Source organism: Xanthomonas sp. D-36-1 (assembly GCF_017746155.1).
GTDB classification, from domain to species: Bacteria; Pseudomonadota; Gammaproteobacteria; order Xanthomonadales; family Xanthomonadaceae; genus Xanthomonas; species Xanthomonas cissicola.
Genome location: NZ_JAGHWR010000012.1, coordinates 1 through 112,639, shown reverse-complemented (window position 1 = coordinate 112,639; position 112,639 = coordinate 1). Strand labels below are relative to the sequence as shown.

General features: G+C 64.9%; 105 protein-coding genes, 1 tRNA gene and 3 pseudogenes (1 of these 109 cut by a window edge). 53 read left to right on the top strand and 56 right to left on the bottom strand.

Going from position 1 to position 112,639, the window contains the following annotated elements:
* The 6 genes from hrcA to J7367_RS04290 form a co-directional block, all read left to right on the top strand.
* Positions 1-662 carry the 3' portion of a heat-inducible transcriptional repressor HrcA gene (hrcA, locus tag J7367_RS04315; protein ID WP_057660304.1) on the top strand. It extends 370 nt beyond the left edge of the window, so the window shows 662 of its 1,032 coding nt (coding positions 371-1,032); its start codon lies beyond the left edge, outside the window; the stop codon is at positions 660-662.
* 100 nt (positions 663-762) lie between these two features.
* Positions 763-1,281, top strand: a complete 519-nt coding sequence (grpE, locus tag J7367_RS04310; protein WP_003483633.1) for a nucleotide exchange factor GrpE — start codon at positions 763-765, stop codon at positions 1,279-1,281.
* 141 nt (positions 1,282-1,422) lie between these two features.
* Complete coding sequence (gene dnaK, locus J7367_RS04305) at positions 1,423-3,348, top strand: molecular chaperone DnaK (RefSeq protein ID WP_003483635.1); 1,926 nt, start codon at positions 1,423-1,425, stop codon at positions 3,346-3,348.
* Positions 3,349-3,508: 160 nt separating this feature from the next.
* Positions 3,509-4,636, top strand: a complete 1,128-nt coding sequence (dnaJ, locus tag J7367_RS04300) for a molecular chaperone DnaJ (protein ID WP_003483637.1) — start codon at positions 3,509-3,511, stop codon at positions 4,634-4,636.
* 528 nt (positions 4,637-5,164) lie between these two features.
* Positions 5,165-6,073 carry a pyridoxal kinase gene (gene pdxY, locus J7367_RS04295; RefSeq protein ID WP_007973258.1) on the top strand — a complete coding sequence of 303 codons (909 nt, stop codon included), beginning with the start codon at positions 5,165-5,167 and terminating at the stop codon, positions 6,071-6,073.
* The gene (locus J7367_RS04290; RefSeq protein ID WP_057660302.1) at positions 6,070-7,191 is read left to right on the top strand and encodes a prephenate dehydrogenase; all 1,122 of its coding nucleotides are present in this window, start codon (positions 6,070-6,072) and stop codon (positions 7,189-7,191) included. The genes pdxY and J7367_RS04290 overlap by 4 nt, the downstream gene beginning before the upstream one ends.
* A gap of 280 nt (positions 7,192-7,471) precedes the next feature.
* Here the strand turns inward: J7367_RS04290 and J7367_RS04285 are convergent, their stop codons facing one another.
* From J7367_RS04285 to purB, 15 genes are all read right to left on the bottom strand, one after another.
* A complete protein-coding gene (locus tag J7367_RS04285) occupies positions 7,472-7,666 on the bottom strand; it encodes a hypothetical protein (RefSeq protein WP_022559665.1) in 195 nt (64 codons plus the stop codon).
* Between the two features lie 452 nt (positions 7,667-8,118).
* Positions 8,119-9,522: a TolC family protein gene (locus J7367_RS04280; RefSeq protein ID WP_022559664.1), complete on the bottom strand. Its 1,404-nt coding sequence runs from the start codon at positions 9,520-9,522 to the stop codon at positions 8,119-8,121.
* Positions 9,519-10,604, bottom strand: coding sequence for an HlyD family efflux transporter periplasmic adaptor subunit (locus J7367_RS04275; RefSeq protein WP_007964689.1), 1,086 nt, complete (start codon positions 10,602-10,604; stop codon positions 9,519-9,521). The genes J7367_RS04280 and J7367_RS04275 overlap by 4 nt, the downstream gene beginning before the upstream one ends.
* Positions 10,588-12,276, bottom strand: coding sequence for an ABC transporter ATP-binding protein (locus J7367_RS04270; RefSeq protein WP_057660300.1), 1,689 nt, complete (start codon positions 12,274-12,276; stop codon positions 10,588-10,590). Before J7367_RS04270 ends, J7367_RS04275 begins: the two co-directional genes overlap by 17 nt.
* A gap of 89 nt (positions 12,277-12,365) precedes the next feature.
* Positions 12,366-13,265: a hydrogen peroxide-inducible genes activator gene (locus J7367_RS04265; RefSeq protein ID WP_007964693.1), complete on the bottom strand. Its 900-nt coding sequence runs from the start codon at positions 13,263-13,265 to the stop codon at positions 12,366-12,368.
* Positions 13,266-13,506: 241 nt separating this feature from the next.
* On the bottom strand, positions 13,507-15,276 hold the full coding sequence (locus J7367_RS04260; RefSeq protein ID WP_057660299.1) for an ABC transporter transmembrane domain-containing protein: 1,770 nt from the start codon (positions 15,274-15,276) through the stop codon (positions 13,507-13,509).
* Positions 15,273-15,878, bottom strand: coding sequence for a YigZ family protein (locus tag J7367_RS04255; protein ID WP_057660297.1), 606 nt, complete (start codon positions 15,876-15,878; stop codon positions 15,273-15,275). Before J7367_RS04255 ends, J7367_RS04260 begins: the two co-directional genes overlap by 4 nt.
* Positions 15,879-16,104: 226 nt before the next feature.
* On the bottom strand, positions 16,105-16,698 hold the full coding sequence (locus J7367_RS04250; protein WP_022559660.1) for a TIGR00730 family Rossman fold protein: 594 nt from the start codon (positions 16,696-16,698) through the stop codon (positions 16,105-16,107).
* Positions 16,699-16,912: 214 nt separating this feature from the next.
* Positions 16,913-18,355, bottom strand: coding sequence for a dihydrolipoyl dehydrogenase (gene lpdA, locus J7367_RS04245; protein ID WP_007973245.1), 1,443 nt, complete (start codon positions 18,353-18,355; stop codon positions 16,913-16,915).
* A 111-nt stretch (positions 18,356-18,466) separates the two neighbouring features.
* Positions 18,467-19,699, bottom strand: a complete 1,233-nt coding sequence (sucB, locus tag J7367_RS04240; RefSeq protein WP_057660292.1) for a dihydrolipoyllysine-residue succinyltransferase — start codon at positions 19,697-19,699, stop codon at positions 18,467-18,469.
* 42 nt (positions 19,700-19,741) lie between these two features.
* The gene (locus J7367_RS04235; RefSeq protein WP_176215004.1) at positions 19,742-22,645 is read right to left on the bottom strand and encodes a 2-oxoglutarate dehydrogenase E1 component; all 2,904 of its coding nucleotides are present in this window, start codon (positions 22,643-22,645) and stop codon (positions 19,742-19,744) included.
* Between the two features lie 105 nt (positions 22,646-22,750).
* A complete protein-coding gene (locus J7367_RS04230) occupies positions 22,751-23,680 on the bottom strand; it encodes a GNAT family N-acetyltransferase (RefSeq protein WP_057660288.1) in 930 nt (309 codons plus the stop codon).
* Positions 23,677-25,170 (bottom strand): cupin domain-containing protein, encoded by a 1,494-nt coding sequence (locus J7367_RS04225; protein WP_022559656.1) that lies wholly within the window; start codon positions 25,168-25,170, stop codon positions 23,677-23,679. The genes J7367_RS04230 and J7367_RS04225 overlap by 4 nt, the downstream gene beginning before the upstream one ends.
* 245 nt (positions 25,171-25,415) lie before the next feature.
* Positions 25,416-25,916 (bottom strand): DUF3060 domain-containing protein, encoded by a 501-nt coding sequence (locus tag J7367_RS04220; RefSeq protein ID WP_057660280.1) that lies wholly within the window; start codon positions 25,914-25,916, stop codon positions 25,416-25,418.
* A 238-nt stretch (positions 25,917-26,154) separates the two neighbouring features.
* Positions 26,155-27,522, bottom strand: coding sequence for an adenylosuccinate lyase (gene purB, locus J7367_RS04215; protein WP_057660279.1), 1,368 nt, complete (start codon positions 27,520-27,522; stop codon positions 26,155-26,157).
* 196 nt (positions 27,523-27,718) lie between these two features.
* On the opposite strand from purB, the gene J7367_RS04210 reads away from it, so the two are divergent.
* The gene (locus tag J7367_RS04210; RefSeq protein WP_057660277.1) at positions 27,719-28,669 is read left to right on the top strand and encodes a CAP domain-containing protein; all 951 of its coding nucleotides are present in this window, start codon (positions 27,719-27,721) and stop codon (positions 28,667-28,669) included.
* A gap of 10 nt (positions 28,670-28,679) precedes the next feature.
* Here the strand turns inward: J7367_RS04210 and J7367_RS04205 are convergent, their stop codons facing one another.
* A complete protein-coding gene (locus tag J7367_RS04205) occupies positions 28,680-30,050 on the bottom strand; it encodes a hemolysin family protein (RefSeq protein WP_081027571.1) in 1,371 nt (456 codons plus the stop codon).
* A gap of 235 nt (positions 30,051-30,285) precedes the next feature.
* On the opposite strand from J7367_RS04205, the gene J7367_RS04200 reads away from it, so the two are divergent.
* Positions 30,286-31,689 carry a class II fumarate hydratase gene (locus J7367_RS04200; protein ID WP_057660275.1) on the top strand — a complete coding sequence of 468 codons (1,404 nt, stop codon included), beginning with the start codon at positions 30,286-30,288 and terminating at the stop codon, positions 31,687-31,689.
* Positions 31,690-31,806: 117 nt separating this feature from the next.
* On the opposite strand, the gene J7367_RS04195 is transcribed toward J7367_RS04200, so the two are convergent.
* The 7 genes from J7367_RS04195 to J7367_RS04165 all read right to left on the bottom strand — a co-directional run bounded on the left by J7367_RS04195 (position 31,807) and on the right by J7367_RS04165 (position 36,459).
* The gene (locus tag J7367_RS04195; RefSeq protein ID WP_042805892.1) at positions 31,807-32,229 is read right to left on the bottom strand and encodes a hypothetical protein; all 423 of its coding nucleotides are present in this window, start codon (positions 32,227-32,229) and stop codon (positions 31,807-31,809) included.
* A 367-nt stretch (positions 32,230-32,596) separates the two neighbouring features.
* On the bottom strand, positions 32,597-33,127 hold the full coding sequence (locus tag J7367_RS04190) for a DUF2884 family protein (protein WP_057660273.1): 531 nt from the start codon (positions 33,125-33,127) through the stop codon (positions 32,597-32,599).
* A gap of 34 nt (positions 33,128-33,161) precedes the next feature.
* Positions 33,162-33,980, bottom strand: a complete 819-nt coding sequence (locus J7367_RS04185) for a DUF4097 family beta strand repeat-containing protein (protein WP_057660271.1) — start codon at positions 33,978-33,980, stop codon at positions 33,162-33,164.
* A 10-nt stretch (positions 33,981-33,990) separates the two neighbouring features.
* On the bottom strand, positions 33,991-34,977 hold the full coding sequence (locus J7367_RS04180) for a hypothetical protein (protein ID WP_057660270.1): 987 nt from the start codon (positions 34,975-34,977) through the stop codon (positions 33,991-33,993).
* Positions 34,974-35,849: an ABC transporter ATP-binding protein gene (locus J7367_RS04175; RefSeq protein ID WP_057660267.1), complete on the bottom strand. Its 876-nt coding sequence runs from the start codon at positions 35,847-35,849 to the stop codon at positions 34,974-34,976. The genes J7367_RS04180 and J7367_RS04175 overlap by 4 nt, the downstream gene beginning before the upstream one ends.
* Positions 35,846-36,208, bottom strand: coding sequence for a GntR family transcriptional regulator (locus tag J7367_RS04170; protein WP_003483692.1), 363 nt, complete (start codon positions 36,206-36,208; stop codon positions 35,846-35,848). Before J7367_RS04170 ends, J7367_RS04175 begins: the two co-directional genes overlap by 4 nt.
* Positions 36,209-36,210: 2 nt before the next feature.
* Positions 36,211-36,459, bottom strand: a complete 249-nt coding sequence (locus J7367_RS04165) for a hypothetical protein (RefSeq protein ID WP_015472303.1) — start codon at positions 36,457-36,459, stop codon at positions 36,211-36,213.
* 134 nt (positions 36,460-36,593) lie between these two features.
* Between J7367_RS04165 and J7367_RS04160 the strand changes: the two genes are divergently transcribed.
* From J7367_RS04160 to J7367_RS04115, 10 genes are all read left to right on the top strand, one after another.
* Complete coding sequence (locus J7367_RS04160) at positions 36,594-37,151, top strand: glutathione peroxidase (protein ID WP_057660266.1); 558 nt, start codon at positions 36,594-36,596, stop codon at positions 37,149-37,151.
* 90 nt (positions 37,152-37,241) lie between these two features.
* Positions 37,242-38,213 (top strand): FKBP-type peptidyl-prolyl cis-trans isomerase, encoded by a 972-nt coding sequence (locus J7367_RS04155; protein WP_057660264.1) that lies wholly within the window; start codon positions 37,242-37,244, stop codon positions 38,211-38,213.
* A 25-nt stretch (positions 38,214-38,238) separates the two neighbouring features.
* The gene (locus J7367_RS04150) at positions 38,239-39,588 is read left to right on the top strand and encodes a UDP-glucose/GDP-mannose dehydrogenase family protein (protein WP_022559646.1); all 1,350 of its coding nucleotides are present in this window, start codon (positions 38,239-38,241) and stop codon (positions 39,586-39,588) included.
* A complete protein-coding gene (locus J7367_RS04145) occupies positions 39,581-39,817 on the top strand; it encodes a SlyX family protein (RefSeq protein ID WP_003483700.1) in 237 nt (78 codons plus the stop codon). Before J7367_RS04150 ends, J7367_RS04145 begins: the two co-directional genes overlap by 8 nt.
* An 18-nt stretch (positions 39,818-39,835) precedes the next feature.
* Positions 39,836-40,570, top strand: a complete 735-nt coding sequence (locus J7367_RS04140) for a DUF2058 family protein (protein WP_337411367.1) — start codon at positions 39,836-39,838, stop codon at positions 40,568-40,570.
* Positions 40,571-40,895: 325 nt separating this feature from the next.
* Positions 40,896-41,741 (top strand): transporter, encoded by an 846-nt coding sequence (locus J7367_RS04135; protein ID WP_057660260.1) that lies wholly within the window; start codon positions 40,896-40,898, stop codon positions 41,739-41,741.
* Positions 41,742-41,881: 140 nt separating this feature from the next.
* Positions 41,882-43,057 carry a LacI family DNA-binding transcriptional regulator gene (locus tag J7367_RS04130; protein ID WP_057660258.1) on the top strand — a complete coding sequence of 392 codons (1,176 nt, stop codon included), beginning with the start codon at positions 41,882-41,884 and terminating at the stop codon, positions 43,055-43,057.
* Between the two features lie 13 nt (positions 43,058-43,070).
* The gene (gene fucP / locus J7367_RS04125; RefSeq protein WP_008576532.1) at positions 43,071-44,381 is read left to right on the top strand and encodes an L-fucose:H+ symporter permease; all 1,311 of its coding nucleotides are present in this window, start codon (positions 43,071-43,073) and stop codon (positions 44,379-44,381) included.
* A complete protein-coding gene (locus J7367_RS04120) occupies positions 44,378-45,364 on the top strand; it encodes a carbohydrate kinase (protein ID WP_039732146.1) in 987 nt (328 codons plus the stop codon). The genes fucP and J7367_RS04120 overlap by 4 nt, the downstream gene beginning before the upstream one ends.
* Positions 45,361-46,566, top strand: a complete 1,206-nt coding sequence (locus J7367_RS04115) for an AGE family epimerase/isomerase (protein WP_057660256.1) — start codon at positions 45,361-45,363, stop codon at positions 46,564-46,566. Before J7367_RS04120 ends, J7367_RS04115 begins: the two co-directional genes overlap by 4 nt.
* Positions 46,567-46,705: 139 nt before the next feature.
* Here J7367_RS04115 and J7367_RS22445 read toward each other — a convergent pair whose 3' ends face one another.
* The 4 genes and pseudogenes from J7367_RS22445 to J7367_RS04100 all read right to left on the bottom strand — a co-directional run bounded on the left by J7367_RS22445 (position 46,706) and on the right by J7367_RS04100 (position 51,839).
* On the bottom strand, positions 46,706-47,017 hold the full coding sequence (locus tag J7367_RS22445) for a vitamin B12 dependent-methionine synthase activation domain-containing protein (RefSeq protein ID WP_254894396.1): 312 nt from the start codon (positions 47,015-47,017) through the stop codon (positions 46,706-46,708).
* A pseudogene (gene metH / locus J7367_RS04110) lies at positions 47,007-49,460 on the bottom strand (methionine synthase); the annotation flags it as partial. The pseudogene metH and the gene J7367_RS22445, both read right to left, overlap by 11 nt.
* A gap of 247 nt (positions 49,461-49,707) precedes the next feature.
* Complete coding sequence (locus J7367_RS04105) at positions 49,708-50,847, bottom strand: homocysteine S-methyltransferase family protein (RefSeq protein ID WP_057660254.1); 1,140 nt, start codon at positions 50,845-50,847, stop codon at positions 49,708-49,710.
* Positions 50,844-51,839: a metalloregulator ArsR/SmtB family transcription factor gene (locus tag J7367_RS04100; protein ID WP_057660252.1), complete on the bottom strand. Its 996-nt coding sequence runs from the start codon at positions 51,837-51,839 to the stop codon at positions 50,844-50,846. Before J7367_RS04100 ends, J7367_RS04105 begins: the two co-directional genes overlap by 4 nt.
* 88 nt (positions 51,840-51,927) lie before the next feature.
* On the opposite strand from J7367_RS04100, the gene J7367_RS04095 reads away from it, so the two are divergent.
* Both J7367_RS04095 and J7367_RS04080 read left to right on the top strand, forming a co-directional pair.
* The gene (locus tag J7367_RS04095) at positions 51,928-53,109 is read left to right on the top strand and encodes an acyl-CoA dehydrogenase family protein (RefSeq protein WP_057660250.1); all 1,182 of its coding nucleotides are present in this window, start codon (positions 51,928-51,930) and stop codon (positions 53,107-53,109) included.
* A 468-nt stretch (positions 53,110-53,577) separates the two neighbouring features.
* Positions 53,578-55,101 carry a platelet-activating factor acetylhydrolase IB subunit gene (locus J7367_RS04080; protein WP_176215003.1) on the top strand — a complete coding sequence of 508 codons (1,524 nt, stop codon included), beginning with the start codon at positions 53,578-53,580 and terminating at the stop codon, positions 55,099-55,101.
* Positions 55,102-55,448: 347 nt separating this feature from the next.
* Here J7367_RS04080 and J7367_RS04075 read toward each other — a convergent pair.
* A tRNA-Leu gene (locus tag J7367_RS04075) sits at positions 55,449-55,535 on the bottom strand.
* A gap of 122 nt (positions 55,536-55,657) precedes the next feature.
* Here J7367_RS04075 and rnr point away from each other — a divergent pair.
* The 4 genes from rnr (at position 55,658) to J7367_RS04055 (ending at position 63,304) form a co-directional block, all read left to right on the top strand.
* Positions 55,658-58,186 carry a ribonuclease R gene (gene rnr / locus J7367_RS04070; protein ID WP_057660248.1) on the top strand — a complete coding sequence of 843 codons (2,529 nt, stop codon included), beginning with the start codon at positions 55,658-55,660 and terminating at the stop codon, positions 58,184-58,186.
* Between the two features lie 281 nt (positions 58,187-58,467).
* Positions 58,468-58,941, top strand: coding sequence for a GFA family protein (locus J7367_RS04065; protein WP_057660246.1), 474 nt, complete (start codon positions 58,468-58,470; stop codon positions 58,939-58,941).
* 313 nt (positions 58,942-59,254) lie between these two features.
* On the top strand, positions 59,255-60,004 hold the full coding sequence (rlmB, locus tag J7367_RS04060) for a 23S rRNA (guanosine(2251)-2'-O)-methyltransferase RlmB (RefSeq protein WP_007966215.1): 750 nt from the start codon (positions 59,255-59,257) through the stop codon (positions 60,002-60,004).
* A 264-nt stretch (positions 60,005-60,268) separates the two neighbouring features.
* Positions 60,269-63,304, top strand: coding sequence for a ligand-binding sensor domain-containing diguanylate cyclase (locus tag J7367_RS04055; protein WP_057660244.1), 3,036 nt, complete (start codon positions 60,269-60,271; stop codon positions 63,302-63,304).
* Between the two features lie 247 nt (positions 63,305-63,551).
* On the opposite strand, the gene rnt is transcribed toward J7367_RS04055, so the two are convergent.
* The 9 genes from rnt to J7367_RS04010 all read right to left on the bottom strand — a co-directional run bounded on the left by rnt (position 63,552) and on the right by J7367_RS04010 (position 72,488).
* The gene (gene rnt / locus J7367_RS04050; RefSeq protein ID WP_005913796.1) at positions 63,552-64,193 is read right to left on the bottom strand and encodes a ribonuclease T; all 642 of its coding nucleotides are present in this window, start codon (positions 64,191-64,193) and stop codon (positions 63,552-63,554) included.
* 261 nt (positions 64,194-64,454) lie between these two features.
* A complete protein-coding gene (locus J7367_RS04045; RefSeq protein WP_057660242.1) occupies positions 64,455-64,862 on the bottom strand; it encodes an RcnB family protein in 408 nt (135 codons plus the stop codon).
* 110 nt (positions 64,863-64,972) lie between these two features.
* Positions 64,973-65,683 carry a phosphate signaling complex protein PhoU gene (gene phoU / locus J7367_RS04040; protein WP_003487149.1) on the bottom strand — a complete coding sequence of 237 codons (711 nt, stop codon included), beginning with the start codon at positions 65,681-65,683 and terminating at the stop codon, positions 64,973-64,975.
* 126 nt (positions 65,684-65,809) lie between these two features.
* Positions 65,810-66,640, bottom strand: a complete 831-nt coding sequence (gene pstB / locus J7367_RS04035; RefSeq protein ID WP_005913798.1) for a phosphate ABC transporter ATP-binding protein PstB — start codon at positions 66,638-66,640, stop codon at positions 65,810-65,812.
* A 22-nt stretch (positions 66,641-66,662) separates the two neighbouring features.
* Positions 66,663-67,532, bottom strand: coding sequence for a phosphate ABC transporter permease PstA (gene pstA / locus J7367_RS04030; RefSeq protein WP_005913799.1), 870 nt, complete (start codon positions 67,530-67,532; stop codon positions 66,663-66,665).
* Positions 67,532-68,506: a phosphate ABC transporter permease subunit PstC gene (gene pstC, locus J7367_RS04025; RefSeq protein ID WP_007971998.1), complete on the bottom strand. Its 975-nt coding sequence runs from the start codon at positions 68,504-68,506 to the stop codon at positions 67,532-67,534. The genes pstA and pstC overlap by 1 nt, the downstream gene beginning before the upstream one ends.
* 112 nt (positions 68,507-68,618) lie before the next feature.
* Complete coding sequence (gene pstS, locus J7367_RS04020; RefSeq protein WP_057660240.1) at positions 68,619-69,716, bottom strand: phosphate ABC transporter substrate-binding protein PstS; 1,098 nt, start codon at positions 69,714-69,716, stop codon at positions 68,619-68,621.
* A gap of 347 nt (positions 69,717-70,063) precedes the next feature.
* The gene (pstS, locus tag J7367_RS04015; RefSeq protein ID WP_057660239.1) at positions 70,064-71,083 is read right to left on the bottom strand and encodes a phosphate ABC transporter substrate-binding protein PstS; all 1,020 of its coding nucleotides are present in this window, start codon (positions 71,081-71,083) and stop codon (positions 70,064-70,066) included.
* 154 nt (positions 71,084-71,237) lie between these two features.
* Positions 71,238-72,488: an OprO/OprP family phosphate-selective porin gene (locus J7367_RS04010; protein WP_003487161.1), complete on the bottom strand. Its 1,251-nt coding sequence runs from the start codon at positions 72,486-72,488 to the stop codon at positions 71,238-71,240.
* Positions 72,489-72,825: 337 nt separating this feature from the next.
* On the opposite strand from J7367_RS04010, the gene J7367_RS04005 reads away from it, so the two are divergent.
* The 3 genes from J7367_RS04005 to J7367_RS03995 all read left to right on the top strand — a co-directional run bounded on the left by J7367_RS04005 (position 72,826) and on the right by J7367_RS03995 (position 75,522).
* On the top strand, positions 72,826-73,146 hold the full coding sequence (locus J7367_RS04005; RefSeq protein WP_033481354.1) for a hypothetical protein: 321 nt from the start codon (positions 72,826-72,828) through the stop codon (positions 73,144-73,146).
* A gap of 115 nt (positions 73,147-73,261) precedes the next feature.
* A complete protein-coding gene (locus J7367_RS04000) occupies positions 73,262-73,942 on the top strand; it encodes a carbonic anhydrase (protein ID WP_022559631.1) in 681 nt (226 codons plus the stop codon).
* 11 nt (positions 73,943-73,953) lie between these two features.
* Positions 73,954-75,522, top strand: coding sequence for a SulP family inorganic anion transporter (locus tag J7367_RS03995; RefSeq protein WP_007971991.1), 1,569 nt, complete (start codon positions 73,954-73,956; stop codon positions 75,520-75,522).
* A 200-nt stretch (positions 75,523-75,722) separates the two neighbouring features.
* On the opposite strand, the gene nth is transcribed toward J7367_RS03995, so the two are convergent.
* The 3 genes from nth to J7367_RS03980 are packed head-to-tail and all read right to left on the bottom strand — an operon-like array spanning position 75,723 to position 77,600.
* Positions 75,723-76,433, bottom strand: a complete 711-nt coding sequence (gene nth / locus J7367_RS03990) for an endonuclease III (protein ID WP_057660238.1) — start codon at positions 76,431-76,433, stop codon at positions 75,723-75,725.
* Positions 76,430-76,810, bottom strand: coding sequence for a hypothetical protein (locus tag J7367_RS03985; protein WP_033481353.1), 381 nt, complete (start codon positions 76,808-76,810; stop codon positions 76,430-76,432). Before J7367_RS03985 ends, nth begins: the two co-directional genes overlap by 4 nt.
* 7 nt (positions 76,811-76,817) lie before the next feature.
* Positions 76,818-77,600 carry an enoyl-CoA hydratase-related protein gene (locus J7367_RS03980; protein WP_007966234.1) on the bottom strand — a complete coding sequence of 261 codons (783 nt, stop codon included), beginning with the start codon at positions 77,598-77,600 and terminating at the stop codon, positions 76,818-76,820.
* Positions 77,601-77,763: 163 nt separating this feature from the next.
* Here J7367_RS03980 and J7367_RS03975 point away from each other — a divergent pair, with 163 nt between their 5' ends.
* From J7367_RS03975 to J7367_RS03960, 4 genes are all read left to right on the top strand, one after another.
* Positions 77,764-78,462: an FKBP-type peptidyl-prolyl cis-trans isomerase N-terminal domain-containing protein gene (locus J7367_RS03975; protein WP_004429231.1), complete on the top strand. Its 699-nt coding sequence runs from the start codon at positions 77,764-77,766 to the stop codon at positions 78,460-78,462.
* 111 nt (positions 78,463-78,573) lie between these two features.
* The gene (locus J7367_RS03970; RefSeq protein ID WP_057660236.1) at positions 78,574-79,395 is read left to right on the top strand and encodes a CoA pyrophosphatase; all 822 of its coding nucleotides are present in this window, start codon (positions 78,574-78,576) and stop codon (positions 79,393-79,395) included.
* Positions 79,392-80,264, top strand: coding sequence for a sulfurtransferase (locus tag J7367_RS03965; protein WP_057660233.1), 873 nt, complete (start codon positions 79,392-79,394; stop codon positions 80,262-80,264). The genes J7367_RS03970 and J7367_RS03965 overlap by 4 nt, the downstream gene beginning before the upstream one ends.
* Before the next feature lie 88 nt (positions 80,265-80,352).
* On the top strand, positions 80,353-81,306 hold the full coding sequence (locus J7367_RS03960) for a DUF1684 domain-containing protein (protein WP_057660231.1): 954 nt from the start codon (positions 80,353-80,355) through the stop codon (positions 81,304-81,306).
* A gap of 373 nt (positions 81,307-81,679) precedes the next feature.
* Here J7367_RS03960 and J7367_RS03955 read toward each other — a convergent pair whose 3' ends face one another.
* Complete coding sequence (locus J7367_RS03955; protein ID WP_007966249.1) at positions 81,680-82,255, bottom strand: N-acetylmuramoyl-L-alanine amidase; 576 nt, start codon at positions 82,253-82,255, stop codon at positions 81,680-81,682.
* A gap of 23 nt (positions 82,256-82,278) precedes the next feature.
* Here J7367_RS03955 and J7367_RS03950 point away from each other — a divergent pair, with 23 nt between their 5' ends.
* The 8 genes from J7367_RS03950 to J7367_RS03915 all read left to right on the top strand — a co-directional run bounded on the left by J7367_RS03950 (position 82,279) and on the right by J7367_RS03915 (position 90,052).
* Positions 82,279-82,770 carry an MOSC domain-containing protein gene (locus J7367_RS03950; RefSeq protein ID WP_005913821.1) on the top strand — a complete coding sequence of 164 codons (492 nt, stop codon included), beginning with the start codon at positions 82,279-82,281 and terminating at the stop codon, positions 82,768-82,770.
* The gene (locus tag J7367_RS03945; RefSeq protein ID WP_005926220.1) at positions 82,767-83,294 is read left to right on the top strand and encodes a YqiA/YcfP family alpha/beta fold hydrolase; all 528 of its coding nucleotides are present in this window, start codon (positions 82,767-82,769) and stop codon (positions 83,292-83,294) included. The genes J7367_RS03950 and J7367_RS03945 overlap by 4 nt, the downstream gene beginning before the upstream one ends.
* A 40-nt stretch (positions 83,295-83,334) precedes the next feature.
* On the top strand, positions 83,335-83,841 hold the full coding sequence (locus J7367_RS03940; protein ID WP_057660229.1) for an N-acetyltransferase: 507 nt from the start codon (positions 83,335-83,337) through the stop codon (positions 83,839-83,841).
* Positions 83,842-84,025: 184 nt separating this feature from the next.
* A complete protein-coding gene (locus tag J7367_RS03935; protein WP_057660228.1) occupies positions 84,026-85,630 on the top strand; it encodes an ATP-binding cassette domain-containing protein in 1,605 nt (534 codons plus the stop codon).
* Entirely contained in the window at positions 85,609-85,800 is a 192-nt protein-coding gene (locus tag J7367_RS22505) for a hypothetical protein (protein WP_078585969.1), read from the top strand. The genes J7367_RS03935 and J7367_RS22505 overlap by 22 nt, the downstream gene beginning before the upstream one ends.
* Positions 85,797-87,932: a bifunctional 23S rRNA (guanine(2069)-N(7))-methyltransferase RlmK/23S rRNA (guanine(2445)-N(2))-methyltransferase RlmL gene (rlmKL, locus tag J7367_RS03925; protein ID WP_209028898.1), complete on the top strand. Its 2,136-nt coding sequence runs from the start codon at positions 85,797-85,799 to the stop codon at positions 87,930-87,932. Before J7367_RS22505 ends, rlmKL begins: the two co-directional genes overlap by 4 nt.
* A gap of 218 nt (positions 87,933-88,150) precedes the next feature.
* Positions 88,151-88,927 carry an NAD kinase gene (locus J7367_RS03920; protein ID WP_057660227.1) on the top strand — a complete coding sequence of 259 codons (777 nt, stop codon included), beginning with the start codon at positions 88,151-88,153 and terminating at the stop codon, positions 88,925-88,927.
* 168 nt (positions 88,928-89,095) lie between these two features.
* The gene (locus J7367_RS03915; RefSeq protein ID WP_007966260.1) at positions 89,096-90,052 is read left to right on the top strand and encodes a 5'-nucleotidase; all 957 of its coding nucleotides are present in this window, start codon (positions 89,096-89,098) and stop codon (positions 90,050-90,052) included.
* A gap of 30 nt (positions 90,053-90,082) precedes the next feature.
* Here the strand turns inward: J7367_RS03915 and J7367_RS03910 are convergent, their stop codons facing one another.
* From J7367_RS03910 to can, 9 genes and pseudogenes are all read right to left on the bottom strand, one after another.
* Positions 90,083-90,634 carry a DUF2939 domain-containing protein gene (locus tag J7367_RS03910; protein ID WP_057660319.1) on the bottom strand — a complete coding sequence of 184 codons (552 nt, stop codon included), beginning with the start codon at positions 90,632-90,634 and terminating at the stop codon, positions 90,083-90,085.
* Between the two features lie 91 nt (positions 90,635-90,725).
* Positions 90,726-90,830: pseudogene (locus tag J7367_RS22500) on the bottom strand (aldo/keto reductase); the annotation flags it as partial.
* Positions 90,803-91,489, bottom strand: coding sequence for a DUF2461 domain-containing protein (locus tag J7367_RS03900; RefSeq protein WP_057660226.1), 687 nt, complete (start codon positions 91,487-91,489; stop codon positions 90,803-90,805). The pseudogene J7367_RS22500 and the gene J7367_RS03900, both read right to left, overlap by 28 nt.
* Positions 91,486-92,931, bottom strand: a complete 1,446-nt coding sequence (gene sbcB / locus J7367_RS03895) for an exodeoxyribonuclease I (RefSeq protein WP_057660223.1) — start codon at positions 92,929-92,931, stop codon at positions 91,486-91,488. Before sbcB ends, J7367_RS03900 begins: the two co-directional genes overlap by 4 nt.
* Positions 92,932-93,241: 310 nt before the next feature.
* Positions 93,242-94,609, bottom strand: a complete 1,368-nt coding sequence (locus tag J7367_RS03890) for an NAD(P)/FAD-dependent oxidoreductase (protein WP_022559621.1) — start codon at positions 94,607-94,609, stop codon at positions 93,242-93,244.
* Between the two features lie 171 nt (positions 94,610-94,780).
* Positions 94,781-96,052 (bottom strand): kynureninase, encoded by a 1,272-nt coding sequence (gene kynU, locus J7367_RS03885; RefSeq protein WP_057660222.1) that lies wholly within the window; start codon positions 96,050-96,052, stop codon positions 94,781-94,783.
* A gap of 33 nt (positions 96,053-96,085) precedes the next feature.
* Positions 96,086-98,266, bottom strand: coding sequence for an FUSC family protein (locus tag J7367_RS03880; protein WP_139792722.1), 2,181 nt, complete (start codon positions 98,264-98,266; stop codon positions 96,086-96,088).
* A gap of 12 nt (positions 98,267-98,278) precedes the next feature.
* Positions 98,279-98,809, bottom strand: a complete 531-nt coding sequence (locus tag J7367_RS03875; RefSeq protein WP_007966273.1) for a 3-hydroxyanthranilate 3,4-dioxygenase — start codon at positions 98,807-98,809, stop codon at positions 98,279-98,281.
* Between the two features lie 85 nt (positions 98,810-98,894).
* Positions 98,895-99,557 carry a carbonate dehydratase gene (gene can, locus J7367_RS03870; protein WP_007966275.1) on the bottom strand — a complete coding sequence of 221 codons (663 nt, stop codon included), beginning with the start codon at positions 99,555-99,557 and terminating at the stop codon, positions 98,895-98,897.
* A 155-nt stretch (positions 99,558-99,712) separates the two neighbouring features.
* On the opposite strand from can, the gene J7367_RS03865 reads away from it, so the two are divergent.
* The 5 genes from J7367_RS03865 to J7367_RS03845 are packed head-to-tail and all read left to right on the top strand — an operon-like array spanning position 99,713 to position 102,273.
* Positions 99,713-100,249 carry an N-acetylmuramidase gene (locus tag J7367_RS03865; protein ID WP_007966277.1) on the top strand — a complete coding sequence of 179 codons (537 nt, stop codon included), beginning with the start codon at positions 99,713-99,715 and terminating at the stop codon, positions 100,247-100,249.
* A 42-nt stretch (positions 100,250-100,291) separates the two neighbouring features.
* Complete coding sequence (locus J7367_RS03860) at positions 100,292-100,822, top strand: DUF2589 domain-containing protein (protein ID WP_057660220.1); 531 nt, start codon at positions 100,292-100,294, stop codon at positions 100,820-100,822.
* Positions 100,823-100,873: 51 nt separating this feature from the next.
* On the top strand, positions 100,874-101,491 hold the full coding sequence (locus J7367_RS03855) for a DUF2589 domain-containing protein (RefSeq protein ID WP_003485902.1): 618 nt from the start codon (positions 100,874-100,876) through the stop codon (positions 101,489-101,491).
* Positions 101,492-101,538: 47 nt separating this feature from the next.
* On the top strand, positions 101,539-101,799 hold the full coding sequence (locus J7367_RS03850; RefSeq protein ID WP_022559618.1) for a hypothetical protein: 261 nt from the start codon (positions 101,539-101,541) through the stop codon (positions 101,797-101,799).
* The gene (locus J7367_RS03845) at positions 101,800-102,273 is read left to right on the top strand and encodes a hypothetical protein (RefSeq protein WP_057660218.1); all 474 of its coding nucleotides are present in this window, start codon (positions 101,800-101,802) and stop codon (positions 102,271-102,273) included.
* A gap of 11 nt (positions 102,274-102,284) precedes the next feature.
* On the opposite strand, the pseudogene J7367_RS03840 reads toward J7367_RS03845, so the two are convergent.
* A pseudogene (locus J7367_RS03840) lies at positions 102,285-102,473 on the bottom strand (hypothetical protein); the annotation flags it as partial.
* 52 nt (positions 102,474-102,525) lie between these two features.
* On the opposite strand from J7367_RS03840, the gene J7367_RS03835 reads away from it, so the two are divergent.
* The 5 genes from J7367_RS03835 (at position 102,526) to J7367_RS03815 (ending at position 107,103) form a co-directional block, all read left to right on the top strand.
* Entirely contained in the window at positions 102,526-103,236 is a 711-nt protein-coding gene (locus J7367_RS03835; protein ID WP_057660317.1) for a hypothetical protein, read from the top strand.
* A 168-nt stretch (positions 103,237-103,404) separates the two neighbouring features.
* Positions 103,405-104,274 (top strand): hypothetical protein, encoded by an 870-nt coding sequence (locus J7367_RS03830; RefSeq protein WP_057660315.1) that lies wholly within the window; start codon positions 103,405-103,407, stop codon positions 104,272-104,274.
* 372 nt (positions 104,275-104,646) lie between these two features.
* On the top strand, positions 104,647-105,360 hold the full coding sequence (locus J7367_RS03825; protein ID WP_057660217.1) for a response regulator transcription factor: 714 nt from the start codon (positions 104,647-104,649) through the stop codon (positions 105,358-105,360).
* Between the two features lie 282 nt (positions 105,361-105,642).
* Positions 105,643-106,212: a ribosome-inactivating family protein gene (locus tag J7367_RS03820; RefSeq protein WP_057660215.1), complete on the top strand. Its 570-nt coding sequence runs from the start codon at positions 105,643-105,645 to the stop codon at positions 106,210-106,212.
* Positions 106,213-106,464: 252 nt separating this feature from the next.
* A complete protein-coding gene (locus J7367_RS03815) occupies positions 106,465-107,103 on the top strand; it encodes a hypothetical protein (protein WP_244672255.1) in 639 nt (212 codons plus the stop codon).
* 140 nt (positions 107,104-107,243) lie between these two features.
* On the opposite strand, the gene J7367_RS03810 is transcribed toward J7367_RS03815, so the two are convergent.
* The 5 genes from J7367_RS03810 to asnS are packed head-to-tail and all read right to left on the bottom strand — an operon-like array spanning position 107,244 to position 110,279.
* Positions 107,244-107,879, bottom strand: coding sequence for an FMN-binding negative transcriptional regulator (locus J7367_RS03810; protein ID WP_007966294.1), 636 nt, complete (start codon positions 107,877-107,879; stop codon positions 107,244-107,246).
* 1 nt (position 107,880) lies between these two features.
* Positions 107,881-108,207: a hypothetical protein gene (locus J7367_RS03805; RefSeq protein ID WP_022559611.1), complete on the bottom strand. Its 327-nt coding sequence runs from the start codon at positions 108,205-108,207 to the stop codon at positions 107,881-107,883.
* A complete protein-coding gene (locus J7367_RS03800) occupies positions 108,204-108,509 on the bottom strand; it encodes a hypothetical protein (RefSeq protein WP_003485878.1) in 306 nt (101 codons plus the stop codon). The genes J7367_RS03805 and J7367_RS03800 overlap by 4 nt, the downstream gene beginning before the upstream one ends.
* Positions 108,506-108,856 (bottom strand): hypothetical protein, encoded by a 351-nt coding sequence (locus tag J7367_RS03795; protein ID WP_057660313.1) that lies wholly within the window; start codon positions 108,854-108,856, stop codon positions 108,506-108,508. The genes J7367_RS03800 and J7367_RS03795 overlap by 4 nt, the downstream gene beginning before the upstream one ends.
* Before the next feature lie 28 nt (positions 108,857-108,884).
* A complete protein-coding gene (gene asnS / locus J7367_RS03790) occupies positions 108,885-110,279 on the bottom strand; it encodes an asparagine--tRNA ligase (RefSeq protein WP_022559609.1) in 1,395 nt (464 codons plus the stop codon).
* Positions 110,280-110,484: 205 nt separating this feature from the next.
* Here asnS and J7367_RS03785 point away from each other — a divergent pair, with 205 nt between their 5' ends.
* The 4 genes from J7367_RS03785 (at position 110,485) to rplI (ending at position 112,595) form a co-directional block, all read left to right on the top strand.
* A complete protein-coding gene (locus J7367_RS03785) occupies positions 110,485-110,823 on the top strand; it encodes an iron-sulfur cluster assembly accessory protein (protein ID WP_007966300.1) in 339 nt (112 codons plus the stop codon).
* Positions 110,824-111,224: 401 nt separating this feature from the next.
* A complete protein-coding gene (gene rpsF, locus J7367_RS03780) occupies positions 111,225-111,656 on the top strand; it encodes a 30S ribosomal protein S6 (protein WP_003485869.1) in 432 nt (143 codons plus the stop codon).
* An 11-nt stretch (positions 111,657-111,667) separates the two neighbouring features.
* On the top strand, positions 111,668-111,898 hold the full coding sequence (rpsR, locus tag J7367_RS03775) for a 30S ribosomal protein S18 (protein ID WP_002804494.1): 231 nt from the start codon (positions 111,668-111,670) through the stop codon (positions 111,896-111,898).
* 247 nt (positions 111,899-112,145) lie between these two features.
* Positions 112,146-112,595: a 50S ribosomal protein L9 gene (rplI, locus tag J7367_RS03770; RefSeq protein WP_057660213.1), complete on the top strand. Its 450-nt coding sequence runs from the start codon at positions 112,146-112,148 to the stop codon at positions 112,593-112,595.
* Positions 112,596-112,639 lie beyond the last annotated feature (44 nt).

Here is a 112,639-nt window from a genome sequence, read left to right as displayed (position 1 = left end):
GCGCGCCGCGCCGCGAGCAGTTCGCGTTCCGGCATATCGATTTCGTGGCGCTGGATGCGCGCCGCGTGCTGGCGATCCTGGTGTTTGCCGACAACGAGGTGCAGAACCGGGTGATCGAGCCGCGGCGCGCCTACGAGCCTGCCGAGCTGGAACGGATGGCCAATTACCTCAATGCGCAGTTCGCCGGGCGCGCGCTGGCCGACATCCGCGCCTGCCTGCTGCGCGAGCTGCGCATGGCCAAGAGCGAGATGGAACAACTGCTGGCGCACAGCGTGGACCTGGCCAGCGAGGCGCTGGTGCCGGCCGATGCCGACGACATGGTGATGGCCGGGCAGACCCGGCTGATGGGCGTGCAGGATTTGTCGGACCTGGATCGCCTGCGCGAACTGTTCGAGGCCTTCGCTAGCAAGCGCGAGATCCTGCAACTGCTCGAACGCACCATCCAGGCCCCGGGCGTACGCATCTTCATCGGCGAGGAAACCGGCATGGTGTCGCTGGAAGACGTCTCGCTGGTCACTGCACCTTACGCCGCCAATGGCCAGGTGCTGGGCGTGCTGGGGGTGATCGGGCCCAAACGCATGGCCTACGACCGGCTGATTCCACTGGTGCAGACCGCCGCCGACGTCCTGGGTGCGGCCATGGAGTCTCCCGGTACGCGATAACCGGCATCGATCGGCGCGATCGTGTTTGCTTGAAACGCGCGCAGGCGCCCATATACGGGGTGACGTTGGGGCGGGCGTTCCGCTTGCCCGGGAACTGCATATGAACCAAGACCACCCCGAATTCGACTCCGAAGACCTGTCCCAGAATCCACCCGAGACCGATCCGCTCAAGGCCGAGATCGAATCGCTGCGCAGCGAGATCGCCCTGGTCAAGGCCGACGCCCTGCGCGAGCGCGCCGACCTGGAAAACCAGCGCAAGCGCATCGCCCGCGACGTGGAAAACGCGCGCAAGTTCGCCAACGAGAAGCTGCTGGGCGAGCTGCTGCCGGTGTTCGATAGCCTGGACGCGGGACTCACCGCCGCCGGTACCGAGCCCAGCCCGCTGCGCGATGGCCTGGACATGACCTACAAGCAATTGCTCAAGGTGGCCGCAGACAACGGCCTGACCCTGCTCGATCCGGTCGGCCAGCCGTTCAACCCGGACCAGCACCAGGCGATCAGCCAGGGCGAGGCCGAGGGCGTCGCGCCGGGCCATGTGGTGCAGGTGTTCCAGAAGGGCTACCTGCTCAACGACCGCTTGCTGCGCCCGGCCCTGGTGGTCGTGGCCAAGCACGACTGACCCGCAGCGCCGGCTGAACTGCCAGGCGCAGGCATGAAACACAGATGTGCGCCGGTGGCTTGAACACCTGCGCACCACCCCCACATCTCAGCCAGACCCGGCGTCGCCGGACACAGCTACAGAATCATCAGGAGCGTATCCATGGGCAAGATCATTGGTATTGACCTCGGCACCACGAACTCGTGCGTGTCGATCATGGACGGCGGCAAGGCCCGCGTCATTGAAAACTCCGAGGGCGATCGCACCACGCCCTCGATCGTCGCCTACACCAAGGACGGCGAAGTGCTGGTCGGCGCCTCGGCCAAGCGCCAGGCCGTGACCAACCCGAAGAACACGTTCTACGCGGTGAAGCGCCTGATCGGCCGCAAATTCACCGACGGCGAAGTGCAGAAGGACATCTCGCACGTGCCGTACGGCATTCTCGCCCACGACAATGGCGATGCCTGGGTGCAGACCAGCGATGGCAAGCGCATGGCGCCGCAGGAAATCTCTGCGCGCGTGCTGGAAAAGATGAAGAAGACCGCCGAAGACTTCCTCGGCGAGAAGGTCACCGAGGCGGTGATCACCGTGCCGGCGTACTTCAACGACAGCCAGCGCCAGGCCACCAAAGATGCCGGCCGCATCGCCGGTCTGGACGTCAAGCGCATCATCAACGAGCCGACCGCCGCAGCGCTGGCCTATGGCCTGGACAAGAACGGCGGCGACCGCAAGATCGCCGTGTACGACCTGGGCGGCGGCACCTTCGACGTGTCGATCATCGAAATTGCAGAAGTGGACGGCGAGAAGCAGTTCGAAGTGCTGGCCACCAACGGCGACACCTTCCTGGGTGGCGAAGACTTCGACAACCGCGTCATCGAGTACCTGGTCGATGAATTCAACAAGGATCAGGGTATCGATCTGCGGAAGGATCCTCTGGCGCTGCAGCGCCTGAAGGACGCCGCAGAGCGCGCCAAGATCGAGCTGTCGTCCAGCCAGCAGACCGAAGTGAACCTGCCGTACGTCACCGCCGATGCGTCGGGCCCCAAGCACCTCAACATCAAGTTGACCCGTGCCAAGCTCGAAGCGCTGGTGGAAGACCTGGTCAAGAAGTCGATCGAGCCGTGCCGCACCGCGTTGAACGACGCCGGCCTGCGCGCCAGCGACATCAACGAAGTGATCCTGGTCGGCGGCCAGACCCGCATGCCGAAGGTGCAGCAGGCAGTTGCCGATTTCTTCGGCAAGGAACCGCGCAAGGACGTCAATCCGGACGAAGCCGTGGCCGTGGGTGCGGCGATCCAGGGCGGCGTGCTGGCCGGCGACGTCAAGGATGTGCTGCTGCTGGACGTGACCCCGCTGTCGCTGGGTATCGAGACCATGGGCGGCGTGTTCACCAAGATCATCGAAAAGAACACCACCATCCCGACCAAGGCCTCGCAGACCTTCTCCACCGCCGAAGACAACCAGTCGGCCGTGACCGTGCACGTGTTGCAGGGTGAGCGCGAGCAGGCCCGCTTCAACAAGTCGCTGGCCAAGTTCGACCTGTCCGGCATCGAGCCGGCCCCGCGCGGCATGCCGCAGGTGGAAGTGTCCTTCGACATCGACGCCAACGGCATCCTGCACGTGTCGGCCAAGGACAAGAAGACCAACAAGGAACAGAAGGTCGAGATCAAGGCCGGTTCGGGTCTGTCGGATGAAGAGATCCAGCGCATGGTCGCCGACGCGGAAGCCAACCGCGAAGAAGACAAGAAGTTCCAGGAGCTGGTGCAGGCCCGCAACCAGGCCGATGGTCTGATCCACGCCACCCGTACCGCAATCACCGAGCATGGCAGCAAGGTCGGTGGCGATGTGATTGGCAAGGTGGAAGCGGCGCTGTCGGATCTGGAAACCGCCATGAAGGGCGACGACAAGGCGCAGATCGAAGCGCGCACCAAGACGCTGGAAGAAGCCGGCCAGTCGTTGTACGCAGCAGCTGCGGCAGCAGAGCAGGGCGGCAACGCCGATGCGGCCAGCGGCAACGCCCAGGCCTCCAAGGCCGCCGATGACGTAGTGGACGCCGAGTTCACCGAGGTCAAGGACGACAAGAAGTAAGCCGTGATTTGGGAGTCGGGAGTGGGGATCGGCAAGCGCTAAAGCTAGCCGTTCCCCATCCCGATATCCTTTACGCGTCGCGTCGCCAGGGCGGAACAGCACACGCTGTCCGCTTTTGCGTTTCAACGAATCTCAAATCACGAATCCCGAATCCCGGCTTATGAGCAAACGCGATTACTACGAAGTGCTGGGCGTTGCCCGTGGCGCCAGCGACGAGGAGCTGAAGAAGGCGTACCGGCGCTGTGCGATGAAGCATCACCCGGACCGCAATCCTGGCGATGCGGCTGCCGAAGCGGCGTTCAAGGAATGCAAGGAAGCCTACGAAGTGCTGTCCGATGGCAATAAGCGGCGCGCCTACGACGCGCACGGCCATGCGGCGTTCGAGCACGGCATGGGCGGTGGTGGCGGGCCGGGTGGTCCGGACATGGGGGATATCTTTGGCGATATCTTCGGCAATATTTTCGGCGGTGGCGCTGCCGGTCCGCGCGCTGCGCGACGTGGCGCCGACGTCGGTTACGTGTTGGAACTGGATCTGGAAGAAGCCGTCGCCGGTATCGAGCGCCGCATCGAGATTCCCACACTGATCGAATGCGCGCCCTGCCATGGCAGCGGTTCGGAAGACGGCAAGGTCGAGACCTGCGGCACCTGTCATGGGCGCGGCCAGGTCCGCATCCAGCGCGGCATCTTCGCCATGCAGCAGAGCTGCCCGCATTGCGACGGGCGCGGCACGCTGATCCAGAACCCCTGCAAGACCTGCCACGGTGCCGGTCGGGTGGAAGAAGACAAGGTGCTGTCGATCAAGGTGCCCGCCGGTGTGGATACAGGCGACCGGATTCGTCTTGCAGGCGAAGGCGAGGCGGGCCCGGCCGGCACGCCACCGGGCGATCTGTATGTGGAAGTGCGCGTGCGCGAGCATGCGATCTTCCAGCGCGACGGCGACGATCTGCATTGCGAGGTGCCGATCCGCATTTCGCAGGCGGCGCTCGGCGATACCGTGCGGGTGGCAACCTTGGGCGGCGAAGCGGAAATCCGCATCCCGGCCGAAACGCAGACCGGCAAGTTGTTCCGTCTGCGTGGCAAGGGCGTACGTTCGGTACGCAGCCGCAGCGAAGGCGACCTGTATTGCCGCGTGGTGGTGGAAACGCCGGTCAATCTCACCGCCGATCAGCGCGAACTGCTGCAGCAGTTCGAAGCGACGTTCACCGGTGAGGACGCACGCAAGCATTCGCCCAAGTCGGCCACCTTCATCGACGGCGTCAAGGGGTTTTGGGATCGGATGACGTCCTGACCCAGGCGGCGTGATGTCACGATGGCCCGGCGTGCGGCTTGCTGCGCGTCGGGCTCTTTTTTTGGGCTGCCCCGAAGGCCGCGCGTGATGCGGCCAATGTGTTGAAGTTGCGGATGGAACGCAGGTGTCAGCGCGAGAAGTGCCGGGCCAGTCGCGCGTGCGGTCCAACAGCGCCGCCGTGTGAGATTTTCAGCGACATCTCCGCACATCGCGCGTGCGTCTTTGAAGCGTCGTCATTGGCTTCAGGCGCAGCACGTCGTTGCCCGCACCGCGAGCAAAGCCGATCCCTGATCGTGCGGTCGGGCCATTGGCCTGCAGCACCGGTCGAGCGCCTTTAGCGTCTGACCTTGCTCACCCACGGTACTGCGCATCAGGCTGCACTGGCGGGCTTGGGCAGCTGGCCGTGATGCGATGGAGACCACGTGCGTGCTGTTCAACAGCGCCAACTGCCGGTGACGCCGTTCATCCACGACATCCTGGCAAGGTTACGCGGATAATCGGTGCCCTCTTTCCTGCACGGCCGCCCGCATGAGCGATGCAACCGACAGCCACCTCGTCCATGGTCGCCGCCAGCGTCCGGACGGCCCTTCGCCGATCGATGTGATTTCGGTGCAATCGCAATTGGTCTATGGCCATGCTGGCAACAGCGCTGCAGTACCGCCGCTGCGCGCGCTGGGACTGCGTGTGGCCGAAGTGCCCACCACGCTGCTGAGCAACGCGCCGTTCTACGCCACCCTGCGCGGGCGCATCCTGCCGGCCGACTGGCTGGCGGATTTGTTGCTGGGCGCCACCGAACGCGGCTTGCCACAGCGTGCACGCATGCTGGTGTCCGGCTATTTCGGAAGCCTGGCCAACGGCGAAACCTTCGCCGACTGGCTGGCGCAGACCTTGCCGCAGGCCCCGCAGCTGCGCTACTGCCTGGACCCGGTGATTGGTGACACGCACACCGGCCCGTATGTGGAACCCGGGCTGGAGCGCGTGTTCGCCGAGCGCTTGCTGCCGCACGCCTGGCTGGTGACGCCCAACGCATTCGAGTTGGGGCGGTTGACCGGCTTGCCGAGCCTGCAGCAGGACGATGCCATTGCTGCCGCGCGCGCTTTGCTGGCGCGTGGGCCGCAATGGGTCCTTGCACACAGCGTGGCCGGTGCTGCGGGCGAGCTGGTGACCCTGGCAGTCAGCGATGCGGCGGTGTATCGCTGGGCCAGCCCGCACCTGCCGGTCGATGTGGCAGGCACCGGCGATGTGCTGATGGCCTTGCTGATTGGCTTCTTGTTGCGCGATGTGCCGTTCGAGCAGGCGGTGGGGCACGCGCTCAGCGGAGTGCATAGCGCGCTGGAAGCGACCCTGGCTGCGGGATTCGAGGAGTTCGACGTGCTGGCCGCGGCGCCGGCCGCACTTGCCGCGACGCCACGATTTGCCGTCGAGCGATTGGCATGATCGCGCAGCCGGTAGTCGGCATCGTCGGCATCGCCGGTGCATATGGGCGATGGCTGGCGCAGTTCCTGCGCACGCGTATGCAGCTGGAGGTGATCGGGTTCGATCCGGCCGACAGCGTCAGCATGGATGAGGTCACGCTGGCGCAGCGTGCCGACGTGCTGATGTTCGCCGCGCCAATCCGCCACACTGCGGCATTGATCGAGCGGTATGTGCAGCTTGCCGGCGCACGCGCTGCCTCGCAGTTGTGGCTGGATGTCACCTCGATCAAACAGGCACCGGTCGCTGCAATGCTGACCTCGCAGGCGGACGTGGTTGGCCTGCATCCGATGACCGCACCGCCAAAATCGCCGACCTTGAAAGGGCGCGTGATGGTGGTCTGCGAGGCGCGGCTGCAGCACTGGTCGGCATGGGTACAGAGCTTGTGCAGCGCGCTGCAGGCCGAATGCGTGTACGCAACGCCAGAGCACCACGACCGCGTGATGGCGCTGGTGCAGGCGATGGTGCACGCCACTCACCTGGCGCAGGCCGGCACCTTGCGCGACTACGCACCGCTGCTGGGCGAGCTGCGCGCGCTGATGCCGTACCGCTCGGCGTCGTTCGAACTGGATACCGCAGTGATCGCGCGCATTCTTTCGCTCAATCCCTCGATCTACGAAGACATCCAGTTTGGTAACCCGTATGTGGGCGAGATGCTCGACCGGTTGCTACTGCAGTTGCAGCAGCTGCGCGCCCTGGTCGCGCAGGGCGACGATGCCGCGCGTGCGCAGTTCCGCACCCAATTCCTGCACGACAATGCGCAAGCCCTGCAGCACGACGCGCTTGCGGCGGGCAATTACACCTACGAGCGCGTGGGCTATCTGCTGGCCGATCTCACCGAGCCGCTGACTTTGAGCGTGTATCTGCCCGAAGACCAGCCCGGCTCGCTGCGCGCCTTGCTGCATGTGTTCGAGCGGCATGGGGTAAACCTGTCGTCGATCCACTCATCGCGCACGCCGGTTGGCGAGCTGCATTTCCGTATCGGCTTCGAGGCGGCGAGCGATCGTGCAGCATTGACGCAAGCAGCGAGCGAGATCGATCGCACTGGGATCGGTCGGGTGCTGGAGCGTTCCGGTGGCTAGTAGCAGGATCAGGCCCGTTCCCATCGCCACCGTTTCATCCACACAGGGTGTGGATGAAACTTGCACAAGCATGTGGATAACTGCCCGCGGCCCTTGCAACGCAAGGGGCGTACAGTGGCTGGTCAAAAATTGACCAGTGCCGTTTGAGGCAGCCAGCTAGACGACGGCGTCGTTCTTGGCGGTCGCGTCCCCTGGTTCGGCATCTGATCCTCGTACACCCCGGTTCCTGTGCGCCGCCCAGGGCTGCAAGATGACGACGCGCGAGGTTCTGGGGCCGTTCCTAGAGCGCGGACAGGCGCAGCTCACCGCCGTCGGTGACGAAGCGCTGCCCCTGACGTTGCAGATGTCGGCCATCGGGAAGCTCGTAACGCGGCGCCGAATGGGGGTTTGCGCGGGGTTGTTGCTCGTCGCGAAATTCGATGATGACGTAAGGCTCGCCATCTGCGCCGATTGCGGGAAATTGCCGGAAAGACATACACACCTCCGAAAGTTCCTAAGGTTGCAGTGCGGATCGCGATGGATCCGCGCGCCCGGCGCGCGTGCCGGTACGGCGAGCATGCGCACGCAGGTGTTATCCAAACGTCGTTATGCGGTGGGGTATGCGGACCTGTTGGTTGAGCTCGTCAGGCGGGGCGGGGCGACGACGGCGATTGTTCACGTCGACAAGCTGCTGTGCACGCGTGCGTTGCAGAGGCGGCTGCCTAGCAGCCATGGAGCAGACAGCTGCAGCCTCGGGTTCGACAAGGCGTGAAGCGCGCTGAAACGTCGCTGGGCACAACAGCCAGCCACCTGCGTGGCGGTTGAGTGCGTCCGCTGCGGAGGATTTGCTTCAACCCACAGGATGCCAAGCAGCGGCATCGCGAGGTCACTCGCACAACCGCGCAATTGCCCAGCATCACCGCGTCCGCCCGACGCGCAGCCGACCCATCAACGACTCAGCTGCAAGGCATCCCGGTCGGCGGTGGCCGCCGCCAGTTCGGCACGCGCGGAGGCGATGCGTGCCTGCGCATCGATCAGGCGTACGCGCGCGTCGTTGGCGGTTTCCTCGCGCTGATTGACCAGGAAAAAGTCACCCGAGCCCAGCTCGAAACGCCGCCGCTCGGCCGCCGCCAGGCGGTCTGCCAGGCCGCGTTCCTCATCGGCGATCCTGGCCAGCCGTTCGGCGCCATTGAGCGAAATGACGATCGATTCGACCTCGATCGAAATCTGGTCGCGCAGAAAACGGCTGCGCTGATCCAACGCTTCGATCTCGGCGCGCGCTTCGGCCACGCGGCCCCGGGCGGCGCGGTTTTCCAGCGGCACGCTGAAACGGAAGCCGATGATGGCGTCGGTCAGCGACCGGTTCGGGCCGCCGACGCCGGGCGGGCCCAGATCCTTGCTGACTTCCACGCTGACATCCAGGCGCGGTTTGAGATCGTTCTGCGCCAGCATCAGCCGCGCGGTGGCCTGGTCGATGCGGGTCAGCACGGCGCGGTAATCCGGGCGCTCTACCGGCGCGGTGATCTTGCTGGCGCCGGCCAGTCCTTCCAGCGCCGAGGTGTCGGCCGGCAGGCGTTCGGCGGAAACGATCAGCGGCATGCCGGCGTCGTCGCGCAAATACAGCGACAAGGCGTTGGCCGCGTTGGCGAAGTCCTGTTCCGAGCGGACCACCAAGGCGCGACGGCGCACCAGGTTCTGGTCGTTTTCGGTCAGCAAGATGGTGGGGCGCGCACCGAGCGCGACCTGGCGCGAAATCGCATTGCGGCGTTGCTCGGCCAGTTGCAGCAGCTCGTTGTAGGCGCGCAACTTCAGCCCGGCGGCGACCCAGTTCTGGTAGGCATCCACCGCGCGCCGCTGCACGCCGATGGCCACCATTTCCGCCTCGTATTTGGCCACATCGATATCGGTGCTGGCGATGCTGCGCTTGGTGCGGCGTTCGTCGATCACGCGGTCGCGCAGCAGCGCGTACAGCGCGCCGACCTTCACTTCGCCGCCGCGATCGGTATAGGACTTGTCTTCGTAGATCGGGAAGGAGCCGCGCGAGGAGCGGTAGCCACCGTAGTAATAGCCGCCGTTCTCTTCGAACGGCCGCTTGACCCCGGTTTCGATGGTACTGCCGTCGTAATAGCCGGCCTCGCGCGAGCGGCCTTCGATGTCGAACACCGTGTCGAAGGCGCCATCGGCCGAGATGCCCTTGCCTTCGGCCTGGCGCACCTTCGCCAGCGCTTCGACGATCTGCGGTGCGGAGCGTGCCGACGACTGCAGCACCTCATCCAGCGTCAGCGCAGCGGCCTGGGCGAATGCCGCACCGGGGCAGAGTGCGATCAACAGGACGACAAGACGGCCGATCATTTCTTGCCCGTCGCTTCGTCTTCGGACTTGGGTGCGGCCGGCTTGGCCTTGCCGTCTTCCTGGGTGGCCGCAGCCGGGCGCCGGCCGAATTCCAGCGGGAAGTTGTTGAGCTGGCGCCACAGCTCGTAGCCGACCTTGACCGTTTCGCCCTGCACCCAGCCGCGCACCTTGCCGCCCTGGCGGGCGAATTCCTGTGCCGGCCACGCCGGCTTGCCCGGCATCGGCTCCACCAGGATGCGGAACAGCCCATCGGGCGCGGCGTTGGGGTCGATGGCGCGCACCCGGCCGTCGAACATGCCGTGCGCCACCGACGGCCAACCGCTGAATTGAATCGCCGGCCAGCCTTCGAATTCCAGCCGCACCGGACGGCCGGGACGGATCAGCGGCACGTCGCGACCATCGATGTACAGCTCGACCGCGCGCTCCACCCGTTCCGGCGCGATCACCGCCAGCACGGTGCCCGGCGAGACCATGGCGCTACCGCTGGCGGCGTTGAGCTGCTGCACGCGGCCATCGCGCGGGGCGCGCACCAGCTGTGCAGACTGGCGATTCAACTGGATGTCGATACGGGTCAGCTTGGCGCGCGATTCGGCCAGCTTGGCGTCGGCCTCGGCTACCTTGATCTGGGTCAGCTCGTAGTCGCGGCGGCCGGCCAGGCCTTCGGCCAGCAATTGCCTGCTGCGCGCCACATCGATGCTGGCCACCGCGCGCGATTGCTGGATGGCGGCGATTTCCGCCTGCGCCTGCGCGCGCTCGCTGGCCAGGCGGGTGAGCAGGTCCGGGTCCAGATCGCCGACACGCGCGATCGGGTCGCCCTTGGCAACATGCTGGCCGTCATGCACGTACCAGCGCTCGACGCGGCCCGGCACGAAGGCGGTGACCGGTTGTTGACGGTCGCTGGGATCCAGCGACACGACCTGGCCTTTGCCACTGGCGGTCTGCACCCATGGCGCCAGTGCCAGGATCGCCGCAGCGATGCCGATGCCGATCAGCAGCATCCAGGCGACTGCCTTGGCGATGCCGGGCGGACGCATTGCCGCCAGGGTGGGGAAATGCGCCATGCGATCAGGGGCGTGCGGCATGCGGCACCTCCTGCGTGGATGCGATCAACTCGGCGCGTGTGGCGTAGCGTTGCTGGCGCTGCGGCTCCAGCCGGAACCAGCCATCCAGGGTGATGTCCTCCGGCCGCCCGGTGCACAGCAGCACGGTGGTTCCTGCATCCTTCAAGCGCCGCAGCACCTGGGTCAGGCGCTCGGCCGGGATCAGGTCGTACAGCTGCGACAGCATCAGCACGCGCGGGCGCACCAACAGTGCATTGGCCAGCTTCAGCGCCATGACCTCGCCGATCCACAGCGGGAATCCGGACGCGGCAAGCCGGGTGTCCAGGCCTTGCGGCAACGCGGCGATGCGCGCGCGCAAGCCCACCGCATCGATGGCTTGCAGCATCGCTTCGGACGTCACATCGGCCGAGGCCATCGCCAGGTATTCACGAATGGTGACCTCCACGATGGTCGGCCGGTCGAGCACGGTGACTTCCGAACGCAGCAGGTACATATCGAAGGTGACCATGTCCGCGCCGCCCACCATCACCAGCCCGCGGTCGGGAACGACGTGGCGCTTGAGCACCATGGCCAGCAGGCGCTCGGCGCCGCCATCGGCCAGCGTGACCAACTGCTCGCCGGCTTCCAGCGCGAAATCGAAACGCGCGCCCTCGATCACCACGCCATCCAGGCGTACCCCGCTGTTGCGCGGCGCCTCGCCGGCGGCAAGCACCGGGCGCTCCTGGGGGATGGCGTACAGCAGCGACAATTCCTCCGCACTGGCCACCAGGTCGTAGAACATGTCCAGGTAGCTGCCCAACTGTGCGATGCCGTAGAACACCGCGCTCAGGATCAGCTCGGCTGCCACCAGCTGGCCGATCGACAGCTCGCCGCGCAGGATCAGGCTGCCGCCCAGTGCCAGCAGCGCCGCGCTGGCGACCGCATAGGTGAGCAGGAACGCCAGCGTCTGGGTAAAGGTGTAGCGGAAATGGCGCCGATGCCGGTCGACATAGTCGGCGGTCACCTTTTCCGAGCGATCCATCGCAAAGTTGAGATGGCGGCTGGATTTATAGAACCCGTTGGAGCCGCCGACGCTTTCCAGCCAATGCGCGGCATTGTGCTTGGCCTGGCTCAGTTCGACCGCCGAGCGGATCGAGCCGCGCGACCAGATCATCCAGATCGAGAAGATGGTCAGCAGCAGCAGCGCATTGAAGCCGAGGAAAAACGGGTGATAGAAGCTGGTGACGATCAAGCCGACCGCCGACTGCAGCACGATGGTGAACGCACCGACCGCCAGGCTGGGCACTGCCTTTTGCACCACCACCAGATCGAAATAGCGGTTGAAGACATCGCCGCGGTTCTGGTCGGCGAAGAATGGGTTCTGCGCATGCACCGCGCGCACGGTGATCTCCGCCACCACGCGTGCGAACAGGCGACGTTCGAACAGCGCCATCACCCACACCCGCATCGCGCTCAGTGCCGCCACCAGCAACAGCAGGCCCAGCAGCAGGCCGGACAAGGTCCATAGCGGCGTAGGCAGCGCGGTGTTGGCGACGCTGTTAATCAGCAACTGCACCGAGATCGGCGTGGCCAGCGAGAGCAGGCTGATCGCGACGCCGTACACCAGGGTCAGGCGCACATACGGCATGTCCGGTCCGACAATTTCCGTCAGCCAGCTCGCCGCTTCCCGCCATCCAATCCGCTTGGCCGCCATTCGATATCCGTTGATGAGTTCAGTGAAGCATTGACGAGTTGCCGGCCCGCAAACAAGGCCATGGTGCTTATTTGGCACATAGGATTTTCCTATGCGGCCACCGCGCGCAGCAGATTGGCGATCAAACCGAAGGCCGGTGCGCGACCAGCACCCTGGCGCCAGAGCAGACCGATCTCCCTATAGTAGCGCCCGCCTTCGACCGGTCGAACCACCACGTCGTCGCCTTCGCGGATTTCCTGGCGCACGTACAGGTCCGGGAGCAAGGCAAGACCCATGCCCATGCCGGCCATCTGGCGGATCGCGTCCAGGCTGGTGCCTTCGTAATCGCGCAAGACATTGGCGCCCACATCCATGGCGATCGCGGCAACCTGTTCTGCCAATCGGTATTCCGGCATCAAGGTCAGCAAGTTGGCGCCGCGCAGATCGGCCGGGGTGATGCAGGCCTTGGTGCGCAGCGGATGATCGGCAGCCATGGTCACATGCAGCAGTTCGCGAAACAGCCGCTCGCTGTGCAGGCCCCGGCCGGCCACCGGCAGTTGCGCGAGGACAAGATCGTGCGTGCCGTTGCTCAGGTCGGCGGCGAGTGCGGTTGGCAGGCCTTCGCGCACATGCACGCGCAGGGCCGGATGCTCGCGATGCAAACGTGCCACCAGGCTGGGCATCAGATAGGCGCCAAGCGTGGGCGAGACGCCGAGGCGGATGGTGCCGATCAAGGTATCGGCGGCGGTGGCGCGGACCTCTTCCAGATCGGTGACATCGAGCAGGATGCTGCGTGCGCGGTCGAGCAGATCGCGACCCAGCGGGGTCAGGATCGCCTGCGTGCCGCGCTCCAACAGCGGCGCGCCGATGATCGCTTCCAATGCGCGGATCTGCTGCGACAACGATGGCTGCGAGACGCCCATCTGCTCGGCGGCGCGGGTAAAGCTGCCGGTATCGGCCAGCGCGACGAAATAGCTCAGCTGGCGAAGGGTGGTTCTGGGGCGCGGCATGGGATCACATCGGATTGCGTGGGAGCGCACGGCCGGCGTGGCCGGTGAGACCAGACAGGCGAAGTGCGGCTAGCGACTGCAGCGGCAGCTCGTCCGGCGAGGATGGACGACGCGCGGTAACCGCAGTGTACGAGCGGTGCATGCCGATTCCGAGCACCGGCCGCGCCCGCAGCGCGGTGAGCGCAGTCGTTTCGCTAGGTGCGCCAGATGCCATCGCTGGAACCACGGCGCCCAGCGAGGCTCATTGGTCGATGAACTGCAGCCGCGCCAGCTCCGCATACAGACCGCCTTCGGCGATCAACTGCGCATGCGTACCCTGCGCGACGATGCGGCCGGCATCCATCACCACGATGCGGTCGGCCTTGAGCACGGTGGCCAGGCGGTGCGCGATCACCAGCGTGGTGCGGCCTTCCATCAGCCGCTCCAGCGCCTGCTGCACCGCGCGCTCGCTGTGCGCATCGAGCGCGCTGGTGGCTTCGTCCAGCAGCAGGATCGGCGCATCCTTGAGCAGCGCACGCGCAATCGCCACGCGTTGCTGCTGGCCGCCGGACAGGCGCGTGCCGCGCTCGCCCAGTTCGCTGGCGTAGCCCTGGGGCAGGGCGCGGATGAAGACATCGGCTTCGGCGGCGGCCGCTGCCGCTTCCACCTCGGCATCGCTGGCTTGCAGGCGCCCATAGCGGATGTTGTCGGCGGCGCTGGCGGCAAACAACGTGGGTTGCTGCGGTACCAGCGCGATGTGCTCGCGCAGCAGTACCGGGTCGGCCTCGCGCAGGTCGATGTCGTCGATGCGCACCTTGCCGCTGACAGGGTCGTGGAAACGCAGCAGCATCGACAGCACCGTGCTCTTGCCCGCTCCGGACGGACCCACCAGCGCCACGGTTTCGCCGGGGCTGACATGCAGGTCGAACCCGGTCAGCGCCGGCGCGTCCGGGCGTTGCGGGTAATGGAAGACCACCTGGTCGAAATGGATCGCGCCGCGCAGCGGCTGCGGCAAGGCCTGCGGCGTGGCCGGCGCCACGATCAGCGGTTGTTCGTCGAGCAATTCACTCACCCGGCCCATGCCGCCGGCGGCACGCTGTAACTCGTTCCAGACCTCGGCCAGTGCACCGACCGAACCGCCGCCGATCAGCGCGTACAGCACGAATTGGCCCAGCGTGCCGGGCGTCATGCGGCCAGAAATCACATCGTGCGCGCCCAGCCACAACACCGCGACGATCGCACCGAAGATCAGCATGATCGCCACCGCGGTCACGGTGGCCTGGGTGCGGATGCGCACCCTTGCGGTATCGATGGCGGCAAATAGCGCGGTACTGAAACGCTGGCTTTCGTAACGCTCGCGCGCGTGCGCCTGCACGGTGCGCACCGCGCCCAGGGTTTCGGCCGCCAGCGTATTGGCGTCGGCCACGCGGTCTTGGCTTGCGCGCGAAATCTTCTGCAGGCGGCGTGCGCCCAGCACGATCGGCAGCACCGCCAGCGGGATGCCGATCAAGGTAAAGCCGGCCAGCCGCGGGCTGGTGACGAACAGCATGACCATGCTGCCGATCACCGTGACCGAACTGCGCAAGGCCACCGACATGGTCGTGCCGATCAGCCCCCGCAGCAATTCGCTGTCGGCCGACAGGCGCGACACCAGTTCGCCGCTGCGGCTGCGGTCATGGAACCCGGCGTCCAGTCCGATCAGGTGTGCGTACAGCCGGCCGCGCAGGTCGGCGACCACTTTTTCGCCGAGCAGTGCGACGAAATAGAAGCGCGCCGCAGTCGCCAGCGCCAGCACCACCGAGACTGCGAACAGCAGCGAGAACGCCTGATTGATCTGCGCGTCGCCGGAGAAGCCTTGATCGATCATGCGCTTGACCGCTGCGGGCAGGCTCAGCGTGGCGGCAGCGGAAATCGCCAGCGCGACCAGCCAGGCGGCGAACAGGCCGCGCTGGCGTTGGACGAATGGCCACAAGGTGCGCAGGCTGCCCAGCTTCCGCAACGGGCTGGGACGTGCAGCGGCTGGCTGGGTCATGCGGCTTCCGGGGTTGAGAGGTGGACACGATTGCGAGTGGCGTCGCACAGGCGGGTTTTCAAGCCGGCGAGCTGATCGGCAGGCAGTTGCACATGCAACGCTGCACCTTCGGCGTCGAAGCGTTCGTCCAGTTTGTCGGCATGGAAGGCCGCCAGTGCTGCGTGCACCAGGCCCAGATCGTCGAACCGGCACTGCACCTGCACCCGTGACAACGCGATCAATGGCTGTCGCGTTGCCAGCCGCAGGCACTCGGCCGCGGTACCGCCGTAGGCGCGCACCAGCCCGCCGGCCCCGAGCTTGATGCCGCCATACCAGCGCGTGACCACCACCACCACCACCCGATCGAAGCCCTGGCCGTCGATGGCGGCCAGGATCGGCCGGCCGGCGGTGCCGCTTGGCTCGCCGTCGTCGCTGGAGCGGTAGTCCTGCCCGAACCGGTAGGCCCAGCAGTTGTGCGTCGCGTCCGGCACTGCCACGCGCTGCACGATCTCCAGCGCATGCGCGGGAGCGTCCAGTGCGGCAGCGTGGGCCACAAAGCGACTGTGCTTGATGTCCAGACTATGGTGCGCATCAGCGGCGAGGGTATCGAGCATCGCCGCCATTCTATGCGAGGCGGTACGGCGGATCGCTGCAGCCATCGTGACTGCCGTTGCAAGCTGGCAGATCGAGGCGATGTCGTGCGACCGCGCTGCGCGCTGTCTGGAACGTCGCCGTGGAGCGGCGTCGCTGGCCAACAGCGCGCTGGTCGATGCCGGGGTGATGCGCGCAGTGGTCCACCGCGCGGATGCATGCAGTGCCGCCGCGTCGAAGAGACGGGGCGGCTAACGCTTACACCAGGGTGGAGCGACGCTTCTCGTCAATCCACTTCGACGCCTGCGCCGGAGTGTAGTGCCGCATCCATTCGAGCATCTGCTCGATATCGGCGCCATACCACAGGTCGGCGCGCTGGTCTGGATGCAGGAAGCGCTCTTCGACCATGCGGTCGATCATGCCAATCAGCGGTGCGTAGAAACCTTCGATGTCCAGAAAGGCGCACGGCTTGTTGCCGATGCCGAGCTGGCGCCAGGTCAGCATTTCGAAGATCTCTTCCATGGTACCGAAGCCGCCGGGCAGGGCCACGAACGCATCCGACAACTCGAACATGCGCATCTTGCGCTCATGCATGGAGCCGACGATTTCCAGCGTGGTCAACCCGCGGTGCGCTACTTCCCAATCGGCCAGTTGCTGCGGAATCACCCCGGTCACTTCACCGCCGGCCGCCAGCACTGCATTGGCCACGGTGCCCATCAAGCCAACGTTGCCGCCGCCGTACACCAGGCGCAGGCCCTGCTTGGCGATGCGATCGCCCAACGCAATCGCGCGCTCGACATAGGCGGGTTTGTTGCCGGCATTGGAGCCGCAGTAGACGCAGATGCTTTTCATGGGAGTCGGGATTCGGGAGTGGGGATTCGTAAAAGCGGCGGCGCGATGCGTCGATGTCATCTGGAAAGCGGTGGAATGCACGTTGCACGACTGTTCTGACTGGGCCTGAAAAACATAACGCCGGAATCTACCCGGCGTTATGTCATGGCTGGGAAATAGTCGGAGGCGGGAACCGCAATTGCGAATCCCCACTCCCGAATCCCAAATCCCGGCCTCAGTTGGCCTTATGAATCGCGCGCTTGCTCACCGCCATCGCGGCATCGTGAATCGCTTCGGACAGCGTCGGGTGCGCGTGGCAGATGCGGGCCAGGTCGTCGGCCGAGCCGTTGAACTCCATGGTCAGCACGCCTTCGTGCACCAGCTCGGACACGCCCACGCCCACCAGGTGCATACCCAGCACGCGGTCGGTTTCGGCATCGGCGATCACCTTGACGAAGCCGGCCGGCTCTCCCATCGCCACTGCGCGGCCGATCGCTGCAAACGGGAAGCTGCCGGCCTTGTAGGCGACGCCCTCGGCCTTGAGCTGCTGCTCGGTCTTGCCGACCCAGGCAATTTCCGGCTCGGTGTAGATGACCCACGGAATGGTGTCGAAATTGACGTGACCCGGCAGGCCGGCGATCAATTCGGCCACCGCGATGCCTTCCTCGAAGCCCTTGTGCGCCAGCATCGGGCCGCGCACGCAGTCGCCGATCGCCCACACGCCATCCACGCCGGTGTGGCAATGCCCGTCGACCTCGATCTGGCCGCGGTCGGTGACCTTGACGCCAGTGCCTTCGGCCAGCAGGTTCTTGGTGGCGGCCTTGCGGCCCACGGCCACCAGCAGCTTGTCCACGGTCAGGGTCTGCTCGCCAGCCGCGTCGGTGTAGCTGAGCACCACCTGCTTGGCGTCGCCGCTGCCGGTGATCTCGGTCTTGCCGACCTTGGCGCCCAGCTTGATGTCCAGGCCCTGCTTCTTGAATTCCTTCAGCGCGGTCTTGGCCACTTCGGCATCGGCCAGGGCCAGGAAGTCCGGCAGCGCTTCGAGGATGGTGACCTCGGCGCCCAGGCGCTTCCACACGCTGCCCAGCTCCAGGCCGATCACGCCGGCACCGATGACGGCCAGACGCTTGGGAACGGCGGTGAAATCCAGGCCGCCGACGTTGTCGACGATGGTGTCGCCGTCGAACTTGGCGAACGGCAGTTCGATCGACTCCGAACCGGCCGCCAGGATCACGTTGGTGCCCTTGAGCTCGATCTCGCCGCCTTCATGCTGGGTCACCTTGACGATGTTGCCCGGCTGCAACTGGCCGAAGCCGTAGTAAGGGGTGATCTTGTTGGCCTTGAACAGCATCGCGATGCCGCCGGTGAACTGCTTCACGATCTTGTCCTTGCGGCCAATCATCGTGGGCACGTCCATCTTGGCGTCGTTGAAGCTGATGCCGTGGTCGCCGAACAGGTGGCCCATGTTCCAGAACTGGCGCGAGGAATCCAGCAGCGCCTTGGACGGAATGCAGCCCACGCGCAGGCAGGTACCGCCCAGTGCCGGCTTGCCGTCCTTGCCCAGGGCCGCGTCGATGCAGGCGACCTTCATGCCCAGCTGCGCCGCACGGATGGCGGCGTGATAACCGGCCGGACCGGCACCGATGACGACGACGTCGAATTGTTCTTGTTCGCTCATTCTTCGCTCACGAGATTGGGAATTGGGGATTGGGGATTCGTAAAAGCAGGATGCGTGGGAAGGGGCGGCTCTCGCCAATCCCCAATCCCGAATCCCCAATCCCGGCTTTCATCACAGGCCGAACAGCATGCGGCCCGGGTTTTCCAGCTGGTTCTTGATGTCGACCAGGAACTGCACCGAGTCCTTGCCGTCGATGATGCGGTGGTCGTAGGACAGCGCCAGATACATCATCGGCGCGATCACGACCTGGCCGTTCTCGGCGATCGGACGTTCCTTGATCGCGTGCATGCCCAGGATGGCGCTCTGCGGCGGGTTGATGATCGGCGTGGACAGCAGCGAGCCGAAGGTGCCGCCGTTGGTGATGGTGAAGGTGCCGCCCTGCAGGTCGTCCAGGCCCAGCTTGCCGGCACGCGCCTTGGCGGCGTAGTCGGCGATGCCTTGCTCGACATCGGCGAACGACTGGCGCTCGACGTTGCGCAGCACCGGCGTGACCAGGCCCTTGTCGGTCGACACCGCGATCGAGATGTCGCTGTAGCCGTGATAGATGATGTCGTCGCCGTCGATCGAGGCGTTGACCAGCGGGAAGCGCTGCAACGCGTTGGCGGCAGCCTTGACGAAGAAGCTCATGAAGCCGAGCTTGATGCCGTGCGCCTTCTGGAACTCGTCCTGCAGCTCCTTGCGCGCGGCCGACACCTTGGCCAGGTTGACTTCATTGAAGGTGGTCAGCATCGCGGTGGAGTTCTTGGACTCCATCAGGCGCTTGGCGATCGTCTTGCGCACGCGGGTCATCGGCACGCGCTCTTCCGGGCGCGCACCAGAGGCCTTGCCGACGCCGCCGGCCTTGGCGAAGTTGACGATGTCTTCCTTGGTCACCGCGCCACGACGGCCGGTGCCTTCGACCTGCGAAGGATCCACGCCCTGGGTGATCGCGGAAAAACGTGCGCCCGGCGGCAGCGAATCGGCAGCGGACTTGGACGCAGCAGCAGGCGCCGCGGCGGCGGCCGGTGCCGGAGCGACCGCCGGTGCCGGAGCGGCCGCCGGTGCCGCAGCAGTCGCAGCCGGGGCGGCGGCCTGCTTCTCTTCAGCCGGTGCAGCCGCAGCCACAGCGCCTTCTTCGATGATCGCCAGGATCTGGTTGCTGGTGACCGTGCTGCCGGTGTCGAACTTGATTTCCTTCAGTACGCCGTCGACCGGCGAAGGAACTTCCAACACGACCTTGTCGGTTTCCAGGTCGACCAGATTCTCGTCGCGCTTGACCGCTTCGCCGGCCTTCTTGTGCCAGCTGGCGATGGTGGCGTCGGAAACGGATTCGGGCAGTACCGGAACTTTGACTTCGGTGGCCATTCGGGGAGCGTCCTAGGGTTTTCGTTCTTTGGGGAAGAGGAGTTATTCAGCGACTTGGTCGTTGAACGGGTTGAGCAGCGCATCGGCGATCAGCTTCTGCTGCTCGATGATGTGGTCGGCCATGTGGCCGGCGGCAGGCGAGGGCGAACGGGCACGGCCGGCGTAATGCAGACTCTGACCGCCGGCCAGGCAGAAGTTGAGGTGGTGGCGGATCTGGTACCACGCACCCTGGTTCTGCGGTTCTTCCTGGCACCACACCACATCGGTGGCGTTGGCATAGGCCTTCAATTCGGCCGCCAGCTGCGCGCGCGGGAACGGATACAGCTGCTCCACGCGCAGGATGGCGACATCGTCCTGGCCACGCTTGGTCTGGTCTTCGAGCAGGTCGTAATAGACCTTGCCCGAGCACAGCACCACACGCTTGACCTTGGCCGCGTCGGCCTTGGCGTCCGGGATCAGATGCTGGAACTGCCCGTCGGCCAGTTCTTCCAGGCTCGACACCGCCAGCTTGTGGCGCAGCAACGACTTGGGCGTCATCACCACCAGCGGCTTGCGGGTCGTCATGCGCATCTGGCGGCGGATCATGTGGAAGCACTGCGCCGGCGTGGTCGGCACGCAAACCAGCATGTTCTCCAGCGCACACAGCTGCAGGAAGCGCTCCAGACGAGCGGAGCTGTGTTCCGGGCCCTGGCCTTCGTAGCCATGCGGCAGGAACAGCGACAAGCCCGCGATGCGGCCCCACTTGGCTTCGCCGGCGGCGATGAACTGGTCGATCACCACCTGCGCGCCGTTGGCGAAGTCGCCAAACTGCGCTTCCCAGATGCATAGCGCATTCGGATCGGTGGTGGAGTAGCCGTATTCGAAGCCCATCACCGCTTCTTCGCTCAGCAACGAGTCGATGACAGTGGCGTCTTCCGGGTTCTGCACCAGCTGGCGCAGCGGCAGGTAGTAGTCGTCGGTCTTCTGGTCGTGCAGGATCGCGTGACGGTGGAAGAACGTGCCGCGGCCGGCGTCCTGGCCAACCAGGCGCAGCTTGTGGCCTTCGGCCAGCAAGGTGGCGTAGGCCAGGTTCTCGGCAAAGCCCCAGTCGCCGAGCTGATCGCCGGCGGCCATCTTGACGCGATCTTCGTAGATCTTCGCCACGCGGGCGTGCAGTTCGACGCCCTCGGGGATGGTGGTGATCAGCTTGGCCAGGCGGTCCAGCTGCTCGCGCTTGACGCGCGTGTCCACCGGATCTGCAGCCGTACCGACCAGGTACCTGGACCAATCGATGGCGAATTCGTCCGGCTTGCGCTTGGCCAGTTCGGTGGTGTACTCGCCCGAATCCAGCTTGTTGCGGTAGCCGTCCACCAGCGCCTTGGCCTCGTCGGCGTTCAGCACGCCTTCGCTTTCCAGCTTGGCGGCGTACAGCTCGCGGGTGGTCTTGTGCTTGCGGATGGTCTGGTACATCACCGGCTGGGTCGCTGCCGGTTCGTCGGCTTCGTTATGGCCCCAACGGCGGTAGCACACCAGGTCGATGACCACGTCCTTCTTGAACTGCTGGCGGAATTCGTAGGCCAGCTTGGACACGAACATCACCGCGTCCGGGTCGTCGCCGTTCACGTGGAAGACCGGCGCGCCGATCATCTTGGCCACGTCCGTGCAGTACAGCGTGGAGCGGGCGTCGTCGCGGGTGCTGGTGGTGAAGCCGATCTGGTTGTTGACGACGATGTGCACGGTGCCGCCGACCGCGAAACCGCGCGCCTGCGACATCTGGAACAGTTCCATCACCACGCCCTGGCCGGCGAATGCGGCATCGCCGTGGATCAGGATCGGCAACACGCTCTTGCGCTCGGCATCGCCGAAACGCTCCTGGCGCGAACGCACGCTGCCGACCACGACCGGGTCGACGATTTCCAGGTGCGAGGGATTGAAGGCCAGCGCCAGGTGCACCTGCTTGTCGGTGCCCACCGCGATATCGGCAGAGAAGCCCATGTGGTACTTGACGTCGCCGGTGTGCGCACGGTCGTCATGGGCATGCTCGAACTTGCCTTCGAATTCGTCGAACAGCTTGCGCGGGTTCTTGCCCAGCGTATTGACCAGCACGTTGAGGCGGCCGCGGTGGGCCATGCCGATCACGATGTCCTTGACCTGATCGTTGCCGGACTGGCGAATGATCTCGTCCATCATCGGGATCAGCGCATCGCCGCCTTCCAGCGAGAAACGCTTCTGGCCGACGTACTTGGTGTGCAGGTAGCGCTCCAGGCCCTCGGCAGCGGTGAGCCGCTCCAGGGTGCGCTTGCGACTGGCCGCATCGCCGGCAATCTTGCCGCCGGCGTCTTCCAGGCGCTTGTAAATCCACTGGCGCTGGTCGAACTCCTGGATGTGCATGAACTCGGCGCCGATGCTGCTGGCGTAGGTCGCCTTCAGGCGCGTCAGCAGATCCTTGAGCTTCATCCGCGGCTGGCCGCCGACACCGCCGGTGCTGAACTCGCTGTCCAGATCGGCCTGGGACAGGCTGTGGAACGGCAGGTCCAGGTCGGGCGGGTTGACCGGCGGGACCAGGCCCAGCGGGTCGAGCTGGGCGCCCAAGTGGCCACGGGCGCGGTAGGCGGTGATCAGACGGCCGACATTGCGCTCGCGCTCGTCACTGGCGCCTGCGCCGGTACCGGCGTTGGCAGCCTGCTTGGAGGCGGTGAGGATGTGGGCGATGGCCGCCGAGTGCGGCACATCGCCGGCACCGCGACCTTCGAAACCATCGAAGTAGCTCTTCCACTTCGGATCGACACTGTCCGGGGCGACGAGGTACTGCTCGTACAGATCCTCGATATAGGCGGCGTTGCCGCCGGCGAGTTGCGATGACTGCGCGAACTGCTTTAGGAGATTATCCACGATGGTAAGTCGGGTCTGCTGTGGGGATGATTGTGCGGAAGCGGCAGGGCGAGATGCCCTATCGGTCGGTCTCAAATCTCGAAAAATTATACCCCCTTGCGCTAGTGAGGGGGCGTCTGCAAGCTGACCGGCGGGGTAGACCAATTGCACGCGCGCCTACGTGCAAGGGGCGCTGCGGCGTCAGATGCCGAGCGCGCGCGGCTCGTTCCAAAGCGCGCTGCGCTCCCATATCTGCGCGAATTCGCGCTCCAGCTGGCGGCTGCGCGCTGCGCCCGACAGCCAGGTTTCGCCATCATCGAAGCGATGACCTGTTGGACGAAAGTAGTAGGCCTCGTCGCCGACAACATAGACCGATGCAAAACTTGCATCGACCGGGTCGCTGACCGCGCGGAACCGGAACACGCTGGGCAGGCGCTGTGCCAGGCGCAGCATCGCGCTGCTGCTGGCCGCGGCACTGGCGGTGTCTTGCACCAGGACATGTACACGCTTGTCGTGGCGGGCGGTGGCGAAACGACGCAGCGCGTCGAGCACCGCGGCGTTGTCGAACAGGGGCGGGTCCAGGGCGCGGGTGTAGATCAGCACCTGGCGGCGCGCGGCGCACAGCAACCCGGTGGTGGCGGCCAAGGCTGCGGTGAAGGAGTCCACTGCCATCGGGCCGTCGAGGCGACGGTGCACGACGGTACCGGGCGCATCGTAGGCCTGGCCAATGCGCTCGGGTGAGGAGAGGGAGCCAGCGTCGGGCAGAAAGCCCAGGCGCGCGAAGACCGCTTCCGCAGCTGGGCTGGGACATGCGCGCAGGCTATGCCAGCCGTGCTGCCGTGCCGCGTCGACTGCGGCAGCGAGCAGTTGGTCGGCCACGCCACGGCGGCGCCAGTTGGGCAGAACGCCGAGGCGGTCGAGGCGGCGATCGGCGGTGAGCCGCACCGAGGCGATCAGCTGGCCTTCGTCGCGTACGGCCAGATGCAGGCTGAGCGGATCCAATGCATCCCACTGGACACCGCCGGTGGCGCCAGCGGTGTCGGTGGCGCAGGCCAGCCGCAGCGCACGCAGCGCCGCGGCGTCGGCGGCCGGGTCCAGCGTGACGATCTGCGGTCTGGCGTACGCGGTCATGCAGGCTTGGTGGTGTCGTCGCTGTCGTCGGAATCGGTCTCGTCGGCGATCGCACTGTCGACGTCCTGCTCGGCTTCGGCATCGTCGCCGGGTTCGACATCGGCCTCCAGCGCCTCTGCCGGGGTGTCGGCAGCGTCGGCAACCTGTTCGACATCGGCGTCGGCATCGATGTCTTCGTCTGCCTCCGGCACGTCGTCCTCGGCATCGGCATCTTCGTCGTCGTGGTCGGCCGACACGCTCAGGGCATGCGCGTGGTCGTCCTCTGCGAGGTCGTCCTCGGCATCTTCGTGGGCGCGCTGGTAGTGGCCCTGTGCCAGCAGCTCCAGCACCACCTCGCGGCCACGCGGGGACAACTGCGCGTACAAAGTGCCGTCGATCTCTTCGGCCGCGGCCAGACGGGACGCATCCTTGGCCGACAGCGCAAACTCCAGGCCGCTGCAGAACAGCGTGGCGCCGCGTTTGGCGCGCCGCCAGGCCAGCCGCGACCACGGGTGGCGGTGCAGCAGCACGCCTTCTTCCAGCGCCTGCTCGACCGCTTCGCGCGGGATCGGCTCGGGCGCCGGCACCACGTCGCCGGAGGCGCGGTAGGTGGTCATGAAGCGGCCGAACCAGTCGCCTAGGCGGTCGGGGTCGTTCATGCGCAGCGCATTGAGCGCAGCGACCACGCGGTTCATCGCGGTGACGTCGATTTCGTAGGGGTCGGCCGGCACCTTGAGGTCTTCGTCGTGATAGCGCACGGCCTCGTCGGCATCGGCAATCAAGGTGTCCAGGTAATCGCCGATCAGCTCGGCCGAGGACGGTGCGCGGGTGCCGATGGAGAAGGTCAGGCAGGCGTCTTCGGCCACACCGTGGTGCGGGATCAGCGGCGGCAGGTAGAGCATGTCGCCCGGGCCCAGCACCCAATCGTGGGTGGGCTTGAACTCGCGTAGCAGCTTGAGCTCGACATCGTCGCGGAACGCCAGCGGCGTGGCCTTGCGGCCCTGGACGGTGCGCGCGTCGATCTGCCAGCGGCGGTGGCCCTGGCCCTGCAGCAGGAACACGTCGTAATGGTCGACATGCGCGCCCACCGAGCCGCCAGTGGCCGCGAAGCTGATCATGATGTCGTCGATACGCCAGCGCGGCAGGAAGCGGAAGTGCTCCAGCAGGGCACGCACGTCGGCGTCCCATTTGTCCACGTCCTGCACCAGCAAGGTCCAGTCATGGTCGGGCAGTCCGGGAAAATCGGTTTCCTGGAACGGGCCGGTGCGCACGTCCCAGCCGTCGGTGGTGCGGTCGTGGCTGATCAGGCGTGCCAGCACGCCGTCTTCGCAGGCCAGCCCGGCCAGGTCTTCCGGCTGCAGCGGCGAGGCGAAATCCGCGAACGCATTGCGGATCAACAGCGGGTGCTTGTGCCAGTAATTGCGCAGGAAACGCTCGACCGGCATGCCCAGCGGCTGTCCCGGACGGGCCTGGACTTCGATGGCAAGTGGGGTCGCTTTACGTACGGCCATTTGGGGTCCTTACACGATGTAGAAGAGAGTGCGGTGCGCGGCATCGGCCGGCGCCAATGGCCTATTGTCGACTGCCCGAGCCGGATGTGCACCTGTGCGGCGCGCAACGTGCCCGCTCCGGTTCGCCGCTGCAGGGCTGGCCGGCGTTTCCGATCGCTTCTTCGTGTTGATGGCCTTGCCAGCGGCATGGTGGCGCCTGCCGCGCACGCCGATCGTCGCGTGCGCGGGTAGCGCACCGGCGCGCATCACATCACTTTGTTGCCGCTGCCACGATCGTCCAGTGCGGGTTTGCTGGATGGGTTGACGGTGTTGTCGTTGCCCGAAAACCGCACCTGTTTCACGGCGCGCGCCAGCACCAGATTCTTGTTGCCCTGGATGTCCACGCGATCGACATCGGTCAGATTGAGCGTGTTGGCGTGACCGCTCACGCTGAGCTGACCGAGTTGCCTGTTGAGTACCGTGAAGTTGCTTCCCTCCAGCCGAATGTTGCGCGCGGTGTCCAGATTCATCGCGCCACGCGAGGCGGTGATGGTGACCGTGCCGCACTCGCCGTGCAGGACCCATTTGCTGTCATCGCGGGTCAGCCGCACATCTTTGCCGGCACAGTCTGCGCCGCTGGCCGGATCGGTCAGTGTGGACGAGACCGACGACAGCGCCTGCGCAGCGGGGCCGTCGCCGCCGCATCCGCTCAGTGCAAGGACGCTTGCCAGCGTCAACAGGGACAGTGCCGTGTGGGTGACGCGCATCGCCGGTCTCCTGAAAAGTAAGGCCGGCACGATAGCAGTCCGGTCAGGTCACCCATGTGCAGGCCCTCGCCGGCCATCCAGTCCTCTAAGGCCGTGCGACGCATCCGACGCGAGGCGTCGTCATCACGGGCCTTGATCGTGCGTCATCGGCATGCGGTGATGCCGATGAAGCCTCGCCGATGAGGCCGATGACGTGGCCCGCTTCGCAAGCTCCCACCGGGCTTGCGGTTCGGTCAGCTCAGATCGCGCGCGCCAGCTGCTCGGCCAGTCCGGTGTAGGCGCCCGGGGTGAGCGCGCGCAGGCGCTGCTTGTCTTCTTCAGGCAGTTGCAGATTTTCCACGAAGGCCTGCATCGAGGCGGCGGTGATGCCCTGGCCGCGGGTCAGCGCCTTGAGTTGCTCGTAGGGATTCGGCAGGCCGTGGCGGCGCATGACCGTCTGCACGGCTTCGGCCAGCACTTCCCAGGCCGCATCCAGGTCGGCATCCAGGCGCTCGGGGTTGACGGTGAGCTTGCCCAGGCCCTTGGCCAGCGAATCCAGCGCGACCTGGGTATGGCCGAACGCGGTGCCGAGTGCGCGCAGCACGGTGGAATCGGTGAGGTCGCGCTGCCAGCGGCTGATCGGCAACTTGGCGGAGAAGTGTTCGAACAGCGCGTTGGCGATGCCGAAATTGCCCTCGGCATTTTCGAAGTCGATGGGGTTGACCTTATGCGGCATGGTCGAGGAGCCAACTTCGCCCTCTTTCAGCTTCTGCTTGAAATAGCCAAGCGAGATATAGCCCCAGATGTCGCGCGCCAGGTCGATCAGGATGGTGTTGGCGCGGCGGCTGGCATCGCCGATTTCGGCCACATTGTCGTGCGGCTCGATCTGGGTGGTGTAGGGGTTGAACACCAGGCCCAGGCTTTCCACAAAACGCTGTGCGAACGCCGACCAGTCCAGGTCCGGGTACGACACCAAGTGCGCGTTGTAGTTACCGACCGCGCCGTTGATCTTGCCGGTCAGTTCGACCGCGGCGATCTGCTTGCGCTGGCGCTCCAGGCGCGCGACCACGTTGGCGATTTCCTTGCCCAGCGTGGTGGGCGAGGCGGTCTGGCCATGGGTGCGCGAGAGCATCGGCTGGGAAGCCTGAGCGTGGGCGAGGGTGCTCAGCGCTGCGGTAATACCATCCAGGCTGGGCAGCAACACCTGACGGCGGGCCTGCTCCAGCATCAGTCCGTAGCTCAGGTTGTTGATGTCTTCGCTGGTGCAGGCAAAGTGCACAAATTCCAGTGCCGGGCCGAGCTCGGCGTCGTCCTTGAGCTGCTCCTTGATGAAGTACTCCACCGCCTTGACGTCATGGTTGGTGGTGCGCTCGATTTCCTTGACCCGCGCGGCATGGGCCACGCTGAAATCGTCGGCCAGGACGCGCAGCCGCTGCGTGGCAGCCGGCGAGAACGGCGCCAGTTCGGCGATGCCCGGCTCGGCGGCCAGTGCCAGCAGCCATTCGATTTCGACCTTGATTCGCGCCTTGATCAGGCCGTATTCGGAGAAGATCGGGCGCAGCGCATCCACCTTGGAGGCGTAGCGGCCGTCGAGCGGGGACAGGGCGAGCAGAGCGGAATCCGACATGGGCAAGGGGGGCGGCGGTGAAGGTGGGGCCAGCATTCTACGCCGCCGGCGCTGTGGGCAGGCCCGGTGCCCTGCAAAACGGGTCCCCAAGCCCACGGCAGAGAGGCTGAATGGCGGGCTACCTGCGCGGCCGAGGGAGCCCGACATGGCGCGACCTGCACTTTATGGTAGAGCTCCCTGCGCTGTTCCGGCTGCCATGCGCCCGATCTTCGCTCGCCTCGCCTTTGCGATCTTTACCGCCGCGCTGCCTGCCGCCGCACAGGAGGCCGACTTCGCCGCGCAGGCGGCGGCGCTGTATCGCACCCCGCCCGCGATCGCCAGCTGCCGCGCCGGAGACCTGCAGCCGGCGCAGCGGCAACGCGTGCTGGCGCTGATCAACGACATCCGTCGGCTGCACGGGCTCGACGCGGTCGACGACGACCCGGCGGCCGAGCCCGAAGCCACCCAGGCGGCCTTGGTGATTGCCGCCAACGGCCGCCTCAGCCATACGCCGACGCCGGACTGGCGCTGCTATTCCGACACCGCAGCCAAGGGCGCGCGCCGCAGCCTGATCTATGGCGGAGTCAGCTCGCCGCTGCTGCGTTTCTCCAGCGCCGAACAGATCGTGATCGAGTGGCTGACCGACGCCAACAATGTCAGCGCCGGTGGCTTGGGGCACCGGCGCTGGCTGCTGGATCCGTTTCTGCAACGCGTCGCCTTCGGCATGGTGGCCGGTCGCGACGGCGCCGCGTTCAGTAGCGGTGCCGCGCTGCGCTTCGTTCCGGCGGTCGGCGTCGCGGCGCGGACGCGTGAGGATTTCATCGCCTGGCCGATCGGCGAGTACCCGGGCCGCTACTACGTCGACGATGCGCTGTTGTCGTTCACCGCATTGCCGGACCGCAAGCGCAAGTTCGCCAATCGCGATGTCGACTATGCCGATGCGCAGGTGCAGATCCGCGAGCGCGATGGACGCCAGCTGCAGGTACGCAACCTGAGCGACGACCACGAAGGTTTCGGGGTGCCCAACAGCCTGCAGTTCCGGGTGCCGCGCCTGCAGCCGGGTGTGATGTACGACGTGACCATCCGCGGGGTGCGGTTCGGCGGGCAGTCGCGCGATTACCGTTATTGGTTTCGCATCGGCCCATCGCCTCGCGCGTCCGCCGACTGAATCGACGGCATCAACTGGCCGCGTCGACGGCTTCGCCCACCGGGCGCACCGTGACTGCCTGGATGCGGTGGCCTGCCATGCGCCGCACGGTCAGCAGGTGGCCATCCAGCTCCAGTGTTTCGCCTTCCTCGGGCAAGCGCTGCAGCTGATGCAGGATCAGCCCGCCGACCGAATTGACGTGGTCCGGCGCGCTCAGGTCCTGACCGAGCAGGCGTTCCAGGCGGAAGATCGAGGTGCTGCCGGCGATCAGCAACGAGCCGTCCTGGCCACGGATCGGGGCATCGCGCACCACGTGACGGTGCTCGTCCTCGATGTCGCCAACCACCACTTCCAGCAGGTCTTCCAGGGTGAAAAAGCCCAGGATGCGGCCTTCTTCTTCCACGCATAGTGCCAGATGGGTAGTGCCGGTGCGGAATTGCTCCAGCGCGTTGGGAATCGGCGTTTCCAGGGTCAGCACGGTGGGAGGACGCAGCAGCGGGTGCAGATCGTCCAGGTTTTGGCCGCGTGCCATCGCCACCAGCAAATCCTTGGTGTGCAGGATGCCCAGCACCTGTTCGCCATTGGCATCGAACCAGGGGTAGCGGCTGTAGCGCGACTCACTGAATTCGGCCAGCACCGCCTCCAGGGTCATGCCTTCGCGCAGGCTGCGCATGTGCTCGCGCGGGCGCATCAAATCGCCGGCGACCAGATCCGGCAATTCCAACGCGTGGCTCATCAAGGCCAGCCCCTGGTCGGGCGCAGCGGCGTTCGGGTCCTGGCGGCCGACGATCAGCATCAGTTCCTCGCGTGAGTAACGATGCGAGTGATGTTCCACCTCGCCCCAGCCGAGCAGGCGCAGAAAGCGATTGGCGCTGGTATTGAGTACCCAGATGGCCAGGTACATCAGCCAGTAGAAAACGTACAGCGGCGCAGCGGTCCACAACGACATGCGTTCCGGGCGGCGGATCGCCATGGTCTTGGGCGCCAGTTCGCCCAGCACGATATGCAGGAACGAAATCAGGCTGAAGGCAATCGCCAGCGCAGTGAATTGTGCCGCTTCCGGCGACAGGCCCAGCGTAGCGAACAGCGGTTGCAGCAGATGTGTAAAAGCCGGCTCGCCGACCCAGCCCAACCCGAGCGAAGCCAGCGTGATACCGAGCTGGCAGGCCGACAGATACGCATCCAGATGCGCGTGTACACCGAGCAACAAGCGCCCGCGCCAGCCGTTGGTTTGCGCCAGGCCCACCGCTTGGGTGTGCCGCAGCTTGACCAGCGCGAACTCGGCGGCGACAAAAAATCCATTCAACAGCACCAGCAGCAATGCCACCAACAGCAGCAGGACGTCACCCAACATGGCCGCCTCCATGCGCTGCAGGAGTGGTCCATCCGCGTGCCACCGCATGTGCAGCCGCGATGTGTAGTGTTGCGGCAACCGATGCGGAACGTGCGTTTCTACAGTCAGGCTCGTCGCCCATGGCGGCTTGGTATCTCGTCATGATCAGCAGGCAGTCTAGCCGACAGCGTGCGACGACATCGTCGCAACGCGGCGTGCGAGTATCGTAGACAGTCTCGCCAGCGTGGGTACGCCCGCCGCCAGCCATCCATCACCACAAATCAGCAATGTGCGGAGAGTGCAGATGAGCGAACGTTTCAGGACCGAACACGACAGCATGGGCGAACTGCAGGTGCCCGCCGATGCGTTGTGGGGCGCGCAGACCCAGCGCGCGGTGCAGAATTTCCCGGTGTCCGGGCAGCCGATGCCGCGTGGTTTCATTCGCGCGCTGGGCTTGATCAAGGCCGCGGCAGCCGGCGTCAACGCCGAGCTTGGATTGCTGCCGAAGTCGATCGGCAAGACCGTGCAGGCCGCTGCGTTGCAAGTGGCCGAGGGTAGCTTCGATGCGCAGTTTCCCATCGATGTTTACCAGACCGGTTCGGGCACTTCGTCCAACATGAATGCCAATGAGGTGATTGCCACCCAGGCCACGCGTGCCGGCAAGGATGCGGTGCATCCCAACGACCACGTCAATCTGGGCCAGAGTTCCAACGATGTGGTGCCCACCGCCATTCGCGTGTCGGCATTGCTGGCTGTGCAGGAACATCTGCAACCGGCGCTCAAGCATCTGCGCAAGACCATCGACAAGCGCGCCAAATCGCTGGACAAGATCGTCAAGACCGGTCGCACGCATTTGATGGATGCGATGCCGCTCACCTTTGGTCAGGAGTTCGGCGCGTGGTCGGCGCAGCTGAGTTCGGCGCAGGAGCGTATCGACGACGCGCTCAAACGCTTGCGACGCTTGCCGCTGGGCGGCACGGCGATCGGGACCGGCATCAATGCCGACCCGCGCTTCGGTGGCAAGGTCGCCAAGGCCTTGTCCACCCTGAGCGGAGCCAGGTTCGAGAGCGCGGAAAACAAGTTCGAAGGACTCGCCGCGCAGGACGATGCGGTGGAGTTGTCTGGCCAACTCAATGCGCTGGCGGTGGCACTGATCAAGATCGCAAACGACTTGCGCTGGATGAATGCCGGCCCGTTGGCGGGCCTGGGTGAAATCGAACTGCCGGCGCTGCAGCCTGGCAGCTCGATCATGCCAGGCAAGGTCAATCCGGTGATCCCCGAAGCCACCGTGATGGCGTGCGCGCAGGTGATCGGCCACCACACTGCCATCACCATCGCCGGGCAAACCGGCAACTTCCAGTTGAACGTGACGTTGCCGCTGATCGCCTACAACCTGCTGGATTCGATCACCTTGCTGGGCAACGTTTCGCGTCTGTTGGCCGACACCGCCATTGCCGGTCTGAAGGTGCGTCAGGAGCGCGTCCGCGAGGCGCTGGACCGCAACCCCATCTTGGTGACGGCACTGAACCCGATCATCGGTTACGAAAAGGCCGCGGCGATCGCCAAGCGTGCCTACAAGGAGCAGCGGCCGGTACTGGATGTGGCCAAGGAAGACAGCGGGCTCGGCGAAACGGAACTGCGGCGATTGCTCGACCCGACGGCATTGACGCGTGGCGGTATCCATGCCGGCGGCGGTAGCGGGGGCTGATCATTGCAGTGCATATGCAGGAGCGCGCTGGTGCATTATCGATAACGCCCTGTCGCGCGCAGGCGCGCTGCTGCCGGTCTTGCTGCTTTGTCGTCGCTTGTCCAAGGCGGCTAAGCGTCAATGCCGCTCGGCCTGCACATTGCCGAAGCTCTCCCGATACGGCTGCAGCGACGGAATTTCATCCAGCAGTTCACCACTGAGCGTCTGGATCTGCGGCGTGGCGGTCAGCTTGATCGACTTGTATTCCGGATCCGGGCCGGCCTCGTTGACCGCCTGCTGACGCAACATCTGCAGGTGGCCGAACAGCAGCTGCAGCTTGGCGCGTGTCGGCTCTTTCTGCGGTAGCGCGATGTCGTCGATCTTGAGCGTGCCATCGGGGGTGATTTCGGCATTGGCAGCCGGCGGGCGGCGGATCATCACCGACTGCGTGGTGACCGCAACGCGCGGCTTGCCGCGTTCGGCGCGGCGAGACGATTGGTCGCCACAGGCAGCAAGCGTGCACAGCAGAAGCGCCATGCAGAGCATCACGAACTTGTTCATGGGGTCGATGGAGTGAGGGGAGCGCATTAGTGTAATCCCGCTCCGGTCTGCGGATCGGCAACGCGGCGGTCCTGTGCCTGCCAAAATGTCGCAGGGCATCGTTCTGTTTGGCCGCCGTGCACGCATCGTCGGCTGGGAGCGCTTTCCGGCCGGCCAATCAGCAGCGGCGCGCGCCATGCGAACAGCTGTGCAGTCGGTGCGATACGCAGTTGCTGAGCGGTGCTGATGGAAGCGCTGCCACCTCCCCCGCGAATAGTCGTCAACCAGGCGTGGGGCGCACAGGCGCCGCAGTGCACGAGCTGCACATGCCGCGCCGCGCACCGACGACGCCCGCTTGTCGGTGGGCGAAGTCGGTTTGTCGGCCGCTCTACTTGCGGCAATCGTCGATGTCGTGCTGGGTCAGGGTCGAGTACGGCGCAAACGCCGGCACCAGGTGCGCGGCTGCATCCTGCGCGGTGCGCAGCGTGGCCAGCTGGTCGCAGATCTGCAGGGCCTTGTTCTTGAAGGTGTCCGCCTCGGCCTCGATCTTGTCGCCGATCTGATCGGAATTGCCGATGAGCACGCCCTTGATCGCTTCGCCGGCCGCATGTGCCCCGAACGCCGCGCCCTGGGTGCCAATGTCGATGCCCTTCTTGGCCACGCCTTGCACCTGCGTGTAGTAACTCCGCATCGCCTGACGTTGCGCCTCGTTCAAGTCCACCGGCTTGCCGTCGATGCTGAGCGCGCCATCGACGCTGATGGTGGCGGCCGGCAAGCCATCGCGCTTGAGCGTCAGGCTCTTGCCGGTAAAGGTCACGCCGGCACCATTGGCCTGGCCGGAGACGTTGACGGTCGGTTCGGACTTGCCGCAACCCGCCAGCAAGACGCTCGTCACTAATGCCGAAACAAGCAGTTTCATCAGCAATTCCCCCACATCCTGAAAGAAGTCGTCGTCATTTGTCTGCCGGCACCCGCGTGCTGCCGGAGACCTCGCTCACATCGATATCGCCGCTGCCTTTGTGCGCCACGCTCAGATCGCCACGCACCTTGCGGACATTCAACGCGCCGGAAGCGACCGACTCCACGTTGACATTGCCTTGCACATCGCGGATATCGACATCGCCCGAGCCGATCGTGCCGATCCTGATGTTGCCTGCGACGCCGTGCAGCTTGACCTCGCCGGACTGCACTTTCGCCACCTCTGCAGCGCCGTGCACCTCGCGCGCCTTGAGGTCGCCCGAGCCCACTGCCAGCACGCGCAGAGCGCCCAGATCTTCCAGCTCGACATCGCCGGAGCCCACCTTGGCAGTCACGCGGCCCTTGGTGCGATGAATCGTCATGTCGCCGGAACCCACATCGGCGCTCACCGCGGCGGCCCCGTTGATCTGCGCATCGCCGGATCCCACGTCGAATTGCACCAGCACCGTGTTGGGCACGCTGCCGCGCAGATCCAGGTAGGAGTAGCTGTTGCCGAAGGAAAACCGGCGGTCATCGTTCAAGGTCACCACCAGCTTTTCGCCGACGCGCTTCTGGGTCACGGTCAGGCTCTTGAGCAACTCGGCCCTGGCAGCACAGGCGCGCCCGCCCAGTTTTCCGCCGCCGCTGGGCGAGGCGTCCAGATGCAGGTCGTTGGAAGCGACCTCGAACAGGACCGACTTCACGCCGGTCAGCTGCAGGTCCAGGCTGCGCGGTTCGGAGAATTTGCACTGCTCCTCTGCCGCTGCAACACCGGGCAATGCGAGCAGGATGGCCAGGCTCAGGGTCAGGCGCATGGGATGTCCCTCAGGCTTCGGAGCGCCGACGGCGCAGATAGATGGAGGCGGCGATCAACGCAACGCCGATGGCTGCGCCGATCCAGATGTCAGGGCTGCCATACACACGTGTGCTATCGGTGTGCTGCAATGCCCACTGCACCAGATCGCTGGGGTTCTGGATCATGCTGCTGTCCAGATTGCCGCTGACGGCAAGCGGCGACCAGGTGCCGGGCAGGGCGCTGAGCAGGCCGCGATAGCCGACGATGTACCAGATCCAGCCGATCGGCAGCGACACGCCTGGCATCGCCGAGAGAATGCTTAGCATCACGCAGGCCAGCAGCGGAAACAGCACCGCCCACAGGAACGGCTTGCTGTTGGCCCAGGCCGAGCAGAACATCAGCCAGCCCACGGTCGGCAGCGCCCACAACAGGCTCATCGGAACGGTCTTCAGCAACAGCCACAGCAGCGAAAACGGGTGCGAATGGGTCGCCAGCGCCCAGGGGCTGGGCACACCTGCAATCAAGGCGCCAACGATGGCGATCAACCACAGCGCCATGCCGACCGCCGCACCGATCGCGATGGAAATCAGCGGCGCCAGCAGCAACGCCCAGGCGGCCTTGGACAACACCGTCTGCACGTCCGACACCGGCAACGATTTCCAGAACAGCACGCTGCGGTCGCGGCGGTCGTCGTACAGGCTGCCGAGCGCATAGAAAAACACCACAAACGCCAGGACCACCGAGGCGATGCCGATGCCGCCCAGCAGCAGGCCGTCGCCGACCTGGCCCAGCGTGCGGGTGTATTCGGCCAGGTCGTCCATGGCGATGCTGTCGCCGACCATGTTGCGGCGCGCACTGATCGCACCGATCACCGCGCCCAGCAGCGCGAAGAACACCGCAATGCCGCCGGTGATGAACTGCGCCCACACGAAGCCGCCACGGTGCTCCCAATATTCGCGTTTGAGCAGCCAGGCGAAGGTGCGTGCGGGTGACGCTTGGTTGGTCAATGCATTCATGCGTAGGTCCCCTTCATGACCGCAACGAACAGGTCGGCTAGGCCGGGATTGCGGGTTTCGCCAAAACGGGCGAGCTGCTCTTTCGGCGCGCCATCGAACAACATCACGGTCTTGCCGAACGGCAGGCCGCGCTCGTCGATCGGTTTCAGGGCGCGCGCTGCATCCAGCTGGTCGGCACCGACCAGGACTTCGGTGTAGCGCTCGGAGACGCTTTCCATATCGGCGGTGAGCACGATGCGGCCGTCGCGGATGAACATCACATCGGTGAGGATGTGTTCGATCTCCTCGACCTGGTGGGTGGTGACGATGATGGTCTTCTGCTCGTCGAAGTAATCCTCCAGCAGGCGCTGGTAGAACTGCTTGCGGTAGAGGATGTCCAGGCCCAGGGTCGGTTCGTCCAGCACCAGGATGCGTGCGTCGATGGTCATCACCAGCGCCAGATGCAGCTGCACGATCATGCCCTTGGACAACTCGCGCACCCGCGATTTGCGGTTGAGCTGGGTATTGGCCAGGAAGCGCTCGCACTTGGCGCGATCGAAACGCGGATGCACGCCGGCGACGAAATCGATCGCTTCGCCGACCCGCAGCCAGCGTGGCAGCACCGCCACATCGGCAATGAAGCAGACCTCGTTCATCAGCGCGTTGCGCTGCGTGCGCGGATCCATGCCCAACACCTGCAACTCGCCGGCGAAATCGGTCAGGCCCAGCACCGCCTTGAGCGCAGTGGTCTTGCCGGCGCCGTTGGGGCCGATCAGTCCAATAATGCGGCCAGCGGCGATGGTGAAGCTGGTGTTGTCCAGCGCGAGCCGATGCTTGTAGGCCTTGCGCAGGCCACGTGCATCGACCACATGGTCGGAGGAGACGGCGGTCATGGTGTTTTTCCCTGTGGCAACAGATCGTCGATGGACAGTCCCAGGCGCTGGATCCTTTCCAGCACGGCGGGCCATTCTTCATTCAAGAAACGCTCGCGTTCGCTGCCTCGCAGCTTCTGTGCGGCTTCCGGGGTCATGAACATGCCCAGGCCGCGGCGTTTCTCCACCAGGTTCTCGTCGGCCAGTTCCTGATACGCACGCGAGACGGTGATGGGGTTGAGTTGGTAATCGGCCGCCACCTGGCGCACCGAGGGCAGGGCGTCGCCGGGCTTAAGAATTCCATCGAGCATCATGGCAATCACCCGTTCCTTGAGTTGGCGGTAGATGGGAGCGCCGTCGCTCCACTGAATATCGTTCATGATCAGCTCCGTGGGCGCAGGGCCTGCGCGAAGGAGAAATAGGGCATCGACAGCGAAGCGCGCACATGCCGGCCAGGCCGGGAACGCGCTTCGGGGGGAGTTGTCGCGTTTTCCGTAACCGCCTCCGACACGCCATAATCGGCGCCGGACTCCGTCACCTGACTGGAAGCGGCTCCCAGGCAACCAATGGCAAACAGGGTGCTGCCGAACAGCAACAGCGGAACTGGTCGCGTGAAGCGTGTGCTGTTCATGCTTTCCCCTGCGTTGGATGACTGGTGTTGTATTTAACTATAACACCGACACGCAGGTAGTCAACTGTTTGTCATCCCCAACTGATGGCACCCCTTTATCGGTGCGCCGCCTCAACTCTCGAAGGGCATTGCTCATGTTGCTCAATCGTCTGCTAGCTCTTGTATTGACTGGCTTCTTTGCAACGTCCGCGTTCGCTGCCGGCACCCCGGTACTGGATGTGGAGTACCGGCCGCTGGCCGGCAAGACGCCGATCAACCTGAACCGTACCTACGGCGGCAAGGTTGTCATGGTGGTCAACACCGCCAGCAAGTGCGGCTTCACCCCACAGTACGAAGGTCTGGAAGCGCTCAACCAGCGCTTCGGCAGCCGCGGCTTCACCGTGCTGGGCTTTCCGTCCAACGATTTCCAGGGACAGGAACCGGGATCTGAGAAGCAGATCCAGGAATTCTGCACGCTGACCTATGGCGTGAAGTTCCCGATGTTCGAAAAGGTCCATGTGCTGGGTGCGCAGGCAACGCCGCTGTATCAGCGCCTGACCCAGGCCACTGGCGTGGCGCCGGGCTGGAACTTCCACAAGTATCTGATCGGTCGCGATGGCCGGGTGGTTGCGCAGTTCCCCAGCAAGATCAAACCGGACGATCCGAGCGTGCTGGCAGCAATCGAACGCGAGCTCAAGGCGCCGGCGCGCTGAGCGCAGCGCTCGCATCGCCGCGCGCGCGTGCGACAATGCGCATTCAGCGCCATCGGTGGCGTGTCTTTTCACTTTTGGGAAGTGCATCGAATGAAGATGGGAAAGCGCGGCGCGGCGGCGTCGTTACTGATGGTGGCAATGGCGGCGTCGATGCCGGCGATGTCGCAGCAACCGGCCGCAGCGGCCACCAAGGAGAAGCCAGCTTTGAATGCATCGTCTGATAAGAGCACGCGCGATAACGTCAGCTACGCCATCGGTATGGACGTGGCACGTTCGTTCGAGCCGATTGCTCAGGACATCGATGTGAACGCGATGCAACGCGCCATCGAAAATGCGTTCAAGGGCGGCAAGCCGCTGTTGTCGGATGAGCAGACCCAGGCCACCGATACTGCGTTGCGTACCGCGCTCGCTGCCCGCAACGGCCAGCAGGTGCCAGGCATGGCGCCGGGCGCCGTGCCGGCTGCGCCGTCCAAGGAAAATGTCGGCCTGATGCTTGGCGATCGTGCGGTTGGTCCGTCGCTGGCCGGCATCAAGGATGAGATCGATCTGTCGATCCTGATCGAAGCGGTGCGTACCGTGTTCGCCAAGGGCACCACGCGTCTGACCCAGCAGGAGGCCGCAGCCACCATGCAGGCATTCGCCTCTGCCAAGCAGGGCGCCGCCGCTGCTAATAATCGTCAGCAGGGCAATGAATTCCTTGCCAAGAACAAGACCGAGAAGGGCGTGATCACCACCGCGTCCGGCCTGCAGTACATGGTGTTGCGCCAGGGGAGCGGCGAGCGCCCGATGCGGACCAGCAAGGTGCGTGTGAACTACGAAGGCAAGCTGCTCAACGGACAGGTCTTCGACAGTTCCTACCAGCGCGGCCAGCCGGCGGAGTTCGGTCTGGATCAAGTCATTCCCGGTTGGACCGAGGGCGTCGCGTTGATGCCGGTCGGTTCGAAATACCGTTTCTGGATTCCATCCAACTTGGCCTATGGCCCGAACGGCACGCAAGGAGGGCCGATCGGACCTGACGCAACGTTGACGTTCGATGTCGAACTGATGGGTATCCTTCCCTGATCTTCCGCAGCAGGCAGTTCATTCCATGCGCGTTGCGATCTTCGGCACCGGCTACGTGGGTCTTGTGACCGGTGCCTGCCTGGCGGAAGTGGGGCACCAGGTCGTCTGCGTGGACATCGATCAAGCCAAGCTTGATGCCCTCAATCGCGGGCTGATTCCAATCTACGAGCCCGGCCTGGAGCCGATGGTGAAGGCCAACCATGCCGCCGGCAGGTTGCGCTTCACCAGCGATGCGGCTGCCGCGATCGCGCATGGCGAGATCACCTTCATTGCCGTAGGCACGCCGGCCGACCAGGACGGGAGTGCCGACCTGCAATACGTGCTGGCAGTTGCGCGCACGGTGGGCCGGCATATCGACGGCCCGGCGATCGTGGTCAACAAGTCAACGGTGCCGGTCGGCACGGCCGATCGCGTGCGCGCGGCGATCCAGGAAGAACTGGCCGCGCGCGGAGTGGCGCACGACGTCGATGTCGTCTCCAATCCCGAATTCCTCAAGGAAGGCGGCGCGGTGGCCGACTGCATGCGCCCGGACCGCATCGTGATCGGCGCCAAGAAGCCGGCGGCCATTGCGCGCATGCGTCGCCTGTACGCACCGTTCAATCGCAACCGCGATCGCATCGTCGAAATGGACGTGCGTTCGGCCGAACTGACCAAGTACGCGGCCAACGCGATGCTGGCGACCAAGATCAGTTTCATGAACGAGATCGCCAATATTGCCGAGCGTGTCGGTGCCGACGTCGAACATGTGCGTAACGGCATCGGCTCTGATCCGCGTATTGGCTGGCACTTCATCTATCCCGGCGCCGGTTACGGCGGCTCGTGCTTCCCGAAGGACGTGCAGGCATTGGCCAAGACGGCCGAGCAGTACGGCATGCAGCCGACCCTGCTCAACGCAGTGGAAAGCGTCAATCACGCGCAGAAGGGCCATCTGTTCGAACTGGTGCAGCGGCATTACGGTACCGAGGGCACCGGCAGTGTGGCCGGCAAGACCTTCGCGGTGTGGGGTCTGGCGTTCAAGCCCAATACCGACGACATGCGCGCTGCGTCCAGCCGTCGCTTGATGGAACAGTTGTGGGAAGCCGGTGCCACCGTGCGCGCCTACGACCCTGAAGCCACTCGCGAAGCCAGGCGCATCTTCGGCGAGCGCGACGATCTGACCTTCTGCGACGATGCCTTTTCTGCACTGGAAGGTGCCGACGCACTGGTCGTGGTCACCGAGTGGAAGCAGTTCCGAAGCCCGGACTTCGGCAAGATCAAGCAGGCCTTGAAGGACGATGTCGTCTTCGACGGCCGCAACCTTTACGATCCGCAAGAGATCGAAGCCGCAGGTCTGGCGTACTACGCCATTGGACGAGGCCGTTCGCTGTATGCATGAGCAACTCCCGCTGCAAGACCGCGCGCTGGAAGCGCGGTTGATCGAATTGGAAACGCGCCTCTCCTTCCAGGAGCAGGCGCTCAACGAACTGAGTGAAGCACTTGCGGACGCCCGTTTGACGGGCGCACGCAATGCCGAATTGATCCGCCACCTGCTCGAGGATCTGGGCAAGGTGCGCTCCACATTGTTTGCCGATGCAGCGGACGAACCGCCGCCTCCGCACTACTGATTGCAGATTGCCACCGCCATGAGCGATACCTTACGTGACCAATTGCTTGGGTTGGGCTTCAAGTCCGCGCCCAAGCCCGAACGCAAACCCGATGCACGGCCCGCAGCGCGTGCACATGGCAATGGTGGCAAGCCAGCACCCGGGGGCAATCGGCCGGGCGAGGGCAGGGGGCCGCAGCGTCCGCATGCCGCTGCGGCGACCGATGGCCATGGCGAGCGCAGAACCGCTGGCAGGCCCGAGCGTCGTCATGACGGCAAGCCCGGTGCAGCGCCGCGTCCGCAGCATCCCGCTGCAGACCGCCGTGGCCCCAGGCCGGCGCGCACGCGCGAAGATATCGATCTGGCCAAGGCCTATGCGATCCGTGCGCAGCGCGAGAAGGACGAGCGCATCGAAGCCGAGCGAGTGAAGCAGGAAGAAGCACGCCTGCGTCGCGAAGCCAAGGCCAGGCTCGAAGCGCTGGTGAAGGACAAGGGCTTGAATGATGCCGCTGCGGATATCGCCCGGCACTTTCCGTATGGCGGCAAGATCAAGCGCATTTACGTCAACGCCGATCAGCTCAAGGCGCTCAACGCCGGCGAGCTGGGCGTGCTGCAACTCAACGGACGCTATCTGCTGGTGACTGCCGAGCTACTCGCCGAAGCCGAAGCGGTGTTCGCCCCATCGGTGGCATTGAAAGTGGACCCGAACGCACCAGCGGGCGAGGACCCGTACGCTGATCCGAAATATCAGGTGCCCGACGATCTGGTCTGGTAAGACGCGCGCTGCGTGTTGTGTGTTGTATAGGGGCGCCTGCGGGTGCCCTTTTTAGGCATTTATCCGCAGGCAGCAGCGCGCAGTCTCCGCGTAAGCCAGAGGGCGGCCATGGGATTGTCGGGCGTAGAACGCATGCTGGTTGTCTGATCATGGTGCTGCACCGCCAGCGGGGCTCACCCTGACCGCTAACCCGGCAGACAACGAACTGAGCGCCGCTATACAAGCCGGTCACAGGCGGCGCGGCACCATGCGCGCCGTTACGTATCGATGCAGGCCGGCGCCTTTCGCCGTGGTCTCGTCCCTGCGCGGTTGCTCTGTCCTGCCAATGGTGCTGCATATGTCCCTGTCGTCGAAATCCTTGAAATCCAACGCCGTGGCGGCCGTCGTCTCTCGTGCGCCTATTCGCGTGCCGGTGCGGGCGCTGCGCCGAACCTCGTCAGCTGCGGTGGTGCTCGCGCTGTGCGTCGCTAGCGGCCATACCGCCGCGCAGGCAGACGATGCGCCAGCGTTCGACCGGCCGGGCATTCCGTTCGCTGCGGAGGCGTTGCAGCCAGGTGCGTTTGCGTGGGAACAGGGCTTGCCGGACGCGAGTACCGATCGCAGCGGCGGGCAGCGCACGACCCAATACACTGCCGACACGCTGCTGCGTCTGGGGTTGTTCCGGAATGTCGAGCTGCAACTCGGGAGTGACAGTTACAACTGGCAGCATGGCGGTGGCGCGCGGGTGCGTGGCGGTGGCGACAGCAGTGTCGGGTTGAAGGTGGCCTTGCCATCGCGTTCGGAGAGCTTTCATTGGGCTGCGTTGGGCACTTACAGCATTCCGACCGGCAGCCCGGCCTTCAGCGACGGCTACTCGCGCGAACTCGGTGTGACTGCATCCTGGGATCTGGCGCAGCAGCGCGCCATCGCGTTATACGTCAATTACGCGCGCGACGACGACGGGCACACCTGGACGTTCTCTCCCAATTACACGTTTTTCTCCGGCGACGATTTCAGCAGCTATGTGGAAGCGGGCTTGGACACCGGCAGCGAGCATGCGCGCGTGGCTGGCGCGGGTGGCGCCTGGCAGCTGCCGCATGCGATGCAGCTGGATGTGTCGGTGTTGCGCGGACTGACCTCGGAAAGCCCGGACTGGCAGGGCGGCATCGGACTGTCGATCGCGTTTGAGTGAGTGGCGCGAACCGCCGCTGCTGGGTCACTGGCCAATCGGCGCGGTGCCTTGGGCCTCTCAGCCTGGTGCCAGCTGAGCTATGTTGCACTGCCGCATGCATTGGCTGCGCGGAAAAGGCCTAATTGGATCGATCCAATTAGATGCCACTGCATGCGTCTTTCTTCCATCGCAAGGCTTTCCACGTGACGCCAGCCAAGCCGACATCCGAGATGACGGCGGACGACGCTACGCCGGGCGCGGGGCGCGGGGCGGTGACGTTACGCGATATCGCCGGCGCCATCGGTGTCTCGCGCGCAACGGTGTCGCTGGTGTTGCGCGGTAGCCCGCTCGTGCATGCGAGCACGCGCGCGCGCGTGGAGGCCGAGCTGGATCGGCAGAATTACATCTACAACCGCGCCGCGGCGAATTTACGCCAGCGCACCTCGTCCAGCGTCGCGCTGGTGATCAACGATTTGTCCAACCCGTTTTTTGCCGAGTTCGCCGCCGGCGTCGACGAAGCACTGGGCGCAGCCGGCTATGTCACCTTGCTCGGTAGCACCGGCGAATCGACGCAGCGTCAACAAGCAGTGCTGACTTCGCTGATGGAGCACACGCCGGCCGGCATCATCCTGTCGCCGGCCGAAGGCAGCCAGGCGCAGGCGCTGAGCCAGGTGCTCGGCCGCCAGCGCAACGTGGTGCTGTTCAATCGCGAGGTGGAAGGCGCGCAATGGGATCTGCTGGCGCTCGACAACGCACAAGGCGCGTTCGTGGCCTGCTCGCATCTGATCGCGCAAGGTCATCGGCGTATCGTGTTTTTCGGTGGGCATGCCGCATCCAGTTCCTGCCGCCAGCGCCGCGCCGGCTACGCGCGTGCGATGCAGGAGGCGGACCTGGAAACGCATTACGTCGAGTCGGCTCCAAATCGCCAGGACGCCGCAGTCTGCGGGGCGCGCTTGCTAGGCAGTACGGCGCAGGCAGCGACTGCGGCGGTCTGCTACAACGACAGCGTTGCGCTCGGCTTGATGGCGGCACTGGCCAAGCACGGTATCGTGCCCGGCCGCGACTTCGCGGTGACCGGCTTCGACGACATCGCCGAAGCGGCGCTGTTCACGCCTGCATTGACCACCCTGGCTGCAGACCCGCGTGCGCGTGGCAGGCAGGCTGCGCAATTGGTGCTGCAACGGATCGGTAGCCCCGAGCTTGCCGCACAACAGCTGACCGCCGCAGTCGCACTGAATATTCGTGCGAGCAGCGCCTGCGGACCCACAACGCGAATGTCACCACCTCCCCCAAGCGGTCCATCCGCCCATTCCCCCACCAAGGCCTCAGGCCGCTGACCAGGCAATCCCTATGGTTTCCCTTTCCACGCAATCCTCCGTGCCCAGCGGCAACAAGGCGCCAGTCAACAACGGCGTCGCGTTGTCGGTGGTCACCACGATCTTTTTCATGTGGGGCTTTCTGACCTGCCTCAACGACATCCTGATTCCGCATCTGAAGGCGGTGTTCGAGCTCAACTTCGCGCAGGCGATGCTGGTGCAGTTCACCTTCTTCGGTGCCTATTTCCTGATGTCGCTGCCGGCCGGTTGGCTGGTGAACCGGTTGGGCTATAAGCAGGGTATCGTGGCCGGCTTGGCGGTGGCGGCGGTCGGCGCGCTGGGCTTCTGGCCAGCGGCGGAATTGCGCGTGTACAGCGCATTTCTCGGCGCGTTGTTCGTACTGGCCACTGGCATCACCATCTTGCAGGTGGCCGCCAATCCCTACGTCGCCTTGCTGGGGCCCGAGCGCAGCGCCTCCAGTCGCTTGACCCTGGCCCAGGCACTGAATTCGCTCGGCACTGCAATCGCGCCACTGTTGGGCGGCTGGTTGATCCTGTCCAACACGGTCATGAGCGGCGACCAACTGAAGGCCTTGCCGGAAGCCGAGCAATTGGCTTATCGCGTGCAGGAAGCGCAGGCCGTGCAAGGCCCGTACATCGGGCTGGGCATCGTGCTGTTCCTGTTGGCGATCTTCGTGTTTCTGTTCCGTCTGCCGGCACTGACCGACGCCAGCGCACAGAAAGACGACAGCAAGCATTCCCTGCTCGATGCCTTGCAACACCCGCATGTGCGCTTCGGTGTGTTGGCGATCTTTTTCTACGTCGGCGCAGAAGTGGCGATCGGCAGCCTGATGGTCAATTACTTCTCGCTGCCGCAGATTGGTGGGTTCACCGAGCGCGAGGCAACCAAGTACGTGTCGGCCTACTGGACGCTGGCGATGATCGGCCGTTTCATCGGCTCGGCGCTGCTGGCCAAGCTGTCGCCGCGCGTGTTGTTGTCGGTGTTCGCTGCAATCAACGCGGTGTTGCTGGGCCTGACAATGGCCAGCGGCGGCATGCTGGCGGTGTACGCGCTGGTGGCGATCGGCCTGTTCAATTCGATCATGTTCCCGACCATCTTCACCCTGGGCATCGAGCGGCTTGGTCCGCTGACCGGGCGCGCGTCGAGCCTGCTGATCATGGCCATTGTCGGCGGCGCAATCGTGCCGTATCTGCAAGGGCTGCTCGCCGACAGCATCGGCCTGCATGAGTCGTTCGTGCTGCCGTTGCTGTGCTACCTGTACATCGTGTTCTACGGTATCTGGGGCTCGCGGTTGCGCGGCGCACTGGCGGAGGCACGCGCATGAGTGCGAGCAAGCATCAGGTGGTGTGTTTCGGCGAAGCGCTGATCGACATGCTGGCGTTGCCGCAGGCCCGCCCGGACCAGGCGCGCACCTTTGCGCAATATGCCGGCGGTGCGCCGGCCAATGTCGCCGTCGCGGTGGCGCGCCTGGGGGGCGCTGCGCATTTTGTCGGCATGCTCGGGCGCGACATGTTCGGCGATTTCCTGCTGCAAAGCCTGCAGCAATCCGGCGTGGCAACCGACGGCATCGTGCGCACCGATCAGGCCAAGACTGCGTTGGCGTTCGTTGCGTTGGACGAAGCGGGCGAGCGCAGTTTCAGTTTCTACCGTCCACCGGCAGCGGACCTGTTGTTCCGTCCCGAGCACTTCGCTGCGGACGGGTTTACGCAGGCAGCGGTCTTGCATGTGTGCTCCAACAGCATGACCGAGCCGGAGATTGCCCAGTGCACGCTGGACGGCATGCGCCGTGCGCGCGCCGATGGCGCCATCGTCAGCCTTGATCTGAATCTGCGCCCGATGCTGTGGCCGCAAGATGTCGACCCGGCGCCGTTGCTATGGGAGGCGCTGGCGTTGGCCGATGTGGTCAAGCTTTCGCGCGAGGAACTTGAGTATCTGGCGGGAACGCTCGATAGCGACGCCAGTGCGGTTACGCAAAAGCTGTGGCAGGGCAGGGCCAGTTGGTTGCTGGTCACCGATGGCGGCGGGCCGGTGCATTGGCAGACACGCACCGATTCGGGCCAGGTGCCGGCATTCCAGGTGCAGGTGCGCGATAGCACCGCCGCTGGCGATGCGTTCGTCGGCGGGCTGCTGTATCAGCTGGCAACGCGTGCTGCATCGCTGGAGCAGCTGTGCGGTGATCCCGCGGTAATCAATGAGGTGATCCGGTTTGCTGCCGCAGTCGGCGCGCTGGCGGTGACGCGCAAGGGCGCGTTCGCGGCAATGCCGAGCATCGATGAAGTCCATTCCTTGATCCAGGAACAATCATGAGCCGTTTGCCTGCAACACCCGCACCCGATTTCCGTTCGGCCGACGTCTTGCGCCAGCACATCGCCGACACCATGGCGTTCTATCATCCGCGCGCGATTGATCCGGCCGGTGGGTTTTTCCAGTATTTCCGCGATGACGGTTCGATCTACGATGCCGGGCATCGCCACCTGGTCAGCAGTACGCGCTTCGTCTTCAATTACGCGATGGCGTACCGCGAGTTCGGCGACGCTGCGTACCTGCAGGCGGTACGTCACGGGCTGGACTATCTGCGCAACGTGCATCGCAACCCGCAAACGGGCGGTTATGCGTGGACGCTGCGCGATGGCGTGGTCGAAGACGACATGAATCACTGCTACGGCGTTGCCTTTGTGTTGCTGGCGTATTCCTGCGGCTTGAAAGCCGGCGTCGATGAGGCGCGTGCGTGGATGGACGAAACCTGGCAACTGCTGGAAAAACACTTCTGGGAAGCAGGCTTCGGCTTGTATCGCGACGAAGCCGACGCGCAGTTCAACTTCACCAGCTACCGCGGTCAGAACGCCAACATGCATATGTGCGAGGCGATGATCGCCGCGTACGAGGCAAGCGGTGAGCAGCGTTATCTCGATCGCGCACTGGTGCTTGCGGAGAACATGACCCAACGCCAGGCTGCCAAAGCCGATGGGCTGGTGTGGGAGCATTACGACCTGCGGTGGAATATCGACTGGGATTACAACCGCGACAATCCCAAGCACCTGTTCCGCCCTTGGGGCTTTCAGCCGGGCCATCAGACCGAATGGGCCAAGCTGCTGATGCTGCTGGATCGCTATGCACCGGCCGACTGGTTGCTGCCCACCGCGCAGCACCTGTTCGATGTGGCGGTGGAGCGCTCATGGGACACGCAGCGCGGCGGGCTGTATTACGGCTTCGATCCCGACGGGAATGTTTGCGACGACGATAAGTATTTCTGGGTGCAGGCCGAGTCGCTGGCCGCTGCCGCATTGCTGGCCCAGCGCAGCGGCGACGATCGCTACTGGCAGTGGTATGACACGCTGTGGGCCTATTCGTGGGCGCACATGATCGACCATCAATATGGCGCGTGGTATCGCATCCTGGATGCGGACAACCGCAAGTACAGCGATGAGAAAAGCCCGGCGGGTAAGACCGATTATCACACCATGGGTGCGTGCTACGAAGTCTTGAACGTGTTGCGGCCGGCTGCTTGATGCTGGCGTGATCCAAGCGCCGCCGCGCAATGCGGCGGCGTTGCAGCGTAGGAGCGCACCCGGGCGCGATGAGGCGCTACCGGGAAAGCCTCGTCGCGCCCGGGTGCGCTCCTACGATATCTGCGGTCTGCAGATGCCCTTACTCCGGGTCGTAATCCAGATTCGATGCCAGCCAACGCTCGGCCAGTGCCAGCGTGATGCCCTTGCGCTTTGCATAATCGGCCACCTGTTCCTTGCTCAGTCGCCCGACCACGAAGTACTGGCTCTTGGGGTGGCTGAAGTAATACCCCGAGACCGCGGCAGTGGGCAGCATCGCGAAGCTTTCGGTCAGCGACATGTCGACGTTGCCCTCGGCATCGAGCAGATCGAACAAGGTACGTTTTTCGCTGTGTTCGGGGCAGGCCGGGTAACCGGGTGCCGGGCGAATGCCGCGATAGCGCTCGGCGATCAAGGCTTCGTTGTCCAACGCTTCGTCCTCGACATAACCCCCAGAACTCGGTGCGCACGCGCTGATGCAGGCGCTCGGCCAGCGCCTCTGCCAGACGGTCGGCCAGAGCCTTGAGCAGGATGGAATTGTAGTCGTCATGCGCGGCTTCGAAGCGAGCCACATGCGCATCGATACCGATGCCGGCAGTGACCGCGAAGGCGCCGATCCAGTCCTGCCTGCCGCTGCTTTTTGGAGCGATGAAATCGGCCAAGCAGAAATCCGGGCGGTCGATGGGCTTGTCGACTTGTTGGCGCAAGAAGTGCAGGAGTTGCCGGGATTGGGGATTGGAAATTCGGGATTGGCTCTGCTTCTGCCAATCTCCAATCTCGACTTCCGAATCCCGGTGGTCCGTCAGGACCACCTCAACATCATCCCCAACGCTATTTGCCGGCCACAGCCCGAACACGGCCTTGGCCGTCAACCACTTCTCTTCGACGATGCGCTTGAGCATGCGGCGTGCGTCACGATACAGCTCGCTGGCCTGGGTGCCGACGATGTCGTCGCTGAGAATCGCGGGAAACTTGCCGGCCAGTTCCCATGCCTGGAAGAACGGCGTCCAGTCGATGAGTTCGATCAGCTCCTGCAACGGGTAGTCGTCGAAGACGTGGATGCCTGGCTGGCGTGGGGCCGGTGGCGTGTAGGTGCCCCAATCGCCGTCGAAGCGTTGCGCACGCGCTTTTTCGAGCGACACCAAGCGCTTGGCATCGTCGCGATTACGGTGGCGCGCGCGGATTTCTGCGTAATCGGCATCGTTGGCGGCGACGAAGGCCTGGCGCAGGTCGCGCGAGATCAGCGACTGCGCCACGCCCACGGCACGCGAGGCGTCCTTCACCCACACGGTGGGCGCGGTGTAGTGCGGGTCGATCTTCAGCGCGGTGTGCGCGCGCGAGGTGGTTGCGCCGCCAATCAACAACGGAATGTCAAAGCCCTGCCGCTGCATCTCGCGCGCCACATGCGACATTTCTTCCAGAGATGGCGTGATGAGGCCGGACAGCCCGATCAGATCCGCGTTTTCTTCGCGTGCGCGATCCAGGATCACCTGCGCGGAGACCATCACGCCCAGATCCACCACATCGAAGTTGTTGCAGGCCAATACCACGCCGACGATGTTCTTGCCGATGTCGTGCACGTCGCCCTTGACGGTGGCCATGATGATCTTGCCGTTGGACTTGCCGACATCGCCGGTGCGCAGTTTTTCCGCTTCGATGAAGGGCAGCAGATACGCCACCGCTTTTTTCATCACGCGCGCGGACTTGACCACCTGCGGCAAAAACATCTTGCCGGCGCCGAACAAATCGCCCACCACGTTCATGCCGTCCATCAGCGGGCCTTCGATCACGTCCAGAGGGCGTGTGGAATGTTGGCGCGCTTCTTCGGTATCGGTTTCCACGAATGCGTCGATGCCATGCACCAGCGCATGCGCCAGGCGCGCGCGTACCGGCTTGTCGCGCCAGGCCAGGTCTTCGACTTTTGCCGCGCCCTTGGTGCCCTTGTAGCGCTCGGCGATTTCCAGCAGACGTTCGGTGCCGTCACGGCGCCGGTTGAGGATCACGTCCTCCACGCGTTCGCGCAGTTCCGGGTCCAGCTCGTCGTAGATCGGCATGCCGCCGGCGTTGACGATGCCCATGTCCATACCGGCCTTGATCGCATGGAACAGGAACACCGAGTGGATTGCCTGGCGTACGGCTTCGTTGCCGCGGAACGAGAACGAGACATTGGAAACGCCGCCGGACACATGGCAGTGCGGCAGCGTGTCCTTGATGATGCGAGTGGCTTGGATGAAGTCCACCGCGTAGTTGTCGTGCTCTTCGATGCCGGTGGCCACGGCAAAGATGTTCGGGTCGAAGATGATGTCTTCCGGCGGAAAGCCCACCTGCTCGGTCAGCAGCTTGTAGGCGCGCGTGCAGATCTCGACCTTGCGTGCGCAGGTGTCGGCCTGGCCCGCTTCGTCGAAGGCCATCACCACCGCGGCGGCGCCGTAGCGCAACACCTTGCGTGCGTGTTCGATGAACACCGCTTCGCCTTCCTTGAGCGAGATGGAATTTACCACGCTCTTGCCTTGCAGGCACTTCAATCCCGCTTCGATGACACTCCACTTGGACGAATCCACCATCACCGGAATGCGCGCGATATCCGGCTCGGACATGATCAGGTTGAGAAAGCGCGTCATTGCCTTCTCCGAATCGATCAGGCCTTCATCCATGTTGACGTCGAGGATCTGCGCACCGCTGTCCACCTGCTGACGCGCGACCTCCACCGCTTCCTCGTAGCGCTCCTCCTTGATCAGCTTGCGGAACTGCGCACTGCCGGTGACGTTGGTGCGCTCGCCGACGTTGACGAACAACAGGTCCGGCGTAATGACCAGCGGCTCAAGGCCGGACAAGCGGGTGTAACGGGGAGTGCTCATGCAAGGCTCTGCTGGAAGGCGACGCTGACGGCGCGATCGGTCGTGGTGAGTGAGTGTTCACGGCCCGGCGCTGGGGCGTGGTGCCATGCCGCCCTCATCCGGCGCTTCGCGCCACCTTCTCCCGCAGACGGGAGAAGGGCGGTGCGTTGCGCACGGCGCGTCCTTGTGGCAATCCAAGCGCCGCGCTGTCCTTCTCCCGCCAGCGGGAGAAGGTGCCCGAAGAGCGGATGAGGGGCAGCCTGACGCATCACGCCGCCAGCTCTTGTGCGCCAGGCAATTGCCGCGGCGGCAGGTCCGCGACCGCCTCGGCAATGGCGCGGATATGGTCGGGCGAGGTGCCGCAGCAGCCGCCGACCAGATTGAGCAGGCCGGCCTGTGCGAATTCGCGTAGCGTCTGCGCCATTTCTTCCGGCGTCTCGTCGTATTCGCCGAAGGCATTCGGCAATCCAGCATTCGGATGCGCGCTGACATAGGCGTCGGCGATCTGCGCCAACGTTTCCACATGCGGGCGCAAATCCCTGGCGCCGAGCGCGCAATTCAGGCCGATCGACAACGGCCGGCCGTGCGCGACGGATGCATAAAACGCTTCGGCAGTCTGTCCGGACAAGGTGCGACCGGATGCATCGGTGATGGTGCCGGAGACCATCACCGGCAAACGCCCGCCGCGCGCGTCGAAGACCTCTTCGATCGCATACAGCGCGGCCTTGGCGTTGAGCGTGTCGAAGATGGTTTCCACCATCAGCGTATCCGCGCCGCCATCGATCAGGCCCTCGATCGCCTCGCGATAGGTTGCGCGCAACGCATCGAAACTGGTGTTGCGGTAGCCCGGGTCGTTGACGTCCGGACTGATCGAGGCAGTACGGCTGGTGGGGCCAAGCACGCCGATCACAAAGCGCGGCTTGTGCGGGGTCAACGCCTCGACGTCGTCGCAACAGGCGCGCGCGACCTGTGCGCCGGCCTTGTTCAACTCGTACACCAGATGTTCCAGGTGATAGTCGGCCTGGCTCACTGATGTGGCGTTGAAGGTATTGGTTTCCAGGAGATCGGCACCTGCCTCCAGGTAGGCACGATGAATGCCGGCAATGATTTCCGGACGGGTCAACAGCAGCAGATCGTTGTTGCCCTTCAGGTCGTGGCCCTGCGGTACGTGCGCGTGGTCGCAACCGGGGCCGTGCACGTGCGCACTGTCGTAGCCGTCGGCAAAGCGGGTGCCGCGGTAATCGGGCTCCTGCAGATCGTGGCGCTGGATCATGGTGCCCATCGCCCCATCGATGATGAGGATGCGCTCGGCAAGCGCGGCAGTGAGCTTGGCTGCGCGTTCTGGATGCAGCCACGGCAATGCAAATTGAATTGGGGATTCGGGATCGGGGATTCGCACGAGCGTCATGGTCCGGTTCTCCGCGCAGCAGTGTCTTTGTTTTCCACTAATCCCGAATCCAGATTCGCCATTCCCGGCTTCACCGCAATCAGCGAGATCACTTCGAAATGGGGCGGGCGTTTTTCGCGCGTCACCGTCTCCAGGCTGGAGACGTCCAGCCCGGCTTTTTCAACGAACTTGCGCAATTCCTTGGCAGCAAAGCCCAGATTGACGTGGCCGTACGCATGCACCGCGGCGCGATGTTCGTGCTTGGCCAGGCTGCACAGCAGCAGGCGGCCGCCCGGGCGCAGCACGCGCGCCGATTCGGCCACCGCCTGCGCCGGTTTGGCCGCGTAGGTCAGCGCATGCATCAGCACCACCAGGTCGAAGCTGGCATCGGGGAATGGCAGCGCATGCATATCGCCTTCGCGCACTTCCACGTTGCGTAGTTTGCGCAGGCGCTCGCTGGCGGCCGCAACCACGCGCGCGCTGGTGTCGATGCAGATGTAGCGGGTGGCGTGCGGTGCCACCAGTTCGGCCAGCACGCCGTCGCCGGACGCGATATCGAGCACGTCGCCGGTTTCCAGCAGGGGCAGGGCGGTGCGCGCCAGGGCTTCCCAGGTGCGTCCCGGCGAGTAATGCCGCTCCATGTCGCCGGCCACCGAATCGGCCCAGTTCTGATCCGCGGCACGGTTGGCCAACACGGCGGCCACGCGCTCGGCATCCTGGCGCAGCAATGGGTCGTCGCTGCCGGTGCTCAGTGCCAGCCACAGCGCCCGTTGCGCCGGGTCCAGCGACACTTCGTCGAAGCGGTAATACGCCGACACCCCGGCGCGGCGGTCGCGGACCAGCCCGGCTTCCTTGAGTTTGGCCAGGTGCGTGGACACCCGTGGCTGCGCCAGCCGGGTGATGGCCGACAGCTCGGCCACGGTGAGTTCTTCCTGCTCCAGCAAGGCCAGCAGGCGGACTCGGGTGGCGTCGGCGAATACCTTCAGGCGTGCCGACCAGTCTTCCAGATCCATGAATATCTCTATATCGCGATATGGAGATATTTTCGACCCGGCGACAGGTGCGGTCAACTACATACGCATGCGAATGGTTGGCGCTACAATGGGGCTCAGCTCAGGCCTGAAGGGGTGCGACGTGGATTTCAGCTTCACCGAAGAACAATTGATGATCCAGGATGTGGCGCGCCGCATCGCGCAGGAAAAAATCGCGCCCAGCGCCGAGCAATTCGACCGTAGCGGCGAATTCCCGCTCGAAAATATCCGCCTGTTGGGCGAAAACGGCCTGATGGGCATCGAGGTGCCGGTCGAATACGGCGGCGCCGGCATGGACCCGATCAGCTATGCGCTGGCGATGATCGAAATCGCCGCGGCCGACGGTGCGCATTCCACCATCGTTTCGGTCAACAACTCGCTGTTTTGCACCGGTATTCTGAAGAACGGCAGCGAAGCGCAGAAGCAGCTCTACGTGCGCGCGATCGCCGAAGGTACGCACATCGGTGCGTTCGCGCTGACCGAGCCGCAGTCCGGCTCGGATGCCTCGGCAATGCGCTGCCGCGCCGTCAAGCAGGCCGATGGCAGCTTCGTCATCAACGGCAAGAAGAGCTGGATTACCTCCGGCCCGGTCGCCAAGTACATCGTCCTGTTTGCGGTGACCGAGCCGGACAAGGGCTCGCGCGGAATCACCGCCTTCATGGTCGATACCGACCGCGCCGGTTTTCATCGCGGCAAGACCGAGCCCAAGCTCGGCATCCGTGCCTCGGCCACCTGCGAAATCGAGTTTGCCGATTACGTTGCGCAGCCCGACGAGGTGCTGGGCGTGGAAGGCGAGGGCTTCAAGACTGCGATGAGCGTTCTGAATGCCGGGCGTATTGGTATTGCCTCGCAAGCGGTCGGGATTGCACGCGCGGCGTATGAGGCCACGCTGGCCTACGTCAAGGAGCGCAAGGCATTCGGCGCGGCGATCGGCACGTTCCAGATGACCCAGGCCAAGATCGCCGACATGAAGTGCAAGCTGGATGCAGCGCTGCTGCTGACGTTGCGCGCGGCGTGGTTGAAGGGGCAGGGGCAGAAGTTCGGCACCGAAGCGGCAGTAGCCAAGCTCACTGCATCCGAGGCGGCGATGTGGATCACCCATCAGGCCGTGCAAATTCATGGCGGCATGGGGTATTCGAAGGAAATGCCGCTGGAGCGCTACTTTCGCGACGCCAAGATCACCGAGATCTACGAGGGCACCTCGGAAATCCAGCGCCTGGTGATTGCGCGTGGTGAGACCGGCTTGCGCTGAGGTCTTGCCGCGCTCCAGCGCTGCCGCTACGCGCGGCAACGCTGGAGCGCTCTTCGCGACGCCAAGATCACCGAGATCTACGAGGGGACTTCCGAAATCCAGCGCCTGGTGATTGCGCGCGGCGAAACTGGCTTGCGCTGAGGTCTTGCCGCGCTCCAGCACTGCCGCTGCGTGCGGCAACGCTGGAGCGCTCTCCGCGACGCCAAGATCACCGAGATCTACGAGGGGACTTCGGAAATCCAGCGCCTGGTGATTGCGCGTGGCGAAACTGGCTTGCGCTGAGGTCTTGCCGTGCTCCAGCGCTGCCGCTACGCGCGGCGACGCTGGAGCGCTCTCGGCCGCAGCGACGCGGCAAGGTCGGAGCGCTCGCTGCAGTGCGTTGTGATCACCAGGGGCGGCTACGCCAACGCTTGTCCTGCGTTGCATGCGCGGACCACAATCGACGCTTCTCCTGTGTCTGGTGCGCGCATGTCCCGGTCTTCGCACGCTGCTTCGTCCCGTGTTTCACGCTCCGGCCTTGCACATGCCCTGTGGTGCTGGGGGCTGCTGCTGTTCTGCACGGCGGCAGGCGCGCAGGCCTCGCCGCCTTCGATCGTGCCGACTGACCGTCTGCAAGAAGCGTGGTGGGCGCAGCGGCATGCGCAGGTGCTGGAGCAGGTCAAGCAGCACCCGGATACCAAGTTGCTGCTGATCGGCGATTCGATCACCCAAAACTACGAGAAAGCCAAGGCGCCGGATGAAGACTTCCAGCCGACCTGGCGAACCTTCTACGGAAGCCGCGGCGCACTCAACCTGGGTTTCAGCGGCGACGGCACCGAAAACGTGCTGTGGCGGCTGGCCAATGGCGAAGTCGACGGGCTGCAGTCGAAGGTCGCGCTGGTGCTGATCGGCACCAATAACACCGGCCACCTCGGTCAAACCGCCGAACAGACCCAGCTCGGTATCGATGCGGTGGTCGCAGCGATCGAGCAGAAGCTGCCGCGCACCCACATCCTGCTGCTGAGTGTGTTGCCCAGCGATCTCTCCAGCGAAAAATCGCGGCGCGATGCGCAGATCAATCAGGGCCTGGCCGTGCGTTACGGCGACAACCCACGCGTGACCTATCTGGATGTGAGCTCGGTCTTCCAGCGCGAAGGCAAGCTGCGCACCGAGCTGTTTTACGACACCCGGTTCCGTCCGGCGGCCGGTGCCTTGCATCCGGACACGCGGGGGCAGCGCATGCTGGCCGAAGCGATCGAGCCAACGCTCGCGCGGCTGCTGGGCGAGCCGCCGGTCAAGCCGGTGGCCGAACTCGGCCGTGACGCGGCGACCTCGCTGATGCCGGTCGACTGGCTGGAGCAGGATTCCTACGACTGGTACGCGCGCCACCACGCAGCGCTGGCCATCGCGCGCAGCCTGAAGCCGGAGGTAGTGATGATCGGCGACTCGATCACCCATTTCTGGTCTGGGCCGCCGCAGGCCACGCGCGTCAGTGGCCCCGAATCGTGGCAATGGTTGTATGGCACGCGGCCGGTACTGAATCTGGGCTTCGGCTGGGACCGCACGCAAAATGTGCTGTGGCGCATCCGCCAGGGCGAACTCGATGGTCTGGACCCGCGCTGGGTGGTGCTGCATATCGGCACCAACAATCTCAGCGGCACGGCGCAATCGCGCGCCAGCACCCCGGCTGAAGCGGCGTTGGGTGTGCAGGCGGTGGTGAGCGAGGTGCGCCGCCGCCTGCCCAACAGCAAGCTGATCCTGATGGCGATCATGCCGCGCGGCCGCAACCCCGACGATGCGCGGCGCGCGCCGATCGCCGAGACAAACCGGTTGCTGGTCGCGCGCTATGCCAAGGATCCGGCGGTGCAGTTGGTCGATCTCGGTCCCAAGCTGCTGCAGCCCGACGGCACGCTGCCCGAAGCGCTGATGCCCGATGGCACCCATCCCAGCGAGTCCGGCTACCGCATCTGGGCACAGGCGCTACGCGAGGCAGGAATTACCGCTGCGCCGTAACGGGGCGGCACGCGAGCGCGTTCGCCGAAAGGCGCGCGCGGCTGGTGAGCGTGGCAATGGGGCCGCCCGCGCGCTGCTGCGTCGTGCGTGCCGACAGTCGCGCTTGGTCTTTCAGCATTGCGCGAGCCCACATTCCCGCGTGGAGCGTGATGACGGCCGACGGGCGCAAGCGAGGCTCTCTGCGTCAGGCAAGGCCCGGCATGACCTGGTCTGCCGCGTCCGGCGCCAGGAAAGCGAGCCCGGGTCGAGGTGCCGGCAGGACTCGGCACGGCGATCGAGTGCAGAGCACTGCATTTTCGAACCGCAGAAACCAGAAGACCCCCGATTGCTCGGAGGTCTTTTTAAACTGGTGCCCAGAAGAGGACTCGAACCTCCACGAAGTTGCCCCCGCTAGCACCTGAAGCTAGTGCGTCTACCAATTCCGCCACCTGGGCAGGTGAGCCGCGAATTTTGCAGGCTCCCGGCAGGCTTGTCAATGGGTTTTTATGCGGCAGTCGTCGGCGGTCGCGCCGGCCTTGGTGCCCATCTCGCCGCGCCACGCAGTACCATATAAGCAATGACAAAGAAAAAAAACCCAGATTCCGATCGGCCGAGTCGCCGCAAATCCACCGGCGCAGGCGATTCCAGCACTGCCGAACAGCAGAAGTTGCCGGGCTGGATGCCAGACTTCCTGGTCCGCGCCGCAGCCGGCGCATCGACCAAGTCCGCCAACAAGCGCGCTGCCGACAAAGCATCCAACGCCTCCAAAGCCTCGCCACAGCCGGCGACCGCGCCGCCTGCGCCGCGCGCTCCGCATCCGCGCAAGAGTGGCCCGTCTGCGCCGCCGCCGGAACGCTTCCAGACCGCCGCGCCCGCGGCTGCCGAATTCAAGGATCCGCATGCCGAGCGCGAGGCTCTTCGGTATGCCGAGCCGATCGCCAGCCGCGAGGCGATCCTGCAATTGCTGGAAGCCTGCGACGGTCCGCAGACCGCCGAAGAAATTGCCGAGCAGCTCAATCTGAGTGATCGCATCGACGCACTGGGCAAGCGCCTGGCCGCGATGGTGCGCGAAGCACAGCTGGTGCAGAACCGCCGCGGCGGTTATGCGCCGGTGCAGCAGACCAGCCTGATTGCCGGCGTGATCATCGCCAATCCGGAGGGGTTTGGTTTCCTCAAGCCCGACGAGGGCGGCGACGACCTGTTCCTGCCGCCGTTCGAAATGCGCAAGGTCATGCATGGCGACCGCGCGCTCGCCAATGTCACCGGCATCGATCGCCGCGGCCGTCGCGAAGGCGCCATTGCGCGCGTGCTCGAGCGTGGCATGTCGCGCATGCTGGGGCGCTTCTTCTATGAGCACGGCGTGGCTTACGTCGACCCCGACGACAAGCGCATCCAGCGCAATGTGCAGATCGCCCCGGACGGTATCGGCGAGGCACGCGAAGGCCAATTGGTGGTCTGCGAACTGATCGCGCCGCCGGACGCGCGCCGCCCGGCGATCGGCAAGATCATCGCGGTGCTGGGCGACAAGCTGGCGCCGTCGCTGGTCGTGGAAATGGCCATCCACGGCCATGAATTACCGCACGAATTTCCGCAAGAAGTATTGGACGAAGCGGCGGCCGTGCCGTTGGTGGTCGAGCCGCAGATGATCGGCGGGCGCGTGGACCTGCGGCAGATGCCACTGGTCACCATCGATGGCGAAGATGCCAAGGATTTCGACGACGCCGTGTATTGCGAACCCAACGCCGACGGCTTCCGTCTGGTGGTGGCAATCGCCGACGTGTCCAACTATGTGCGTCCCGGGACGCCGCTGGACGACGAAGCGCAAAATCGCGCCACCTCGGTGTATTTCCCCGGGTTCGTGGTGCCGATGCTGCCGGAGACGCTGTCCAACGGCATCTGCTCGCTGATGCCCAAGGTCGACCGCATGTGTTTCGTCTGCGACATGCAGGTGGGACGCGATGGCGAAGTGACCGGCTCGCGTTTTTACGAAGCGGTGATGAATTCGCACGCACGCCTGACCTATAACCAGGTCTGGAAGGCGGTGGGCGAAGACGATGCGGATACCAAGGCCTTCATCGGTCCGTTGCTGCCGCAAGTGCAGCGCCTGCATCAGCTGTATCACCTGCTGTCGAAGGCGCGCACGCAGCGCGGCGCGATCGAGTTCGAAACCTCCGAAGTGCGCTTCGTGCTGGACAACACCGGCGAAGTCACCCAGGCCGGCATGCTGGTGCGCAACGATGCCCACAAGCTCATCGAAGAATGCATGATCGCCGCCAACGTCGAGGCGGCGCGCTACCTGCTGAGCGTGCATGTGCCCGCGCCTTACCGTGTGCATGAGCGCCCGCCGGAGAGCAAGTACGAAGACCTGCTGGAGTTCCTCAAGGAGTTCCAGCTGAGCTTGCCGGCATGGAGCAAGGTGCGACCCGGCGACTACACCAAGCTGCTGAAGAAAGTGCGCGCCCGCCCGGATGCGGCGTTGCTGGAATCGGTGTTGCTGCGCAGCCAGAGCCTGGCGGTGTATTCGCCGGAGAACAACGGCCATTTCGGTCTGGCGTTGGAGGCATACGCGCATTTCACCTCGCCGATTCGGCGTTACCCGGATCTGTTGGTACACCGCGCAATCAAGCACGCACTGACCGGCGCCAGCCCGCAAACATTCATCTATACCCCGCGTCAGATGGCGGCACTGGCGCTGCAATGCTCCGAGCGCGGACGGCGTGCCGATGAAGCCGAACGTGAAGTGGACGAGCGCTATCGCGCCGCCTGGATGGAAAAGCACGTCGGTGGCCAGTTCGATGGCGTGATCAGCGGTGTGACGGGATTTGGTCTGTTCGTAGAGTTGACACAGTCCAAGGTCAACGGCCTGGTGCATGTCACGCAGCTGCCGCAGGACTATTACCAGTTCGATCCGATTCGTAAGACGCTCAGCGGCGAGCGCCGTGGCCGCGAGTTCCGCCTCGGCGACCCGGTGCGCGTGCTGGTGCTCAAGGCCAGCATGGAAGAGCGCAAGATCGATTTCCGCCTGGCCGAAGAAAATGGCGGAGCGCCCGAAGCGCCGCTGCCGCCGCGCGAGAAGCCGACCAAGCGCAAGAAGAAATCGTACTGAGCTGCAGGACCATGCTGCGGGCGACCGAAATGGCGGCCCGCAGCACGTCTAGTGGTGGCAAGAGCGGCCACTAAACTGTAGCGAGAGTCGTCGGATGGCTGCAGACGGCGCTGATGCATCGCAGCGTGCCGGCGTTTCCGGGCCACTTCCACTCCCGCTGCCAGTCGCGTCCGCTTGGCGGTGAGCGCAGTCGTGTTATTAGCTGTTATAGAGGCAGGTGGGGCCGTTGCAGGTGTGTGGGTCTGCAATGGTGTCCGTAACAGACTGACGCGGAGCAGGGCATGGACACTTCAAGCGAATACAGCGGTGGCTGCCAGTGCGGGGCGGTGCGGTTTCATGTGCGTGGTGCGTTGGTGGACGCTTCCATCTGCCACTGCCGCATGTGTCAGAAAGCATTCGGCGCGTATTATGCGCCGCTGGTGTCAGTGCGAGGCACCGAGTTTCGCTGGACCCGTGGCGAGCCCAAGCGCTTTGCATCGTCGACGGTCGTGCAGCGTGGGTTTTGCGCCGATTGCGGCACGCCATTGACTTATGAGGCACCCGACGGGATCTCGGTTGCAGCAGGTGCCTTCGACACGCCGGAGCAGTTGCCGCCGCATATCCAGTACGGGTTGGATCGTAAGCTGCCCTTCGTCGATAGCTTGGCGCAGCTACCCACGCGTCCACCCGAAGACGATGCCGCCGCGGAGGCGTTTTTGGCCAGCGTGGTGTCGCGGCAGCATCCGGATCACGACACTGCGCATTGGTCCGCGTGAGAAATCGCCCTGGTTTGACTGCGCTGCTGATCGCGGCATGCGAGCAGTGGCGGTATCAACTTGCCTGCGGCCGTCACTCGCCGCGGTAAGACGCGCTGGTGCACGATCTGGCAGGCTTCCATCGGCACGATGGGGTGCGCGGCCAGCATGCGTTCACTGCAGGTGTGCCATTGGCCCCGGGCGCTGCGCGTCCAGCACCGGTGCCCCTTGCAGCAACGCTTCGCTGGCATCGCCCGGGCTCCCATGCACCGGCCGTGACGTAACAGGCCGCAGGCCCTACCATTCCCTCTTTACCTCTTCGTATGTCCGCGCAATGAGCAAGCAGAACCAGTGGATCGTCGGCGTCAACGCTGTCGCCTCGTCCGTCGAGAACGACGCCGACAACGTGCGCGAGGTGTTGATCGAAGCCGGCAGCAAGAATCCGCGCCTGACCGAGATCGAGGAACAGGCACGCCGCAAGGGTATCGACGTGCGCCGGGTCAACACCCAGGCGCTTGACGGTGTGGGCGGGCAGGTGCGCCATCAGGGCGTGGCCGCGCGCTATGCCGCCGCGCGGCTGTGGGCCGAGAACGAGCTGGAAGGGCTGATCGAGGCCGCCGCAGGGCGTGCGCTGGTGCTGATCCTCGATGGCGTGCAGGACCCGCACAACCTTGGCGCGTGCCTGCGCAGTGCGGCAGCGGCCGGGGTCACTGCGGTGGTGATTCCCAAGGACAAGTCGGCCACGGTGAACGCCACCGTGCGCAAGACCTCCGCCGGTGCCGCCGACCGTATTGCGGTGGTGGCGGTGACCAACCTGGCGCGCTGCCTGCGCGATCTGCAGAAGCAGGGTGTGTGGCTGTATGGCTTGGCCGGCGAAGCAGAGGCTTCGTTGTACAGCGTGGATCTGCGCGGCAATGTCGGGCTGGTTCTGGGTGGCGAGGCCGATGGCCTGCGCCGTCTCACCCGCGAGCACTGCGACGGCCTGGTCAAGATCCCGATGCCCGGTGAAATCGAAAGCCTCAATGTGTCGGTCGCGACCGGTGTGACCTTGTTCGAGGCCGTGCGCCAGCGCCTGGGCGCGTAACGGCCCGCGTGCATCAGGCGCGAGCGCGGGCGTGCCGGCCTGGGTATCGTACGCGCGTCACGCGATGCACATCAGCTCCACTTCTTGATCGTGGCATTGCCGATGGGCATCTGCGCAATGTTCCGCGCAGATGCAGCTCGCAGACAGTGGCCTGGCCCACGCGCAGGGAGTTGCAGCAAGGCTTTCCAGACGTGCGCTTCCATCGTCGAACGCCGCGCGGCGTTTTTGCCTACCATATCGCCAGCGAACGGCGCGTTGTGTGTGATGAACGATGGGGTGGGCGCCTGGCAAACAGGCGAGAGCAGTTGCGGCGCCCAGGCGTCAGCACGACGAAGAAGTAGACAGCAGCAGCGCTGGCTCGGTGTCGGCGCCTGCCTGCTGTTGGCGCTGTGTTCGCTTGTTGCGGTTGCCTCACCGGCCGGAACGGCACGCTTGCGCGATTACGCCATCGATAGCTGGAGTTCGCGCAATGGGCTGCCGCATAACTCCTTGCGCGACATCGCCCAGACCCGCGACGGGTATCTGTGGTTCGCAACCTGGGAAGGCCTGGTGCGCTACAACGGGCTGGAATTCAGCGTGATCGACCGCAGCACGCGCCCGGGGCTGCCCGATAACGGCGTCGGCGCACTCTACGTAGATCGCGATGGCGCGCTGTGGCTGAGCGATGCGCGCGGCAACCTGGTCCGGCATGCTGCCGATGGGCAATGGCGGCAGTGGCAGCGGCAGGGGCAGTGGCCGCAGGCGTTGATCCATGCCATGACCATGGACGCTGAAGGCCGCATGTGGCTATTGTTCGAAGGGCATGGGCTGGGCTGTCTGTGGCCGGATGGGCGCTTCGACTATTTCCCGCCGCACGATGACGCGCCGCTGCAGAGCAGCTTTCCGCGCATGGTGTTCGATGCGCGGGGGCGCTTGTTGATCGGCACCTTCGATGGATTGATCTACCGCGAACCGGATGGCCGCATGCACCGCGCGCCGGCTGCATTCGGGTTTCCACCAGGGTTGGCATGGCCGTATCGCGCGACGGACGGCACGGTGTGGGTGGTTGCGGGCGATCAGCTGTTTCGCCTGCAGGGCGAGCGCGCCGAGCTGGTGCATCGGGTGCCGGGGCAGGGCCACTTCACCGCGATGCTGCAGGATCGCCACGGCGATCTGTGGCTGGGCAGCGAAAACCAGGGGCTGCTGCGGATCGGGCCGTACGGCGTGGAGCATCTGCCGGCCGGTCGCAGCCTGCCGACCGGACGCATCGTCAGCCTGCGTGAGGACGCCGAAGGCAGTATCTGGGTCGGCGCCAATGGCGGTCTGTTCCGGCTGCGCGAGACCCTGTTCAGTAGCTACAGCCAGCGCGATGGATTAAGCGGGGACTACAGCCGCGCCATGTTGGAAGACCGCGACGGCAGTCTATGGATCGCCGGAACCGTCGGCCTGGACCGGATGCTGCCGGACGGGCGCATCGTACCGGTGCCGGTGGTCACACCCTCCGGGCGACGCCTTTCGGTGCTCAGTCTGGCGTTGGACCGGCACGGCGATCTTTGGGTGGGCACCTATGCCGATGGCGTCTTCGTGTTGCGCGCTGGGCACGTGCTGCGCCATTACGGCGAGGCCGAGGGCATTCCCGGCGGGCATATCCGCGCGATCGTGATCGACGACCACGATGCGGTATGGCTGGCAACCCAGCGTGGCGTGGTGCAGCTAGTGGATGGCAGGCGCGCGCCGTTGGCGATCGAAGGCCTCCCTGCCAGCGTGGTGACCGCATTGGCCAGCGTCGATGGTGCGTTGTGGATCGGTTCGGTCGATGGTGCGGCAGTGCTAAGCAACGGCAAGCTGCGCCAGTTGAATCTGGAAAAACTGGGCGGCGCGCGCAGCGTGTTCGGTTTTCAGACCATCGGCCGCGATGTGTGGATCTCCACCGACCGCGGCCTGTATCGCGAGCGCGATGGCGTGCTTGCACGCGTGGGTCTGGAGCAGGGCATGCCGGTGGATACGGTGTTCCAGCTCATCGACGACCGGCGTGGCAATGCATGGATCAGCAGCAATCGCGGTGTGCTGCGTACCGAACTCAAGACCCTCAATGCCGTTGCCGCCGGGCATGGCACGCTCGCGACCGAACGCTATGGCGAGATCGATGGCATGGGCAATGCGCAAGCCAATGGCAGTTCCGGCCCCAGCCTGCTGCGGCGTGCCGACGGCACGGTGTGGGTGGTGACAGCTGGCGGTGTGAGCAGGGTCGACCCCTCACGCCTGCAGCGCTTTCGCGAACGTCGCCCGCCGCCGGCAGTGATCGAGAACGTGCAGCAGGATGGTCAGCCGTTGGTGGGGCGCCAGCGCGCACAACTGGCTGGCGGGCATCGCTTGAACGTGTCCTACGTCGGCATGAGCTTTCTGCTGCCGGAGCGAATCGAGTACCGCACCCGACTGGAGGGTCTGGACACTAGCTGGACCGAGCGCGGCCGGCAGCGCAGCGTGGAATTCATCGGCCTGCCGCCAGGCCGGTATCGTCTGCACGTGGCTGCGCGCCATCCGGGTGGGGCATGGAGTCCGCACGAAGCGGTGTGGGCGTTCGAGGTATTGCCGCTGTGGTGGCAACGGCAGGATGTGCGCCTGGCCGTGGCGCTGGGGACGCTCTTGTCGCTGGCCTTGCTGTATCGCGTATTGCTGCATCGCTACAAGACCCACAACGCGCGCCTGGCCGAGCTGGTGCGCAAGCGCACCGAGGACCTGCAGCGGCAGGCGCAGCGCTTGCTGCAGGCCAACCAGGAAAAGAGCGAGCTATTGACGCGTTTGCGTATCAAGTCCGATGTGTTCGAGCGCCAGGCGCACGAAGATGCGTTGACCGGGCTACCCAACCGTCGTCATTTCGACGAAGCGCTGGCGCGCGATATCAGCCGTGCACGGCGCAGTGCGCGCCCGCTGGTGCTGGCGATTCTGGATATCGATCACTTCAAGCGCATCAACGACCATTATTCGCACGCCAGCGGCGATGCGGTCCTGCACGAGGTGGGGGTGCTTCTCACGGCGGCCGCGCGCGCCTCGGATCTGCCGGCACGCCTGGGCGGCGAAGAATTCGCGCTGCTATTGGCCGACACCACGCTGGACGAGGCACAGGCACTTTGCCTGCGCATTCGCGCGCTCTTCCATGCCCGTCACAACTGGGCCAGCGTCGAGGGCTTGCAGGTGACCTTCAGCGCCGGTGTTGCCGCCCTGCGCGACGACGACACCGGCTCGTCGCTGATGCAGCGCGCCGATCACGCCTTGTACGAGGCCAAGAGCGCCGGGCGCGACCGGATCTGTGTGGGTTAGACGCCGGGATTCGGGATTCGGGATTCGGGATTTGGGATTTGGGATTCGCAACGGCAGTGCAGGCGTTCCTTCTCCTGCGGGAGAAGGTGCCCAAAAGGGCGGATGAGGGTACGGCAGCAAGCAGCAGTGCTGCGTCGTGATCAGGACGGTTGCGGCTCGTGCTTGGTAAACGTACGCGATTGGCCGCTTCAATCCAGAAACCACGACGCTTTTGCCAATCCCGAATGCCCAATCCCGAATCCCGTCCTCACACCGGCCCGGGCCAGGCGTTGGCGATCTTGCAGAACAGGCGTGCGGTCTGTTCGGTGTCGTAGACCGCGCTGTGGGCGTCGGCTGCATTCCAGTCCAGTCCTGCGGCCTGGGCGGCGCGTGCCAGCACGGTCTGGCCGTAGGCCACGCCAGCCAACGTCACCGTGTCGAATACGCTGAAGGGATGAAACGGGTTGCGTTTGTGGCCCACGCGCGCCACGGCCGCGTTGAGAAAATTCAGGTCGAAATGCGCGTTGTGGCCGACCAGGATTGCGCGCTGGCAGCCGTATTTCTTCACTGCTGCGCGCACCGGCGCAAACACATGGTCGAGCGCGTCCTTTTCCTGCTTCGCGAATCGGAATGGATGGTCGAGCACGATACCGGTGATTTCCAGCGACTTCGGGTCGATCTCCAGCCCGGGCGCCGGCACCAGGTGTGCGCTGGCGGTCTCGCCGGGAAAGAAGCGTCCGTCGGCACCCATTTCGATCGGCACGCAAGCGATCTCCAGCAGTGCGTGCTTGTTCCAGTCGAACCCGCCGGTTTCTACGTCCACCACCACGGGCAGATAGCCACGAAAGCGGCGCGACATCGGCAAAAAGGAGGGGGCAGGCTGTGCATCGACCGGTTCGTTCATCCGCATAGCCTAGCAGGTCGCACGCCGGGCTCTGCCTTGGCTGCAGGCTTGCACATCCATACCAGTGGCGGCGGTGGCCCGCATCACCCGGTGCATGACCTAACACCATGCCGTTGGCGCGCATGACCGCCCCGTGTTGGCGAGCATTTTTTTCGAACCGGGCGGCTGCGGACCATCTGCGTCGGTCGCCCCCACACCAAAATAGAAGAAGCCCGATCCGCGTTGCCACGGACCGGGCCTCACTAACGACACGGTGAGCGCGAGCGCTTAGTGTCCAGCGACGACGCTGGTGATCAACCCGGTGGCCACTGCGATCAGCACGTACGTGTTATCCACGCGACGCCATTCGTGTCCGCGCGGCGGCGGCTTGAGATGGTGCTTGTGGTAGTCGGCAACGCGGCTGCCACGATGGTCCGGCGCCAGCCGCTCGCCGCGGCGATACGGCGGGCCGCGCCGGTCGTCGCGGTGATCGTCGTGATGCGCCTTGCGGCGATCGTCGCGCCTGTCGTCATGCCTCCGGTCGCGATGGTCGTCGTGGCGGTCAGGGCCATGGTCGTCGTGACGCTGCGCGTTGCGGTCACGGTCGTGATCGAGGTCGTGCTGCTGCGGCGCTGCAAACGCTGCGCCAGAGGTCAGCAGCGTCAAGGCCATGAAAGATCCAACGAAGCGTTTCATCAGCGGACTCCTGGGTCACAGGAAATGCCTGTGCAGCTGCACGGTAGAAGTTTCAAGCTGAATACGTAATGAGAAGGCGTTCCGGCGCCTCACGGCAGCGCTGCCGCGGTCTAGACGACGCCGGTGCTGCTGGTGTCGTCGCGCTTCACGCGCGGAGGCAGGGGTTGCTCGCCATGCACTAGGAACCACACGTTCTCGGCGATGTTGGTGGCGTGGTCGCCAATGCGTTCCAGATTCTTCGCCATGAACAGCAGATGCGTACACGGGGTGATATTGCGCGGGTCTTCCATCATGTAGGTGAGCAGCTCGCGAAACAACGCGGTGTACTGCGCATCCAGGCGCGCATCTTCGTCGCGGACACGGATCGCCGCATCGGCATCCTTGTTGCGATATGCCTGTACGGCTTCTCGCACCGCATCGGCCGCCATCTGGCCGAGCGCGCGCAGGCCCACGGTCTGCGGCAGCGGCGGTGCGGAATTGAGCGCGATCGAGCGCTTGGCCACGTTGGCCGCGTAATCGCCGATACGTTCGATATCGGCCGGAATCCGCAGGCCTGCAAGAATTTCGCGCAGATCGCGCGCCATCGGGCCGCGCAATGCAAGTCGCATCACGTCGTGGCTGATCGCGTGCTCCAGCGCGTCGATCGCCTCGTCGTTGACCACGATGCGGTGCGCGGCATTGTCATCGCGACGCTCCACCACATCCAGTGCGGCTTCCAGCTGCGCCACCGCCGTCTCGCCCATGCGCACGATCTCGGCGACGAGACGGTGCTGCTCCTCGTCGTAGCTTTTGACGATATGGTCGTTGAGGTGCTGGTTCATCGTGATCTCGATTCGTGGCAGTGGTGGATGTCCGCCGTAACCTTGGCGACATGGCACATGATGCAAATGTCGTGCCGGGCGGTGCGGCGGAACTGCGTCAATGCGGCATTGCTGGCGCGCCTTACATCAACCGAAGCGGCCGGTGATGTAGTCCTCGGTCTGTTGCTTGGACGGCTGCGAAAAAATGGTTTCGGTGCGGTCATGCTCGATCAGATCGCCCAGGTACATGAAGGCGGTGTAGTCGGACACGCGCGCGGCCTGCTGCATGTTGTGGGTGACGATCACGATGGTGTAGTCGCGCTTGAGCTCTTCCACCAACTGTTCGATCCGGCTGGTGGAAATCGGGTCCAGTGCGGACGTCGGTTCGTCCAGCAACAGCACATCCGGGCGCAGTGCTACCGCACGTGCGATGCACAGGCGCTGCTGCTGGCCACCGGAAAGACCCAGCGCGCTCTGCCCCAGCTTGTCCTTCACCTCGTCCCACAGCGCGCCCTGGCGCAAGGCCTGCTCGACGCGGTTCTGCATGTCGGCCTTGGACAGTTTTTCGTGGTGGCGGATGCCGTAGGCCACGTTTTCGAAGATGGTCATCGGAAACGGCACCGGCTTCTGGAACACCATGCCCACCTTGCTGCGCAGGCGGTTCATCGGGTACTTCGGCGACAGGATGTTTTCGTTGTCCAGCAACACCTCGCCGCGCGCTTCCATCTTCGGATACAGCGCGTAGATGCGGTTGAAGATGCGCAGCAAGGTCGACTTGCCGCAGCCGGAGGGACCGATCAACGCAGTGACGCGCTTTTCGGGGATCTCGATGTTGATGCTCTTGAGCGCGTGGTACTTGTCGTAATAGAAATCCAGATTGCGTGCGGCCACCTTCACCGGCGCCTGTGCCGTCGGCGCCCCCGTGGCGGCCGGGACAGCGATGCGATGCATCGGCTTGGCGTTTTGGAGATCGTTCATGTCGGGTGTCCGGAAGGAAAGGTCAGTCATTGGAGATCTTGTTGCGCAAGAGCAGGGCGCGCGCGCCGAGGCTGACCAGCAACACGAACACGGTCAGCACCAGCGCGCCGGCCCAGGCCAGCGTCTGCCAGGTGTCGTACGGGCTGCCGGCGAATTGATTCATGATCACCGGCACGCTGGCCATTGGCTGGAAGATGTTGCTGTTCCAGTACTGGTTGCCGAATGCGGTGAACAGCAGCGGTGCGGTCTCGCCGCTGATGCGCGCCAGCGCCAGCAGCACGCCGGTGACGATGCCTGCCGATGCGCTGCGGTACAGCACCTGCACCGTGACTTTCCACTGGGGAATGCCCAGCGACAATGCCGCTTCTCGCATCTGCGCCGGCACCAACCGCAGCATTTCGTCGGTGGTGCGCACCACAACCGGCAGCACGATGAAGGCCAGCGACAGCGCACCGGCGAATGCCGAAAAGCGCCCGCCGGTCTGCATCACGTACAAGGTGTAGACGAACAGGCCCAGCACGATCGAGGGCGCCGACAACAGGATGTCGTTGACGAAGCGCACCACCACGCCGGCCTTGCGCGCGTTGCCGTACTCGGCGAGCCAGGTGCCTGCAGCGATGCCCAGCGGCGTGCCGATCGCCAGTGCCAGCCCGCACATCACCGCACTGCCGAAGAAGGCGTTGAGCAGGCCGCCTTCCTGCATCGGCGGCGGCGTCATCTTGGTAAACAGGTTGAGATCGATGCCCGGCACGCCCTTGGACACCAGCGTCCACAGGATCCAGGCCAGGAAGAACAGACCAAACAACGCAGTGACGCACGAGAGCAGCAACGCAATGGCGTTGGTGACCCGGCGGCGGTTGTACAGCGATTGCGATACCGAGGCGGCGGACATCAGTTGCCCTCCCGACGCGACAGCTGCATGAGCATGAAGCGCGCGATGGCCAGCACGATGAAGGTCACGATGAACAGCACAAAGCCCAGCAGCAGCAATGCCGACCGATAGGTTTCAGTGGCCTCGCCGAAATCGTTGGCGATCAACGCCGCGATGGTGGTGCCGGGCTCCAGCAGCGACGGCGACAGGCGCACCGTGTTACCGACCACGAAGGCCACCGCCATGGTTTCGCCCAGCGCACGCCCCAGACCCAGGAACACACCGCCGATCACCGCAGAGCGGGTGTAGGGCAGCACGATGTCCCAGCTCACTTCCCACTTGGTGGAGCCCAGCGCGTATGCCGACTCCTTCAAGCGCGTGGGCACAGTCAAAAACACTTCGCGCATCACCGAGGAGATGAAGGGAATCACCATGATTGCCAGCACGAAGCCGGCGGTCAGCAGGCCGATGCCCAACGGCGGGCCCTGAAACAACGGGCCGATCAGCGGCAGCGTGCCGAGATGATCGTTGAGCCATGGTGTGACGTGCTCGGTCATCACCGGCACCAGCACGAACAGGCCCCACATGCCGTAGATGATCGACGGGATGCCGGCCAGCAGCTCGATGGCGGTGCCGACCGGGCCACGCAGCCAGCGCGGCGCCACCTCGGTCAGAAAGAACGCGATACCGAAACTCACCGGCACCGCAATCAGCATCGCGATGACCGCGGTGACCAGGGTGCCGTAGATCGGTGCCAGCGCACCGTATTTGTTTTCGACCGGATTCCAGTCGGCCGAATAGAAGAAACTCAGGCCCTGCGTCTGCAAGGCATGGCGGCCGCCCCACAGCATCGACAGCGCCGCGCTGCCGAGCGCCAACAGGACGAAAACGACCGTAGCGGCCAGCGCAAGCTTGAACAGGCGATCGGCGCGTGCGTCGCGCAGGTCGCGGCCGCGTGGCGCGGTCATCGCTTCGGGAATGGCGGTGGCATTCATTCGATTGGACTCGTCACCCGCGCAACGGCGGGAGCGTGAGACAGCAGGAACGGCGAGGCACCTTCAGGTACCTCGCCGCAGCGCAGCCCGCCGCATGGGCGGGTGCAAGGCATTACTTGAACTCGCTGCCCCAATAGGCTTCGATCTGCTTCACCAGTTCCGGCGGCAGCGGGACGTAGTGCAATTCGCTGGCCTGGGCCTGGCCGTTTTCCAGCGCCCACTTGAAGAAGTCCAGCGTCGCCTTGCTGCGCGCGGCGTCCTTGGGCTGCTTGTGCATCAACATGAAGTTGGTCGCGGTGATCGGCCATGCCTTCTCGCCCGGCGCATTGGTGATCACCAGATTGAAGTCACGGGCGTTGGCCCAGTCGGCGCTGGCAGCGGCGGCGGCGAAGCTTTCCGCATTCGGCTCGATCCACTGGCCGGCCGCGTTCTGCAGCGAGGTGTACGGCATCTTGTTCTGCAGCGCATAGGCCAGTTCGACGTAGCCGATCGAGCCCTTGATCTGCTGCACGTACGAGGCCACGCCCTCGTTGCCCTTGCCGCCCACGCCACCCGGCCACTGCACCGAGGTGCCTTCGCCGACCTTGCTCTTCCACTCCGGGCTGACCTTGGACAGGTAGTTGGAGAAGTTGAAGGTGGTGCCCGAACCATCCGAGCGATGCACCAGGTTGATCTTGGTGGCGGGCAGGGTCACGCCCGGGTTGGCCGCGACAATGGCCGCGTCGTTCCACATCGTGACCTTGCCCAGGAAGATGTCGCCCAGCAGGGCGCCGGTCAGGCGCAGCTTGCCCGGCGCGATGCCTTCCAGATTCACCACCGGCACCACGCCGCCGATGGCGGACGGGAACTGGCCCAGGCCAGCCTGTTGCAGTTCGGCGCTGTCCAGCGGCTTGTCGGTCGAACCGAAATCCACCGTGCCGGCCTTGATCTGCGCAATGCCGCCGCCGGAGCCGATCGACTGGTAGTTGACCTTGTTGCCGGTGGCGGCGTTGTAGTCGGCCGACCACTTGGACACCAGCGGATAGATGAAGGAAGCACCGGCGCCGGAAATTTCAGCGCCCTTGCTGTCGCTGGCGGCGGCGCTTGCGGCCGGCGCGCCCTTTGCGGCGTCCGCGGACTGCGCGTCCTTGCCGGGCGAGCACGCGGCCAGGGCAAGGGCAAGGGCAATGGTGAGGGACAGGGCGGTCAGGCTGGCCGACTGCAATTTCATGGAAGCTCCGAGGCTGGATTGGCCGGTGTCTCCGGCAGGCCACGCTATGAAATGATGTTTTTGTTACACCTGCATGACAGTGCCTTCTGGCCAACGCATCACAAAAAAAGACGCGGACCACGGAGGGCGTTGCACCCTCCGGGATCCGCGTCCCGGGGCCGACGCCGGGGAGAGAGACGGCGTCGTTCCGTCACGCGTTTTCGTGATTGCTGCCGAGCCTCGGTGCGGGCCACTTGGTTGCCATTTCAGGCGGCCATGCAGGTCGCCGGCATGGACCAGATAACCGCCCATGCCGTTTCAAGCATGGCTTGCCCACCTTGGCGCTACACCAGAGCCCTGCGCCGTAATTAGTGCGGCAGATTCTTGGCCCAGTACGCCTCGATCTGGGTCACCAGCGTGTCCGGCAGCGGCACGTAGTCCAGCTGTTTGGCCTGCGCATCGCCCTTGGTGTAGACCCAGCGGAAGAATTCCAGCGTGTTCTTCAGGCCAGCCGGGTTCTTCGGCTTTTTCTGCACCAGAATGAAATTGGTCGCCGTGATCGGCCAGGCGTTATCGCCGGCCGCGTTGGTCATCACCAGATAAAAGTCCTTGGCCGTGCCCCAGTCGGCGCTGTTGGCAGCGGCGGCGAAGGTTTCATCCGACGGCTGCACGAACTTGCCGGCCGCGTTCTTCATTGCGGTGTAGGCCATCTTGTTCTGCAGCGCGTACGACAGCTCGACATAGCCGATGCCGCCCTTGATCTGCTTCACGTAGGCAGCCACGCCCTCGTTGCCCTTGCCGCCAATGCCGGTCGGCCACTGCACGGCAGTCCCTTCGCCAACCTTGCTCTTCCAGTCAGGATTGACCTTGGACAGGTAGTTGGTGAAGTTGAAGCTGGTGCCCGAGCCGTCGGAGCGGTGCACCACGGTGATCTTGCCTCCCGGCAGTTTCACGCCCGGGTTGAGCGCGGCGATGGCCGGGTCGTTCCAGGTGCTGACCTTGCCCAGGAAGATGTCGCCCAGGGTCTTGCCGTCCAGCTTCAGCGCGCCTGCCGCCACGCCGGGCACGTTGACCACCGGCACCACGCCGCCGATCACCGAGGGAAACTGCGCCAGGCCGGCCGCGGCCAGTTCTTCCGGCTTGAGCGGGGCGTCGGACGAGCCGAAGTCCACGCTGGCCGCCTTGATCTGGGCAATGCCGCCGCCAGAACCGATCGATTGATAGTTGACCTGCTTCTTGTTGGCGGCGTTGTAGTCGGCCGACCACTTGGACATCACCGGGTAGATGAACGACGCACCGGCACCGGTGACATCGGCAGCCTGGGCGCACAGTGCCAGCGAGGCGGCGAGTACGCCGACGGCCAGACGGGTCTTGAAGGAGTGGATCACGGAACAGCTCCTGTAGCGAAGGGATGAGGACGTCCCGCCGTGGTGCCATTGCAGGGCAACGGCATGACCATGCGGTGTCTGGGACATGACAGGCCGATGACGGCGTTGCGCCGTCGGATGTTTGGGCCGGTAGGAAGTGGCGGCAGCGACGCACTTACCAGTAGAACTGCGCGCGTGCTTCGATGATCGACGGATTGTCGTCGACCAGACCGCGCGTGCTGCTGTTGTACCGGGTGCTGTCGACCTTGGCGTAGTCGAGCGCGAACTTGAAATTGGAGCGCCAGTACCAGTTCGCGCCGACCGTCCAGATGTTCATCTTGCCGCCCAGCACGCCATCGACAAACGGCGTGTTGCCATTGGCGACCAGGTGGCCATCGTTGAGGTCGAGGGTGTCGTAGCGCACCGCCAGCTGCCACATGCCCGATGCCGGCTCGTTGGGCAGCGGGGTGGTCGGCACGCCAGCCTTGTAGCCCCAGGTTTCGCCGGTGAGGTTCCAGACGCCGCTCACGTACCAGCCGTCGCTCTTGTAGTCATGCGCATTGGCACCGATGCGGTTGGCGTTTTCCTGGAAGTACTCGCTCTGCAGCTTGAACGGCCCGGTGATCCACATCGCCTCGGCACCGGCCACGCCGACGTTGTCCACATTGGTGATGGCGCCGCTGTCGATCAGGCGAACCGTGGTCAGGTCCGCGTCGGGGCGTGCGCGCAGGCGCAAGGTGTCGTCGTCGGTGTCGTAGGCGAGGTAGCTCAGGCCGAAGTGCAGCACGTTGCCAGTCTCGTTGATCGGCGCCCAGGTGCCACGCGCGCCATAGCCGTTGCCGTGCGCCTGGTTACGGGTCAGCTCGCGGCCGAATGCACTGGCGGTCACGCTCCAGTTATTGTCGCCCATGCCATAGGCCACGCCCAAGCGGCGCGAGATGCCATAGGTGTTCGTCACCGACGCCTTCGACACGAAGTCGTTGTTCTTGGTGCTGGACAGTTCTTCCAGGCTGTTGGGCTGCTTGAACTGGCCGATCTGCAGGTAATTGTTCGCGTTGCCGCCGAACTTGTACTTGATGTTGTTGTCCAGGAACCGGCCGGTGCTGCGAATGGTGGTGCCACGGATGGTGACTTCCTTCAGCACGCTCGGGTCGTAGCCGGCGACCCATTCGAAGTTGCCCGGGCCCTTGCCCTTGAGGACCAGCTCGGCGCGCCGGATGCTGAATTCGGAATTGTCGCCATTGGCGCCGATCGGACCATTGAGGTCCTGCACATCGTTGTGGAACCAGTTGCCGTCGGCCTGGACCAGGCCTTCCAGCGAGATTTCCGAACCGCCGATCACATCGATGGCGATCTCGGCGTGTGCTGCAGGAGCGGCCAGTGCCAGCAGCAGCGCGGAACCAAGCAGGGTGGGAGCGAGTTTCATAGATGCCTTGCGACCTGAGAAAGTGGACGCAGGCTAGGGTGTGAAGGTTGCGTTAATGTGACAAGACAACAGAAACGTAATAAGTGATTTTTGCCAATAAAGACAAGAGTTTACGAGTGTTTAAACTATGTCATCGTGTGTCAAAAAGCTGAACGGCGATGATTCATGACAGCACGCTGCGCCGACCTCAAATCCTTGAATTTGCAAGCGGCGCCGCTGACGGCCTGAACTGGAGCCACGTCAGCCTGAACATATGCGTCAGTTTGTGCGGCGCACCACTTGCATGCGTGGCGTCAAAATTGTTAGCTTCGAGGCCATGTTTACTCGATTCCTCCAAATGCTGTTGGTCTGCCTGCTCGCGCTCTCCGCGTGGTCGGCAGCCAACGCGCACGCGCGCATGCATGATGCGTTCGTGGGCGACGGCTTGGCGGTCATGGTGGATGCTGGCGAAGAACGCGATGCAGTTGAAGATCCGCAGGACGACGGCGATACACAGAGCCAAGTCGACACACAGCCTGCAGACGATATCCCCTTGCTCTCCCAAGCATGGCCGATGCTGGCGCGGTATTCCCCCTCTTGGCATGCGCATCACGCGCCGGCAAATCAAAAACGCGACCTGATCCCACAGCTGCGTCCTCCAAACGCACTGCTTGGCTGATCCCCGCTGTCGCTCCACCCGGTGCGTTCCGCGCCGGATTCCTACTTGATTTGTTTGTCTTTGCAATTCGCGGTTTGCGCCGCGGACGGCTATTCGTTGCCTAGAGGAATCTCCCATGGAAAGTTTGCTAGAAGGTTTTCGTCATTTCCGTAAGGAAGTCTATCCGCGCCAGAGTGCGCGCTTTCAGGAACTGGCGGGCGGCCAGAGCCCGCATACGCTGTTCATCACCTGCGCAGATTCGCGCGTCATGCCGGAGCTGATCTTCTCCGCACAGCCAGGCGAACTGTTCGTCTATCGCAATATCGGTAATGTGGTGCCGCCGTACTCGCAACATGTCAGTGGCGTGGTGGCAGCGATCGAATACGCCATCGCAGTGCTGGGCGTGCGCCATATCGTGATCTGCGGTCATACCGACTGTGGCGCGATGAAGGCAGTGCTCAAGCCGGAGTCGCTGGAAGACGTGCCCTCCGTGGCAGCGTGGCTCAAGCACACCGATGCGGCGCGTCATGTCACCGCGCATCACGGGCACGATCCACAGAGCCCGGATGCGTTGAGCTGCATGACCGAAGAGAACGTGGTCTCGCAGCTGGACCATCTGCGCACGCAGCCGGTGGTGGCAGCACGCCTGGCGGCAGGCACCTTGCGCATCCACGGCTGGATCTACGATATCGCCCACGGGGAGATCCGCGCCTTCGATGCCGAGAAGGGTGGCTTCCGGCCACTGCTGGCCGAAAGCACCCCCGAAGCCACTCCACGCCCGCGACTGCAGCAAGTCGTGCGCGCTGAACTCGCCTGACGGAGCCTGCCATGAACACATCAGGTATCGGCGGATACTTCCGTCAGGGACTGTTCGGGCGTGATTTATTGGCGTCTGTAGTGGTTTTTCTTGTTGCGCTGCCGCTGTGCATGGGTATCGCGATCGCATCCGGCATGCCGCCCGCCGCAGGTCTGATCACCGGCATCGTTGGTGGTCTGGTCGTCGGCTTTCTGGCGGGTTCCCCGCTGCAGGTGAGCGGACCGGCCGCCGGCCTGGCTGTGTTGGTGTTCGAACTGGTCCGGGAGCACGGCGCTGTTGCGCTCGGGCCGGTGATCTTGGTGGCCGGTGCGATTCAGCTGATTGCCGGTCTGTGCCGCGCAGGCGTCTGGTTCCGGATGACATCGCCGGCCGTGGTGGCCGGCATGCTGTCGGGCATCGGCATCCTGATCGTGGCCTCGCAGGCACACGTGTTGATGGATGCCGCGCCCAAGGCACGCGGTCTGGAAAACTTCGCCGCATTGCCTGGCGTGTTGTGGCAGGCCATCAGCGAGGGGACCGGCCGTAATGCGCTGTTCGTGGGTCTGGCGACGATCGGTATCATCCTGGCCTGGGACAAGCTGCGCCCGCAGCGTCTGCGGTTTCTGCCGGGTGCATTGATCGCGGTGGTAGTTGTCACCGCGACCGTGCAGTTGCAAGGCTTGAACGTCAATAAGGTCGACGTGCCGACCAACCTGTTCTCTGCGATCAGCATCCCCAGCATTTCCGACATCTTTGGCGTGTTCAACCACACCTTGCTGGTCTCGGCTGTGACCTTCGCCTTCATCGCCAGCGCCGAAACCTTGCTGTCGGCGGCGGCGGTGGACCGTATGCATCAAGGCGCACGGACGCAATACGACCGTGAGCTGGCGGCGCAGGGCGTGGGCAATATGCTCTGCGGCTTCCTGGGTGCTTTGCCGATGACCGGCGTGATCGTGCGCAGCGCGGCCAATGTGCAGGCCGGTGCGGCAACGCGTGCATCGACCATCCTGCACGGCAGCTGGCTGCTGGTGTTCGCCATGCTGTTGCCGTGGCTGTTGCGGATGACGCCGGTGGCGTGCCTGGCTGGCATCCTGGTCTATACCGGCGTGAAGATGATCAAGATCGGGCAGGTCAAGGAGCTGGCGACCTACGGTCGCGGAACGGCCGCGATCTACCTGGCGACCACCTTCGCGATCGTGGCCACCGACCTGCTGACCGGCGTGCTGATCGGCTTCGGTCTGTCGCTGTTCCGTCTGGCACTGCATTCTTCGCGTCTGAAGGTGGAGGTGCGCGAGCACGCCGACAAGAAGGACGAAATGCATCTGACCCTGCAGGGTTCGGCCACCTTCCTGAAGGTGCCGGCGATGGCACGTACGCTGGAAAGCGTGCCGCCGAACACTGCGCTGCATCTGGATGTGGCCAAGCTGCACCACGTCGATCATGCCTGCATCGAGTTGTTGCGCGACTGGAGCCGCAATGCAGCCTCGCGCGGCTGCGAACTGGTGGTGGACTGGAAGGAACTGGATCGACGTGTCGAAGGCCAGCCCACGGTGGATGGCGCGCTGGTGGAACAGCGCGTCGAACAGGCGAAGGCTGCGTAAAGTGTCGTAAACGCCCGGCGTTCGCGCCGGGTGACCCCTATCGTGATCGGATGATGCATGGCGCCGATAGACGCATCATCCGGTCGCGATTTTCTTTGGGCGGGAGTGGGGATTCGGGATCGTAAAAGCTTGCGGCCTTGCGGTTGCTGCGCATGGATCAGGGCGCGCGGTTACGTCGTTGCTTCGGCTACATTGCTGCCTCAACTCCTGGTTTTTGCTTGCCGCTCAGGGGCCGGCGGCGTCTTGTCGCGATAGCGGCATAGATCGTGGATCACGCAGCCCGGGCAATCCGGCCTGCGTGCCTTGCAGACGTAGCGTCCGTGCAGGATCAGCCAGTGATGCGCATCGTGCAGGAATTCGGCCGGAATCACCTTGACCAACTTGTCTTCGACCGCGCGCACGTCCTTGCCTGGCGCAAGACCGGTTCGGTTGGAAACGCGAAAGATATGCGTGTCCACGGCCATGGCGGGCTCGCCGAAGGCGGTGTTGAGCACCACGTTTGCGGTCTTGCGGCCAACGCCGGGCAGCGCTTCCAGTGCGGCGCGATCATGCGGCACGTCGCCACCATAGCGCTCCAGCAGGATGCGGCAGGTGGCGATGACGTTCTTGGCCTTGGCGTTGAACAGGCCGATGGTGGAGATATATCGCTTCAGGCCTTCTTCGCCGAGATCGAGAATGTCGCGCGGGGTATTGGCCACCGGATATAGCTTGCGGGTCGCCTTGTTGACGCCGACATCGGTGGCTTGCGCCGACAGCAGCACCGCGATCAATAACTCGAATGGGGTGGTGTATTCCAACTCGGTGGTGGGGTGCGGATTGAGTTCGCGCAGGCGCGCGAACATTTCCTGTATCTCGGGCTTGCGCATGCTGCTGCCACGACGCGCCGGCGCCGTTGTCTGAGGTATGTTCATGGCTGCGCTCCGCCAGCGGCTTTCGCCTTTGCGCGTGCCAGGATGGCAGCGGCCAGCGGCGGCAGTGCGGGCGTTGCCGGTTGGCTGGGTGCCGGGGCGGGCGCCCTGCGCGCGTCGCGTTCGGCAGCCCGACGGTGCAGGCGAGCGGAGCGCGCGCGATAGCGTTCGCGCGCGGCCCAGGCGTCTCGTAGACGGCGTTGCGCGCTTAGCAACGTGGCGCAGACCTGCGGGTAGTCGGCGTCCAGCGCGTCGTGCTGCGGGTCGGGCAGATACGCCATCAAGCCGAGTGCCAGCGCACGATCCAGGTCGTCGGCCTGCACACAATCGAACAACAGCAGCGGCAATGGACGCGATTCCGGGGTGGGGTCGAGCGTCATGGCGATATCAACGATTGCGGAACTGGGCAGGGCGTTTGTCGAGAAACGCGCGAGTGCCTTCGCGCATATCGTCAGTGGCGAATAACAACGCAAATTGCGCGGTTTCCAGCTGCAGGCCCTCTTCGATGGCGCATTCGCCGCCGAACACCACCGCATCGAGAATGCCGCGCAGCGCCAGCGGCGCGGCGGTTGCCAGGCGTTGCGCCAGCGCCAGCGTCTCTTCGTGCAGCGCATCCGCTTCGACCACGCGATTGACCAGGCCCAGTTGCAATGCGCGGGCTGCGTCGATCGGCAGGCCGAGCAGACACAGTTCCAGCGCTGCGGCGCGACCGGTGAGACGCAGCAGGCGCTGCGTGCCGCCAAAGCCGGGAATCAGGCCGAGATTGATTTCAGGTTGCCCCAGGCGCGCTGTTGCTGCGGCGATGCGCAGGTGGCACGCCATCGCCAGCTCCAGGCCACCGCCCAGCGTAAAGCCATTGATCATCGCGATCACCGGCTTGGGCATGCGCTCGATCCGGCGCATCAGCCGCTGGCCCAGCAGCGAGAATTCGCGGCCCTGGATTGCCGACAGATCGCTCATTTCCGCGATATCCGCACCCGCCACGAAGGCCTTGGGGCCGGCGCCGGTGAGAATCACGGCGCGTACATCGTCCGCAGCGGCTGCGTCTTGGAACGCCTGATCCAGCGCCTGCATGGTCGCCTGGTTCAAGGCGTTCAGTTTGTCCGGCCGGTTGACCGTAATGGTCCGGACGCTGGCGTGATCGGCGATCAGAATGACGTGATTGGACATGTGAACCCTTGCGAACGTAAAAAAATAGTAAATGCGGAACTTCCGAAAGCCTTGCTGGTCCTAGCTTTCGCGATAAGTAGCGGTTCGGTATCGCGGCCGTTATCCTAGCGCGTCATCTCAGGCGGCAGACCCGTCCTGTGCCACCACCCTGGAGAATTGTTTGATGAAGTTGCGTTCTATCGCGGTCGCCGTGGCGGCCCTGGCCCTGACGGGCAATGCACTGGCCCAGGACACGACGTCCGAGAAGGGCAAGTTGAGCTATTACTTCGGCTATGACTACGGCAACAATCTTGCCGAGCTCACCGGCCGCGGCGAGCAGCTCGACATCAACTCGGTGGTAAAGGGTCTGCAGGACGCCTATGCCAAGAAGCAGCCGGCGATCACTGCCGACCAGCTGAAGCCGGCAGTTGAAGCGTTCCAGAAGCGCGAGCAGGGCCGTGCCCAGCAGGCCAAGGCCGAGTACGACAAGGCCGCTGCGGCCAACAAGACCAAGAGCGATGCGTTCCTGGCCAAGAACAAGAGCACCGCTGGCGTGCAGACGCTGCCGAGCGGCGTGCAGTACCGCGTGATCGAAGCCGGCAAGGGCGCCAAGCCGACCCAGGCCAGCACCGTGCAGCTGGAAGTGGCCGGTCCATTCCCCTTCGGCGACCGCGAGAAGGCGCGTCCGGCGCAGCAGATCCCGGCCATCAAGGTCAGCGAGGTCGAAATGCAGGCCATGCGCGACACGCTGCTGCAGATGCCGGCCGGCTCGAAGTGGGAAGTGACCCTGCCGCCGGAAAAGGCCTACGGCGCCGATCCGCGTACCCCGTTCCCGCCGAACGTGGCTGTGCAGTTCGAGATCAAGCTGGTCAGCGTCAAGTAATTGCACGCGATGTTGCTGCCACAACGCCGGCCACCAGGCCGGCGTTGTCGTTTTGGTCTGGCGATTGTCTGAAGAGAGCGATGCAACGATGCAGCGGCCGCAGGACCAGCGATGAGCGGCAGTGACGTCGGATCTAATGACGGTCCCGATTTCGCTGCCGGCCCTCTGCCCAGTCCGTGTATCGGTGTATGTTCGCTGGACGCGCAGTCGCGCTGCGTCGGCTGTTTGCGCAGCCTGGATGAAATTGCACGCTGGATGAGCATGAGCGACGCCGAACGCCAGGACTATCTGCACACGGTGCTCCCGGCACGCGCGCTGACGGCACGCCTGCCCGAATACGCGCAGTTGAGGCGGGCGCTGTACCCGCTGGATACCGCGCCGGCCGGGCCGGGTTGGAACCATGCCGAGCTGATCGACCTGACCGACGGCGACGCCTCTGCCGAAGCGGCGGTGTTGTGCGGGCTGGTGCCGCGGGAGCAGGGAACGACGGTGTTGCTGACCCGGCGCACGGACAGCCTGCGCCATCACGCTGGGCAGGTCAGCTTCCCTGGTGGACGGATGGAGACGTCCGATGCCGACGCCGCCGCTGCAGCGCTGCGCGAGAGTTGCGAAGAAATTGCGCTGGGCGCGCAGCAGGTGCATGCCATCGGATACCTGGATCCGTTTCTGACTGTCAGTGGATTTCGGGTGACGCCCGTGGTGGCGGTCATCGACCCGGGGTTCGTGGCGGTGCCGCAGCCGGATGAAGTGGCGGACGTCTTTGAAGTGCCACTGGCCTATCTGATGGACCCGAACAATCTACGCAGTGTGGAACTGGAATTCCGCGGGCGCCCGCGGCGCGTGCTCGAATACGATTGGCCTGTCCATCGCATCTGGGGCGCTACCGCCGCCATTCTTCTCAATCTTCGTCGTCGCCTGGAGCAGGTTGCATGAGTGTCGATCCGAACTGGACCACGCTGGTCGATGCCGCCACGCTGGCGGCCGCGTTGCAGCATCCGCAGCTGTGTCTGCTGGATGCGCGTGCCGCCCCACCGACCGCGCCAGACCCGCACGCAGCGCGCAAGGCGTACGCGCAGGGGCATCTGCCCGGCGCGCACTACGCCGATCTCGACCAAGACCTTGCAGAGCTGTCGCGGCCGGCGCAGGGGCGGCACCCGTTGCCGCACAGCGCGGCATTTGCCAAACGTCTGGGCGAATGGGGCATCGATCCGCACACCCAGGTCGTTATCTACGACGCGGCCGATGGCAGCATGGCGGCCGCGCGCGCGTGGTGGATGTTGCGACTGATGGGGCATCGCCGGGTGGCGGTGCTGGACGGCGGCTTGGCCGCGTGGCGTGCTGCCGGGTTTGTGGAAAGCACCGAGTCACCTGCAGTGCGTGATGGCGCCGCGTATCCCGGCAGTTTCGATGCCGCCGCGGTCGTGGATGCCGAGCAGATCGTGCAGCGACTGCAGCAGGCGCCGGGCTGGTTGCTGGATGCGCGGGCAGGCGAGCGTTTCCGTGGCGAAGTCGAGCCGATCGATCCGGTCGCCGGGCATGTTCCGGGTGCGGTGAATCGCCCGTTGGGGCTGAGCTTGCGTGATAGTCGCTTCAAACCAGCTGCCGAACTGCGCGCGGAGTTGTCCGCGTTGCTGGGTGCCTACCGGCCCGAGCAGGCGGTGGTGATGTGCGGGTCGGGTGTCACGGCCTGCCATCTGTTGCTGGCATTGGAAGTGGCCGGGTTATCAGGAGCGCGCGTCTACGCCGGTTCCTGGAGCGGTTGGCTGCAAGACGCCTCGCGGCCGGTCGCGACCGGCGCCTGATTGCAGGCACAATGGCGGCAGGAACGGTGACCTGTGGGGACGCAGGTTCGCTGCGCGGAGCGCAGTTTCTTGCAGTGCTGGGTGAGCCATGCGGTTGCAGTTACGGGTTGGCGCGCTGTGCGTCGCGGTGTGGACGCTGGCTGCCTGTTCAGCGGAGTCGTCCGCCGATGTCAGCGATCGGCCTGCTGCCGGTCATCGAAATGCGGCGCAGCACGATGTGCACGAGGTCGCGCTGGAACACGCGCGTGCGGAGCGGCTGAGGCAGCTGCGTGCGCCCGACGGGTGGTTGAGCTATACCGGTTCGGGGCGCGTGCGCGCCGGCCAGTACCGTGTGGGCAGCGACCCGCATAGCGATATCGTCCTGCCTGCCGGCCCTGCCCAGCTGGGGCAACTGACGTTGGATGCTGCAGGGCAGGTGCGCTTTCGCGCAGATGCCGCCGCGTCGGTGGCGCTCGATGGGCAGCGCGTCGATGAGGTGCGCCTGGAACCGGAGCGGGTAGGGCAGCGCGGCGACCGGCTGGACGTGGGTGGCCGGCAGTTCTATCTGGTGCAGACCGGCGCCTTGTACGGCTGGCGCTTCCGCGACCCGGCAGCGCCGGCGCTGACGCAGTTCGACGGGCTGGACTATTTCCCGACCGATCCGCAGTGGCGCATCCAGGCGCAGTGGCAACCCTATCCAACGCCGCGCACGACGACCTTACTGACGTCGATCGGCACGCCGCTCACCGTGGAGGTGCCGGGAGAAGCGGTGTTCTCGCGCGATGGTCACCAATACCGCTTGCGTCCGCTGCTGCAGGACGATGGTCAGGGCCTGTTCTTCCTGTTCGCCGACCGCACCAGCGGCAAGGAAAGTTATGGCGGCGCGCGTTATCTGTTCGCCACGTTGCCCCGCGATGGTCGGGTGGTCCTCGATTTCAATCTGGCCGAAAATCCGCCATGCGCACTGACGCCCCATGTGGTCTGCCCCATCGCGCCGCCTGACAACCGGTTGGACGTGGCAGTCAATGCCGGCGAGAAGACCTACCGTGCGACCGAACGTTGAGCGTGCTGCAACGGGTTGACGGTGTGCGAAGGAAGAGATGTTTTTCGATGGGTCATCAAAGCATCCGAGCGCTATCACGTGCGTGTTCTGCAGGCGACGCTGTCTTTCGACGGCACGATTGGCACGCATGTTGAACCGCTTCTCGCCGCTGTCGGCGCTATCTGGCGCCACCGGGGGCAAGACCGACGTAACGCGGTGACTCGCCCATCGGCGTCGCGGTAGACGTGCATGAGCCGGAGTGTTTGCAGGTGGCTGCCGATCCCGCGCCCGTCACGCCGGTGCGGTGGTTGGGCAGCGTCTCTTGTACCCGCTCCAGATGGACCGGCAAACACCTGTCGGATGCAGGCGTCGTCCGGTTTTCTGCAACTGCCTCCTAACGTGGCGTGTGCGACCAGCTCACCGCCGCTTCGATACGTGACCACGGAAACAACGGTCCGGGGTCGAGCTTGCGTTGAATCTTGCGCGACGGGTCGTCGCTGGCCGCTTCCTGGGTGGTATCCAGCGCCTGATGGCCGGCGATGCGCCGCACCGACGGCAACTGCTGCTGGAGCCATTGCAACAAGGTGATCAGCGCTGCGATCTGTGCTTCGGGATACGGGTCGGTCATCTCCTGATGCCGCGAATCCAGCCAGTGTGGATAACGGCCGCGGTTGACCAGTTCGATGCCCAGCGTATGCGGGTTATGCCCGCGCACATGATGCGCAACGCGCTCCAGGGCGACGTATTGCTGGATGCTGCCGTTGCGATCGAGGTAGTAATGCCCGCTGTTGCCGGTGCCGCTGTCATAAAGCACGCGTTCGCCGTATTCGCGCGCCATCGCCATGTCCGGCAATTCGGTGCAATGGATGACCACCATGTCGATCTGGGTGAGCGCACGCCTGGCCAACCGCGATTCGTAGGATAACGGCGCGTAGGTGATTGGCGGCGACGGCAAGACGGCATCGGACATGGAGCGGATGCTAGCATTGCCCGATGGCTTTGAATCCCGACAGCCCCCTGGGCAAATTGATGGCGACGCTGCCGCAGACCGGTCAGGTCACCTGGATCGGCGTGCGCCCGGCGCGTGACGTGGCGATGCTGGAGGTGGACGCGGCGCAGGTCACCACCGGTATTGGTCTTGTGGGAGACCGCTACAAGGGTGGCAGCGGCAAGCGCGGCGTGACCCTGATCCAGGCCGAGCATCTGCCGGTGATTGCAGCGTTGTCGGGACACGCCACCATCGCGCCGGCGACGCTGCGGCGCAACCTGGTGGTGTCCGGCATTCCGTTGGTCGCGTTGAAAGGGCGGCGATTCCGAATCGGTGAAATTGAACTGGAAGGCACCGACCCGTGCGACCCGTGTTCACGCATGGAAGATGCCCTGGGCGCAGGCGGCTACAACGCCATGCGCGGCCACGGTGGGCTGTGCGCACGCGTCCTGCGCGGCGGCGTGCTGCGCATCGGCGATACGGTGCAGGCGCTATGAGTCGCGGCCATTGCATCCTCTCGCACGGCTTCGAAAGCGGCCCGGACGCGTTGAAGGTCACCGCGCTGGCCAACGTGGCCGAGCAGTTGGGCTGGACCCACGAACGCCCGGATTACACCGACCTGGATGCACGCCGCGAGGTGAGTACGCTGGGCGACGTGCGAGGCCGGCTGCAGCGCCTGCTGGAAATCGCGCGGGCGGCGGCCGAGAAAGGGCCGGTGGTGCTGGTCGGTTCCAGCCTGGGCTCGTATATCGCCGGGATGGTGTCCTTGCAGGTGCCCACGCGCGGCCTGTTTTTGATGGTGCCGCCGACCAAGATGGGCCCGATGCCGGCGCTGGATGCCGCACCGGTGCCGATCTCGATCGTGCATGCCTGGCGCGACGAACTGATTCCGGCTGCCGACGTGATCGCCTGGGCGCAGGCCCGGCATGCGCGCCTGCTGCTGGTGGACGACGACCATCGCCTTGCCTCGCACGTCGACGCGTCGGCACGCGCGTTCGCAGAGTTGTTGCAGAGCCTGTGATGCGGACGGTTCCCAGCCATGGCTGCGCGTGGTGCCACCGATGAACGTGTTGATCCGCGAAGCCACCGAAGGCGACGCTGCCGCCATCGAACTTCTGACCATGGTGGCCTTCATGCGCGCCGAACACAGCCGGCATGACGAGCACCAGGTGATTGCAGGATTGCGTCAGGACGGCGCACTGGCATTGTCGTTGGTGGCCGATCACGACGGCTATGTGGTCGGGCATCTGGCCGTCTCGCCGGTGGCGCTGTCCGACGATTCGCCCGGCTGGTTCGCGCTTGGCCCGCTGGCCGTGGGGCCCGGCCACCAACGGCAAGGGCTGGGCACGCGGCTGGTGCAGGCAGCGCTCGCCACGTTGCGCGAGCGCGGCGCCGCGGGCTGCCTGGCGCTGGGCGAGCCGGCGTTTTTCCGGCGCCTGGGCTTTGCGGTCGAACCTGGCCTGGTGTTGCCCGAGGCGCCTGCATCGGAACTGCAAGCCCTGGCATTCGGCGACCGGCTGCTGCCGCTGGCCGATGTGTCCTACCACCCGGCGTTCGGGCTGGGTTGAGCGCGAGCTGCAGGCGCCCTGCCTGTTGCGCGGGTGTCGCGGCCAGTGCGGCGGGTTAGACTGGACGCACTTAACCTTCGGGGATTGGTCCGATGCGCCATTGATGCCGCCGTCGTGATGACGGCCTTACCCGCTGCTGGTCCGGTTGGATCGGCGCGTGTGCTGGCATGCAATGGAGACCCGTATGACCTGTCCGTCGCTGACGCTGGAAAGCGTTGCATATGTGCTGCCCGATGGCAGCCCGCTATTTTCCGATCTGAACATCCATATCGACCAACGCGCTACCGGTCTGGTCGGGCGCAATGGCGTGGGCAAGAGCGTACTTGCGCGTCTGCTGGCCGGTGAGCTGCTCCCCAGTGCCGGGCGGTGCGTGCGCAGTGGCAGCGTGCACTACCTGCCGCAACGGGTGAGCGTGGCGCCGGGGCAGCGCGTTGCCGACCTGGCCGGTGTCGCGCCGCTGCTGGATGCGTTGGACCGCATTGCCGCCGGCAGTGTTGCGCCCGCCGATTTTGAACGCGTTGGCGAGCGCTGGACGGCCCATGCGCAAGAACTGGAACGGCAAGGCCTGGGTGGACGCGGTCCGCATGCACCGGCGGCGCAACTGAGCGGCGGCGAAGCGATGCGCGTGGCGCTTGCCGGTGCGTTTGTGAGCCAGCCGGATGTTCTGATCCTGGACGAGCCCAGCAATCACCTGGACGGTCCGCAACGCCAGCGGCTGATGGATCGGTTGCTGGCGTGGCGCGGCGGCTTGCTGGTGATCAGCCACGACCGCGGCGTGCTCGAGGCGATGCAGCGCATCCTGGACTTGTCCGCGCACGGGCTGCGCAGCTACGGCGGCAATTACGGGTTCTATGCGCAGCAGCGCGCCAGCGAGCAGCAGGCCGCCAGCGATCTGCTGGCCCAGCGCAAACATGCACGCGCACGCGGCGAGCAGGTGTTGCGCGCGCAGCTGCAGCGTCAACAGCACCGCCAGGCACGCGGCGCGCGTGCTGCGGGGCAGGCCAATCAGGCCGCGATCCTGCTTGGCGGGCAGAAGCAGCGCAGCCAAGTCAGCGCAGGCCGACTGCAACAGCAACGTCAGGCCGAGCAGGCGCGGCTGAGCGAGGCGGTGGCGCAGGCTGCAGCGCAGGTGGAGGTCGATCCGGCGCTCGCTGTGTTGGCGCCGACCTTGCCCGCCAACACGCCGCGGCGCCTGGCGACGCTGCGGCAGGTGGAGGTGGCGGACGCGCGGCTGGGCGGGCGACGCGTGGACCTGCTGCTGCAGGGGCGGCCGCGGATTGGTCTGGTCGGCCCGAACGGCAGCGGCAAGTCCGCCTTGCTCCAGTTGCTGGCGGGGCGCCTGCAGCCAAGCGCAGGGCATTGCCAGGTGCACGTGCCGGTGGCGTATCTGGATCAGGACCTGGGGCTGCTGGACCCGGCGCGCTCGGCCGCTGCGCAACTGCAGGAGGCAAACCCGGGTGCGCCAGCCCACGTGCAGCGGCTGCGCCTGGCGCTGCTGGGGCTGGACCAGACGCGTGCCGACCTGCCCTGCAGCCAGCTCAGCGGCGGCCAGCGGCTCAAGGCGGCGCTGGCCTGCGCGCTGTACCGGGCGCAGCCGGCGCACCTGCTGTTGCTGGACGAGCCCACCAACCATCTGGATCTGGCCTCGGTGGAAGCGATCGAAGCGCTGCTGCGCGACCACCAGGGGGCGCTGATCGTCGCCTCGCATGATGCGGCCTTCCTGCAACGGTTGGGGCTGCACCAGCGCCTGGATGCCGCGCAGGCGCAGTGGCGGCTGGCGCCGTGGTGAACCGTGCAGCGTGCGACTCTGGCGCCGGGCTGGTAATGCCGGTCGCGATGGCCGACCATTTGCGGCCCGTCCACGGCGGCCGCGGCATTGCCCACCAGGGAGCCGGCCCGCCGTCCTGCTTTCACGCTCGCCGCCGCGGCCAGCGTCTTTATCGATACCTGCCTACGTGAAATTCTTCGCATCCTGCGCCAAGGGCCTGGAATACCTGCTTGCCGACGAGCTGCTTGCGCTCGGTGCCAGCAAGGCCACCGCCACTATTTCCGGTGTCAACGTCGAAGGCGAACTGCGCGATGCGCAGCGCGCCGTGTTGTGGTCGCGCCTGGCCAGCCGCGTGCTGTGGCCGCTGACCGAGTTCGATTGCCCGGACGAAGACGCGCTGTACGCCGGCGTGGCCGAACTGCCATGGGACGCGCATCTGTCGGTGGGGCATACGCTGTCGGTGGACGCGCATGTGTCCGGGACCGCCATCACCCACGCCCGCTACGCGGCGCAGCGCATCAAGGACGCGGTGGTCGACACCATGCGCCGGCAGGGCCTGGAGCGCCCGTCGGTGGACGTGGACAACCCGGACCTGCGCCTGAACCTGTCGCTGCGCAAGGGCCGCGCCACCATTTCGGTGGACCTGGGCGGCGGCCCGCTGCATCGACGCGGCTGGCGCATGGCGCAGAACGAGGCGCCGTTGAAGGAAAATCTGGCCGCAGCGGTACTGATGCGCGGCGGCTGGCCGCGCGCCTATGCCGATGGCGGCGGTCTGCTCGACCCGATGTGCGGCAGCGGCACGCTGCTGATCGAAGGCGCGCTGATGGCCGCCGACGTCGCGCCCGGTCTGCAGCGCTACGGCAGCGATGTGCCCAGCCGCTGGCGCGGTTTCGACCGCGACGGCTGGCAGCAACTGGTCGGTGAGGCGCGCGAACGCGATAGCGTCGGCCGCGCTGCGCTCAAGCAGGTGATCCACGGCAGCGATATGGACCCGCATGCCATCCGCGCTGCGAAAGAGAATGCGCACGTGGCCGGCGTGGCCGAGGCGATCTGGTTCGGCGTGCGCGAGGTCGGTGAGTTGCAGACCCCGCCGCAGGCCGCCGGCGTGGTGGTGTGCAACCCGCCCTACGACGAGCGTCTGGCCGCCGATGCCGCGCTGTATCGCCGCCTGGGCGATACCTTGCAGCGCGTCGTGCCGCAGTGGCGTGCCAGCCTGCTGTGCGGCAATGCCGAGCTTGCGTATGCCACCGGCCTGCGCGCGGGCAAGAAATACCAGCTGTTCAACGGCGCGATCGAATGCGCGTTGATCGTCTGCGAGCCGATCGCAGTGCCGCGGCGTACCCCGCTGGCGGCACCGACCGCGCTCAGCGAGGGCGCGCAGATGGTGGCCAACCGGCTGCGCAAGAATCTGCAGAAATTCAAGAAGTGGCGCGCGCGCGAAGGCATCGAATGTTTCCGCGCCTACGACGCCGACCTGCCGGAATATTCCGCCGCCATCGACGTGTACCAGCAGGCCGACGGCGACCGGCGCATCTTCCTGCACGTGCAGGAATACGCAGCGCCGGCGACGATTCCCGAGGCCGATGTGCGCCGTCGCCTCAACGAATTGCTGGCCGCCGCACGCGAGGTCTTCGAGGTGCCGGCCGAGCGCGTGGCGCTGAAGTCGCGCGAACGCGGCAAGGGCGGCAGCAAGTACGGCCGCTTCGAGCAACGCAACGAAATCGTCCACGTGCGCGAACACGGCGCGTTGCTGCGCGTGAACCTGTTCGATTATCTGGATACCGGGCTGTTCCTGGACCATCGCCCGCTGCGCGGCACCATGGCGCAGCAGTGCAGGGGGCGCCGTTTCCTCAACCTGTTCTGCTACACCGGTGTGGCCAGCGTGGAAGCGGCGGTGGCCGGTGCGGCGTCCACCACCAGCGTGGATCTGTCGGCGACGTACCTGCAGTGGTGCGCCGATAATCTTGCGTTGAACGGGCTGGCCGGCAGCAAGCACAAACTGGTGCAGGCCGATGCATTGGCCTGGCTGGAAGCCGAGCGTGCGCACTTCGATGTGATCTTCTGCGACCCACCGACCTTCTCCAACTCTGCGCGCGCGGAAGATTTCGATATCCAGCGCGAGCACGTGCGTCTGTTGCGCGCGGCCGTGGCACGGTTGGCGCCGGGGGGGGGGTTGTATTTCTCCAACAACTTCCGTCGCTTCAAGCTGGACGAGGACGGGGTGGCGGAGTTCGCGCAGTGCGAAGAAATCAGCCCACGCACCATCGACCCGGATTTCGAGCGGCATGCGCGGATTCATCGCGCCTGGCGGTTGACGACCTGAGTTCGGGCCGGTTGCGTCCGATGGCGCGCCGGCTTGGCTCGCGCAGGCGCCAGCAGACGCGGTTGCCAAGTTGCCATGCGTGCAGGCTCGGGAGCGGTGCTTGCGGCGACGCGACCGCTGTCGTGCAGGTGGGGACGGGTGGGACATGATCGCAACCGGCCCACAACAAGCCCAGCACGGGGCTGCGGTATGCTGATTCGCATGCTCTGGAGTCAACGATGACCGCACCACCTCGCATCGCTTTTCTTGCCAGCCCCGCCGAGCCGGCGGTGGCCGCGCGCGCGCGCCTGACGCAGCGCTATGGCGACCATGCGCTGGACAGCGCCGACATCGTCTGTGCGCTGGGCGGCGATGGGTTCATGCTGCAAACGCTGCACCGGCATGGCGCCTCCGACAAGCCGGTGTTCGGCATGAAGCTGGGCTCGGTCGGCTTTTTGATGAACCAGTACCGCGACAACGAGGACGACCTGCTCGAGCGCCTGCAGCGCGCCGAGCCGGCGTATCTGCGGCCGCTGGAAATGCAGGTACACACCGAATCCGGGGCCAGCGCCGGCTCGCTGGCCTATAACGAGGTCTCGCTGTTGCGGCAGACCCGGCAGGCCGCGCATCTCAGCATTGATCTCAATGGCCAGACCCGCATCGCCGAGCTGATCGGCGATGGCGTGATGGTGGCCACGCCTGCCGGCAGCACGGCGTACAACTATTCCGCGCACGGGCCGATCCTGCCGCTGGGCTCGCATACGCTGGCGCTGACGCCGATCGCACCGTATCGTCCGCGACGCTGGCGCGGCGCAATCCTCAAGGCAGATACCGAAGTACGCTTTCGCGTGCTCGACCCGTACAAGCGCCCGGTCAGCGTCACCGCCGACTCGCACGAAATTCGCGACGTGGTCGAAGTGACCATCCGCGAATCGGCGCAGCGCCAGGTCACGTTGTTGTTCGATCCCGAACACAATCTGGAAGAGCGCATCTTCAGCGAGCAGTTTGCGGTTTGAGGAGCGGGGATTTGGGATTCGAGATTCGGGATTGGCAACGGCAGCAGCGTGCCACGTCGTCTTTAGAATCGCGCGCACGCGCTACGATGCTGCGCGGATGGGCGATCAAATCCCGACCTCCAGTTCCTGCTTTAAACCAATCCCAAATCCCCAATCCCGGCCCCCCCAATGCCCGACAACTCCCCAAGGTTATTGACCGTCGCGGTGACCTCGCGCGCCCTGTTCGATCTCGAAGAAGGCCATGCCCTGTTCGAGGCCGACGGAGTGGAGGCGTATTCGGCGTTCCAGCGCGAGCATGAGGACGACATCCTGCAACCTGGCGTCGCGTTCCCGGTGGTGCGCAAGCTGCTGGCGCTCAATCACGATGTGCCCGAGGACGCGCCGCGGGTGGAAGTCATCCTGCTGTCACGCAATTCCGCCGATACCGGTCTGCGCATCTTCAACTCGATCCAGCATTACAACCTGGGCATCGTGCGTGCCACCTTCACCTCGGGCGAGCCGACCTGGCCCTACGTCAAGCCATTCGGGACCGATCTGTTCCTGTCGGCCAATCCGGAATCGGTGCGCCGCGCGCTGAGCCATGGCATCGCGGCGGCGACCATCATGCCGCGCGCACTGGGCGAACGCGCCGAGGCTGCCGCGGCAATCGTGGACAACGACGAAAGCCGGCTGTCGACGCAGCTGCGGATCGCCTTCGATGGCGATGCGGTGATCTTCGGCGACGAGAGCGAACGTATCTCGCGCGAGCAGGGCGTGGAAGCCTTCGGGCGTCACGAGCGCGAACGCGCGCGCGAGCCGTTGTCGGTGGGGCCGTTCCGTAACTTCCTGTCGGCGCTGCATACCTTGCAGGCGGCCTTTCCGCCCGGCCAGGCCTCGCCGATCCGCACGGCGCTGGTCACCGCGCGCTCGGCACCGGCGCATGAGCGGGTGATCCGCACGTTGCGCGAGTGGGGCGTGCGTCTGGACGAGGCGCTGTTCCTTGGCGGGCGTCACAAGGGCCCGTTCCTTCAGGCGTTTGGTGCGGATATCTTCTTCGACGACTCGCAGCACAACATCGACAGTGCTCGCCAGCATCAGCATGTGGCCGCCGGCCATGTGCCGCACGGTGTGGCCAACGAAGGGTAAGGCGAAGGCGGCTACGTCGCTCAGCCGGCATCATGACGCCGGTGACATCGCCAACTGGAGGTCCACCACCTTCCAGCGCAACCCCTGTGGTTCCAGCACCACCTTCAGTGGTGGCTCGCCGGGGGGGCGTTCGACGTCGATCACGAAGCGGTCCAGCGCCTCGAAGCGGTGTTCGGCGTTTTTCAGCGGTCGCGCTGGCTCGGTGGGGCCGAAGGGGTCGCCGCCCTGCAGTTCATTGCGGCCGCGCTTCCACAGCACATGCCCCTGCAACAGTGCACCGATGCCGATCGGCGTCACCAGCGTATCCACCGCTGCACCACCGAGTTGGTTCCCCAGGCCATACAGCAACGTGCCCCACGGACTGGCGGCGAGGTCTGGACCGGCTTGCCGTACCAGATAATCGTTGAGCTGGGCGCGCAGGCTGCTGCGCACACGCGGGAAGTCGACATAACGTTCCAGTGCAGCGCTGTCGCGTTGCTCGATGGCCTTGGACAGGCCATGCATGGTCATGTAAGGCCCGCCGAACCACCACGCAGTGACGGTCAGCAGGAAAGCGATGAGGACGCCGATGGCTTTTTTCATGCCGCCCAGACTGCCGCATTCGCGGCCGCGACAGGTGAAGATCAATGACTGGGGGAGCTGAGGCCATCGCCGACTGCAGCGCGTTGTAGTCCAAACCGATCGGCGCGACCAATAGCCTGGTGAGGCCCAGCGTCCGGCGCTGCTGGCCAAGCGGCAGATCCTGTGTCGTCAAAATTCCAGGTCCAAGGCCGCGCACAGGTAATCGACGAACGGCGCCAGGATCACCAGGTCCGCCTCGATGGTCTGGCGCAGTCGCGGCCCGGTCATGATGCTGTCGTCCAGGTGACGCAAGTAAGCCCAGTTGCGGTGCTTGAGATCGTCGATGAACTCGAAATCATTGGGGAAGCCGCGCGGTGCGCGCACCAGTTTTTCGCTGTCGTCCAGGCTGAATTTGCGCAGCAGTTTCGGGTTATGCGCGGCGGCCTTCCAGCTGCCGGGGTTGTCGAAAATGAACTGGCGCAGCTTGCGTTGCGTGTCCGGCTCCGGATGCCACAGGCCGGCGCCGACAAAACTTTCGCCGGGCTGCAGATGGAGATAGAACGATGGCGCCGGCACCTGGCGGCGGCGCTCATGGAACAGGCGCGCGCCTTGCCAGTTCTTGTACGGCGACTTGTCGTTGGAAAACCGCGCATCGCGATAGATGCGGAACAGCGAGCCGCCCTGGGTCTTGGGATCGGCGCGATAGTGTTCGCTCACCTGTGCCAGTGCCGGCTGCAGATCGGTGATCAGCTGCAGGAACGGCTGGCGCACGTGCGCCTCGTACTGATGCCGATGGTCGTTGAACCAGGTCTTGTCGTTGTGGCGGGCCAGGGCGCGCAGGAACTTGAAGCTGGCGTCGGAAAAGTAGGTGGTCATAACGTGCGTTGGAGGTCCGAACCCCAGGCGGCGAGCTGGTCGAGTAGGGCTTGCTTGGTAGCATCGTCGGGGTGAGCACCCCGTAAATCCGCGATCTGCGCGTGGTATTGCTCCAGGGTGACTTCGCCCAGGCCGCGGTCTTCGAGCAGGCGCTGGCGGCGATACACGTTCCAGCGCTCCTGTTCCTCGAACGAGAGTGTCTGCGGCCAGTTGCGCGCGCGGTAGCGAAACAGCAGCTCGATCAGGCGCGGATCGCGAAAGCGCGCTTCCAGCGCGCCCAGGTCGTCCGGCGCGCTGGCGCGGACCTGCGCAAGCAGGCGTTTGTCGCCTTCGGCCAGAAAGCCATCGTAGAGCGAGGCGTCGGCATCGTTGACCGCCGCGGCCGCGGCGCGCTCGCTGCCATAGACCTGGCGCACCTTCTCGGCAAGTTCAGGGCCCAGTGCGCGCAACCGTGCCGCCTTGGCCACCACCGCGTCGTGATCCACACCCAGGCGCTCAAAATCTGCAGCGCGCAGATGCTGCCAGGCCACCAGCGCGGGCGACTTGTTCAGATGCACTTCTTTTAGCGGAATACGCTGTTCGCCTTCCGGCAGGTCTGCGGCGCGGATATACAGGCGGTCTGCAATATCGTCGGGGCTGAGCCGCAACAGCACCTCCGGGTCGCCGTCCAGATCGAATACGATCACGCGGCTGTCGATGCGCGGGTGGCGCGTCAGCGGCAATACCGCCGCGGCGCACCGGCGCGAGGCGGGATAACGCTGCGAAATATGCAGCACCGGTTGCATCGCGATGACATCCAGCAAGGTGGCTGCAAAGCGCTTGTCGCGCAGGCGCAGCGCGTAGTCCCACAACCTTGGCTGGTGCTGCTGGAATTTGCGCGCCATGCCGATGGTGGCGTACACGTCCGACAAGGCTTCGTGCGCATCGCCTTCGCGCACATCGTTGGCATCGGCCAGGTGCTCCAGCTTGAACGAGGTGGCGCCATCCTCGCGCTGTGGCCAGACGATGCCGTCCGGGCGCAGCGCATGGACCAGTCGCAGCACATCCAGTAAATCCCAGCGCGAATTGCCGCCACGCCACTCGCGCTCGTATGGGTCGTAGAAATTGCGGAACAGGCCGCAGCGGATGAATTCGTCGTCGAAGCGGATCGAGTTGTAGCCCAGCGTGCAGGTCTGCGGTCGGCCCATCTGTTCGGCGATGCGTGAAAACGCCTCGGCCTCGGTGACGCCTTCGCGCAGCGCGTGCTGCGGGGTGATGCCGGTGACCATGGTGGCGTAGGGCGAGGGCAGCAGATCGTCGGCCGGCTGCACGAAAAAGCTGATGGGCTCTTCGATCATGCGCAGTTGCGCGTCGGTGCGCACTGCAGCGAACTGTGCGATGCGGGTGCGGCGTGGATCCTGGCCGAAGGTTTCCAGGTCGTAGAAGAGAAAGCTGTCAGGCATGCGGGTACGACATCCAGATGCGCGGCGCACGGCGTATGCGCTGCCGGTGCCGCCTAGTATCCCTCATTGCGGCAACGTCACGAGAAGGCGTCGCCCTGCCAGAGGCGAGCCACGTCCACGGGCGAAGCGCTCGCGTAGCGGGCCGGGTGCGGCTTTGTCAGGCGCTAATCACTACACTGGGGCGCTGCAGGTGCCTGGCAGCTGCAGGCCCCGCACCGAAGAGACATCCTTCCCCCACGCCAATCGCAAGCCGGTACGTCACCGTCGCCCGTGCAAGCATCAATGCCGTCCGCCGTGTCCTTCGCAGACGTCAGTGTGCGCCGTCCAGCGGCTCCAGGCGTGCGTGCACAACCGCTTCCAGGGCGGCCCAGTCGATGCGCGACAGATCGCTGTGCCCGCGCGTGGCCTGCACCAGGATCTCGCGCTGGATCTCGCTGCGCGCCAGCGCAATCGAATAGCGCGTGCGCAGGAACGTCACCATGGTGTAGTGCGGCACGAAGCGGGTGGGCCAGCGCGCCTGCAGCTGCTGTTCGAGCTCGCGCTGCAGCAGGAAGTCGGGGTCGTCAACGCGGTCGCGCATTTCCAGGTAGTTCTCCAGCGCCATCTGCTGGATCGCCGCCGCATCGTCGCGACGCGCAGCCTCGAAGGCGGCGAACGCGCTGGCCAGGTCGTCGTGCGCGTCCAGCTGATCTGCCAGTGCCACGCAATCTTCGAATGCGCAATTCATGCCCTGGCCATGGAACGGCACCATCGCATGGGCGGCGTCGCCGATCAGCAGTGCGCGGCCATCCAGATGCCAGCGATCCAGGGTCAGCGTGCCGAGCAGCCCCGGCGGATGCTCTTCCCAATGTTCCTTGAGTTGCGGAATCAGCGGTAATGCGTCCGGGAAATCGCGTGCGAACAAGGCGAATGCTTCATCGCCGGTACGCGTGGTGGCGAAGCTCGGCTCGCCGGCGTTGGGCAAGAACAGGGTGACGGTGAACGTCCCGCCATCGTTGGGCAGCGCGATACACATGTAGCGCCCGCGCGGCCAGATATGCAGTGCGTTGCCTTCGATCCGGAATCCGCCGCCGGGCTGCGGCGGAATTTCCAGTTCCTTGTACGAGTGATCGAGGAATTCGGTGCGTTCGCCCAGCGGCGACTTGCGCTGCATCGCCGCGCGCAACGCCGAGCCGGCGCCATCGCTGCCGATCAGGCTCTGAAAGTGGATCTCGTGCGGCTGGTCGTCGCGGTCGTCGATGAAGCGTGCATAGCCGGCGTCGAAATCCACCGTGTGCAGGCGGCGGTAGAAGTGCACGCGCGCGCCGGCCTGTTCGGCCAGATCGAGCAGGGCGACATTCAGCGCGGCGCGGTGGATCGACCAGATCACCTCGCTATCGTCGCGCCCGTAGCGTTGCAGCTGCGGTTGCCCGACCAACGGGTGCACCATGCGCCCACGCATCATCACCGCCTTGGCCATCACCGCATCTTCGGCGCCGGCCTGGCGCAGCGCATGCCGGCCGCGTTCGGCCAGCGCCAGATTGATCGAGCGGCCGGACTCGTAACCCTTGATGCGCGGGTCGCCACGCCGTTCGTACACGGTGACCTGCCAGCCGCGACGCGACAGCAGGATGGCCAGCAGACAACCGGCCAGACCGGCGCCGATCAGGGTCAGGGAACGCGGAGAAACTGGGCTCAATGCAATGTCCGGAAGCAGCCGGACGCAGCGCCGGCGAAAAGGGGAAGACAGCGACTGGCAACGACGGCGACCCTGACAGCAACGCCGGGCGGGCTGGGAGTGTACGTGGGCGCGCGGCGATTGCGCGTGCCGTACAGGTGCGCTGGTGGCACTGCAGTCAGACTGCCGCGCTCAAGCAGCCGCCCAGGCTTGCACCTGTTCCACGAAGGTATGCAGATCGCTGAAGCGGTTGTACAGCGGCACAGGCGCAATACGGATCACGTCCGGTTCGCGCCAGTCGCCTAGCACGCCGGCTGCGTGCAGGTGCTCGAACAACGCGCGGCCCTGTGCGCGTCCGCCGGCCACCCGCAGCGAGAGCTGGCAACCGCGCCGCGCTGGTTCTACCGGCGTGACGATCTGCAGCACTTGCGGCACCCGTGCGTGGATCAGCTGTTCCAGATGTCCGGTGAGCTGTTCGGACTTGGCGCGCAATGCAGCCATGCCGGACTGGTCGAACAACGCCAGCGAGGCGCGCAGCGGTGCCAGCGCCAGCACCGGTGGATTGCTCAGCTGCCAACCTTCGGCACCGGGCGAGGGCACGAACTGCGGGTCCATGCGGAAGCGGGTCTGCTGCTCATGTCCCCACCAGCCGGCCATGCGCGGCAGTTCCCTCGTTGCATGCCGCGCGTGCACGAAGCAACCGCCCACCGCGCCGGGGCCGGCGTTGAGATATTTGTAGTGGCACCACACCGCGAAATCCGCGCCGTCGTCGTGCAGGGTCAGCGGGAGATTGCCCACCGCATGCGCCAGATCGAAACCCACCGCCGCGCCCTGCGCGCGCGCCAGCCGCACGATTTCGGCCAGGTCGAAGGCCTGCCCGGTGCGGTACTGGATGCCCGGCCACAGCACCAGCGCCAGGCGCGGACCATGCTGCGCAATGGCCTCGGCGATGGCCGACATCGACACGGTGCCGTTGGGTTCGTCGGCTTCCACTTCGATCAGATGCGTGGCCGGGTCCAGCCCGTGCAGGCGCAGCTGCGATTCCACCGCATGGAGGTCGGATGGAAATGCGCCAGCTTCGATCAGGATCGCGCCGCGCTCGGCAGTGGGACGATAGAAGCTCGCCATCATCAGATGCAGATTGACGCTGAGGGTGTTCATCGCCACCACTTCGCCAGGTTGCGCACCGACCACGCGTGCCAGCGCGTCGCGCACCAACTGGTAGTACGTCAGCCATTGGGTCGGGCCGGTGAAGTGGCCTTCCACCGCCAGCGCGCCCCACTGGTCGAGCACTTCGTCCACCATCGCGCGGGCCGCGCGCGGCTGCAGGCCGAGCGAATTGCCGACGAAATAGGTCTGATCGCCATCGCCGTGTTGCGGGAACACGAACGCATCGCGCAGGTTGCGCAGCGGGTCGGCGGCATCCAGTGCAGCAGCATGGGCGCGGGACAGCGGGTCGGTCATCGTCGGGCTCGCAACACGGATCAGGGCGGCAGTTTACCTGCCGTCATCGTGCATGCCGTCATGCCCGGCCGGCGCGCCGGCCGAGGCCGGTCGGGCAGCGCGCAGCAGGTGGGTGAGCGTGCCGATGCTGTCTGTAACGCGGTCGATGGTGTCGGCCAGCGCGGCGGTGGCTGGGGAACTGTCGGGCAATGCGGCCAACGCATCGGAAAGCTGGCGCTCGGCGTTGCGCAAGGTAGCCGCGGCAGGGGTGCCGCCAGTGCGCAGGCCGTCGATCACCGCGGACAGCGCCTCATCGGCCTGCTGCGCAAAGCTGGGCAACGCGTCCAGCGTGGGTAGCGGATGGCCATCGCGCAGCACCGCTTCCAGCAACAGGCTGGCGCGGATCAGCCGGTTGCCATTGGCCAGCAGCGATTCGGCCAGCTTGAGCTCCTGCAGGTTGCGGTGGCTGCGCGGTTCGCCACGCAAACGCTCGATCGAGGCCTGGGCATTGGTGCGTGCAACACGCGCGGCGGCACGCGTATCGCTCAGGCCCTCCATCTGGCCGAGCAGCAAATGGCGCAGATGGTCGCGATATGCGCTGAGCAATTGCGCCAGCGAGGCGCGAATCTGCCGGCGTTCGCGGGTGGGCCACAGTGCATAGGCGACCAGCGCCAGCGCGCTGCCGGCCACGGTCGCCTGCAGACGCGCGCCGACCGCTTCGCCCGGTGCCACGCCTTCGAAGGACAGCAGCAGCACCAGCATGCCGGTCAAAAACGCCACGCCGATGCCGTAGTTCACCTGCGTCAGCAATCGAAACCCAAGGCAAAACAGCGCCAGCAGGGCCATACGGATGCTGGCGCCGTCCATCGCCAGATGCGCAAGCAAGGTGGCCAGCAACAGGCCGACGAAGGTGCCGGCCACGCGCAACGCGCCAAAGCTGAAGGTGCCGCCGAAATCCGGTTTGAGCACGATGGCGGTGGTCATCGGAATCCAGAATCCGTGCGGGATTTGCTGCCAGCGCTGGAAGGCGATGGCCAGCGCCAGGCACACGCCGCAACGCAACGCGTGCCGGAAGGCGACCGACGACAGGTCAAGATTTGCGCGCAACGTGGCCCAGGTCGCGGCCGGGCGCAGCGCCGACGGCAGCCGCGCTTCGGCCAGTTGCGCCTGGATTTCGCCACGGCTGCTGGCCCAGTGCGCGTTGCGGATCAGCGCGCGTAGCTGGCCGCCCAGGCCCTGTGCGCGCGCGACGGCGACGCGCACCAGGCGGCGTTCGCGCGTATTGGCGTTGTCGTGCTGAAACTGTGCCAATGCCCCGACCAGATCGTCGAAACCGGTCATCGATGCACTGGCTGCCTGCGGGTCTTCGCCCATGGTCATCGCGTGCGCGAGCTGTTCCAGCACGATGGCACTGCGTTCGTGCACGCGTTCGATCGCCGGGCGCGCCTGCGAGTCGGTCAGGCGCGTCTCGGCATCGGCCAACGACAGCAGCTCCAGCCGCACGCGATCGCACAGTTCGGCGATGATGCGAAAGCTCTGCACCGCGATCGCGCGCGAGCGATGCTCGCCGTGCAGCATCACCATCGCGTCGAGTACTTCCTGCGTCGCAGGCGGCGCCGCACTGGCATCCGGGCGCTGCCGCGCGCTGCCGGCCAGCTGACGCATCAGGTCTGCCAATGCAAAGCGTTCCGGGCGATAACGCTGCAGCGGCCACGCCGCCAACGCCAGCACCACCTGCAGCAGGCCGCCAGCGAAGATCAGCGCCGCCACACCGGGTGCCTGCTGCACCGGCAGCCGCATGTCTGCGCTGACGACCAGCAGGATCATGCTGGTCAGGCCCACCCGCGCGGCCACCGGACCGAGCGCCACCAGCAAGCCGCCGCCCAGGCCGAGCAACAGGCCGGCCAGCACCAGCGCCGGCGTATGGTGGCCGACCCAGATGCCGAGCAAGGCAGCCAGGCCGGCCGCCAGGGCTGCCATCAACATGCGTTGCAGACGCGCACGATACGGCCCGGGCTGGTCGGAGAACATGGTATTGAGCGCGCCGCTGCACACCGCCAAACCGGCGGCAACCTGCCCGGTCGCCACGCCGACCGCCAGCGGCAGGACGACTGCAGCGGTGTTGCGCAGCGCGACGCGCAAGGGCACGTCGCGCGGTTTGAGGTCGATCAGTGCGCGCAGCATGGTGCCGGTTTCAGAGCATGCGAGCGCCACACCTGCTGTGCGCGATCGCATGCCATTAGGCTGTCAATCCTCGACGGTGGCATAGCGCTCAGGCGCAGGATGCAGATGCCCGCACTGCGAACAGGTGCGCAGCGCGAGCGAGCGGTAGAAGCGATCGAACACCGGCGGGAAGTCGGTTTCGATGTTTTTCAGCGGAAACATCGCTTCATACAACTTGTGATTGCACTGCGGGCAATACCATTGCAGGCCGTCCTGCTCGGTGGACAGGCGCTCGCGCTCGATCACCAGGCCGATCGAGCCGGCCGCGCGTTGCGGCGAATGCGGCACCTTGGGTGGCAGCAGAAAGACTTCGCCGGCACGGATCGGGATGTCGCGCGCCACGCCCTCGTCCTGCACCTTCAACACCATTTCGCCCTCGAGCTGGAAGAACCACTCCGGGCCTTCGTCGTAGTGATAGTCGGTGCGCGCGTTCGGCCCGCCGACAACCATGATGATGAAGCCATCCTGCTGGATGCACTTGTTGCCCACCGGCGGTTTGAGCAGGTGGCGGTGTTCCTCGATCCAGGCGTGCAGGTTGATTGGCGGGATCAGCATCGACGTTTCTCGGCAAAGAAGATATCCGGCTCAGCCGGCCGCCGATGTCCGATGGACGCTGCGGCCGGCCACGTGTGCGTACGGCTCAGCGCTCGGTGTGATCTGCCCGGATCTGCGCCAGCGCTGCGTCATAGCGTTCCTGCAGCAGCTCGGGGCGGTCGATCGACATGCCCAGGTCGTGCGCGCGGCCATCGCGCAGGCTGTATACCCAGCCATGCACGCTCAATTGCTGGCCACGCTCCCAGGCGTCATGCACGATGGTGGTGCGGCACACGTTGACCACTTGTTCGAGCACGTTGAGCTCGCACAGGCGCGCGTGCTGCACCGACAGTTCGCCCGCGTTGTGCAGGCAGGCTTCGTGCTTGTCGGCCACGTCGGTGACGTGGCGGATCCAGTTGTCGACCAGCCCCATGCGCTTCTGGGTCAGGCTGGCGAACACGCCGCCGCAGCCGTAATGGCCGACCACCAGCACATGCTTGACCTTGAGCACGTCCACCGCGAACTGGATCACCGACAGGCAATTCAGGTCGGTATGCACCACCACGTTGGCGATATTCCGGTGCACGAACACTTCGCCCGGCGCCATGTCGATGATCTGGTTGGCCGGCACGCGCGAATCGGAGCAGCCGATCCACAGATATTCCGGCGTCTGTTGGGTCGAGAGTTTGGAAAAGAATTCCGGATCCTCGCGGCGGATACGCTCGGACCAGGCGCGGTTGTTTTCAAGCAGGTGGTTAAGCTCGTTCATGCGCGCAGTATTCCAGAAAATGTGGTCGTGGCGGCTTCGACGAGCGCCCAGGATGAATCAGCTTTCAGGCTTCCCGGTCTCGGCGAACGACCGATGTCCGGCCAGCGCACCCCTGGGGAAACTGGCGCCACCGATCAACTCAACAGGTGGCGCCGATGGCCGACTTCAACGCGTTCTTTCCGACCTTGCTCAAACACGAAGGCGGTTTCGTCAACGATCCCGTCGATCCGGGCGGAGCCACCAACAAGGGCATCACCCTGCTGACCTTCAAGGCCTGCGCGCAGGACCTGCTGGGCATCGAGCCAAGTCTGGCGAACCTGCGTGCGTTGACCGACGCCCAGGCCGGGGTCATCTACAAGGCGCAGTACTGGGACCGGCTGCGCGCCGATCAGATCGCGCTGCAGCCATTAGCCAACATCGTGTTCGACTTCTACGTCAACGCCGGCAACAACGCCATCAAACTGCTGCAGACCGTACTCAACAGCCAGACCGGCGGCAAGTTGGTCGCGGACGGCCGCATGGGGCCCGCCACCTTCGCGGCGCTTGCATCCAGCAACCAGCAGGACCTGTATGCACGCTACAAGGCAGGTCGCAAAGACTATTACCACAGGCTCGTCGCCGCGCGACCGCCGCTTGGCAAGTTTCTGAAGGGCTGGCTGGCGCGCGTGGATTCCTTTCCCGACCCGGTCTGAGCCGGTAACGGCCCAGCGACACTTCCCACCGACGAGCCCGACATGGCGCAGATATCCCTCAATGATCTGATCGAAGCACTGGCCGGCGCGGTCATCGACGCCCAGGACCGGATCGAGCAACACCAGATGGCCAACCTGGGTGCGATCTTCGACGAAGACAATCGTCCCCGAAGCGTCCTGATCCGCTTGCCGTCGCAGCACCCGGAGGCGGGTGAGAACGACGAAGACCTGTATCGGGCACCGCTGTTGCCGCTGGTGTCGTCCAACGTCCTGCGGATCAAGGATGTAGAGATCAGTTTCGATGCACAGCTCGGTGAACTGAGCGAGCTGGACGAAGCAGTCGTGCCGGACGCGTTGGCGGTTTCGGCCGTCGTCGAGGACTGGCATCCCAAGCCGCCGGCGCTGCCAGGCCAGATCGGCATCGACCTCGGCTCCAACGCAAAAAATGCGCGAAACAGTGCAGTGCACGTCGTGTTGCGCGTGGAAGGCAGCGAGCCGACCGAGGGCGTGGCACGTCTCATCAATCGCCTTGCGCAGTCGCAAGGTGTGTTCAAGACGGTCAAGGGAGAGTAACTCCCGCCGTCTTCGTTTTCTTCATAAACAACCACTCTTCAGGAGAACACCATGAGCGATATCGTCAACATGTCCGACCAATTCAAGGGCCTGCCGATGGCAGACCTGATCGGCGCCCCGTTGCGTGCAGCCTGCGATGCGCAGGTCATGCTGGCGCGGGCCACCGCCGACTTCATCAAGGTCATCGGCTTTCTGCCGCCGACCGACCCTGCCGACCCCAACGGGAACGGCGGCACGCGCACCGCGCAGTTCAAATTCAAGCGCCCGGTCGAAGACCCTAGCGGTACCGGGATGGCTGAGGAAGAGGTCGAGATCGTTGTACCGTTGTTGACCCTTGTCAACGTCCCCAACCTGAGCATTCAGACCGTGGACGTGACCTTCGATATGGAAGTCAAATCCTCGTTCTCGGAAAAGGAAGCCGAAGACAAGAGCCTCAAGGTGGATCTGGAGGCCAGCGTCGGTTGGGGCGTCTTCAAGGCCAAGGTCAACGTGCAGGGCTCTGTGTCCAGTCATAAGGAAAATACCCGCTCTTCGGATAACTCGGCCAAGTATCACGTCGCGCTGCACGCCGAAGATCGCGGCACGCCCGAAGGCCTGTCGCGTGTGCTCGACATCCTGCAGACCGCTGCGGCCCCACGCAAAGTCACCGCGCCTGTGCCGGTGCCGTAAGCGTCGCTGTTGCGTCCCGTACTTTTCCCTCATCCGAGTCGTTGCCGATGATTGATCTGTCAGAAGTCAGTTACATCAAGCGCATCGTCGTCGGCAGCGACAACCCGGCAAAGATGCAGACCGCCGAGCAGGTCGAAGCCGCGCAGCAGTTGCTCAATCGCTGCCTCAGCGAAGCGCCCAAGGGGGCGATTCTCGGGATCGAGAAGAGCTTCAATATCCTGCAGTTGGGCGAGCACCAGGTCGTGCTGCAATGGTTGTGCTACCACGTCGGGTTCAAGCGCAAGCCGGTCTGGCTGACGGAGGCATAGATGGCACGCGCAAGCTATTGCCTTGATACCTTCGTGGAGCTGCTCGACCAGGCCGTCCGACGCGCGCAACAGCGGTGCCGCCAGCGGCACGCTGCAGTCGTGAATGCCGCGGCGACCGCGTGCGACATGTGGGTGCATTGCGTGGATGGCGAGCAAACGGCGCAGGCCGAAACGGCAACCCTGTTTTCCATTCCTGTCTGCCAATTGCGTGCGCTGCGGCTGCAGCAAATCAGCGAATTTTCGTTGACGCTGCACGTGCAGATTCAGCCGGTCACGCAGACCGACGGCGCTCCCGGGTTGGCATTGCGTCTTGCGCCGCCAGATGGCCATACGCCTGGGCATACGCTGAAGATCAGCTATCAAGGAGCCGAGCGTCCGCGTGGCGTGCTTTGGTTCGATGGTGTCGCATTGAAGGAGTGGATGCTGCATCCGTTCATGGACGTGCCACTATCCGAGCCAGGAGAACTGCGGTGAGGCTGCTGCTGTCGGACGCCGATGCCCGTGCCCTCGCCGAGCGGCTGGGAACCGATGTGGCCACCTTGCATGCGGATCTCTGTCGGCAGTCCCAGCGCAAGCTGCGATCCATCTTCATCATCTGCTTGGTTGTTGTTCTGGTGATCGCTGCGTTCGCTGTGCTGAGCGGCAGCGTGATCGATCTTTCCACTGTTTCCAATTTCTTATCGGAGCTTTTTCATGGCTGGTCAACATCGCTATCGTCATCGCATTTTGCGCATCACCCCGGCACTTGCCTTATGTTTATCGCTGACTGCAGCGCAGGCGGCTCCCGCTGGCGGGATTCCGGCTGGTGACTGGCGCGGCATCCTGTCCGCCAGCGGCGGTACCGGCCCGGTCTACATCCGTCTGAGTGCGCGCGCGGCTGGAGTCGAGGGCACCCAGGTGGCGGATCTGCGATTCGGGCCTCCCTACAATTGCGCGCTCGAGTTACGCGCGCAGCCGGACGGCTACGCGTTGCTGTCGCGCAATGGCGGCAAGTTCTGCGAGGCGCTGACCGGCGGGGTTGCCCAACTCCACATGGCGGAGAGTGGGGCGCATGAGATGCAGCTCACCTTGTCTGGCGGCGCTTCGCCGTTGGTCGTTGCCCTGAATCAGAGCAGTGCTGGATTGGCCGAAGCCGGGCGCTGGCGCGCGGCGGGCCTGATGTCCGCGCAGCTGGAGATCGTGGCGACCACCCTCCGTCCGGGAGACGTGCTCGGTCGCCTGCGTTACGGTGCCCCACGGGATTGCCAAGTGGAATTGCGCTATGCCGGGCGTGCAGCAGGTGCGCTGAACGCCTGGGTCGTGGCCAACGATAGAGGCTATTGCCGTCAGCTCAGTGATGTCCAGGCCAGTCTGCAGGTTCGTGCAGATGGCAGTGCCGAGCTTGCACTGCTGTTGAAAGGTCAGCGAGAGACGGCGCTGTTCGAGCGGATGCCTTGAGGTGTCGTAGCGGCGTGTCTGCCAGTAAGGACGTCATCTATGTGGAAGCGAGCCAGTCGGCGCGCGGGCCTACGGCGACGCGCAGTGGCCCAGCCCGTCCCGCCGACGGAATTCGGCGGGCCGGCATTTTCCAGCGTGCTCGAACAACTGGAGCTCGAATGCCGTGCGATGGTGTCCTACGCACTGAAGCAAGGGCTGGCAATGTCTCCCGATCTGCCTGGCCGGCTGGCAGAGCTTCGCGTGATGCCTGGCGCCTCCTTGCACGGCGAATCCGGTGCGCGCGAATTGGCCGGTCTGCACCGACAGCTGGTGCGTGCGATCCAGCCGGCAACGCCACAGGCGGTGGTGCTGATCGAGCGCGAGCGCCTGCGCGGTGGTTGGCTGCGCTGGCTCAGGCCGATTCCGTTGATCCGCACCTTGACCTTGACCTCGGTCGGTTGCCTGGCCTCAGTGGTCGGGCTGGCGATGTCCAGCCTGGTGAACGAGCGCAACATCACGCTGGGCTTCCTCGATTCCTCAGGAAGCACGCTGGGCTGGAATGTGATGTTTATCCTGGCCTGCGCCGGACTCGGTGCAGCGTTTTCCGCATTGTTCCAAGCCCATCGTTACGTTGCCGACGCAACATACGATCCGCGCTTCGATTCCTCCTATGCCGCGCGTATGATCCTTGGACTCATCGCTGGCCTGATCCTGGTGGAGTTGCTGCCGGAGAATCTCTTCGCTGAAAGCAGTCTGGGTGCGTTCGGAAAGCCCGCATTGGCGATGATGGGCGGCTTCTCGGCAAGCGCGGTGTATCGCCTGCTGCAACGCATGGTCGAGGTCATGGAAACGGTCGTGCGCGGCGATTCCGGCCAACAGGCCGCTGCCGCGATCCAGTCGCAGCGTGCGTCGGCCGAATCCGAAAGCATCCGCGCGCGTGGCGAACTTGCCGCAGGTCTGCTGGACCTGCAGCGTGAGATGCAAGCGGACCCGCGTCTGGATCAGGTGCGCCAGCAACTGACCGGCCTTGCCAGGCAGATGATGTCAGACGATTCCTGATCTTTCGCGCATGAGCTGCGCTCAGACGCACGTGCGCCTTTCTCCTGCCCGTCCGTAGCGTGCGGTTTGGCACAGCCTGCCTGGTAGCAGGTGACAGCGCGCTTTCGCGTCGTGCGGCATAGCTCGCTTCGGCGTCGGCGCAAATTGCCTATCACGCTTCAGGCAGGCATACCCGTCACGGTGTCTCAGCGACATCGGCAGCGTTGTCGAAACCAGCATCTGGTGCTCGCCAAAACAGTTCAAGACCGATGGCCCGGAGATGAGCGTGTGACAAGCTCGATCAAGTGCTCCTGCCGAGCATCTGCCGATTCGCTGCAGCGCGCCGCGTGCAAGCCGCTGCACATCGCGGTCCCCATTCGTGCACCAGAGGGTATGATGAAGACACGTATCGTCGTCGCTGCCGATCGCACCATCCTCGTGGAAGGGATGGTCGCCTTGCTACAAAAGGTTCCGGGTATCGAAGTGGTAGGGCATGCGGAAGACGGGCTGGCATGTCTTCAGATCGCCGCCAGAGAGCGGCCTGATATCGTCCTGGTGGATGTCCTGCTGCCCGGCCTCAATGGTATCGATCTGACGCGGCGCTTGATGCAGCGCAGCCCCAACAGCCGGGCAATCTGTATCGCTCCGTCCGATGCCTGTACGCAGGCCAGCGCAGTCTTCGAAGCCGGCGCCAAAGCATATCTGGCGCGAACCAGCCGCTTCGCCGAATTGCTGCGGGCAATTCAATGCGTCATCCAGGATCAGACCTACATCAGTCCGCAGATGTCGAGTTCGCTGATCGCCGGGCTGCGTCGTGCTGCCAAGGCCGATTCTGCCTACACCCGGCTCACCTCACGCGAGCGCGAAATCGTGCAGCTCTATTCGGAGGGCCTGTCCACCAGGCAGATCGCCAACCGCTTGCACCTGAGCGTGAAAACCGTGGGGACGCATCGCGAAAACTGCATGTTGAAGCTCAATATCCAAAGCATCGCTCAGCTGACCCGTTATGCGATCGCGCAGGGCCTTTCTCCGCTTGAAGCAGCAATCGACGGTAGCGGTGAGCCATCCGATGGGTGCGTAGCGCAGCACATGCGCCGTGCCGGCTGAGGCGTCCTGGCTACCCACAGCGGCGCACCGGTCGCATGGACGCTGGTGCATGTACGCAGGCGCGAGGCGATGGCCTGCGCCTGTCAGCATCACCGGTGGCCGGTAGACCACCGCCACAGCGTGTACAACGCAAGCGCATGCAGACCCTGCTCCGTCTCTAACCGGTCCCGATCTGCGGTCTTGACCGATACCGGGTGATGGGTGCGATTCGCACACTGGAGTTGCGTCCATTGGCGCAGGCGGCGCAACCAGCGACGCACCATCATTGACAGGGAGATTTTCATGAAAACCACATTGAAACTTGAAGCGGAGAGCTATGCCAAGGCGCTGAAGGACATACGGGACGCCAATGCGAATGCGCAGTCTATCGAGGTGTCCTACGTGCCGGGCGAAGCACGCGAAGAAGTCTCACGCTACTTTCTCAAGTATCCCAACTTCGAGTTGAACGCCTATGCTCTCAACGATCAGAAGTACGATCTGAGCAAGTATCAACACACGGGTAAATTTCCGAGTGTCACAAGCGTCGACTTGGCTGCCGCGTTGTCCAAAGGTGGCGAAGGCAAGACCGCCATGAACGAGCGATTGAGCGTCGTGGTGTGTCTGATCTGCGAGGCCGCGCGTTCTGAGCCGATCGAACGGGCGATGCAGGCAGCCATCGCGCACAAATACGTCGACTTGGAACGCTATCGGGTGTTGATGAACATGTACGACCACACGCTCACGTTCAAGCGCGAAAAGCGCACTGGAGATGCGTTGCTGCCGCTGCAGTTGCAGGACTACATCGACTACGTCAAATCTACGAAGTACACCGGCGATAAAGGCATCGAAAAGACCATTATCGACCTGGGGTAGTGCGTCACCACGTCCATCAAACCGCAACGGCGGCGTACGCCGTTGCGCATCAAGAGCCGCCAACAAACGTCGCGAGCCGCCGCTAGGCGGACGTGGATGGCGCTCAGGGCCGGAGTACACGGGTACATGCCGATTCCGAGTGCCGATCATGCCCGAATGGCGGTGCGCAATAGTTCTGTTGGCCGCTACAAGGAGAACGCTATGGGTATGTCCGAAGATGCCGCTGCCGGCGGGCAAGGCGGCAATCTGTAGTTGATTCAATCGCTGGAGCAAATGCTTGAACGTGACCAGGCCGGCAAGCTACTGCAGCCACTTTCCGGCATGGCGGTCGCGCGGCCGATCTATCAGGTGCCGGCCATTGCGCTGGCGGAACCGCTGAAAACGCTGGTCGCCACCATCTTCCGCTCAGCGGGTGTCTACGATGCAGTGCCTGAATCCAAGCACGGCGAAAATGTGCACGGTTCCATGCGCGATGTGCACCAAAATAACGACAATGGCCGCCGCTATCTTCCGGTGCTCGACTATCCCGTCGCGCCGACAGGCCGTGCCGGGCGTTATCACGACTACATCGTGCAGCGGAGCAAGGCGGATGTGCAAAACCGGCAACGCCAACGCTCGGGCATCAGCGGCGTGCTGACAGGTTATGTGGAATACACCGTGGTGCTGGAGGGATGTAGCAACGTACGATTGATCTTCGACTATCTCAACACGCGTTTCTTTATCTCTCCCAATCACTACAAGCCCTGGGCCAGGCCCGAGGCATTGGCTGCACGCCGCAATTTGGGCGCCGACCCGGCGCGCTATCGGCTTGCACCGCACGAAGCAGGCATGGACGAGCAGAGCTGGCGCGACGACGAGTTATACGGCCCCCATCTGCTGATCATGCTATGAGCACGGCCAAGGGCAATCCCTGGTGAAGCAGGGAGTCCTGCAATGACCTGTGCGCAGGTCGTTGCAGGTGTCGGCCGTCAGCCTGGCCGAGGTGTCCGGCCATCTGGTGACCAGCCGTCCGACAATGCGCCTGCGGCTTCTCAGCGCCTGGTTTCGGCATTCAGCGCCGCCTGCATCAATGCTGCGATCGCGTGCGCGTCTTGGCCGGCTTGCTGCGTCAGGAACTGAGCGACACTGCGTTGATTGCCCGCCGGGTGGTTCTGGCTCAATTTGAAGGTGAGCTCGATGCGGCTTGGAACGAAGCGGAAGCCGACCAGACCGCGCAATTGTCGGCGATGACTGTCGCGCTCGATTTCGAACTGCCAATCGCTGCCCACGCGCTGCTCGAAGTGCGCGCTCATGCGCGCGATCAAACTGCCCAGCGCCTCTTCATCGCTCACCTGGCTGCAGCGTCCATGCAGGTGCGCAACAGCGTAGTTCCAGGTGGGCACGCGCGCAGCTGCGTCCTTGTCCAGGTACCAGGTGGGCGAGACATAGGCATGCGGGCCCTGCAACACCATTACCGCATCGCCAGGAGTGCGCGCCTGCGGATTGGGGCCTGCCCAATGGCCCTCGATCAGGACATCCTCGCCATCACGCTGATACAGCACCGGCAGGTGCGAGATCGCCAACTGCCCGTCCTCGCGCTGGCTGATCAGGGTGACGAACGCATCGCGCGCGAATAGCCAGTCCAGCAAGGCCAGATCGGTCTGCGCAAATGCGCGTGGGGCGTACATGTCAGGCGCGGCCACCCATGTTCACAACCATGCGCGCGCGCAGCTCGGCATCGTCGTTACCTTGGGGTGGCGAGACTTCATGCAGCGAAAAGCCGCGGATGAGCGCGTCTTCTTCGTCCAGCCCGTCCAGCGCCACGAATTCGGCATCGAACAAGGCCGCGCGTGCGCTGTCTTCGCTGTCGTAGGGCAGCGTCTTGCCGTCGCTGTCCAGCACCTCGGCGGTGCCGGCTTCATTGACGCGCAGGCGCGCCCAGATCAGCGTGCGGCCGATCGTGGCCAGCCACCAGGAGTCGTGGGCGCCCTGCAGCGTGTCTTCGTAAGTGGTCATTGCATTACCTTGGAAAGCAGGCCGAGCAGGGCCGCCATGCCCAGGCCGAAAAAGATGGTGAGCAGCGAAAGCCAGGCGGGTGTGGCCAGACCGGACAGCGCGCTGTCGCGGTAGCTGCGGTAACCCCGGGCCAGCAACCAGCGCAACGCCACGGGACTGATGAAGGCCGGGTCGCCGAAGCTGGCCAACGCATCCGGATGGCGGTCGCGCATGTGCACCAGGGTCAGCGGCCAGAAGATCAGCAGCGCGGTCAGCCCGGCGACGGCGACACCGACAAAACACAGCGCGAAGAACAGCGTCATGCAGTGTGCTCCGTGGGCGGGGCATCGAACCGGCCGATGAAGTCAATCAGGCCGACGATATTTTCATTCGACGCATCCAACGCTTCGGCCGGAATCCACCACTCGGTGTGATGGGCGCCGCCGACTTTTTGAATGGCGTACTGTTCAACCAACGCTGCGCGTAGCGCGAACTGTGCGACATCGCCAACTCCGCTGTCCCTGACGTTCCAGCGCGACGCGATTTGCTCGGCGTCGCGCTGGTTGGCGGCCGGGTAGAAGATCGGCTGCTCCGGCAACCGCGGCGGCCAGCGTCGGAAGCCGGCCTCGCGCACCAACGCGTATTCCTCCGGCCCCAGCGGACGGTACATGGTGACCGTGGCCGCCGCGGTCGTCACCTCAGAACTCCGCGCTGCCCGGCGCGCGCGGGTAGGGGATCGCGTCGCGGATGTTGCTCAGCCCGCACACGTACACCACCAGACGCTCGAAGCCCAGGCCGAAGCCGGCATGCGGCACCGAACCGTAGCGGCGGAAATCGCGGTACCAGCTGTAGTGCTCCTTATCCAGACCGAACTGCGCCATGCGCGCGTCGAGCACATCCAGGCGCTCTTCGCGCTGGCTGCCGCCGATGATTTCGCCAATGCCCGGCGCCAGCACGTCCATCGCCGCGACGGTCTTGCCGTCATCGTTCAAGCGCATGTAGAACGCCTTGATGTGCTCGGGATAATTGGTCACCACCACCGGGCGGCCGATGTGTTCTTCGGTCAGCCAGCGCTCGTGCTCGGTCTGCAGGTCAAGGCCCCATTCCACCGGGAAATCGAACTTCTTGCCGGAGTTCTGCAGCAGCTTCACCGCGTCGCTGTAGTCGATCTGCTCGAACGGTGCGTTGATGAACGCTTCGAGCTTGGCGATCGCGTTCTTGTCCACGCGCTCGGCCAGGAACGCCAGGTCGTCGCCACGCTCATCGAGCACCGCGCGGAACAGGTATTTGAGGAACTGCTCGGCCAGGCGTGCGTCTTCGGCCAGATCGGCGAAGGCGATTTCCGGCTCGATCATCCAGAACTCGGCCAGATGGCGCGTGGTGTGGCTGTTCTCGGCACGGAAGGTCGGGCCGAAGGTGTAGACCTTGCTCAGCGCCAGGCAGTACGCCTCCACGTTGAGCTGGCCGGAGACGGTTAGAAAGGTTTCCTTGCCGAAGAAGTCGCGGCTGAAATCCACGTTGCCGCTGGCATCGCGTGGCAGGTTGACCATGTCCAGCGTGGAGACGCGGAACATCTGCCCGGCGCCTTCGGCGTCGGAGGTGGTGATGATCGGTGTGCTGATCCAGTTGAAGCCGTTCTGGTGGAAGAAGCGGTGCACGGCCTGCGCCAGACAGTTGCGGATGCGGGTCACCGCACCGAAGAGGTTGGTACGCGGGCGTAGATGCGCCACTTCACGCAGGAACTCCGGCGTCATCGGCTTGGGCTGGATCGGGTAGGTCAACGGGTCTTCGACCCAGCCGACGATGTCCACGCCACTGGCCTGGATCTCGAACGACTGGCCCTTGCCCTGCGATTTCACCAGCACGCCCTTGGCGATCAGCGAGCAGCCGCTGGTCAGGCGCTTGATCTCGTCGAAATTGGGCAGCGTGTCGTTGGCCACCACCTGGATCGGAGCGAAGCACGAGCCGTCGGTCACGTTGATGAAGGCCAGTCCGGCAGATCCGCGCAAGGTGCGCACCCACCCCCGTACCGTGACTTCGCCGCCTTCCGGGAGCTTCCCCGCAAGCGCATGTTCAACGCTGACCACCGTCATGACTGTTCCTCGCCGTAGCGACCTTGAATGGCCTGCGAGTTTACTGGCTGCGACCGCGCCGGCGCGAGCATTCTGAACAGCTTGCCGGGCGCTGCGCTTGTCGCAGGCGCGTACTGCCCCCATCTGTCGCAGATGCCGCAGCTCCGCGTTCTGCCTGGTTGTTGCGGCCTCGCTATACTTGCCGCCACTGTTTCGGAGTGCCCCCATGGCCGTCAGCCTCACCCCCGCCGCGCTGGAGCGCGTGCAGCGTTTCGTGCAGCAGACCCCGGGTGCCTTGGGTCTGCGCTTTGGCGTCACCAAGACCGGTTGTTCCGGCTGGGGCCATGTCACCGACCTGGCACGCGAGGCGCGTGACGACGACGCGGTCTTCGAGCAGGGCGGGGTGCGCATCTTCGTCGACCCCGCCAGCCTGCCGCTGGTGGATGGCACCTGCATCGACTTCGGCAAGCACGGCCTGAGCGAGACCTTCACCTTCAGCAATCCCAACGCGACCGCCGAATGCGGCTGCGGTGAGAGCTTCACCACCGCGGACGAGCACCGCTGAGCCCGCCAGCGCGCATTATCCCTTCTCCCTGTGGGACATTGCCCTCCTTCGTGGGGAGAAGGTGCCCCGCAGGGGCGGACGAGGGGGCGCCTCGGATGTCTGCCAACGCAGGTACTGACAAGCGCGTCGCTACGCGCCGCCAAGGGTGAATCGCCGACTGCTCCATCGATTTGCTCCGCACCCTCACGCCAAACCCTCTCTCGGCGGGAGAGTGGCCCTAAGCGTTAACTGCCAGCTGTTCGCTGCCGCATTGCCCAGCCAGTTGCAGCTAAGCAATTGAACTGCCATACTTTCCTGCTTCCTGCTCGATTCCGGGCGGGAACCCTTGCTCCACCGGCCGCTTGCGCGGACCACCGGGGAGCTGTCCGGCCCACGTGGCCACATCCGAAAGGTAAAACAACATGAGTCGTCATTACGAAGTCGTGTTCCTGGTCCATCCGGACCAGAGCGAGCAGGTCCCGGCCATGATCGAGCGCTACAAGTCGCTGATCGAGGGCGGTAACGGCACCATCCACCGTCTGGAAGACTGGGGCCGTCGTCAGCTGGCCTATCCGATCCAGAACCTGGTGAAGGCGCACTACGTGCTGCTCAATATCGAAGTCGACCAGGCCGTGCTGAGCGAGCTGGTGGAAAGCTTCCGCTTCAACGATGCGGTGCTGCGTCACCTGGTCGTCAAGCGCGATGGCGCCGACACCGAGCAGTCGCTGATCATGAAGAGCAAGGACGAGAAGGGCGACAAGCCCGAGCGTAGCGAGCGTCGTCGTCGTGACGACGAAGAGGGCGAAGCGCCCGCCGCCAACGATAACGACGGCGACAACGCCGAAGCCGCTTAAGGAGCGCTGTCATGTCCAAGTTCTTCCGTCGCCGCAAGTTCTGCAAGTTCACCGCCGAGGGCGTCAAAGAGATCGACTACAAGGATCTCAACACCTTGCGTCAGTACCTCACCGAGAACGGCAAGATCGTGCCGAGCCGCGTGACCGGTACCAAGTCCAAGTACCAGCGCCAGCTGGCCACGGCCGTCAAGCGCGCCCGTTTCCTGGCGCTGATCCCGTACACGGACAACCACGACGTCTAAGTAGTGCCGCGTAGTGGGGCCGCCGGTTGTGCGGCTCCTTCGCAAGCCCGCACAACGTTGTGCGGGTCTCTCACAGGAACTCGCACGTCCCTGTGCGGGTGATCAAATTAATAGACGCCTGGTGATTGGAGATTCGGTGTGATCGTGCTTTTACGATTCCCAAATCCCGATTCCCGAATCCCGTCTTTTCGGACAGCACCCGTTGCGCCCGCCACATGCCGGCGCTAACGAATAACGGAGTACCACCATGGATCTGATTCTTCTGCAGAAAGTGACCAACCTGGGCAACCTGGGCGACAAGGTCAGCGTCAGGCCGGGTTACGGCCGCAACTTCCTCGTGCCGCAGGGCAAGGCCGTGCCGGCCACCGCTGCCAACGTTGAAGCGTTCGAAACCAAGCGCGCCGAGTACGAAGCCAAGGCCAACAGCATCCTGGCCGAGGCACAGAGCCGCGCCACCAAGTTCGAAGGCGCCAGCGTCACCATCGGTGCGCATGCGTCGACCGAAGGCAAGCTATACGGCTCGGTTGGCCCGCGCGACATCGCCGAGGCGTTCACCGCCGCCGGCCTGCCGCTGGAAAAGAGCGAAGTGATCCTGGGCGAAGGCGCATTCCGCAATGTCGGCGAATACGACGTTGTGCTGCACCTTCACGCGGATGTGGAAACCTCGGTCAAGGTCATCGTCGAATCCGACGCCTGATCGCTGGCCTGCCAGCGAACCTGACCTAAGGAAGGTCTGATCAA

Excerpts from the sequence above, each read along its gene's own strand:
- grpE (WP_003483633.1), top strand. The coding sequence starts at position 763 with ATGAACCAAGACCACCCCGAATTCGACTCCGAAGACCTGTCCCAGAAT.
- fucP (WP_008576532.1), top strand. The coding sequence starts at position 43,071 with ATGGTTTCCCTTTCCACGCAATCCTCCGTGCCCAGCGGCAACAAGGCG.
- J7367_RS04100 (WP_057660252.1), bottom strand. The coding sequence starts at position 51,839 with ATGGATCTGGAAGACTGGTCGGCACGCCTGAAGGTATTCGCCGACGCC.
- J7367_RS04095 (WP_057660250.1), top strand. The coding sequence starts at position 51,928 with ATGGGGCTCAGCTCAGGCCTGAAGGGGTGCGACGTGGATTTCAGCTTC.
- J7367_RS03805 (WP_022559611.1), bottom strand. The coding sequence starts at position 108,207 with ATGACCACTTACGAAGACACGCTGCAGGGCGCCCACGACTCCTGGTGG.
- rlmB (WP_007966215.1), top strand. The coding sequence starts at position 59,255 with ATGAGCAAGCAGAACCAGTGGATCGTCGGCGTCAACGCTGTCGCCTCG.
- J7367_RS04130 (WP_057660258.1), top strand. The coding sequence starts at position 41,882 with ATGCCACTGCATGCGTCTTTCTTCCATCGCAAGGCTTTCCACGTGACG.
- J7367_RS03920 (WP_057660227.1), top strand. The coding sequence starts at position 88,151 with ATGACCGCACCACCTCGCATCGCTTTTCTTGCCAGCCCCGCCGAGCCG.
- J7367_RS03850 (WP_022559618.1), top strand. The coding sequence starts at position 101,539 with ATGATTGATCTGTCAGAAGTCAGTTACATCAAGCGCATCGTCGTCGGC.
- J7367_RS04155 (WP_057660264.1), top strand. The coding sequence starts at position 37,242 with ATGAAGATGGGAAAGCGCGGCGCGGCGGCGTCGTTACTGATGGTGGCA.
- dnaK (WP_003483635.1), top strand. The coding sequence starts at position 1,423 with ATGGGCAAGATCATTGGTATTGACCTCGGCACCACGAACTCGTGCGTG.
- J7367_RS04270 (WP_057660300.1), bottom strand. The coding sequence starts at position 12,276 with ATGGCGGCCAAGCGGATTGGATGGCGGGAAGCGGCGAGCTGGCTGACG.
- J7367_RS04200 (WP_057660275.1), top strand. The coding sequence starts at position 30,286 with ATGAGCGAACGTTTCAGGACCGAACACGACAGCATGGGCGAACTGCAG.
- sucB (WP_057660292.1), bottom strand. The coding sequence starts at position 19,699 with ATGGCCACCGAAGTCAAAGTTCCGGTACTGCCCGAATCCGTTTCCGAC.
- J7367_RS04115 (WP_057660256.1), top strand. The coding sequence starts at position 45,361 with ATGAGCCGTTTGCCTGCAACACCCGCACCCGATTTCCGTTCGGCCGAC.
- pstC (WP_007971998.1), bottom strand. The coding sequence starts at position 68,506 with ATGAATGCCACCGCCATTCCCGAAGCGATGACCGCGCCACGCGGCCGC.
- J7367_RS03955 (WP_007966249.1), bottom strand. The coding sequence starts at position 82,255 with ATGTCCGATGCCGTCTTGCCGTCGCCGCCAATCACCTACGCGCCGTTA.
- asnS (WP_022559609.1), bottom strand. The coding sequence starts at position 110,279 with ATGACGGTGGTCAGCGTTGAACATGCGCTTGCGGGGAAGCTCCCGGAA.
- J7367_RS03940 (WP_057660229.1), top strand. The coding sequence starts at position 83,335 with ATGAACGTGTTGATCCGCGAAGCCACCGAAGGCGACGCTGCCGCCATC.
- pstS (WP_057660240.1), bottom strand. The coding sequence starts at position 69,716 with ATGAAATTGCAGTCGGCCAGCCTGACCGCCCTGTCCCTCACCATTGCC.
- J7367_RS03960 (WP_057660231.1), top strand. The coding sequence starts at position 80,353 with ATGCGGTTGCAGTTACGGGTTGGCGCGCTGTGCGTCGCGGTGTGGACG.
- pdxY (WP_007973258.1), top strand. The coding sequence starts at position 5,165 with ATGAGCGATGCAACCGACAGCCACCTCGTCCATGGTCGCCGCCAGCGT.
- J7367_RS03995 (WP_007971991.1), top strand. The coding sequence starts at position 73,954 with ATGAACACATCAGGTATCGGCGGATACTTCCGTCAGGGACTGTTCGGG.
- J7367_RS03855 (WP_003485902.1), top strand. The coding sequence starts at position 100,874 with ATGAGCGATATCGTCAACATGTCCGACCAATTCAAGGGCCTGCCGATG.
- J7367_RS03825 (WP_057660217.1), top strand. The coding sequence starts at position 104,647 with ATGATGAAGACACGTATCGTCGTCGCTGCCGATCGCACCATCCTCGTG.
- phoU (WP_003487149.1), bottom strand. The coding sequence starts at position 65,683 with ATGAACCAGCACCTCAACGACCATATCGTCAAAAGCTACGACGAGGAG.
- J7367_RS04175 (WP_057660267.1), bottom strand. The coding sequence starts at position 35,849 with ATGACCGCCGTCTCCTCCGACCATGTGGTCGATGCACGTGGCCTGCGC.
- J7367_RS04280 (WP_022559664.1), bottom strand. The coding sequence starts at position 9,522 with ATGATCGGCCGTCTTGTCGTCCTGTTGATCGCACTCTGCCCCGGTGCG.
- rpsF (WP_003485869.1), top strand. The coding sequence starts at position 111,225 with ATGAGTCGTCATTACGAAGTCGTGTTCCTGGTCCATCCGGACCAGAGC.
- rnr (WP_057660248.1), top strand. The coding sequence starts at position 55,658 with ATGACAAAGAAAAAAAACCCAGATTCCGATCGGCCGAGTCGCCGCAAA.
- J7367_RS03795 (WP_057660313.1), bottom strand. The coding sequence starts at position 108,856 with ATGTACCGTCCGCTGGGGCCGGAGGAATACGCGTTGGTGCGCGAGGCC.
- J7367_RS04140 (WP_337411367.1), top strand. The coding sequence starts at position 39,836 with ATGAGCGATACCTTACGTGACCAATTGCTTGGGTTGGGCTTCAAGTCC.
- J7367_RS04210 (WP_057660277.1), top strand. The coding sequence starts at position 27,719 with ATGCGCCCGATCTTCGCTCGCCTCGCCTTTGCGATCTTTACCGCCGCG.
- J7367_RS04195 (WP_042805892.1), bottom strand. The coding sequence starts at position 32,229 with ATGAACAAGTTCGTGATGCTCTGCATGGCGCTTCTGCTGTGCACGCTT.
- J7367_RS04000 (WP_022559631.1), top strand. The coding sequence starts at position 73,262 with ATGGAAAGTTTGCTAGAAGGTTTTCGTCATTTCCGTAAGGAAGTCTAT.
- J7367_RS03865 (WP_007966277.1), top strand. The coding sequence starts at position 99,713 with ATGGCCGACTTCAACGCGTTCTTTCCGACCTTGCTCAAACACGAAGGC.
- J7367_RS04120 (WP_039732146.1), top strand. The coding sequence starts at position 44,378 with ATGAGTGCGAGCAAGCATCAGGTGGTGTGTTTCGGCGAAGCGCTGATC.
- J7367_RS03845 (WP_057660218.1), top strand. The coding sequence starts at position 101,800 with ATGGCACGCGCAAGCTATTGCCTTGATACCTTCGTGGAGCTGCTCGAC.
- J7367_RS03820 (WP_057660215.1), top strand. The coding sequence starts at position 105,643 with ATGAAAACCACATTGAAACTTGAAGCGGAGAGCTATGCCAAGGCGCTG.
- sbcB (WP_057660223.1), bottom strand. The coding sequence starts at position 92,931 with ATGCCTGACAGCTTTCTCTTCTACGACCTGGAAACCTTCGGCCAGGAT.
- rnt (WP_005913796.1), bottom strand. The coding sequence starts at position 64,193 with ATGCGGATGAACGAACCGGTCGATGCACAGCCTGCCCCCTCCTTTTTG.
- J7367_RS03830 (WP_057660315.1), top strand. The coding sequence starts at position 103,405 with ATGGTGTCCTACGCACTGAAGCAAGGGCTGGCAATGTCTCCCGATCTG.
- pstA (WP_005913799.1), bottom strand. The coding sequence starts at position 67,532 with ATGTCCGCCGCCTCGGTATCGCAATCGCTGTACAACCGCCGCCGGGTC.
- J7367_RS03970 (WP_057660236.1), top strand. The coding sequence starts at position 78,574 with ATGAGCGGCAGTGACGTCGGATCTAATGACGGTCCCGATTTCGCTGCC.
- purB (WP_057660279.1), bottom strand. The coding sequence starts at position 27,522 with ATGTCGGATTCCGCTCTGCTCGCCCTGTCCCCGCTCGACGGCCGCTAC.
- J7367_RS04010 (WP_003487161.1), bottom strand. The coding sequence starts at position 72,488 with ATGAAACTCGCTCCCACCCTGCTTGGTTCCGCGCTGCTGCTGGCACTG.
- J7367_RS04185 (WP_057660271.1), bottom strand. The coding sequence starts at position 33,980 with ATGCGCCTGACCCTGAGCCTGGCCATCCTGCTCGCATTGCCCGGTGTT.
- J7367_RS03950 (WP_005913821.1), top strand. The coding sequence starts at position 82,279 with ATGGCTTTGAATCCCGACAGCCCCCTGGGCAAATTGATGGCGACGCTG.
- J7367_RS03785 (WP_007966300.1), top strand. The coding sequence starts at position 110,485 with ATGGCCGTCAGCCTCACCCCCGCCGCGCTGGAGCGCGTGCAGCGTTTC.
- J7367_RS04150 (WP_022559646.1), top strand. The coding sequence starts at position 38,239 with ATGCGCGTTGCGATCTTCGGCACCGGCTACGTGGGTCTTGTGACCGGT.
- J7367_RS04190 (WP_057660273.1), bottom strand. The coding sequence starts at position 33,127 with ATGAAACTGCTTGTTTCGGCATTAGTGACGAGCGTCTTGCTGGCGGGT.
- J7367_RS04225 (WP_022559656.1), bottom strand. The coding sequence starts at position 25,170 with ATGGCCGTACGTAAAGCGACCCCACTTGCCATCGAAGTCCAGGCCCGT.
- J7367_RS04080 (WP_176215003.1), top strand. The coding sequence starts at position 53,578 with ATGTCCCGGTCTTCGCACGCTGCTTCGTCCCGTGTTTCACGCTCCGGC.
- J7367_RS04205 (WP_081027571.1), bottom strand. The coding sequence starts at position 30,050 with ATGCGGTGGCACGCGGATGGACCACTCCTGCAGCGCATGGAGGCGGCC.
- J7367_RS03900 (WP_057660226.1), bottom strand. The coding sequence starts at position 91,489 with ATGACCACCTACTTTTCCGACGCCAGCTTCAAGTTCCTGCGCGCCCTG.
- J7367_RS03810 (WP_007966294.1), bottom strand. The coding sequence starts at position 107,879 with ATGTACGCCCCACGCGCATTTGCGCAGACCGATCTGGCCTTGCTGGAC.
- J7367_RS04275 (WP_007964689.1), bottom strand. The coding sequence starts at position 10,604 with ATGCCGCACGCCCCTGATCGCATGGCGCATTTCCCCACCCTGGCGGCA.
- lpdA (WP_007973245.1), bottom strand. The coding sequence starts at position 18,355 with ATGAGCGAACAAGAACAATTCGACGTCGTCGTCATCGGTGCCGGTCCG.
- J7367_RS04170 (WP_003483692.1), bottom strand. The coding sequence starts at position 36,208 with ATGAACGATATTCAGTGGAGCGACGGCGCTCCCATCTACCGCCAACTC.
- J7367_RS04145 (WP_003483700.1), top strand. The coding sequence starts at position 39,581 with ATGCATGAGCAACTCCCGCTGCAAGACCGCGCGCTGGAAGCGCGGTTG.
- J7367_RS04285 (WP_022559665.1), bottom strand. The coding sequence starts at position 7,666 with ATGTCTTTCCGGCAATTTCCCGCAATCGGCGCAGATGGCGAGCCTTAC.
- J7367_RS04005 (WP_033481354.1), top strand. The coding sequence starts at position 72,826 with ATGCTGTTGGTCTGCCTGCTCGCGCTCTCCGCGTGGTCGGCAGCCAAC.
- J7367_RS03915 (WP_007966260.1), top strand. The coding sequence starts at position 89,096 with ATGCCCGACAACTCCCCAAGGTTATTGACCGTCGCGGTGACCTCGCGC.
- J7367_RS03965 (WP_057660233.1), top strand. The coding sequence starts at position 79,392 with ATGAGTGTCGATCCGAACTGGACCACGCTGGTCGATGCCGCCACGCTG.
- J7367_RS04160 (WP_057660266.1), top strand. The coding sequence starts at position 36,594 with ATGTTGCTCAATCGTCTGCTAGCTCTTGTATTGACTGGCTTCTTTGCA.
- J7367_RS03985 (WP_033481353.1), bottom strand. The coding sequence starts at position 76,810 with ATGACGCTCGACCCCACCCCGGAATCGCGTCCATTGCCGCTGCTGTTG.
- J7367_RS04065 (WP_057660246.1), top strand. The coding sequence starts at position 58,468 with ATGGACACTTCAAGCGAATACAGCGGTGGCTGCCAGTGCGGGGCGGTG.
- J7367_RS04105 (WP_057660254.1), bottom strand. The coding sequence starts at position 50,847 with ATGACGCTCGTGCGAATCCCCGATCCCGAATCCCCAATTCAATTTGCA.
- J7367_RS04260 (WP_057660299.1), bottom strand. The coding sequence starts at position 15,276 with ATGACCCAGCCAGCCGCTGCACGTCCCAGCCCGTTGCGGAAGCTGGGC.
- J7367_RS04250 (WP_022559660.1), bottom strand. The coding sequence starts at position 16,698 with ATGAAAAGCATCTGCGTCTACTGCGGCTCCAATGCCGGCAACAAACCC.
- J7367_RS03980 (WP_007966234.1), bottom strand. The coding sequence starts at position 77,600 with ATGTCCAATCACGTCATTCTGATCGCCGATCACGCCAGCGTCCGGACC.
- rpsR (WP_002804494.1), top strand. The coding sequence starts at position 111,668 with ATGTCCAAGTTCTTCCGTCGCCGCAAGTTCTGCAAGTTCACCGCCGAG.
- J7367_RS03875 (WP_007966273.1), bottom strand. The coding sequence starts at position 98,809 with ATGCTGATCCCGCCAATCAACCTGCACGCCTGGATCGAGGAACACCGC.
- pstB (WP_005913798.1), bottom strand. The coding sequence starts at position 66,640 with ATGAACGATCTCCAAAACGCCAAGCCGATGCATCGCATCGCTGTCCCG.
- J7367_RS03910 (WP_057660319.1), bottom strand. The coding sequence starts at position 90,634 with ATGAAAAAAGCCATCGGCGTCCTCATCGCTTTCCTGCTGACCGTCACT.
- J7367_RS03935 (WP_057660228.1), top strand. The coding sequence starts at position 84,026 with ATGACCTGTCCGTCGCTGACGCTGGAAAGCGTTGCATATGTGCTGCCC.
- J7367_RS03800 (WP_003485878.1), bottom strand. The coding sequence starts at position 108,509 with ATGACGCTGTTCTTCGCGCTGTGTTTTGTCGGTGTCGCCGTCGCCGGG.
- J7367_RS04255 (WP_057660297.1), bottom strand. The coding sequence starts at position 15,878 with ATGGCGGCGATGCTCGATACCCTCGCCGCTGATGCGCACCATAGTCTG.
- J7367_RS03975 (WP_004429231.1), top strand. The coding sequence starts at position 77,764 with ATGAAGTTGCGTTCTATCGCGGTCGCCGTGGCGGCCCTGGCCCTGACG.
- J7367_RS04135 (WP_057660260.1), top strand. The coding sequence starts at position 40,896 with ATGGTGCTGCATATGTCCCTGTCGTCGAAATCCTTGAAATCCAACGCC.
- J7367_RS04220 (WP_057660280.1), bottom strand. The coding sequence starts at position 25,916 with ATGCGCGTCACCCACACGGCACTGTCCCTGTTGACGCTGGCAAGCGTC.
- J7367_RS03860 (WP_057660220.1), top strand. The coding sequence starts at position 100,292 with ATGGCGCAGATATCCCTCAATGATCTGATCGAAGCACTGGCCGGCGCG.
- nth (WP_057660238.1), bottom strand. The coding sequence starts at position 76,433 with ATGAACATACCTCAGACAACGGCGCCGGCGCGTCGTGGCAGCAGCATG.
- J7367_RS04180 (WP_057660270.1), bottom strand. The coding sequence starts at position 34,977 with ATGAATGCATTGACCAACCAAGCGTCACCCGCACGCACCTTCGCCTGG.
- J7367_RS04165 (WP_015472303.1), bottom strand. The coding sequence starts at position 36,459 with ATGAACAGCACACGCTTCACGCGACCAGTTCCGCTGTTGCTGTTCGGC.
- dnaJ (WP_003483637.1), top strand. The coding sequence starts at position 3,509 with ATGAGCAAACGCGATTACTACGAAGTGCTGGGCGTTGCCCGTGGCGCC.
- rplI (WP_057660213.1), top strand. The coding sequence starts at position 112,146 with ATGGATCTGATTCTTCTGCAGAAAGTGACCAACCTGGGCAACCTGGGC.
- J7367_RS04290 (WP_057660302.1), top strand. The coding sequence starts at position 6,070 with ATGATCGCGCAGCCGGTAGTCGGCATCGTCGGCATCGCCGGTGCATAT.
- kynU (WP_057660222.1), bottom strand. The coding sequence starts at position 96,052 with ATGACCGACCCGCTGTCCCGCGCCCATGCTGCTGCACTGGATGCCGCC.
- J7367_RS03880 (WP_139792722.1), bottom strand. The coding sequence starts at position 98,266 with ATGCGATCGCGCACAGCAGGTGTGGCGCTCGCATGCTCTGAAACCGGC.
- J7367_RS04265 (WP_007964693.1), bottom strand. The coding sequence starts at position 13,265 with ATGCCGCGCCCCAGAACCACCCTTCGCCAGCTGAGCTATTTCGTCGCG.
- J7367_RS04230 (WP_057660288.1), bottom strand. The coding sequence starts at position 23,680 with ATGACCGCGTACGCCAGACCGCAGATCGTCACGCTGGACCCGGCCGCC.
- J7367_RS04055 (WP_057660244.1), top strand. The coding sequence starts at position 60,269 with ATGAACGATGGGGTGGGCGCCTGGCAAACAGGCGAGAGCAGTTGCGGC.
- can (WP_007966275.1), bottom strand. The coding sequence starts at position 99,557 with ATGAACGAGCTTAACCACCTGCTTGAAAACAACCGCGCCTGGTCCGAG.
- J7367_RS04045 (WP_057660242.1), bottom strand. The coding sequence starts at position 64,862 with ATGAAACGCTTCGTTGGATCTTTCATGGCCTTGACGCTGCTGACCTCT.
- J7367_RS03945 (WP_005926220.1), top strand. The coding sequence starts at position 82,767 with ATGAGTCGCGGCCATTGCATCCTCTCGCACGGCTTCGAAAGCGGCCCG.